The sequence below is a fragment of the Burkholderia sp. AU6039 genome (genome assembly GCF_002223365.1).
Taxonomy (GTDB): Bacteria; Pseudomonadota; Gammaproteobacteria; order Burkholderiales; family Burkholderiaceae; genus Burkholderia.
This window is the reverse complement of sequence record NZ_NKFK01000005.1, coordinates 1,716,593-1,831,670: the sequence shown is the minus strand read 5'-3', so window position 1 is coordinate 1,831,670 and position 115,078 is coordinate 1,716,593. Positions and strand designations below refer to the sequence as shown.

Here is a 115,078-nt window from a genome sequence, read left to right as displayed (position 1 = left end):
ATTTGCACTGCAGAGCCACCAGCGCACGGCCGACGCCCAGGCGGCCGGCCGCTTCGACGCGGAAATAGCACCGCTCGACGTGCGGCGCGCGCTGTTCGACAAGGAAGGCAACCCGGCCGGCTTCGAGGACGTAAACGCCGCGCGCGACGAAGGCGTGCGTGCCGACACGACGGCCGAGCGGCTCGCGGGGCTGAAGCCGTCATGGAGCGGCGGCAAGGTCGTCGAGCAGGGCGCGTTCGTGACGGCCGGCAATGCGTCGCAACTGTCGGATGGCGCGGCGGCCGTCGTCGTGATGTCGCGCAGCGAGGCGGTGCGCCGCGGGCTGACGCCGCTCGGTGCGTTCCGCGGCCTCGCGGTGGCCGGCTGCGAGCCCGACGAGATGGGCATCGGCCCGGTGTTCGCGATTCCGAAGCTGCTGGCGCGCTTCGGGATGACCGTCGGCGACATCGGGCTGTGGGAGCTGAACGAGGCATTCGCGTGCCAGGCGCTGTATTGCCGCGACACGCTCGGCATTCCCGACGACCGGCTGAACGTCGATGGCGGCGCGATCGCGCTCGGCCATCCGTTCGGGATGTCGGGTACGCGGATGACGATGCACGCGCTGCTCGAAGGCGCGCGGCGCGGCGTGCGGCACGCGGTCGTGACGATGTGCATCGGCGGCGGGATGGGCGCCGCCGCGCTGTTCGAAGTCGGCGCGTAGCGGCACGCGGACGGGCCGCGCCGCACGAGCGGCCCGCCATTCAGGACCATTCGAGGCCGCGGCAACGACCGACGGCCCGGAGACATGCAGGCGACGGCGGTGGGCGCGATGGCGCGAACCGTCGTCGAACGCAGACACAGGAGACAAGCGATGAAACGAACTTTGCCCGGACTCGCGATGTCGGCGCTGGTGCTCGGCGCCGCGCTGTTCGCGTTTTCGCCGCGCCCGCTGCCGGCGTTCCCGGTCACCGCGATCCACGCGGACCGGCTGCAGATCAACGGGCTTGCCCGGGCCGGCGCGCGCATCGTCGCGGTCGGCGAACGTGGCGTGATCCTGCTGAGCGACGACGCGGGCGCCCACTGGCGGCCGGCGTCGACCACACCCGACCACGCATCGACGCTCACGCAGGTGCGCTTCATCACGCCGACGCTCGGCATCGCGGTCGGCCACGACGGCCGGATCGTGCGCAGCGACGACGCCGGCCTGCACTGGCGCGACGTGCACATGGACCACGCGCATGCCGATCCGCTGCTGTCCGTGTGGGGCACGGCCGGCGGCCCGCTGTTCGCGGCCGGCAGCTTCGGCCAGCTGCTGCGCTCGGACGACGCGGGCCTCACCTGGCAGACCGTGAAAACCCCGGGCGGCGACCGTCACCTGAACGCGATCGTCGGCGACGGCCACGGCAACCTGCTGGTCGCGGGCGAGAGCGGCACGCTGCTGCGCTCGACCGACAACGGCGCGACGTGGGACAAGCTGCCGTCGCCGTACGCCGGTTCGCTGTTCGGCGCGCTGATGCTCGCGAACGGCGACTGGGTCGCGTACGGAATGCGCGGCAACGTGGTGCGCAGCACCGATCGCGGCGCGACCTGGACGCACGTCGACAGCCACGTGCCGGTGTCGTACTTCGGCGCGGCCCAGCTCGCCGACGGCGAACTCGTGCTGGTGGGCCAGGGCGGCGCGATCGTCGCGTCGCGCGACGGCGGGCTGACCTTCGACGTGCGCAAGCTCGGCGGCGTGCAGAGCCTCGCGGCCGTGCTCGACATGGGCCACGGCGCGCTGCTGCTCGGCGGCGAGGCCGGCGTCGCGCCGCTCGCCGGCGCGGCCGCGTCAACGCCGTCCTGACGCGCGGCCGTCCCGCTGCCTGCTCCCGTTCGTTTCGCATCGACAAGAGAATTCCATGAACGACCTGTCACGCCCCCCTGAAGCCGTTCCCGCGTCGCGCCTCGCCGCGTTCGTCGAGCGCTGCGCCGACACGATCATCCGCCGGCGCAAGCTGCTGATGCTGCTGTGCGTCGCGGTGACGCTCGCGCTCGGGCTGTCCGCGACGCGGCTGAAGCTCGATCCGGGCTTCAACAAGATGATCCCGATGCAGCACCCGTACATGCAGGTGTTCGAGCGCTATGCGGGCGCGTTTCCCGGCGCCAACACGATCCTCGTGAGCCTGCGCTGGAAGGGCGATGGCGACATCTACAACCAGACGTTCATGGACGCGCTGCGCCACGCGACCGACGACGTCTTCTTCATCCCGGGCGTGAACCGCTCGCGCGTGTTCTCGCTGTTCACGCCGAACGTCCACTACACCGAGGTGACCGAGGCCGGCTTTCGCGGCGACGTGGTCGTGCCGGGCCAGTTCTCGAGCGCGAACCCGGACGATCTCGCGAAGGTGCGCCGCAACGTCGCGCGTTCCGGGCAGATCGGCCGCCTCGTCGGCAACGACCTGAAGTCGGCGCTGATCCGCGCGGAGCTGCGCGAGACCGATCCGGCCACCGGCAAGCGGCTCGACTACAGCGCGGTCGCGCGCCAGCTGGAGGAGATCCGCGCGAAGTACGCGAAGCAGGGCATCGACGTGAACATCATCGGCTTCGCGAAGCTGGTGGGCGACGTCGAGAACGGCATCGCGGGCGTGATGGCGTTCTTCGCGCTCGCGTTCCTCGTGACGGCCGCGCTGCTGTTCGCCTATACGCGCTCATTGAAGACCACCGTGCTGGCGCTCGTCGTCGCGCTGCTGCCGGTCGTATGGCTGCTCGGCGCGTTGCCGCTGCTCGGCCTCGGCATCGACCCGATGTCGATCCTCGTGCCGTTCCTGATCTTCTCGATCGGCGTGTCGCACGCGGTGCAGATGACCAACGCGTGGAAGCAGGCGCTGGTGCGCGGCGCGTCGTCGGTCGATGCCGCGCGCGACGCGTTCCGCAAGCTGTTCGTGCCGGGCACCGTCGCGCTGCTGACCAACGCGCTCGGCTTCATGGTGATCATGCGGATCCGGATCGACATCGTGCGCGAACTCGGCATCACCGCATGCCTCGGCGTGCTGCTGATGATCGTGACGAACAAGGTGTTCCTGCCGATCCTGCTGTCGTACACGCGCCTCGAGCGCGGCACGCTGGCGCGTGCGCAGCGCACGGCGGCGGCCGGCGGCAGCCGGATGTGGTCGCGTTTCGCGGTGTTCGCACGGCCGGCGCCGGCGCTCGGCGTGTTCGCGGTGGCGCTCGCGCTGCTCGCCTACGGCACGCTCGAATCGCGCAAGCTGGAGATCGGCGACATCGGCACCGGCGCGCCGGAGCTGCGCGCGAACTCGCGCTACAACCTCGACAACGCGGCGATCACGCACCAGTACAACATCGGCGTGGACGTGCTGTCGGTGATCGTCGAGACGACCGGCTTCGACGACGCGTGCCTGCATTACCCGGTGATGAGCGCGATCGAGAGGTTCGAGATGAACATGCGCGGCGTGGCCGGCGTGCAGTCGGTGACGAGCGTGTCGTCGCAGGGCAAGGTGTTCATCGCCGCGTTCAACGAGGGCAATCCGCGCTGGGCCGCGCTGCCGCGTTCCAGCGACGGGCTCACGCAGGGTTCCAACGCGTTCGACCCCGACAACGGGATGAACACCGCGAACTGCAAGGCGATCCAGGTGCTGATCTACACGAAGAACCACGAAGGCACGACCATCGCGCACATCGTCGACGAGATCAAGCGCTTCGCGGCCGAGAACCCGACGCCGAACGTCGCGTTCCGGCTCGCGGGCGGCAACGTCGGCGTGATGGCCGCGACCAACGAGGCCGTCGGCGACGCGGAGATCGCGATGCTGCTGTCGATCTTCGGCGCGATCGCGCTGCTCTGCGCGGTCACGTTCCGCTCGTGGCGCGCGGTGCTGTGCATCATCGTGCCGCTCACGCTCGTGTCGATCCTGTGCAACGCCGTGATGGCGCGCCTCGGCATCGGGCTGAAGGTCGCGACGCTGCCGGTGATCACGCTCGGCGTGGGCGTGGGGGTCGACTACGGCATCTACCTGTACGAGCGCCTGCAGCACGACCTCCGCCACGGCGCGACGCTGCCGGACGCGTTCGCCGACGCGATGCGCCAGCGCGGCACCGCGGCGCTGTTCACGGCCGTCACGATGTTCATCGGCGTCGGCACGTGGGCGTTCTCCGCGCTGAAGTTCCAGGTCGACATGGGCGTGCTGCTCGCGTTCATGTTCCTCGTGAACCTGTTCGGCGCGGTGTTCCTGCTGCCCGCGCTCGCCGCCTGGCTCGGCGTCGAGCGGGCCGAGCGCCGCGTGGCGCACCGGCAGCAGCCGTCGCCGGCGGCCCCGGCGCCGTTGAAGCCGTCGCCCGCGCTCGAATCCGGCAACCCGATGCGCTGACCGGCGCCCCCCATTTCCCCCGCGCGCGGCGGGCCGCCGCGCGCTCTCCACAAGAGGAGTCAACCCACATGTCCGCACGCCCTTACAAGATCGAAGCCCAGCCGCTCGCACAGCGCTATGCGCGCGGCTGGCACTGCCTCGGGCTCGCCAGCGATTTCAAGAACGGCAAGCCGCACACGCTGAACGCGTTCGGCCGCAAGCTCGCCGCGTTCGCCGATTCGACCGGCAAGGTCAACGTCGTCGACGCCTACTGCCCGCACATGGGCGCCGACCTGAGCCTCGGCACGGTGCAGGGCGACCACCTCGTGTGCCCGTTCCACGGCTGGGCGTGGAGCGGCGAAGGGCAGTGCGCATCGATCCCGTACTGCAGGCGGATCCCGCCGAAGGCGCGCATCGGTGCCTGGCCGACCTGCGAGGAAAACAACCTGCTGTTCGTGTGGAACGACCCGGAAGGCAACGCGCCGCCGCCGGAAGTCGCGATTCCGCGGCTCGACGTGTGCTTCTCCGACGAATGGTCGGACTGGGTCGTCGACAAGATGGTGATCCAGGCCAACTGCCGCGAACTGGTCGACAACATCTCGGACGTCGCGCACTTCGCGACCGTGCATCGCGCGCCGATCGACTATTTCGCGAACCTGTTCGAGGATCACAAGGCGACGCAGCTGATGGTCGGCCGCAGCGAGAAGCTCGGCGGTGATGCGCTGACCGCGCTGTCGACGTATTTCGGGCCGGCCGTGCACATCACGCAGATGACGGGGCAGAGCGGCGGGCAGCCGATCCACTCGGTGCTGCTGAACTGCCACGTGCCGATCGACATGAACAGCTTCGAGCTGCGTTACGGCGTGATCGTGAAGAAGGTGGCCGGGCTGACCGACGCGCAGAACATGGAGATCGCGAACGCGTACGTGAAGGAAGCGCAGCGCGCGTTCTACGAGGACGTCGACATCTGGCACAGCAAGACGCGGATCGACAATCCGCTGCTGTGCGAAGGCGACGGGCCGCTGTACCAGATGCGCGACTGGTATTCGCAGTTCTACCTGGACGTGGCGGACGTGCGGCCGACGAGCGTCGCGCGTAAGGCATTCGAAATGCGGATTCGCGAAGGCGCCGCGCCGCCGGCGCTGCATCACGTGTTCGAGCCGCAGTAAAAACCGGCGGGCCGGCCGAAAAAGGGGGCGCATCGAAATACGTCCCGTCGGCCGGCAACCCCCGCTGCGTAAGGCGCACCCGGCGGGGGGCTTGTGCGCCGCATCAAAAACACTTGACGAAACGGCCACTCGCGCGTAGTGTCCATGACCGAAGTGTTCAAGAAGTTCGATTGCTCATCATTGGCCGCACTCCGTGCGGCGGTCGTTGGTCTCTCCCTCTTTTGATTCTTTATGTGCCCGTCGCGGGCGCATGTTCAATTATTCGTCATTTGTATTAAGGAAGTATTTGTGGATACCGGTACCGTCAAGTGGTTCAACGAAACCAAGGGCTTTGGTTTCATTTCCCCGGACAACGGCGGCGACGATCTGTTCGCCCATTTCTCGGAAATTCGCGGCACGGGTTTCAAGACCCTGGCCGAAGGCCAGAAGGTCAGCTTCGAAGTGAAGCGCGGCCCGAAGGGTCTGCAAGCGTCGAACATCACGCCGCAGTAAGTCGCATCGGCAACGGCCGCCACGCGGTGGCCGCTGCCGGATGGATTGGCGCGCAGGGCGCCGCTTTGGCGGCAGCCGGCGCGTTTCCGATGCGCACGACCGATGCATCGCGACATCCGCGATGCATCGGTCGTGACGCCTCCCTCATCGCATGCGCGACCCGCGTGCGACGCAACGCCTTCGTGAAGCGGCCGCCGCTTCGCGAGCGCATCACCGCTTCAACGCATCAACCCGAGCAGACCGACGCCATGCCGTTGCAGGCGCGGTCCCGACTTGCGCGGCGCTCCATGCGCCGCCGCCACCGACCGCCTGAACGCCGCAACGCGCCGGGCTCCGATCGCAAGACAGGCCCTGGGCCCGTCTGAACGAACCGATCCCCGGCAGCCTGCCGGCCGCCGTCCCGTTGTGGGGCACGGCGCCGGGCAGATCGCCGCGGCCGCGGTCAATTACCTTGTCTGGAGGAATTGGTTTGGCAAAAGAAGAACTGCTGGAACTGGACGGAATCGTCGACGAAGTGCTGCCGGACAGCAAATACCGTGTCACGCTGGAAAACGGCGTCGTGGTCGGCGCGTACGCGTCGGGCCGCATGCGCAAGAACCACATCCGCATTCTCGCGGGCGATCGCGTGACGCTGGAACTGTCGGTCTATGACCTCACCAAGGGCCGCATCAACTTCCGTCACAAGGACGCGAATTCGCCGCGTCCGCCGCGCACCGGCCAACCGCGCCGTTAAGCGGCAACGGTTGGCGCGGGCACGCAGCACCGCCTCGCCGATCGAATCCCGTCCGGCCGACGAGGCCGGACGAACCGGGTGGACGACACATCGCGTGCCGTCCGCCGGTCGCCGCCGGCATCGTCATGCCGCGGCGGCCAATACCGCCTTTACCGGCCGCCGCGCGTGCGCAACGCTCAGGCGGCCGCGTCCCGCAGGAAATCCTCGACGATCATCGCGACATACGGCGGACATGCCTGCATCGGGTAATGCCCGCAATTCGGTATCGTCACGAGCCGCGCGTTCGGATGCCACGCGAGAAAGGTCGCCTGCATCGCCGCGGCGTCGAGCCCCCGGATCCTTGTCGCCGACGATCACCAGGAAGCGCGTATCGAGCCCGCGGATGTCGTCGGCGAAATCCGTGCCGGTCAGCATGTCGAGATACGCGAGCCGGCAATCCGGCGCCACGCGCGCACGATTCTGCCGCAGCTTCACGTCGGCCCAGCGCGCCGACAATCCCCCCGTCACGAATCGCACGAGCCGGCGAAACGCGTCGTCATCGACGGTCGTCTCGGTGGTCGGCGCGTGATGCGACCTGCTCGTACGGTCGACGATGAAGTTGAAACGGTCGACGCCCAGTCTGGCAGGGCCTCGTGCAACGGGCCGGCAAGCGGCTGAATGCGCGCGCCGCCACACGGTTCGCGTGCGGCTTTACGCGCGGGCCGGGGCGGTCGTACACTCGTCGGCAATTCGCGGCCCGCACCGTGGCTTTCAATCCCTTCAGCAGCTTTCAGCGGGCCAACGACCGTGCCAGCAGGACTTTCGTCGCGCGACGCCAGGAGGCGCCATGAGTGCAGACGCAGCCCCCGCATCCCCATCGGTTCAGGACCGCATCCAGCACGTGTTCGTGCTGATGCTCGAGAACCGTTCCTTCGATCACCTGTTCGCGCTGTCGGGCTACCCCGATATCGTCGCCGCGTCGCCGGGTAACAGCAACGCGTACGGCGATGCGGTCTATCCGTTCGGCGGCGGCGCGCCCGACCGGATGCCGACCGATCCGTGCCACGAATTCACGGACGTGCTCGAGCAGCTGTGCGGCGCGGGCGTGCCGTTCGTGAAAGGGCAGCCGTATCCGCCGGTCGTCAACACCGGGTTCGTGTCGAACTACGCGACCTCGCATTCCGAAGGCACGCCGCCGCAGCCGGCTGATGCGGGCAAGATCATGCAGGGCGTCGATATCGCGACGCGGGCGCCGTCGCTGCACGCGCTCGCGAACGCGTTCGTGCTGTGCGACGCGTGGCATGCGTCGATGCCGGGGCCGACCTGGCCGAACCGCTTTTTCCTGCACGGTGCGTCGTCGGCCGGGCTCGACCATTCGCCGACCAAGGAAGAAATGGCCGGATGGGACGCGTTCGACGGCTTTCCGTATCCGAAGGGGTCGATCTTCGCCGCGCTCGGCGACGACAACTGGCGCATCTACCAGGACCAGACCGGCGACCCGCTCGGCCACGTGCCGCAGGTTGCGTCGCTGAAGGGCATCAGCTTCTTCGACATCGACGACCTCGCGCATTTCGAGGCCGATCTCGCGGCCGGCTATACGGCGCGCTATACGTTCATCGAGCCCGGTTACGGCGACATCGTGCACGGCACTTACCAGAACGGCAGCTCGCAACACCCGATGGACGGCTTCGCCGGTGGCGACCAGCTCGCCGCGCGCGTGTACAACGCGATCCGCCAATCGCCGGTATGGAACAGCAGCCTGCTCGTGATCTGCTACGACGAGCACGGCGGCTTCTACGATTCGGTCAGGCCGGGCGCCGCGCCGCCGCCGAACGATGGCGCGGCGGCGACGCTGAACGCGAGCGGCTTCGGGTTCGACGTGTATGGCGTGCGGGTGCCGGCGATCGTGATTTCGCCGTGGGTCGCGGCCGGGCAGGTCGATCACACGCCGTACGATCATGCGTCGGTTGCCGCGACGCTCGAGCGGCTGTTCGGCCTCGCGCCGCTGACGGATCGCGACCGCCTCGCGAACGACCTGCTGGCGCTCGTCTCCACGACGTGCCGCAGCGACTGCCCGCAAAGGATCGGATCATGAGTACGACACCGGCCTTCGACCCGCGCGATGCGCTGCCCGTGCGCGACGGTACGAGCCTGATCGCGTATCTGCACATCCTGAAGAAAGCGCATGCGGCGCTGGTCGGCCATGACAAGGCCCATCAGCGCTTCAGCGAGATCGTGACGCGCGGGCAGGCGCGGCAATACATCGAGGAACTGATGCCGTCGCTGTTGCAGGCGCGTGAAGCGCATCGGCGCAAGCGGCACGGGGGGAAGCATCGCTGAAGTCGGCGGGCGATGCATGATCGAGGTGACTCGATCCGCGCATCCGAAATGAAAACGGGGCTCGCGCCCCGTTTCCCGCCGTTTCCCGCCGCTTCCGGACGATTGCCGGCCGCGTTCGTTCAGGCCGCCACTGCCCGCGCCCGCACCATCGTCAGCGCCGCATCTTCGATCATGTCCTCCTGCCCGCCGACGAGCCGCTGCCGCCCCAGCTCGACGAGGATGTCGCGCGCGGGAATCCCGTACTTCGCTTCCGCGCGCTTCGCGAACAGCAGGAACGACGAGTAGACGCCTGCATAGCCGAGCGTCAGCGCATCGCGGTCGAGGCGGATCGGCGCGTCCATGATCGGCACGACGAGATCCTCGGCGACGTCCGAGATCGCGAACACGTCGACACCCGTCTCGATCCCCATCCGGTCGCACACCGCGACGAACACTTCCATCGGCGTGTTGCCCGCACCGGCGCCGAGGCCGGCCGCGGCCGCATCGATCCGGTTCGCGCCGGCGGCAACCGCCGCGACCGAGTTCGCGACGCCCATCGCGAGGTTGTGGTGGCCGTGGAAGCCGAGCTCCGTCTCCGGCTTCAGCGCGTCGCGCACCTGGCTGATCCGCGCGGTCACGTCATCCGGCAGCATGTGGCCGGCCGAATCGGTGATGTAGATGCAGTTCGCGCCATACGACTCCATCAGCTTCGCCTGCACGACGAGCTGCGCCGGCGACGACATGTGCGCCATCATCAAAAAGCCGACCGTATCGAGCCCGAGCGTGCGCGCGAGGCCGATGTGCTGCTCCGACACGTCCGCCTCGGTGCAGTGCGTCGCGACGCGGATCGTGCCGACGCCGAGTGCGTGCGCCATGCGCAGATGCTCGACGGTGCCGATACCCGGCAGCAGCAGCGCCGACACCTTCGCCTGCTTCAGCTCCGGAATCACGGCGCTGAGGTATGCCTCGTCGGTGTGCGCGGGGAACCCGTAGTTGACCGACGCGCCGCCGAGCCCGTCGCCGTGCGTGACCTCGATCAGCGGCACGCCGGCCGCGTCGAGCCCGCGCGCGATGTTGCGCATCTGGTCGAGCGTGATCTGGTGGCGCTTCGGGTGCATCCCGTCGCGCAGCGACATGTCGTGAACGGTGATCTTCTTGCCTGCAAGTGACATCGCGTGGCTCCTCAACTCAAGCGGTGGCGGCCGTCGCGGCCAGCATCTGTTCGGCGAAACGCTCGGCCGTGGCGGCCGCGGCGGCGGTCATGATGTCGAGGTTGCCCGCGTACTTCGGCAGGTAATCGCCGAGCCCTTCGACTTCCATGAAGACGGACACGCGATTGCCGTCGAACACGGGGCCGTTCTTCAGCGTATAGCCGGGCACGTAGCGCTGCACTTCCTTGACCATCGCATGCACGGACGCGGTGATCGCATCGACGTCGGGCGGGCCGTCGGTCAGGCAGTGGATCGTGTCGCGCATGATCAGCGGCGGCTCGGCCGGGTTGATCACGATGATCGCCTTGCCCTTGCGTGCGCCGCCGACCTGTTCGATCGCACCGGACGTCGTGCGCGTGAATTCGTCGATGTTCTTGCGCGTGCCGGGGCCGACCGAGCGCGACGACACGGTCGCGACGATCTCGCCGTACGCGACCGGCTGCACGCGCGATACCGCGTACACCATCGGGATCGTCGCCTGGCCGCCGCACGTGACCATGTTCACGTTCGCCTGTGCGCTGTCGAGATGCGCGTCGAGGTTCACCGGCGGCACGCAGTACGGCCCGATCGCGGCGGGTGTGAGGTCGATCATCTTCACGCCGAGCGCGGTGAGCTTGTCGGAGTTGTCGCGGTGCACGTACGCCGACGTCGCGTCGAACGCGATGCGGATGTCGTCGGCTGCCACGTGCGGCAGCAGCCCGTCGACGCCCTTGTCGGTGGTCTTCAGGCCGAACTCGCGCGCCCGCGCGAGGCCGTCGGACGCCGGATCGACGCCGACCATCCACACGGGTTCGAGCACCGGCGAGCGGCGCAGCTTGTAGAGCAGGTCGGTGCCGATGTTGCCGGGCCCGATCAGTGCGCATTTGATTTTCTTCATCAGGATTTTTCCTTTAGATAAAGCGGACGTCGCAGCTGCCGATGCCGGAGATGTGCATCGACAGCGCGTCGCCGGCCGTGACCGGAATCAGTTTCGCTAGCGAGCCCGACAGCACGATCTCGCCGGCGAGCAGCGGCACGTCGTACGCGGCGAGCGTGTTCGCGAGCCACGCGACCGCGTCGGCGGGGTGGCCGAGCGCCGCGTCGCCGCGGCCCTGCGCGACGGGCTCGCCGTTCTTGTCGATCGTCATCTCGCACGCGGCGAGATCGAGCGTGCGCGGATCGACGCGTGCATCGCCGAGGACGTACACGCCGCACGATGCGTTGTCGGCGACGGTGTCCTCGATGCGGATCGCCCAGTCGCGGATGCGCGAATCGACGATCTCGAAGCAGGGCGCGACGGCGGCCGTCGCGGCGATCACGTCGGTGCGGTCGATGCCGGGGCCGCGCAGGTCGCGCGCGAGGATGAACGCGATCTCGCCCTCGGCGCGCGGCGCGATCAGCGTATCGGCGGCGATCGCTTCGCCGGCCGCGTAGTGCATGCCCGACAGCAGGATGCCGAAATCGGGCTGGCGCACGTTCAGCATGTCCTGCACGGCCTGGCTCGTCACGCCGATCTTCTTGCCGACCACGGCCTCGCCGTGTTCGATGCGGCGTTCGATGAAGCGCTGCTGGATGCGGTACGCGTCGTCGAGCGACAGGCGGCGCGGGCGGCTCGACAGCGGCGCGACCGGCGCACGCGCGTGCCATGCGGCGTACAGCTCGTCGCCGAGCGTCGTATGCAGGCGGGAAGACATGAAAGGGCCCTCGAATCTCGAATGAATCGAATGGAACAGGCCGCCGTCGCGGGCGGCGCCGGGCGCCGGAGCGACGCTCCGGCGCGTGGGACGCGGGCATGCCGCGTCGGCGGGTTGCTTAGTTACCCGAACTGCGGATCGCGTCGGGCGAGAAGTACGCCTCGTTGAACTGCGGGCTGTTGTCGAGCTTCGGCATCGGCCCTTCGTTGGTCAGGCGGTCGGCCATGTACGCGCCGGAGATCAGGTCGTGAAAGAACACGACGCCTGGGTAGAACACCTTCGCGTCATACGCGTACAGCGTCGTCGCGACGTTGGTGCGCCACAGCTGGCCGCGCGCGTCGTAGTTGTCGGCGAGCAGCGTCATCCACGAATCCTCGTCGATGTACAGCACGCGCTTCGCGTACTGGTGGCGGTAGTTGCTCTTCAGCGTCGCCTGCAGCACCCACACGCGATGCAGCTCGTAGCGAATATACGACGGGTTCTCGTGGCCCTTGGTCAGCAGATCCGCGTACTTCACCGAGCTGTCCATCGCCTTGTAGTTGTCGTACGGCACGTAGATCTCGCGCTTGCCGACGATCTTCCAGTCGTAGCGGTCGCCGGGGCCGTTGTACAGGCGGTCGTCGTCGACGGTGCGGAAGCCGCCCGGGCCCTGCGGCTGGTCGTAGCCGTACTCGGGCGCCTGGCGCACGCGCCGCGTGCCGGGGTTGTACATCCACGTGCGCGACGAGTTGTCCGCGCCGGCCTTGTCCCAGTTCGTGAAGCCGACGATCAGCGAGCCGCGGTCGGACAGCGGCAGCTCCGTCGCGTTGCGGTAGTACGTGCGGTTGTTCAGGTCGCTCTTCACGTCGTACTTGCCCGAGTTGCGCGGCGAGTAGATGTCGTAGCGCACCTTGCCCCATGCGATGTTGCCGTCCGAGTACACGACCGCCTGGTCGTAGGTCGCCTGCTCGGCGCCGATCGCCGACGAGAAGCGCTGGTTCCACAGCAGCTCGGCGGCCGTTTTAGGGATCGGGTAGGGCACCGTCGGCGGCGCGTTCGTGAGGCCGTTCGCGTCGGATGTCATCGTCGAATCCGGTGCGTACGTGCGGATGTCCTTGTACACGGCATCCGCGTAGCGGAAGTCGCGATGGCTCGGATAGACGATGATCTTGAACGTGGCCGGGTAGCGCTTGAACATCGCCTTCTGGCCGTCGGTCAGGTGCTCGGCGTACTGCGCCATGTTCTCCGCGGTGATCGTCGCGACCGGCTTCTCGCTCGCGAACGGATCGGGGTAGCGGCTGCCGCGCTTGTACTGCACGTCCGGCGGCGTGCCGAGCCACTTGCCCGACCACTCGGGCACGCCGCTGTCCTTGCTCGCGGCGCGCACCGCGCCCATCGGCGTCAGCGGGCCGTCGAGCGCCTTCAGGTCGTCCGGCGTGACCTTCGGGTACGACGCCGTCGCGACGACCGCGCACGCGGCCATCACCGACGCGCGCAGGAGGGGGAGATGAAAGCGTTTCATATCGATCCTCATAGTGCTGAATGACGAGCGGCCGGGCCGCTCAGAAGTGGTAGGTCGCCGTGGCCAGCACGTAGTCGCGATCCGCGAGCGGGCGCGTGACCGGGTTCGGCGAGCCGAGGAACTTCGCGTAGACGAGCGACAGCTGCAGGTTGCTCAGGCGCGTGAAGGTCACGCCGGCCGTCACGCGGTGGTCGCCCTGGCCGGTCAGCGAGCCGAGCGCGCCGGCGAGCGGCGACGTGCCCGTCAGGTCGTGCGTGTAGGTCAGCGGCACGTCGAGATCCCAGCCGTTGAACACGTTCTTGTAGCTGAGCGTCCACGCGATCTCCATCGCGAGCGCATTGCGCGAATTCGCGAGCGTGGTCGAGCCGTCGAGCTCGGAGATGCTGCCGGCATGCACATACGTGAGTTCGCCGATCAGCGACTGCGAATTCGCGAGGAAGCTCGGCCCGATCGAGTAGATGCCGGACAGGTTCGTCTGCAGCACGTTCGCGCGGGTCGACTGCGGGCCGGTCGGCGTGTTGACGAGCACGGCCGCGCCCTGGCGGTACGACACTTCGCCCGCGACGTTCACCGGGCCGACCTGCGTCGAGAAGCTCGCGCCGGTCAGCTTGATGTTGCTGAAATACTTCTGCTGGTACTGGAGCGTCGGGAAGTAGGTCGTGACGACGCTCGGGTTCATGTCGTTGTAGTGCAGGTGGTACAGGCCGAGCTCGGTGTCACCGAGCACGCGGAAGCGCGCGCCGATCCCCCACTGGTTGCGCGCGCTCGGCTTGTCGTCGGGGCCGCGCGGAATGATCATCCCGCCCGGGCCGATGATGAACTGCGCGCCGGGGCCCGTGACGTCCGAATAGCTCCAGTACGTGCCGGGCGCGGTCAGCCGGTTCTGCTGGTACGAGAACTGGTAGTAGCCGAGCAGGCTGAAGTTCGGCGTGATCTGCCACTGCGTCGAGATCTGCGGCACCGGCAGCAGGATGTCCTTCACTTCGGCGCCGGCCATGTACGACTTGGTCGCGTCGGACGGCCCCTGTGCGCCGGCGATGTTCGGGAAGAACAGGCTTTCGCCCCATGCGACGACCTGGTCGCCGACCTTCACGTTCAGGCTCGTCGAGCCGATCTTGAACGTGTTGTACGCGTATGCGGCCAGCAGCGTCGTGTGGCCGCCCGACCAGTAGCGCGCGTCGCTCGTGAAGTTGTTGTACTGGCCCGACTGGTTCACGGTGCCCGGCGCGTCGTTGTAGTTCGGGCGGCGATACGCCTGGTCGTAGAACGTGTCGGCGCGCACGAACACGCCCCAGTCGTCGTGCTTCAGGTTCACTTCGCCGAGCAGGCTGACCTGGTTCTCGATCAGCTTGTTCTTCGCGAAGTTGCGGTCGCCGTCGTCGCCGTTGATGCTCGCCGGCGTGAGGAGATTGCCGCTCGGTGCGCGGGTGCGCATGCCGAGGCCGTAACTGAGCGTGAACGTGTAGTCCAGCGTCGTGTCGGCGCCCAGCTCGATCGTGCTGCCTGCATGTGCGCCGGGAGCGGCACACGCCAGCAGCGCGGCGGCCAGCGTCGACAGCGTGGCGGTTGCCCGCTTGTCGGTACGGCGCGAAATCCGTTGATGCATGGTGTCTCCTCTTGGGGTATCGACGACGGTCGACTGTGTGTGTTGTCGTGAGAGGCAGAGTAGGGAGATCGCGGTAGCAGGGAATCGTCAAAATGAACTAGATGACTTCCCTAGGACTGGCGAACAATTCGCACCGTGCGGTTGGCAATACGTGCATTAGCGCGCGGCGGCCTGCGCGGCCGACAGGAACGCGGGCCGCTCGCCGCCGCCGTCGAGCCGCAGGTTGGCGCCCGACGTGTACGACGCTTCGGGCGATGCAAGGAACAGGCACGCGGTGGCGACGTCGTCGGGTGTCGCGAGCCGGCCGGCGGGAATCGTCGCGCGGATCGCGTCGAGCGCATCGCCGTCGCCGTAGTGGCCTTCGGCGGCCGATTCGGTCTGCACGAGGCTCGGGCTGATCGCGCACACGCGCACGCGCGGCGCCCACTCGACCGCGAGCGACGTGACCGCGTTGACGAGGCCGGCTTTCGCGGCGCCATACGCGGCCGTGCCGGGCGATGGCCGCGACGCGCTGACGCTCGCGATGAACAGCATCACGCCGCCTTCGGGCTGCGGCTGCATGATCGCGTTCACGCGCTGCGCGAGCTGCAGCGGCGCGATCAGGTTCAGCCGCACGATCGATTCGGTGAAGCGCGGCGACGCATCGGCCGCGAGCGCGAACGGCGAGCCGCCCGCGTTGTTGACGAGCACGTCGAGTCGGCCGGCCGCGGCGCGAATCGTCGCGAGCATCGCGTCGACCTGTTCGATGTCGCGCAGGTCGGCCGCGACGAACGTTGCCGTGCGGCTGCCGTCCGCGGGCGGCGTGTCGGGCGCGCTGCGTCCGCACACGAACACGCGCGCGCCCGCCGCGAGAAACCGTTCGGCGATGCGCCGCCCGATGCCCTTGGTGCCGCCTGTCACGAGCACCGTCTTGCCGCTGTAGTCGAATCCGTTCATCGTTGCCTCCGTTTCGGTGGGCCGATGATAGGAAGAAGCGCGCGCGGCTTCGTAGTCTGAAAGGATGATGCCGGCCGGCGCCGGCGGCGCAATCATCGTGGCAGACAGCCATCGAACGACGAAGGAGACAACCCGCGATGACGATCCCCACGACGCCGCCGGCCGGCAGCTTCACCGACGTGCCGGGCGGCCTGCGCCTGCACCACTACGAGGCGGGCGAAGGCCGGCCCGTGGTGTTCATCCACGGCAGCGGCCCGGGCGCCAGCGGTTTCAGCAACTTCAAGCACAACGTGCCCGCGTTCGCGGCGGCCGGCCATCGCGCGATCGTCGTCGACCTGCCCGGTTACGGGCAGTCGTCGAAGCCGTCCGACGTCGCCTATACGCTCGATTTCTTCGTCGGCGCGCTGCATGCGCAGCTGACCGCGCTCGGCATCGGGCCGGCCGTGCTGCTCGGCAACTCGCTCGGCGGCGCGATCGCGCTGAAGTACGCGCTCGACCATCCGGACGACGTCGACGGGCTGATCATGATGGCGCCGGGCGGCGTCGAGGATCGCGACACCTATTTCCGGATGGAAGGCATCCAGCGGATGGTGAAGCTGTTCACCAACCGCCAGATGAATGACGACACGATGCGCGAGCTGCTGACGCTGCTCGTGCACGACCCGGCGATCGTCACCGACGCGCTCGTCGCCGAGCGGATGAAGGTGTGCGTCGAACAGCCGACCGAAGTGCTGTCGACGATGAGCGTGCCGAACCTGACCGATGCGCTCGGCGACCTGCGTACGCCGGTGCTCGGGTTCTGGGGCACGGACGACCGCTTCAATCCGGTGGGCGGCGCGCTGAAGTTCCTCGAACGCTGCCGCGATGCGCGCTTCGTGCTGATGAACCGGTGCGGCCACTGGGTGATGGTGGAACACGCCGACTATTTCAATCGGGAATGCCTCGATTTTCTTGCGACGCGGAATACGCGATAACGCCGGATGCACCTGACGGCCGGCCTCGATGCGGGCGGCCTGTCTGAACAAAACCCTGGAGACGACATGAAGCTCATCGAAGACCTGTTCGACCTGCGCGGCAAGGTGGCCGCGATCACCGGCGGCGCGCGCGGCATCGGCGCGGAGACCGCACGCACGCTGGCGGCCGCCGGCGCGAGCGTCGCGATTCTCGACGTGCTGTCGCAACCGGCGGAAGCGCTGGTCGAGGAAATCCGCGCACAGGGCGGCCAGGCCGCGTTCTGGTCGCTCGACGTCACGCACGAGGCCGATGTGGCACGCGTGTTCGGCGAGATCGTCGCGCGCTTCGGGCGCCTCGACGTGCTCGTGAACAACGCGGGCATCGAAGGCCACAACGTGCCGACGCACGAGCTCACGCTCGCGCAATGGCAGCGCGTGCAGGACGTGAACGTCAACGGCGTGTTCCTGTGCACGCGTGCGGCGATTCCGCATATCGACGCGGCCGGCGGCGGCTCGATCGTGAACCTGTCGTCGATGTACGGGATCGTCGGCGGGCCCGACGTGCCCGCGTATCACGCGTCGAAGGCGGCGGTGCGGATGATGGCGAAGGTCGATGCGATGCTGTACGCGGCGAAGAACATCCGTGCGAACTCGGTGCATCCCGGCTACATCCGCACGCCGATGCTCGAGGAAGCGTTCCGCCAGATGGGGCAGGACCCCGATCGCGCCTTCGAGTACATGCAGACCAACGTACCGATGGCGAAGATCGGCAGCCCGCGCGACATCGCGGCCGGCATCCTGTATCTCGTGTCGCCGGCGGGCCGTTACGTCACCGGCGCGGAGCTCGTGATCGACGGTGGCTTTACCGCGCGCTGACGCGGCGCGGCGCACGCAACGGAACAGGAGACAGGCAGTTGAAAGCGCTCGTGGCAGTGAAACGCGTGGTCGATGCAAACGTGAAAGTCGGCGTGAAATCCGACCGGACGGGCGTCGACATCGCGAACGTGAAGATGTCGATGAACCCGTTCGACGAGATCGCGGTGGAAGAGGCCGTGCGGTTGAAGGAGGCCGGCGTCGTGACGGAAGTGGTGGCCGTGTCGGTCGGCGTCGCGCAGGCGCAGGAAACGCTGCGCACGGCGCTCGCGATCGGCGCGGATCGCGCGATCCTCGTCGAATCGCATGAAGGCGTCGAGCCGCTCGGCGTCGCGAAGGTGTTGAAGGCGCTGGTCGACAAGGAGCAGCCGCAGCTGGTGATCCTCGGCAAGCAGGCGATCGACGACGATTCGAACCAGACCGGGCAGATGCTGGCTGCGCTGGCGGGTTTGCCGCAGGCGACGTTTGCCTCGAAGGTCGTGGTGGCCGATGGCCGTGTGACGGTTGCGCGTGAAGCGGACGGCGGTGCGGAAACGCTGTCGCTTCAACTGCCCGCCGTCGTCACCACGGATCTGCGCCTGAACGAGCCGCGCTACGTGACGCTGCCGAACATCATGAAGGCGAAGAAGAAGCCGCTCGAAACCGTGAAGCCCCACGACCTCGGCGTGGACGTGACGCCACGCCTGAAGGTGCTCGAGATGAACGAGCCGCCGAAGCGTGCAGCCGGCGTGAAGGTGCCGGACGTGCAGACGCTGGTCGCGAAGCTGAAGACCGAAGCCAAGGTGTTGTGACAGGGAGCGGAAAGAAATGACGATTCTGGTGATTGTGGAACACGACAACGCGTCGATCAAGGCCGCGACGCTGAATGCCGTCGCTGCCGCACAGGCGCTCAATGTGGTGGGCGGCGGCGACGTTCATGTGCTCGTTGCTGGACACGATGCGCAAGCGGCAGCGGACGCAGCAGCGAAGATCTCGGGGGTGTCGAAGGTGCTGCTGGCCGATGCGCCGCAGCTGGCCGACGGTCTGGCCGAGAACGTCGAAGCGACGGTGATGACCGTCGCGAACGGCTACTCGCACATCGTTGCGCCGGCAACGGCCTATGGCAAGAACATCGCGCCGCGCATTGCGGCGAAGCTGGATGTCGCACAGATCTCCGAGATCACGGCGGTGGTGTCGGCCGATACGTTCGAGCGCCCGATCTACGCAGGCAACGCGATCGCGACGGTGCAGTCGGGCGATCCGGTCAAGGTGATCACGGTGCGTGCGACCGCGTTTGATCCGGTGGCAGCGGAAGGCGGCAGCGCCACGGTCGAGAAGATCGAAGCGGCGGCCGATGCCGGCAAGTCGCGGTTCGTGAGCCGTGAAGTGACGAAGCTGGACCGTCCGGAACTGACGTCGGCGAGCATCATCGTGTCGGGTGGCCGCGGCCTGGGCAGCGGCGAGAACTACACGAAGGTGCTGGAGCCGCTGGCCGACAAGCTTCAAGCCGCACTGGGCGCCTCGCGCGCGGCCGTCGACGCGGGCTACGTGCCGAACGACTACCAGGTCGGCCAGACCGGCAAGATCGTCGCGCCGCAGCTGTACATCGCGGTCGGCATCTCGGGTGCGATTCAGCATCTGGCCGGCATGAAGGATTCGAAGGTGATCGTCGCGATCAACAAGGACCCGGAAGCGCCGATCTTCAGCGTGGCCGACTACGGTGTGGTCGGCGACCTGTTTACGCTCGTGCCGGAAGCGGCCGCGGCGCTCTGACCGATGCCGCTGTTCGAATTCAACGGGATGCGGCCGCGCATCGATCCGTCCGCGTATGTCGATCCGAGCGCGGTCGTGATCGGCGACGTGACGATCGGCGCGCGCTGCTACATCGGCCCGCATGCGAGCCTGCGCGGCGACTTCGGCGCGATCGTCGTCGAAGGCGGCAGCAACGTGCAGGACGGCTGCGTGTTGCACGTCGGGATTGGCGAGACGTGCCGGCTCGGCGTCAACAGCCACATCGGCCACGGCGCGATCGTGCATGGCGCGACGCTCGAACCCGACACGATGATCGGAATGAATGCGGTCGTGATGGACGGCGCGACGATCGGCGCGACGACGATCGTTGCCGCCTGCGCATTCGTGAAGGCCGGCTACGACGTGCCGCGCGGCGTGCTGCTCGCGGGCGTGCCGGGGCGCGTCGTGCGGCGGCTCAGCGACGCGGAGATCGACGCGAAGGCGAACGGTACGCGCATCTATCAGCAACTGGCGGCGGACTGCCTGAGGACGATCAGGCGGATCGACGGGTGAGCAGCGGGCATCCGGGCGGCCCAGGATGCGACGGATTGCCGGGCAGCTTGCCGTTGCCGTAAGATCGGCACAGGCTTTCCCACCGGCATCCGCGTCACATGAAAAAGCACGTCCGTTTGCGGCTCACAGTCATTGCGTCGGCATTTGCCGTCTACAGCGTTTATATGCACATCCAGCAGTTCATCAGTGGCTGCGTGTGGGTCAGGGGCCATCAGCGCTGCAGTTTCGAAAACAGCACGAACTTCGAAGGGTGGATGGATCTCGACCTGATGATCGCGTGCTGCTGGGTCGCCGCGGCGGTGGTGGGCTGGATTTCCGTCATGCAGGCCGCGAAGAAGCCGGGTTGAAGGCTGGCGTTTCTTTCACGCGAAACCGAGCGCTGTCAATCCGTGACAACGATCATCGATGCGGCATCGCCGCAATCGTCCGTGCCTCTTCCGCATCCCCGCGCCGCAGGCGCAACCGGCCACCGGGATCGGGCTCCGCTCGTTCGACGTGCTGGTCGGCTTCGACGTCGGGATGAGCGTTGCCATCCGTCGGCCGTCGTTGTGCTTTTTCCTGCCGTGCCCGGATAATGACCCGGCATCGCGCACGCCGCGCGAGGGGAGGCTCCCATGCAATTTCCGACGGGATCGGTGGTCGCGCTCAGTTCGGCCGCCGCGACGATGTTTTCGATGGGCATGCTGTTTCTCGGCTACTGGGGCTGGCACGAGCCGCTGCCGTGGCGGTTCGGCGACTACGTCGTGATCCTGCCGGCGCTGGCCGGGTTCGCGTGCCTCGTCAGCGTGCCGTTTCTCGCCACGTCACCGATGAAGACCCCCGACGACGAATCGCGGATGTTCGTCGCGCGGCGCGTGTTTCTGTGCGGCGCGAGTGCGTTGTGGTGTGCGATCGTCGCGTCGCTGGTCGTGTGAGATTCGTGCAGGATTCGCATGCGCCGAGGTCCGCCGGTGCGGTCTTGAACGGGCGCGTCGAAACGTCTTTCACGCGCGCTTGAACGGCGGTTTTCACGCGTCGATTCGGGCCGCCGCGACGGCTTTGATTTCCCCTGTGCCGTGCACTAGATTCGAAGCATTCCTGTGTAGCCGAGCGCGAGGTGGAGCCATGACGCCGTGGGAGATTCAGGGCACCGAATTGATGAATTGCAATTGCTCATACGGTTGCCCGTGCCAGTTCAACGCGCTGCCGACCCATGGCCATTGCGCGGCGATGGGGGCGATCGAGATCGACAGCGGCCACTACGGCGACGTGGTGCTCGACGGCGTCAGGATCGCGGTCGTGTTCGAGTGGCCGGGGGCCGTCCACGAGGGGCGGGGCCGGTGCCAGCCGATCGTCGACGAGCGCGCCAGCCCGGCCCAGCGCGAGGCGGTGCTGAAGATCATGACTGGTCAGGATACCGATCCGTTCGCGACGATGTTCTCCGTCTACGCTTCGACGCTCGAGCAGGCGTTCGATCCGATCTTCGCGAGGATCGATTTCGACGTCGATGTCGACGCGCGGCGTGGCCGGATTCACGTCGACGGCGTGTTCGACCTCGCGGGCGATCCCATCCTCAATCCGGTGTCGGGCGCCGAGCATCGCGCACGCATCGACCTGCCGCACGGCTTCGAATACGAGCTGGCCGAAATCGGCTCGGGCACGTCGCGCTCGCAAGGCCACATTCCGCTGACCCTCGACGGCAGCTATGCGCAGTTCGCGCGGCTGCACCTGAACAACCACGGGGTGGTCAGGCATCGCGTCGCGGCATGACTCCCGTCGACCACTGGCTCGGGCGCGAGCGCGTCATCACGCTGCTCGGCATCGCGGCGCTCGTCGGTCTGTGCTGGTTCTATCTTTTGACGGGCGCGGGAACCGGCATGTCGGCGCTGGACATGACCGCCGTTGCGCTCTTTCCGCATCGCCTGAAGGGCGCCATGGGCAGCATGGATCCGTCGCTGGCCACCGTGATCGTGATGTGGTGGGTGATGATGATCGCGATGATGACGCCCAGCGCGGCGCCGCTCGTGATGCTGTACCGGCGGGTGCTGCGACAGCGCGGCGTGGACGGGGCGGGTTCGGCGTTCACGTCGCTGTCGCTGCTGGCAGGCTACCTGGCCGCATGGCTCGCGTTCTCGATCGGCGCGGCGCTGCTTCAGGCGATGCTGCAGCCGGCCGGGCTGATCTCCGCGATGATGCTGTGGTCGAAGAGCGCCGTCCTTTCCGCGATCGTGCTGGCGCTCGCCGGGCTCTATCAATTCTCGTCGCTGAAACGCGCGTGCCTTCGGCAATGCCGGGCGCCGGCCGGGTTCCTGGTCGCGCACTGGCGTCCAGGCGTCACCGGCAGTTTCCTGCTTGGCGCGCGGCACGGCATGGTTTGCGTCGGCTGCTGCTGGTTGCTGATGGCGCTGCTGTTCGTCGGCGGCGTGATGAACGTCGTGTGGATCGCCGCGCTGTCGCTCTTCGTGTTCGCGGAGAAGATCCTGCCCGGCGGCGAACGTGTCGGGCGCGCGCTGGGCGTCGTGCTGATTGCGTGGGCCGGTGCGACGTTGATCGTGTGACGGGCCGTCATGGGCAAACCGGCGCGGACGTGCGGAATCGCCATGGACGGGTGACGGCCGGTCGCGGCCGGTCCTGCGTCGAGCGATGCCGGCACTTTCACTGCGGGATGCTACGTAACGCCGGGCCTGCGTTACGCACGCGTTACCCGGAACGCGAGGCTCGATCTCGCTGATGAAGGCGAGCCCGGATGCGATGCGTCGGGCCCCGGACGGCCGTTGGAACAGGGCAGTCCGGCGTGTGCGTGAAGTCGTCGTTGATGCCGATCGCAATGGCACGATAGGTGCTTGTCGGGATGATCGAGCTAAAAAGCGAACGGGGGCTTCCATGCAAAATCATTTCATCAAGGCGAACGTTGCGGTCGCCGCCATTGCGGCGGCTTGCGCGCTGGCGGCGTGTGGCGGCAACGATGTTACGGCGCCTAAGCCGGGTGGTAACACGATCGGAACGAGTACGAGCGGCACTGGCGGGACGAGTGGTACGAGTGGTACGAGCGGCACGAGTGGAACCAGCGGGACGAGTGGAACCAGTGGCACGAGTGGAACCAGCGGTACGAGTGGAGCCAGCGGTACGAGTGGAACCAGTGGCACGAGCGGAACCAGCGGGACGAGTGGAACCAGTGGCACGAGTGGAACCAGTGGTACGAGTGGAACCAGTGGTACGAGTGGAACCAGCGGCACGAGCGGAACCAGCGGGACGAGTGGAACCAGCGGGACGAGCGGAACTAGCGGGACGAGTGGAACCAGCGGCACGAGTGGAACCAGCGGCACGAGTGGAACCAGTGGCACGAGTGGAACCAGCGGAACTAGCGGGACGAGTGGAACCAGCGGTACGAGTGGAACCAATGGCACCGGCGGGACGAGCGGAACCAGCGGCACCCCCGGCACGAACGGCATCATCAGCTCCGTCGGTGTGGTCGTCATGGACGCCGGCGCCACGATTTCCGGCGAGAGCCCGCCGGGACCGACCAAGGGCGTGACCACCGGCCTCGGCAACACGGTCACGGGCGCGGGCACGATCATCCGCGACACGTCGAACGCCGTGAGCAACGGCATCGGCCAGACCGGCTTCACGGCGAACCCGGTCGGCACGACGGTCGCCGGGCTGGGCTCCATCGTCGGCTCGACCAGCAACCCGGTCACCGGCCTCAGCGACACGGTGAAGGCGCTCGGCACCGGCCCGCTGTCGCCGTTGGCGCCGCTCACGACGCCGGTCGGCGGCCTGCTCGACACCGTCGCCGGTGGCCTCAAGACGGGCGGCACGATGCTCGGCGCGGCCCTGTCGTCGGGCCCGGTCCAGCAGACGACGCAGGCGATCAGCACGGCGATCACGCCGCTCGTCACGACCGTCGGCCAGGTCACGCAGCAGGTCGGCACGGCGACCGGCCTCGGCCAGCCCGTCGCGGGCCTGCTCGGGCAGATCGGTGGCGCGATCACGTCGGCGGGATGGAAGGTGACGTCCACGTCGCCCCAGCCGCTGGTCAGCGGCGTCGGCGACCTCGTGCGCGCGGTCGGCAACACCGTGACCAACGCGGGCGGCCTCGTGAACCCGGGCGGTGCGAACGGCGCGGTGCCGGTCGCGGGCCTGGTGACGAGCGTGGTCGGCGGCATGCCGGCGATCGTCCACAACGGTTCCACGACCGGCACGACCGGCACGGGCGGCGGCTCACCGTTGGGTGGTCTCTCCAACCCGCTCGCGCCCGTTACGGGGCTGGTGGGCGGCCTGCTCGGCGGCTTGGGGGGCTTGGCCGGCAAGTAACCGATCGATTGAGATCGTCATGGCGGTAACCGGCCAACCGACAATCGGCCGCCGGTTACCGCCAACCAGAATGGCTTGATGATCCCCTGCGGGAAGCGGATCGGACGGGGCCTCTCGATGTGTCAATCGCGCACGACGTCGCGCTGCGACGGCGGTCGCGCCAGCCCGCGTGCGGGCAGCGGCGTCGACATCACGATCGACGTGCGCGTTTCGCCGTACAGGTTGATGCGTTCGATCAGTTGTTCGAGATGGGTCATGCTGATCGCGGCGAGCCGCATCATGTACGAGTCCGCGCCCGTCACGTGATGGCATTCGACGACTTCGGGAATGGTTTCCAGCAACCGGAGGAATTTTGCTTTTGCCGGTTGCGGCACCGTGATGCCGATCAGCGCGCTGACCGGATAGCCGGCCGCGGCAGGATTGATCCGGGCCGTATAGCCCTCGACGACGCCGGCCGCTTCAAGCCGCTTCACACGTTCCGTCACCGCCGGCACCGACAGGTGCACCTGGCGGGCCAGCTCCGTGTAGCTGATGCGGCCGTTGGCCTGCAACAGCGTCACTACCTTCCAGTCCAGATCGTCCATCGCGGCGGAAATTTTTAAGGCGGAGCGGCCATTTTTCCTTAAAAACCCCATTCAGCGATGACGGGACTTTCCCTACGATGCCTGTTCAACACGTTACATGTCGCAGGGAGCAGGCGATGCTGTTCATCAAGTCAGTCGTGATGGGGCTATCGATCGCGGTGCCGGTCGGGCCGATCGGCATGCTGTGCATCCAGCGCAGCCTGAGCCGCGGCTTCCAGGCGGGATTCGCGACGGGCGTCGGCGCCGCGTGCGCCGATGCGATCTACGGCCTGCTCGGCGCGCTCGGCATCGCCGGTATCGTCACGGCGTTCCCGATGCTGACCGTCGGCCTGAAAATCGGCGGCGGCGCGTTTCTCGTGTGGCTGGCGTGGACCATCGCGCGCCAGGCGCCGGCCGCGTCGACGGCGCAGCGCGACCTGCCGCGCACGACCGTCCTGCGCGATTTTGTGACGACGTTCGGCCTGACGCTGTCGAACCCGATGACGATCCTGTCGTTCGTCGGGATTTTCGCGGCGCTCGGCCCGCTGTCGGGCGCGCGGGAAGGGGCGGTGTGGCCGGCCGTGACGCTGATGGTCGCCGGTGTGTTCATCGGTTCCGCGACGTGGTGGCTATGCCTGAGCGGCACGACCGCCGCGCTGCGCACGAAGATGTCGTTCGCGTTCGTGCACGGGCTGTCGCGCGTGTCGGCCGCGGTGATCGCGGTATTCGGCATGATTCAGGTGGTCGCGGGCGTGCGCGGGGTCATCTAGGTCGGTGCGTCGCGCGGATCGCGTTGCGACCGGCCAAGAGCCGCCATTCATCCCCGGGCCGGATCGGTCATTTAGCGCCCTGACATCCAGGGCCGCATGCGGCCATCCCCGGACGGAGCGATTACGCGGCTGGCCGACGAAGCATTGCCAGCAATACGCCGAATCCGATCATTAGCGAACCACTGGCCCGGTTCAGCCACATAAAGCCCTTGGGGTTTGTCGCCAGCGAACGCAGCCGCGCGCCGATCACGGCGTAGGTCACGATGGCCACGAGTTCCAGCATCAGGAACGTCGCGCCGAGTGCGGTGAAGCTGATGGCGTAGTGCGTCGGGTCAACGAACTGGGGAAAGAACGCCGTAAAAATCAGAATGGCCTTCGGATTGCCGGCCGCCACGTAGAATTCCTGTTTGCAGTGTTTCACCAGCAAATCCGCCCGGTCCTTCCGGGCCGCCGCCGGCTCCGTCTCGACGACAGGCTGCTCGGTAGACTTCGAACGCAGCAACTTGATACCTAGCCAGACGAGATAGGCTGCGCCGCCGAACTTCAATACCAAGAACAAGGTTTCGGAAGCGATCAACAATGCGCCCAGGCCGAACCCGGTAATCGCGATCATGATGGCGAACGCCGCGAGACGCCCAAATGACGCGGTCACCGAATGCAGCACACCGTTGCGTGCCCCGTTGGACAGCGAGAGGACGTTGTTCGGTCCGAAGGCCATGTTGAGCGCAAAGCAGGCCGGCAGAAACAGCAGGTAGGTATGCAATGACATGTCGTGAATATTCGTGGTTGTTTGCCGCAGTTTACAACGGTGAAAACGTCCCGTGACCCCCATCGAAGCGCGTTCGGTCGCCATTGCGGCCACCGCCATGTCCGTGACGATCACCCCAGCTCGAACGACGTCACCCCGAACACGCGATCGATTGCCATCGCCGGCGCGTCTTTCGTGTACATCCGTGCGGTTTCGAACACGCTCGTCATGCCGTGCCGCTCGGCCAGCGCGACGGCCGCGGGGTTCGTTTCCGGCACGTCGAGCACGATGACCTCGCCGGGCATGCGCGCCGCCAGCGCGCGAAACAGCCCGGTGGCGACGCCCGCGTCGTCGGCGAAAAGCGGGCCGATCTTGCAGCCCGTCCTGCAACGGCGCACGACACCGTAGCCGGCGACACGGCCGGCGTCGATCGTCGCGAGCGCAACGGCATCCGGCTGCGCGATCCAGGTGGAGATGAAACGCTCGCGCGCCGACGGAAAGCACTGGCGATCGTAGGCAAGCAACTGCTCGAAGGGCACGTCGGCCGCTGCCACCACGTGCGCGCACCCGATGCCGTCCACGCGCCCCTCATAGCGGATGTTGCGGTACGCAAGCTCGAATCCGGATTTCCTGTAGTTCGCCTGCTGGGCCACGACACCATCGAGCCCGATGTTGCGGTCTCCGAGGTAACGCATGCCGTGCTGCCAGGTTCGGATGCCGAAGCCTTTGCCGCGGAACCCGGGTTTCACGATGTAGAGGCCGATGAAGCCGAAGCGTTCGTCATAGGCGACAGCAGAAATGCACGCGACCGGCTCGCCGCGCCATACGCCGACGAAGAACCCGGCGGGGTCCGCTGTGCTGAAACAGGCAGGATCGTGCAGGCCGGGGTTCCAGCCTTCTGCCGCCGCCCATTCGACCGCCATGGCGACCTCGTCGGCCGACATGGTGCGCACGATGAAGTCTCCGCCTTGGTTCATGGTTCACCCCAGTCGCTGCGCCTTCAGGATTGCGCGTCGCGTTACCGGCTGCCGAGCCGAAGCAGCCATGACGGGCGAGTTGCCCGGTTTGGCGCCGTTCCCGTCAGCGAAAAGTCTATGGATGGATGGTTTCGCCGCGATTCAGCATGTCGATGAATTCCCCGATTTTGCGCGCCCGCGTTTCCGGCTTCTTGGCATTCTGTATCCGATACAGGATGGCATATCGGTTACGGCTGTTCAGTGTCGCGAAAAACGTGCGGGCTTCCGGATTGGCGTCCAAAGCCGCCTGAAGGTCGTCCGGCACGGTCGAATTGCTTGCCGACGTATAGGCAGCCTGCCAGCGGCCGTCCTTTCTCGCTTTCTCGATTTCGCACAAGCCGGGCGGGCGCATTCTGCCTGCGGCGATCAGCGCTTCAGCCCTGTCCGTGTTGAGTTTGGACCAGATGCTTTTTGCGGAGCGCGGGGTGAAGCGTTGCAACCAGTATTGCTCGCTCTCGGCCCGCTTTTGACCATCGATCCAGCCATGGCAGAGGGCGCTTTCCAACGCCTGTTCGTAGGTGAGGGTTCGCTGCCCGGCGCCTTTTTTCGCCAGGCGCAGCCATATTCCCGCCGACGTGCTGCCGTTCTGCCCTAACCAGTTTTCCCATTCGACCTGACTGGTGAATGTTAGGGCGCATTCGGTCATGTCGCTATCCTGAATGGTGGAGTACATGGGCGGGGAAGGCGTCCGCAGTCTAACAGTGTTGATACGGACAGCAACGTGCGCAGTGCGACGAAAGACCGGTCGCTCGTCAGCCGTCCGTTGGTCGCCCGGTTTCGGGGCGGCATCACCCGTATCAGGCATCCGGTGGCGCAGGGATCGGATGCGCGATTTCAAATGGGAGGCTTCGCCAGCTATCCGGCCGAAGCCTCCCCATCCCGGTCAGAACGTGTAGCTGACCTTCCCGAACGCCGTCCGCCCGAGCGTGTTGTACCCATACGCGGTCATGTACTGCCGGTCGAACAGGTTCGACACCGTCGCCGACACCGTCAGATGCGAATTGATCCGGTACGAAGCACGCAGCCCCACCGTCAGATACGAAGGCAGATAGGTCGAATTGGCCGGATCGTCGAACGTCGTGCCGCCATAAAGCAGCGACGCCCCCGTGCTCAGCGCATGCAGGTGCAGTTCATCCCACGTGTGATCGATGTTGAGGCTGACCGTCTGGCGCGGCCGGCGGTTGAGCCACGAGTCGTTGGTTTCGTCCTGCGGATTCAGGATCCCGACCGCGACGCTCACCGGCGTCGAGCGGCCGATCGTCCCCTTGTACGACAGGTCGACGCCGCGAATATGCGCGCGGCCGATGTTGATCGGCGAGAACGTCGCCGGGTTGTACGCGATCAGGTTGCTGACGCGCGTATCGTAGATCGCGGCCGTGAACGTACCGTACGACGTGTTCGCATCGACCGCTGCCTCGACCGACGTGCTGCGTTCCGGGCTGAGGTTCGGATTGCCGTAGCCGGGGTAGTACAGGTCGTTGAACGACGGCAGCTTGAACGCATTGCCGTACGACACACGCGCCGTGTACACCGGCGTGATCGCCCACGACAGCGCCGCGTTACCCGTATTCACGGACTGCCCGGCGATGATTTCATGACGCCCCGCGAGGAACATCGTCACGCTGCCGAGCGTTGCCGACTGGTGCAGCGAGAACGCGGAATCGTTGCGCGTCGGCACGCCGTTCGGAATGTCGACCGGCAGGAATGCCTGCTCTCGGGTGAAGTCGTAGGCGAGCTTGGTTTCGCCCGACAGCGGCAGCCCGAACAGATGGAATCCGCGCGCCTGGTGCGTCAACGACGTCGACGTGCTGATGCGCTGCGAATTGATCTGGTCGGTCGGGATGGTCGGATCGCTCGCGTAGATGAACCCGCGATCGTTCGCATAACCGAACGACTGGTCGAACTGCGTGTCCGGCGTGATATCGAGGTGGAACGCGAGACCGGTCGTCAGCTGATGATCGAGCTGGCGGTTCGCATAGCCGCGGTTGTCGTAGGACAGATCGGACCGGTGATACAGCGCGAACGTCGAGATCGACCAGTTGTCGCGCGCGTAGCCGAGGCGCGCATCGAGATCCTGCGCGTGGTACGGATTGCGGCCCGCCTCGTGCCCGTACGCGAAGGGCCGCGTCGCGTCGATGCCGGCCGTGTTGTACGAATGCAGGCCGAGCGAGTAGGTGAGCCCGCCGAGCGCGGCGAGCGGCCCGGTCGACGGCACGGTGCCCGACGTGCGCAGTTGCGTGTCGAACGTCTTGTTCGACCCGCCGCCGAACGACACGGTGGTCTGGTTCGGCTGGTTGGCCGCGCGGCGCGTGAAGAGCTGCACGACGCCGCCCATCGCATTGGCGCCGAACGACGCGGCGGCCGGCCCCGAGATCACTTCGACGCGTTCGAACGATTCGGTCGGCAGGTCCGCCCACGGCGCGATGCCGGTGGTCGGCGAGCCGATCCGGATGCCGTCGATGAACACGGCGACCTGGCTGGCCGACGAGCCGCGGATGCTGACCGACGCGGACGAGCCCGGCCCGCCGTTCTGCGAGACGGTCACGCCGGGCAGCGTCGCGAGCGCCTGCGTGATGCTCGGGTCGCTCGGCGACAGCCGGTCGAGATCGGTACGCGTGAGCACCTGGGCCGTCGCATAGCGCTGGTCGAACGACTCGGGCAACCGGCGTGTGTCGGTCACGTTGATCGTCGGCAGGTTGGCGCCTTCGGCGGCCGGGGCCGGTTGTGCAACCGCGGGGTCGCCGGCTGCGTGGGCGAGCGGCGAGAGGAGCGCAGTCGCGGCGGACGTGGCAAGGAGGTGTCGAATCTTCATGAGGCTGTCGTTGTGGTCGGGCTGCGCATGCGTCGATCGGGGGAGCGCGGCGGGCAGCGCCGGTTTTGTTATCGGTAATCGGGCTATCGCGCGAGCGGGCCGAGCAGGCCGCAGTCGCGGGCGTCGGCGCGGCACATGCCGGCGGACGCGATCGATAGAGAACGGCGCGCGCGAGCAGGCGGGCCGTGCATGCCGGCGGTGTGCCGGCGCGACGCTTCCGGTGAGGAAGCGGATGCGGTAACAGTGGACATCGGGCGGATCCTGAGGTCGGGCCGTCCATGCAACGGGCACCGCCAAAGGCGGTGTTGGCGCATCGGGACACCCCGCCCGGTGCGGCTGCTTGGACCTCGGGTCGATGGCAGGTCTCCTGGCTCGCGGGTCCTGATTCGTGCCGGCCTTCCCGGTTTCCCAGTGGCATGCAGTGGCACGGATTCGCCGCTCACAGTTGCGGGGGCAGCCGCAGATTCGAGGCGCTGCCTCTCCTGCGTTCCCTTTTGATCCCATCCCTGGGAACCATCAGCGCGCAAGGGTAATGGCGTGTACTCCGACGCGTCAATTGTCGGGCAGCCCCCGGATGCGAAAAAACGTCATCGATGCGCAAAAACTTTCGAAATTCTTTCTTTCATGCGTCGATCGCGCGTTTCATGTCTGACGAAACGGCGCGGTTTGCTGCCATGCAATCGCGCCGGAACCGGCTCGGGGCGACACCCGTCCACCTGACGAACGCTCGGCGGAAGGCTTCCTCGCCGCCGAACCCGAGATGCGCGGCGATCCGTGCGACCGGCCAGTCCGACTCGCGCAGGCAGCGGCGCGCGGCCTCGGAGAGGCATTGCTCCCGCAGCACGTGATAGCCGCTGCCTTCGGCCACCAGCCGCCGCCGCAACGTCGCCTCGCTGACGCCCAGCCACACGGCCAGCTCGGCGAGTGCCGGCAACGCCTGCTCGTGCGCGAGCGCCGCGTCGAGAAAACCGCGCACCTGCTGCGCCCATGACACGACGGCCGGCGCCGCATCGATCAGGCGAAACGGAAAATCGACGAGAAACGCGTCGAGTTCGGCTGGCTGCCGCACCACACGGCATTCGAGCCGCGCCGGATCGAATGCGAAGCCGTAGCTCTTGCGGCCCACCTCGACCGGCGCATTGAACAACCCGAGCAACGGCATCGCGTCGTCGCGGCGCGGATGGCCGAGCCATACGTCGGTCGGCCGCAGCGGCTGCCCGATCAGCCAGCCGAACAGCTGCAGATAGCAGAACAACCCCGTCAGGTCGACGAGGCACGCGGCCGGGCTGCGTGTGCGGCGTAGCGAATCCATCCGGAACGTCGCGCGCCCGTCACGCACGGTGAGCGACAGCGCGCCGGCGCGCGGGGTCAGCATCTCGCCGAATTCGCGCGCGCAGCGGATCGCGTCGGCCAGCGTCGCGCAGCTCAGCAGGCAGCGGCACATCAGGTCGACTTCGCGCTTGCGCATCGGCGGGTGGCCGTCGCCGCGCGCGACCTGCGCCTCGAGGCGTTCGATCGCGTCGCGGTACAGCGCGATGAAATCGCCCGGCGTCGCTGCCGGTGGCGGCGGCTGCGCATCGCGGTCGGCCGGTGGCGCGCCGCTGCGCGTGAGTTCGCTCAGCAGGCGCGCGCCGAGGCCCGGCAGGACGCGGCCGAGGGCCGGGATGGCGCGCTGTTTCATGAGTTTCCCGATCTGATCGTTGCGACAGGGGGCGGTGAGCGGGCCGGTAGGGGTCTGTGAATCGTCACCACGCAAGAATGCTATCCACGCCGACCGCGTTCGGCCTCGCCGGAACGGCGTAGGCCGGCTGCGCATCCCTGTCACGAACGACCACGGACGACACGCGAATGATCCAGATCGTAGACGAAATCACGCTCGCGCCCGAGCGCATTCCCGACGTGCTTGCACTGCTGCGCGACCGTTACCTGCCGGGCCACGCGGCGCGTGGGCTGACCGCGACCGGCCGTTGGGTATCACCGCCCGTCGCGGTGCCGGGGCAGCCGAGCACGCTGTGGCTGACCTGGCACGTGGCCGACGCACCGGCCTATTACCGGATGCGTGCGTTGACGGATGCCGGCGTGGTCGGATTCTGGATGGCGGTCGATGCGCTGTGCGACCTGCGCCGCCGCCATGTGATGACGGACGCCGATGCGCCGCTGCCTGCGCTGACGGAGGTCGATCATGCGGCATGACACGGCACAGGTATTCGTGTCCACGGATTGCGATGCGGGCGCGATCGAGCATGCATTGCACGAAGCCGCGCACGCGCGGGCTGGCACGAAACGCGTGGCATTGGCACGCAATCTGGACGGCAGCTGGGGCGCGGGCGACTACACGCTCGACGTGTTGCGCGACGATTCGGCGGCCGACGGCACGGCGGATTTCGTGGTGCTGGCTCAATTGCCGGGTATCGAGCGCATCGATGGCGCTCAATGCCGCGCGATCGGCGGCGGCCTGCGCGAACCGGTGTTGCGCGACGGCGTCTGGCGCACGCTGATGCTGCGCGTGCGGCCGCAGGCCAGCACAGCGCGGATCGCCGCGCTCGAACGTGAACTGCTGCAGATGCCCGTGTTCATGCCCGGCATCCGCAACTGGCGGCTGAGCCGGATCGAAACGCCCGGTGGATGGACGCACGTGTGGCAGCAGGAATTCGCGCACGTCGGCGATCTGCTCGGCGAATACCTGATGCATCCGTATCACTGGGGCTGGGTCGACCGCCGGTTCGACGCCGAAAGCCCCGACTGGACGGTCGATGCGATCTCGCATGCGTTCTGTTCGCTCGCGTCGAGCCTGCTGGCGGATACGGCGGCGTGACGCGCAGCCCACATCGAGCTGACATCAAACCAACCCTGGAGACACGAAGATGCGAGCCCTGTTGATCGACCGCGTCGGTCATTCCGACACCTTGCGAATGGCCGACGTGCCGGCCCCGACGCCGGGCCCCGGCGACGTGCTGATCCGCGTGGCCTACGCGGGCGTCAATCCCGCCGACTGGAAATGCCGCGAAGGCTACCTCGGCGCCTTCATGCAATACACGTTTCCGTTCGTGATCGGCTTCGACGCGGCGGGCGTGGTCGAAGCGGTCGGCGACGGCGTCGACGGGTTCGAGCCCGGCATGCGCGTGTTCGCGCAGACCGACGTCGGCGCGGGGCGCTGGGGTGCGTATGCGGAATACGTCGCGGTGCGTCACGACTCGGTCGTGCGCGTGCCCGACGCGGTGAGCCTGGCGGAAGCCGCCACGGTGCCGACGCCCGCGCTCGCGGCATGGGCCGGCCTGTTCGACGACGGCGGGCTGAAGGCGGGCCAGACCGTGCTGGTGCACGGCGGCGCGGGCGCGGTCGGCACGTTCGCGATCCAGCTTGCCGTGCAGGCCGGCGCGCGCGTCGCGGCAACGTGTTCGGCGCGCAACCGCGAGACGGTCGAATCGCTGGGGGCGGCGGCGAGCATCGACTATCGCGCGCAGGACATCGCCGCGGCGCTGCACGCCTGGGCGCCCGGTGGTGTCGACCTCGTGCTCGACGCGGTCGGCGGCGACTCGTTGCCCGATGCGCTCGACCTGCTGGCGCCGGGCGGCACGCTGGTGAACATCATGACGCTCGCGGCCGGCGATGCGGAGCGGCTTGCCGCGACGGCCGCCGTTGCCGCACGACGCGGCCTGCGCACCGCGATGACCTACAGCCGGATGCCGAGCGGCGGCACGCTCGGCCGGATCGCCGCGCAACTGGAAAAGCGCGCGCTGCGCGTGCCGCGCTTCGACCGTTTCCCGCTCGAACAGGCGGCCCGCGCACTCGATCTCGTTCAAACGGGCGAGGCGAAAACGAAGCTGGTGCTTCATGTTGCGGATATCGCCCGCTGAGCGGCCCGCACGCCCCTTACAGGAGACAACGATGACCGATACCCGAACCGGCGTACTGGCCGGCAAGTGCGCGCTCGTGACGGGCGCCAGCCGCGGCATTGGCCGTGCGATCGCGCAGCGCCTCGCGTCCGAAGGCGCGACCGTCGTCGTGACGGCGCGCAGCCTCACGCAATCGGCGACGATCGCCGGCACGCTCGCCGAAACGGTTGCGCTGATCGAGCAGGCCGGCGGCCGCGCGATTGCGCTGGCGGCCGACCTGTCGAACGCGGCCGAGCGCGACGCGCTCGTCGGGCGCGCGGCGCAAGCCGCCGGCGGCCTCGACATCCTCGTCAACAACGCGGGCGTGGCCGACTACGCGTGCGTCGACGCGATGCCGATGACGATGTTCGACACGACGATCGAACACTATCTGCGGATTCCGTTCGCGCTGGCGCAGGCCGCGATCCCGCTGATGCGCGCCCGCGGCGCCGGCTGGATCGTCAACGTCGGCTCGGTGACGGCGCTGCCGCCGCTGCGGCCGTTCGACGATTTCTCGCGCGCGGGCGGCGCGACCGTCTATGCGGCGGTGAAGGCGGCGCTGTCGCGCTTCACGCAGGGGCTCGCGGCCGAACTCGAAGCCGACGGCATCGCGGTGAATCTGGTCGCGCCGAGCACGGCGATCCGCACGCCCGGTGCCGCGCGCTACATCCCCGAAGGCTATCCGACCGAGGACGTCGCGTATCTCGCCGAGACCGCGCTCGCGCTGTGCCGCCTGCCGGCGCGCGAACGCACGGGCCTCGTCACGCACAGCCTGCATTTCCCGCTCGCGCAGCAACTCGCGGTGCGCTCGCTCGACGGCCGCACGGTGCTGCCGCCGCCGGTGGTTCCCGCGTATGCGCATCCCCACATCGACCCGACAGGACTTTGATTGACATGACGAACTCGATTCGCTTCGACGGCGGCACCGCCGTGATCACCGGCGCGGCCAGCGGCATCGGCAGCGGGCTCGCACGCCACGCCGCCGGGCTCGGCATGCGCGTCGTGCTGGCCGATCTCGACCCGGCGAAGCTCGACGCCTTCGCCGCGACGCTCGACACCGACGTCCTGTGCGTGCCGACCGACGTCAGCCGGCCGGAAGCCGTCGACGCGCTGGCGGAAGCGGCGTGGCAGCGCTTCGGCGGCGTCGACCTGCTGTTCAACAACGCGGGCGTGATGGCGACCGGCTTTAGCTGGGAAATCACGCCGGAACGCTTCGAGCGCAGCTTCGCGATCAACGTGCACGGCGTGCTGAACGGCATCCGCAGCTTCGTGCCGCGGATGCTCGAGCGCAACGTGCCGGCGCGCGTCGTGAATACCGCGTCGGTCGGCGGGTTCCTGCCGAGCCCGCTGATGTCACCTTACTCGGCAACGAAATTCGCGGTGGTCGCGCTGACGGAATCGCTGTATGGAGAACTGAAGATGTTGGGCGCACCGGTCGGCGTGTCGTTGCTTGCGCCGGGCCCCGTGCAGTCGGGCATCTTCAACGACCCGTTCGGCGCGGTGCACGACCGGCCGGAGGTGCGTGGCTTCGTCGACACGATGCGCGCGATGCTGAACGCGCACGGTCTCACGCCCGACGCGTTCGCCGCGCGGGTGTTCGACGGCATCCGGGACGGGCGCTACTGGCTGATTCCGCAACCGGAGACGATCGACGGCGCGCTGCAGCGGCGCACCGACGACATCCTCGCGTCACGCGATCCGTCGCTGCCTGCGTTCTGACGGCCGGGCGCGGCACAGCGCCCGGCGCGTGCCGTCACATGCGCATGCCGGAGTGCGAACGGCCGCTCGGGTCGCCGCCGCGATCGGGCGGCGTATTGTTCTGATCGATCTTCGCGAGCACGAAGCCGGCGTGCGGCAACGCGCCGGGCGAGCGGTGCGTCGCTTGCGCGACGGCGTCGTGCGGCGACGCGGCGGGGAAACCGGATGACGTCACGCCCGGTTGAGCGAACGCCGAAAGGGAAGCAGCCGCCAGGGCGGCGGCGACGATCGCGTGCGATTTCATGGTGGCTCCTTCACGACTGACTGCGGGACAACATCATCAGTCTAGGGCGCGAAACTTAACGCGACGTGAAGGAATGATGCGGCGCGGATGACGGAATGTTCATGCGCGCCGCGACGTTCATGCCGGCGCCGACACCAGCGCGCAGAAGTTCTCGAGATCGACGTTGCCGCCGCTGATCACGATGCCCACGCGCTTGCCCTGCAGCGCGTCCTTCATCCGTCGCACCGCGGCGAACGACAGGCAGCCGGTCGGCTCGACCACCATCTTCATACGCGTGGCGAAGAAGCGCATGCAGTCGATCAGTTCCGCGTCCGTCGCGGTCAGGATGTCGTCGACGTCGCGCCGGATGATCGGGAACGTCAGGTTGCCGAGGTGCTGCGTCTGCGCCCCGTCGGCGATCGTGCGCGGCGTGTCGATATGCACGATCGCGCCGGACCGGAACGATTGCTGGCCGTCGTTGCCGGCTTCCGGCTCGACGCCGTACAGCGTCGCGTGCGGCGACAGCGCGCGCGTGGCGAGCGCGGTGCCCGACAGCAGGCCGCCGCCGCCGAGCGGCGTGAATACCGCATCGAGCGGGCCGACTTCGTCGAACAGTTCCTTGGCTGCCGTGCCCTGGCCGGCGATCACGTCCGGGTGGTCGTAGGGCGGGATCAGCGTGAGCCCATGCTGTGCCGCGAGATCGCGCCCGATCTGTTCGCGATCCTCGGTGTAGCGGTCGTAGGTCACGACCTTGCCGCCGTAGCCGCGCGTCGCGGCCATCTTCGCGGCCGGCGCATCCTGCGGCATCACGATCGTCGCGGGAATGCCGAGCATGCGCGCCGACAGCGCGATCGCCTGCGCGTGGTTGCCGGACGAGAACGCGACGACGCCGTTGCGACGCTGCTCCGCGTCGAAGCGCGACAGCGCGTTGAACGCGCCGCGGAACTTGAATGCGCCCATGCGCTGCAGGTTCTCGCACTTGAAGAACACTTGCGCGCCGAGCGCTTCGTCGATCGTCCGTGAGGTCATCACCGGTGTGCGGTGCGCATGGCCTTCGAGCCGGGCCGCGGCGGCGGCAACGTCGTCGTAGGTGGGGAGAGTCGGAGCGTTCATGGATTGCCAGGTGGTCGTTGAAATCGTTCAGCAGGAAAGCCGCGCGTGTCACGCGCTTGCGTCATTTCGCATCGTTGTAGACGGTCGCGCGCGAGACGCCGAGATGTTGCGAGACGATCTCCATCGCGCGGCGCACTTCGAGGAAACCGTCGGCCTTCAGCGTCTGCATCAGCTCGCGGCGCTGGTCGGTCTTCAGTTCGCGCGGCGTCGTCGCGAGGCGCATCGCGAATGCGTCGATGCGTTGGCGGATCGCATCCGCGCCGGCCGGATCGAGCGTTTCCGCGACGGCTTCGCCTTCCGTGCTGCAGAACTGGTTCAGCATGCCCTGGAAGCCGCGGAACAGCGTGACGTCGGCATTCAGGCACAGCGCGGCCACATAGCGGCCGCTCGAATCCTTGATGCCGATCGACGTGCTTTTCGCGGTGCGGCCGTCGGCGAAGCGGTTCGGGTAGTTCGCGAGCACGGGCGGGAAATCGTCGTCCGCGATGCGGGCGAGGCCGAGCTCGGTCGCGGGATCGCCGACTGCGCGCCCCGACAGGTTGTTGTGGATCGCGAGGATCGCGTGCTTCGGCGTGCGCAGGTCGTGAACCACGACCTCGGTGAACGGCGCGAACATCGCGCCGAGCCCTTCGGCAATGCGCTGCACCTGTTCGATCAGCGACGCCTGCTCGGACGGCACGGGTTTCCGGGTGGGGGTCATGATGGTTTCGCGGTCAGGTTTCGGATCGATGCGACGGCTGCGGGGGAAGGGGCGACCGGCGTGTTACTCGCCGTCCGCCGCTTCCGGCCGGGTGATGTCGGCGAGCAGCGGCTGCGCGATCCGCACGTAGTCGGCCGCGTCGAGCACGACGGAGCGGTCGAGGCGGCCCGCGTTGAAAGCGATCTCGGTGTTGCGTTCGACCAGGGCGGGATCGACGACGAGGGTCACACTGGCGTCGAACACGAACGGCGGCACGGCGCCCATCACGCAGCGCGTGACGGTGGCCGCGAGGTCGGGCGACGCGAGGGTGGCCTTGCGGCGGCCGACCGCATCGGCGACCTTGCGGAAATCGATCTTCAGGTGGCCGGGAATCACCGCGAGCGCGGTGGTGTCGCCGCCATCCTTGAACGTGCAGAGCATCGCCTTCGCGCCCTGTTCGGGGCGCGTGCCGCGCAGCGCGGCGATGGCGTCGGATTTTCCTTCGGCCGGATGCGCCAGCACACGGAACCGCGCGCCGGACGTGTTCAGCAGATCGCAAAGCGTGTCGAAAACGGGGTAGTCGCTCATGTCGCTCCGGGCAAATTGGGCCGGGGAATCGGGGGCGCGCTCGGGTTCGTATGCTTCGGCGTGCCGGTCGATGGATTGTCCAAGTATAGATGTTTTGTCATGGGGGTGGCAAAGGGACGGGAGCGCGGGGAGTCAAGGACGTGCAGGCGCATCGACGAGAATGTGTCGCTCGACCCATTTTGTGACGGGTATCGAACAAGTCATGTGTACGCTCGTCAAGCGACGTCGGTGCCTCTCCGCGGAGTTTCAATCCTGCGTAGAATGTCGCCGTCAGGTTCGGCCTTTCGGTCCCGGCAGTGGAACCGACACGACCCCGAGTCAGGCACCGATGTTTTGCAAAATCCGGTCGACCAACCTATATCACCACTCCCCGTGCATGGAGCGGATACGGTGCGTGTGGTCTGCGACCGGGCATCAGCGGCGCCGACGCGCCATCAGCACCATCGCCCCGAGCATGCGCTCACGGGGCAGCAGGAGGAATTCTTGAAGAGGGCGGCTCTCGATAACGGACGCGTCTTGACCGAACGCGGCAAGAACGCGGTGAACAAGATTATGGCCAGTGCGATCGAGATCTTCGTGGACGAAGGCTACGGCGGGCTGACCATGCGGAAGGTCGCGGCCAAGGCGGGATTGGCGCTGTCGAACCTGCAGCACTACTTTCCCACGCGCGAAGACATCTTCGAGGCGATCCTTGCCGTGACGAGGGAGGCATACGCCAATACATACGACGGCGTGCGCGCGGACACGTCGCTGACACCCGAGGGCCGTCTGGAGAAAGTGGTCCGGCTGTTGCTCGAAGACGGAAAGCAGCCCAAGACCCAAAGCCTGTTCGTGAACTTCTGGGCGCTGGCCCAAACGCAGGAGTTCGCGCGGAAGATGCTCGAGGAGGGGTATGAATTTCAACGCGGCGTGATCGCCGGCCTCATTGAAGCCGTGAACCCGGCGCTGCCGCAAGCGGTACGCATCCGGCGCGCGGCGCTCGTGACGGCGCAGATCGAGGGGCTTATCGTGTTGATACCGCAAAGGAATCGGTTCCCGTCGGATATCAAGGGAATCGAGGACGATGCGGTGACGGCCATTCTGGCTTTGGCCAAGGCGCCGTGAGCTGCACTGTTGGAGCGATTGTCGGTAGCTCATTGCCAGGGGGCTTTTAATCCATGCAGACGGAAATCGAAGCGCCGGGCCCTGCCGGTCCGTTGAAGGGCACGCTGTTGTCCCCGGACACCGGCGATATGCCGGTGGTGCTGATCGTGCCGGGCTCCGGCGCGACCGACAGAAATGGCAACGCGTCGAGCTGGCTTCAGGCGTCGACGTACCGGTTGCTCGCGGAAGGTTTGTGCGAAGAAGGTATCGCGTCGGTACGAATCGACAAGCGCGGCATGTACGGCAGCGCGTCGGCGATACCGGATGCCAATGATGTCGTGATCGACGACTACGCGGCGGACGTCCATTCGTGGGTAGCCGCCATCCGTGCGCGGGCAGGTGTTTCCAGCGTATGGGTGTTGGGGCACAGCGAGGGCGGCTTGGTGGCGTTGCTGGCGGCGCGGCAATCGGCCGACATTGCCGGCCTGATCTTGATTGCCGCGGCGGGGCGTCCGCTCGGGCCCGTATTGCGGCAGCAACTGCAATCGAACCCTGCAAATGCGCCGATCCTGGACAATGCAATGTCGATCCTCGATTCCCTGGAAGCGGGGGATCGGGTAGACGCAGCCAGCATCGATCCAGTACTCATGCCGTCGTTCAGGCCGCAAGTCCAGCGCTTCCTGATGAGCGAATTGACCATCGACCCGGCAGCACTGCTGGCCGATTACATGAAGCCCGTGCTGATCGTGCAAGGCGCGCGGGATATCCAGGTTGCCGTGCAGGACGCGGAACTGTTACAGCGAGCAAATCCGCAGGCCGAAATGGCACTGATCGCCGACGCCAATCACGTTCTCAAAACGGTCCGCACGGCGGATCTGCACGAAAACCTCGCTGCTTATTCGAACCCGGATCTGCCACTGGCGGACGGTGTCGTGGAGGCAGTATCGGCGTTCGTGCACAGATTTGCAGTGAGTCGGCGCTAATCTCGGTCGAATACGGTGCGATTGTCGGGGCAGCCTGTAGCGGGCTGGCAGCCGCCGGATGGCGGCGAGCGTCTGCTGTCGGGAAGCGAGCGTGACCGCATCGGCCCGTGCCGGTCACTCGCGTCAGATGCACAGATCGGTGACCATTCCTGCACCGACCGGCTCATGGGTTCGTTGATACGGCCAAGCTGTTAGAGTCGTCATTTCTTTTCGAAGGGTGCGGTGATGCGACAAGCGCTACTCGAGCTAATTCAACGGATGACAGATCGTCAGGACTTCGTTAGCTCGGACGATTCCATCTCTTGGCAGGCACATCGCGAAGCGGAACTGCTTGGCGACATGTCTCTGGTTGATGAACTCGATGTATTCCTCGGCCAGAAGCCCAAAAAGGAGCAGCGGTCTGCAGCGTACTTCATCATCGGCAAGATCGGAAAGAACTGTCTCAGCGGCGAGTGCGCGGTACGCCTGATCGAATACTCGTCCAGAGAGCCTGACAAGTATGCGCTGGCAAGTCTCCTTGATCGGCTTGCTGACATCCCGAAGCCGGGAGGCGTCGATGTCCGGCCCCTGTTTCCACTTCTCAAGGACAAGCGCTGGCTCGTGAGGCATTCCGCGATACGGTCACTCAATGGTTGCGCAAACCCCCAGGCTGAAGACGAGTTGCTGGAGATTCTCGCGACCACTTCAGATCCCTATGACGTCATCTACTGTCAATCCACGCTCAACCGGATTGGCACGTGCAAAGCGTTGCCTGCCATCACGCAGAATCTAAAGTCGCGCAAGCGCGATGTGAAGATTTCGGCTCAGGCGGCGATAGAAGCGATCCAGGCACGTGACGGCCAGCCTGTCGTGGACGCCGCCGATGGATCTGCTCCTCCTCGACGGTAACGACAGGCGATTCAATGAACGTTGCGAAACGATGTGGTCATCTATTGCGGCGGGCACCCGAATCCGTCCGCGTCCGGTAGTACTGCCAGCATTCAGGCTTTCGCCGCAGTGCCCCACGTTCAACTATCGATTGGAGCGAGCCGTTGTGTGTTGGCGACGCTCCTCCGGCTCAAAATGGAACACGGCAGTCAATCGGGAATAGGGCGACCGCACCGTGCGATTACTCCAGCTTACCCCCGCACCGCCTTCACCACATACTGACTCGTCGGCACCACGTCGATCTTGTCGAAATCGATGAAGCGCCCACAGCTGTCCATCATCTCCGCCACATTCCGCTGAAACTTCTCGTCATCGCCGACTGCATCGAAGAACGCATGCGGATCGGTCATCGCCGCAGCGGGGAAGCATTCCTCCACGATCGCGTCGTACCCCGGCGCCGCATGCGTGAGCGCCCGCACGACGACGTTCTGCACGTACAGGAAGTTATCCTGCGTATCGATCGCGACGCGCGTGTGATGCCCGTGCCACACATCGAGCCACGCTTCATGCGTCAGCCGCGGCGGACGCTTCAGAAACGCGAGCTGCGAAAAACCCGTCGTCCGCTCGCCCGGCCGCGCCGGATAGCGCGTATTTGGAATCGGCTGCGACTCGGTAACGAGATACGCCGCCATGTGCGGGACCACGGCGCGCACCGCGTCGTCGAACGGCTGACGGAACATCGCATTCGCGCTATCGACCCACACCGCGACGATCCCGTCGATGCCAGGATGCGTGTTGGTCTGCTTCAAGCCGGCGGCCGGCGCGACATCCGCATCGGCGACGTTCACCTGCACGCCGTGCGCCCCGAGCGACAGCAGCTTGTCGGCGAGCTGCGCGCGCACCGTGCGGCTCCACTGATCGGGCGCGGCCTGCGTATCGCGCCACAACACATAAATGATTTTCTCCATTGCTCCGGCTCCAGAGGGGAATGACAGGATCGGCGGCATTGCCGCCGGGATTCAGGAAGCGGTTTCAGGCGATCCGGCCGCCTGGTGCGCGCCCAGCGCGAACCGGTTCGCGGTCAGCGTGAACGACGGCGGAATCGGCGACGTAACGGTTTCGAACAGCCGCTCGTGACGCATCGCGTGAATGCGCCACACGCCATCGCGTTTCACGTACTGGTCGTCGTAGAACGCGGTGCCGTGCAGCAGGTAGTTATCCTCAAGATTGATCGCGTGATCCTCGAGAAACCACACGCCGCACGCGTGATCGGCCGAGACCAGCGTGAGCTCGGGGTGATGGCCGTGATGCATCGTCAGGAAGGTCGGCTTGCCGATCAGCGCGCGCAGGCTCGACACGAACGCGTCGCGGCCATCGTACGCATAGCGGCCGCCATACAGCCGCGCCTCGCAGTCGTCGGTCAGGCAGTCGGCAAGCAGCGCCCAGTCGTGCGTGTCGACCGCGCGGAAATACCGGTACTTCAACTGTCGGATCTGCTCGTACTCATGGAGCGTGCGGGTCGTGTCGTCCATCGCCGGGTCTCGTGGTGGTGTCGTTCGATGGTAGGAACGAAGCCGCCTGCATCACATCGTCTGTTCGGACGAATGCTGCGGACACGCGCAAACAGCGCTGTCGAAACGAATCGCGGATTTCATCCGAACGGGTGATGGCCGATGCATCGCGCGGCGGTAACGTGGCATCGACGCGGCCTTCGAACCGCGCCGGCACCGAACAAGGAGACAGGATGACCCTCATCGAATCGCTGGAAGCGCGCGTGCGCCGGCTCGAGGACGCCGACGCAATCCGCCGGCTGAAGGCGCGCTACTTCACCTGCTGCGACCGCAAGGATCCGGAAGGGATGCGCGACTGCTTCGCGCCCGGCCCCGTGCAGATCGACTACGGCCGGATCGGCACGTTCGATACACGCGACGCGCTCGTCGACGTCTTCGCGCAACTCGGCTGCCATCCGCACATCGTCGAGATGCACCACGGCGTGAATCCCGAGATCGATGTGCTCGATGCGACGCATGCACGCGGCACGTGGGGCCTGCACTACCAGATGATCGACACGAACGCGCGCACGCTCACGCAGCTCGGCGCGTACTACGACGACGAATACCGGAAGGTCGACGGCGAATGGAAGATCGCGGGCACGCGCTGCGTCGTCACGTCGACGCTGTCGGCCCGCTACGAAGGCGATGCGCCGGGCGTACTGTTCGCCGGCACGCAGCCGCCAGCCGCCTGACGCACGCGAACGCCATTTAAGTGGCGCCCAGCACATTCCACAGGAGACATCGAACATGACACAGAACCACGATGCGCCGGTCGCCGTCGTGACGGGCGCATCGCGCGGCGCGGGCAAGGGCATCGCGCGCGCGCTCGGCGCGGCCGGCATGACCGTTTATGTGACGGGCCGCTCGCAGAACGAAGGCGATGCGCCGCTGCCCGGCACGATCCACGAAACCGCGCGCGAGATCGATGCGCTCGGCGGCCGCGGAATCGCGGTGGCCTGCGACCACGCGGACGACGCCCAGGTGCAGGCGCTGTTCGAGCGTGTCGAACGCGAAAGCGGGCGGCTCGACATCCTCGTGAACAACGCGACCTACCTGCACGATCAGTTGATCCTGCCGGGCCCGTTCTGGGAGAAGTCGCTCGATCTCGTCAACATCCTCGATGTCGGGCTGCGCTCGGCCTATGTCGCGAGCTGGCACGCGGCGCGGCTGATGGCGCGCCGCCGCAGCGGGCTGATCGCGTTCACGTCGTCGTTCGGCGCGAGCTGCTACATGCACGGCGCGGCGTACGGCGCGCAGAAGTCCGGCGTCGACAAGTTCGCGAAGGACATGGCCGTCGACCTGAAGCCGTTCGACGTCGCGGCCGTGTCGATCTGGATGGGCCCGCTGCGCACCGAGCGCACGACGCGCGTGTGGGAAGAACACCCGGATCTGTACAAGGAATTCTCGCTCGTCGCGGAAAGCCCTGAATTCACGGGCCGCGTGATTCACGCGATCCACGGCGATCCGCAGCGCATGGCGCTGTCGGGGCAGGTGCTCGTCGGCGCGGAAGCCGCGCTGCGGTACGGCATCGCCGATCTCGACGGCAAGCAGCCGCCGTCGTACCGCGAACTGCTCGGCGGCCCCGTGCAGGCGCATCCGGCGATCGTCGCCTGAGGAGCACGCATGGGCATCCTGACAGGCAAGGTCGCGCTCGTGACGGGCGCGGGGCAGGGCGTCGGCCAGGGCGTCGCGCAGGCGCTCGCGGCGGAAGGGGCGCACGTCGCGGTGGTCGGCCGCACCCTCGACAAGCTGCTCGCGACCTGCGAGGCGATCCGTGCACGCGGCGGCGTGGCCGAGCCGTTCGTCTGCGACGTGATGGACGCGACGCAGATCGAGCAATGCGTCGACAACGTCGTCGCGCGGTTCGGTGGCGTGCAGATCCTGATCAACAACGCGCAGGTCGTGCCGCTCGGCCGCCTGCTCGACGTGACCGACGCGAGTTTCCTGGCGGGGCTCGAATCGGGGCCGATCGCGACGCTGCGCATGATGCGCGCGTGCCATCCGCATCTGAAGGGCGACGGCGTGATCGTCAATTTCGCGTCGTCGGCCGCGGTGCGCTGGGATGCGTCCGGCTACGGCGCGTATGCGGCGACCAAGGAGGCGATTCGTGCGCTGACGCGCGCGGCGGCCTGCGAATGGGGCGTGGACGGCATCCGTGTGAACGCGGTCGCGCCGCACGCGTTGTCGCCGGGCCTGAAAGGCTGGGTCGACGCGAATCCGCAGGAAGCCGCGGCGTTTTTCCGCACGATTCCGCTCGGCCGCGTCGGCGACTGCGAGCAGGACATCGGGCGCGCGATCGTGTTTCTGGCGAGCCGCGATGCCGCCTACCTGACGGGCGCGACGCTGCCGCTCGACGGCGGGCAGGCTTACTGGGGCTGACGGCGGGGGCCGACGGCGCGCGGTGCTTGCCGCGTGCCAATCATGAACCGGCGAGCACGCGCACGCCTGCGCGCGGCCACCGGCAAACCGGAATCGAAGCGAGGACGACATGGGTCGACTGGAAGGAAAGGTAGCGATCGTCACGGGCGGTGCGCGTGGCATGGGCGCGGCAACGTGCAGGCTGTTCGTCGCGGAGGGCGCGCGCGTCGTGATCGGCGACGTGCTCGAGGCGGAAGGCGAAGCGCTCGCGCGCGCGCTCGGCGACGCGGCGCGCTTCATGCGGCTCGACGTCGCCGACGAAGCGAGCTGGGTGCGCGTGACCGAAGCGACGATGGAGCAGTTCGGCCGGATCGACGTACTGGTCAACAATGCAGCGGTGCTGACGTTCGGCGGCATCACGGAGTTGTCTAAACGCGATTTCGAGCGCGCGGTGTCGATCAACCTCGTCGGGACGTTCGTCGGCATCCGGACCATCGCGCCGCGCATGATCGCGCAGAAAAGCGGGTCGATCGTCAACATCTCGTCGGTGGACGGGCTGCGCGGCGTGAACGCGCTGGCCGCGTACGTGTCGAGCAAGTGGGGCGTGCGCGGGCTGACGAAGGTCGCGGCGCTCGAACTCGGCCATCAGGGCGTGCGCGTGAATTCGATTCATCCGGGCGGCGTGAACACCGCGATGTCGAACCCGACCGGCGCGCCGCTCGAGGAAATCAACCAGCACTATGCGAACGTGCCGCTGCAACGCGTCGGTCTGCCCGACGAAATCGCGCGCGCGACGCTGTTCCTCGCAAGCGACGAAGCGTCGTACTGCAACGGCGCCGAACTGGCCGTCGACGGCGGGATGGCCGCAGGCGCGTATTACCCCGGATTGCCCGGCGCGCCGTTTTGAGCAGGGGCGCCTGCGGCACGCTCACGTCAGATGTTTGTGTACGCAACCTAATTCAGGGTTTGCCTGAGTAGCGAAAACGTGAATTCGTCCGACCCGCGCTCGCGTGGGCCTCACGCGGGCGCGGCGCGCCAAATTTGCCGCTTCCGCGAAACCCTTGCCGGACGGCCGTCCTGGCCGTTTCGTCCCCAAAGCGCGCGCCATGACGCTGTAAAAAGCACGCACATGCAACCGGCGTGCCGGCGCGCCGACATAGTTGTTTCTTGTTGCAACGCAACGTTTGCCGAATAACGACGATGGTATGCTGGCCGTCATGGAGTTGTACGGCAGGTTGCTTGTATGGCGAAACTCGCGTTCGCAATTACTAAAGAGACATCACCTTCTCTCGCACGCATCGCGGCATCGACGCGCGCTCCGCTCGCGCGTCCCGTCCTGCGCGCCGCCGCACCCTGCGCTCCAATCGCATCCCCCATCTCGCGGGCTCGCCCCGCAACCCCCATCCTCGCCCAATAATCTGGAGACATCCTCATGTCGCAAAACACTTTGGCCGAAGCAACACACGGCCCGCTGATCGCTCCGCCGGCTTTCGTCAAACATCGCAAGCTGATCGACTGGGTGTCGCGTATCGCGGCGCTGACGGAGCCCGAGCGCGTCGTGTGGTGTGACGGTTCGCAGGAAGAAAACGACGCGCTGTGCCAGGCGATGGTCAACCAGGGCACGCTCACGCGCCTGAACCCGGCGAAGCGCCCGAACTCGTATCTCGCGCAATCCGACCCGTCCGACGTCGCGCGCGTCGAGGATCGCACGTTCATCTGCGCGGCCTCGCGCGACGACGTCGGCCCGACCAACCACTGGATCGAACCCGCCGAAATGCGCGAGACGCTCAACGGCCTGTTCCGCGGCTCGATGCGCGGCCGCACGCTTTACGTCGTGCCGTTTTCGATGGGCCCGCTCGGCTCGCCGATCGCGCACGTCGGCGTCGAACTGTCCGACAGCCCGTATGTCGTCGTGAACATGCGGATCATGACGCGCATGGGTCGTGAGGTGTACGACGTGCTGGGCGAGGACGGCGAGTTCGTGCCGTGCGTGCACAGCGTCGGCCATCCGCTCGAAGCCGGCCAGCAGGATGTGCCGTGGCCGTGCAACCCGGTCAAGTACATCGTGCATTTCCCCGAAACGCGCGAGATCTGGAGCTTCGGTTCGGGCTACGGCGGCAACGCGCTGCTCGGCAAGAAGTGTTTCGCGCTGCGTATCGCGTCGACGATGGGCCGCGACCAGGGCTGGCTCGCCGAACACATGCTGATCCTCGGCGTGACGTCGCCGGCCGGCAAGAAGTATCACGTCGCGGCGGCGTTCCCGTCCGCGTGCGGCAAGACCAACTTCGCGATGCTGATTCCGCCGCAGGGCTTCAAAGGCTGGAAGGTCACGACGATCGGCGACGACATCGCGTGGCTGAAGCCCGGCCGCGATGGCCGGTTGTATGCGATCAACCCGGAAGCAGGCTTCTTCGGCGTCGCGCCGGGCACCGGCGTGAAGACCAACCCGAACGCGATCTCGACGCTCACCGAGAACGTGATCTTCACGAACGTCGCGCTGACGGAAGACGGTGACGTGTGGTGGGAAGGGCTGACCGACACCCCGCCCGCGAAGCTGACCGACTGGCAGGGCAACCCGTGGACGCCGGAGATCGGCAAGGAGACGGGCCGCAAGGCCGCGCATCCGAATTCGCGCTTCACGGCGCCGGCCGCGCAGTGTCCGTCGATCGACGGCGACTGGGAGAACCCGGCCGGCGTGCCGATCGATGCATTCATCTTCGGCGGTCGCCGTTCGACGACCGTGCCGCTGGTGACCGAGGCGCGCGACTGGGTCGAAGGCGTGTACATGGCCGCGACGATGGGCTCGGAAACTACCGCCGCGGCGGTCGGCCAGCAGGGCATCGTGCGTCGCGATCCGTTCGCGATGCTGCCGTTCTGCGGCTACAACGTCAGCGATTATTTCGCGCACTGGCTCAAGCTCGGCAAGCAGCTCGAAGGCGCGGGCGCGAAACTGCCGAAAATCTACTGCGTGAACTGGTTCCGCAAGGATGCGAACGGCAAGTTCGTGTGGCCGGGCTTCGGCGAGAACATGCGCGTGCTGAAGTGGATGCTGGATCGTCTCGAAGGCACCGGTGGCGGCGGCGAGCATGCGTTCGGCGTGTCACCCGCGTATGAGGACCTGCACTGGGACGGCCTCGATTTCACGCGCGATCAGTTCGATGCGGTGACGTCGATGAACGCCGATGAATGGCGCGAGGAGTTGAAGCTGCACGCGGCGCTGTTCGATATGCTGAAGCTGCGCCTGCCGGCCGAAATGACGGACACGATGAAGAAGATCGAGCAGCGCATCGGCGCCTGACGGTTCGCATTCGCATAGTCATCCTGACGTCCCGCCGCCGGCATGCATCGCCGGCGGCGGGACGTTTTTGCATCGGCCCCGCACACGCGCCGTTCGCTTACCGCGCGCGGCAATGCGCGACGACCTCGTCCACCGCGCGCTGCACGTCGCCGCGCCGGTAGCGCAGCAGCGCGCTGTCGGCCGGATCGGGCTCGTACGACACGACGTTGCCGCGCCCCGTGTAGATCGCCATGTCGGGCAGCAGCGGATGCTCCTGGTCGAGCGACGGCACGTCCTGCGGATTGCCGGCCGCGCGGAAGAAGGCCGCGAAGTAATCGGCGAAGCTGAGATTCTCGTCGCCGACGAGGTAGGCCTTGCCCGCTTCGCCGCGCTGCAACGCCCCCCAGATCGCTTCCGACAGCGATTGCGTCGAGATGAAGTTGCTGCCGCCGGCCGGCCCGAACACGGGCAGCCCCGCGAACTGGCCCTGCGCGTAGCCGGTGTACGCCGCGAACATCTCGTTGCGCAGCCCCGGCACCGACCCGACGACGAACGGCGCGTTGACACTGCACACGGCGAACGACGGCGTCGCGAGCGCACGCACGCGTTCGTCGGCGAGATGGCGCGAGCGTACGTACGGCACCGTGTCGACGAGTGCCGGCGCGACCTGCGGATAGAAGCTGCCGACCAGCACCGCACGCTTCACGCCTGCCTCGCGCGCCAGCGCGAAGAAGCGCGGCACCGCATCGACGTTCGCGCGTTCCCAGTGCGCGGCTTCGTCGGTGCCGGGCGGCAGGTGGCGGATGTCGTTGCCGGCCGCGAACACCACCGCGTCGAACGGTGCGAGGTCGTCGCGCGTGAAGTTGCCGGCCACGTAGTCGCGCAGCAGCACGTCGAACCGCGCGAGCGCGCTGCCGGGTGCGGGCGGCTTGCGCGCGGCGAGCGTGACGGGGTTGCCCTGCGCGTGCAGGTGCAGCGCGGCATGGCCGCCGATGAGGCCGGTGCCGCCGACGATCAGGATCTTCATGATGTCTCCGAAAGCGGTGCAATTGCGCCGCGTGAAATGAACAGGCGAGCGGTGCCGCTCAGAAATTGAAGCCGTTGCCCGTGACGACGGGCAGGTTGGTCCAGAAGCCGTTCGGGTCGCGATACCAGCCCGCCGCCGCGAGCGCGCCGCCGTCGACATGCAGCGTCGTGCCGGTGATCCAGGCAGCGAGCGGGCTCGCGAGGAACAGCGCGGCGCCCGCGATATCGCCGGCCGCGCCGAAGCGCCCGAGCGGGATCCAGCGCGGGATGTGCCCGTGATGCTCGGCCGCGACCATCGCGCTGACGGGCACCTGCGGCGTCTCGGTGGTTTCGGGGGCGATCTGGTTCACACGAATGCCGGCCGGCCCGAGTTCGAGAGCAAGGCTCTTCGTGAAGCCGGTCAGCGCGGCCTTGAACGACGCGTACAAGGTGCAGTTCGGAATCGCGCGAAAGCCTTCGATCGACGACACGCCGACGATGCTGCTGCCCGCGCCGCGCTTGCGCAGCAACGGCAGCATCGCGCGCGTGACGATGAAGACCTGGCGCAGGTTCACGTCGAACAGCCGTGCGATGTCGTCGTCGGTGCAGTCGTCGAACGGTTTCGCGATCTGCAGGAAATCGCCGACATTGTTGACGAGTACGTCGAGGCCGCCGAAGCGTGCGTCGACGGTGCGCGCGAATGCATCGACCTCGTCGCGACGCGTGACGTCCACGGTGCCGACGAGCGCATCGACGCCCGCCGCTTCGAGTGCCTGGCGCACGTCGTGCGCGCGGGCCGGGTCGATCTCGGCTACCGCGACGCGCGCGCCGGCCGCGCCGAACGCTTCCGCGCACGCACGGCCGATGCCCGCGCCGCCGCCGGTGACCAGCACGGTCTTGCCGGTGAATGAAATCATCGATGGACTCCTTTGAACGGGACAGCAGTGAGCCGCGTCACAGCGACGACACCAGTTGCGCGTTGTCGATCCGCAGCTCCGCACCGTTCACGAAACGCGATTCGTCGGACGCGAGGAACAGCACGAGATTCGCGACGTCCTGCGGGTCGCACATGCGCGCCATCGGATCGCTGCCGATGCCGAGCGCGGCCGGTTCGAGATCGGGCATCAGCGCCTGCGTCATCGGCGTCCAGATCCCGTCCGGATGGATCGAGTTGCAGCGGATCCGGTAGCCGCTGCGCTTGCAGTGCACGGCGACGCTGCGCGCGAGCGCCGTCACCGCGCCTTTCGACCCGGTGTACGCGCACATCATCGGCAGCCCGCCGAGCGCGGCGACCGACGACATCATCACGATCGAGCCCGGCGTGTCGTTGCCCTTCATCGCGCCGATCGCATATTGGCAGCCGAGGAAATACCCATCGGCGTTGGTACGCATCACGCGCCGCCACGTGTCGAGGCTCGTGTCCTCGATCGAACCGACCGGGCAGATCGCCGCGTTGTTGACGAGCACGTCGAGGCGGCCGAAGCGGTCGAGCGTCGATGCGATCGCGTGCTGCCAACCGGCTTCGTCGGCGATGTCGTGGCGGACGAACAGCGCCGCGTCGCCGATCTCGCGAGCGAGCGCACGGCCCGCGTCCTCGTCGATGTCGGTCAGCACGACACGCGCGCCTTCCGCGGCGAGCAGCAGCGCATCCGCGCGGCCGACGCCGCTTGCCGCGCCGGTGATCAGCGCGACCTTGTTTGCGACTCGATTCATGGTCGGTCGGATTCCTTTGACGTTGAAAGAAGGCGCGCGCTCATGCGGTGCCCGGCACGCGGCCGGCCTTGATCGCGTCGAGCGCGGCCGTGCCGTAGATCCGCGCGATCGTGTCGTCGACGCGCGGGTTGGTGCGCAGCTCATGGCCGCCGTCGACCGCGAAGCTCTGGCCGGTCACCCAGCCCGACTCGGGGCCGGCGAGATAGCGCACCGCATGCGCGATCGCTTCGGGTTCGCCGAGCGTGCCGAGCGGGATCTGTTCGAGAAAGCTGTCGACGAGCGCGCGGTTGTCGAACATCGGCGCGGTGGCTTCCGAGCGCGTGAGGCCCGGGCGCACCGCGTTCACGCGGATCCTCGCGCCGGCCAGCTCCTCGGCCGCGCCGCGCACGAGCGCTTCGAGCGCGGCTTTCGCGGTGCAGTACGCGGACAGCCAGCGGAAATTGATCTGCGCGGCCGTCGACGAAATGCAGACGATCGCGCCGCCGCCGCTGTCGGCGAGCCGCGGCGCGGCATGACGGATCGCGGCGAATGCGCTGTGCAGGTTCAGGTCGATTTCGGCGCGGAACGTGTCGGCGTCGTGCAGCAGCAGCGGCCGGAAGCCCGCCCCGCCGACCGTCGGCACGACGATGTCGAGGCGATGGTCGAGCGCCCACGCGCAGTCGAGCGCGGCCTGCAGGTCGCCTTCGTCACAGGCGTCGCCCGCATGGATCGCGACGCGGCTGCCGGGCACGGCGTCGGTCAGTTGCCGCTGCGTGCGTTCGAGCGCGTCGCGGCGGCGGCCCATCAGCACGACGGCCGCGCCGTCGACGACGAGCGCGTGCGCGCACGCCGCGCCGATGCCGCCGGCGCCGCCCGTCACGAGTGCAGTGCGGCCGTCGAGGGGAGCGGAGGTGCGCATCGTTCAGCCCTCCAGCGGCAGGTCTTGGGCCCAGTCGACGTGCAGCGTGCGCGCGGCGAAGCGCCACGTGCCGCCGTCGAACACGCAACGATCGCGATAGCGCAGCCCCCAGTCGAGCTTGCGCTTCACGCCGTCGCGCACGTAGACGTGGCAGGCGACGCCGTAGGTTTCGACGTCGGCCTCGCCGCCGTCGAGCGTGACGAGCTGGTTGTGCACGTGATGCTGGGTCGCTTCGTAGCGCTCGATCACGCGCATGCCCGTGACGATCGCGTCGCGGTCGTCGAAGCGGAAGCCGGGGCCGGCCAGGGTGGCATCGTGGGTGAAGAGTGCGGTGAGTCGTGGCCAGTCGCGCCGGTCGACGGCTTGCGCGTAGCGGCACGCCAGTTCGTACAGCGCGTGGCGGGGATTGGAATCGGTCATGCGTGGGCTCCCGTGGAAGAACGGAACGCGTCGGCCGCGCAAGGCAGGCCGACGCGGCGGCATTGCGACGTCGACGCGCAGGTTCGCATCGCGCAGGCCGGGATTCATCATCCATACGGAGCAGGGCGCGGGTCGGGGAAAACACCGGGGCAGGCCGCCGCGAGTCACGTGAGGGCGCAGGGATGGTGCGGTGCGGCGACCGGTGTGCGAGATGCGTCTGACGATTCGTGCGGCCGGCTGCGACAGGCGCGGGACGTGCCGCGTTTCCTCCGCGTGGGCGAAGCCGCGGCGCGCGATGTTGCGATGCGTCAGGCAGCGCATCGTCCGCTCAGCGTTTGCCCCTAGTCGAAATGGACGATGGCCGGCGGCCGGGCGCTGGCTACCGTGCAGTCATCCGGTGCCGCATGTGATGCACGCCGGACACGAACCGCACCAGCGGACAACCGGAGGGGACGACGATCATGAGACTGACGACTCGCAAGCTGTGCGTATTGGCGATAGGGACGTTCGCTGCCATGGCGATGGCGCGATACGGCGCCGATCAGGTCCCGTCGCCGCCGTATGCGGCCGGCATCCTGCAATGCCGTTCGGTCGACGCGAACGGCCTGCCGACCGGTTGCGTGCCGATCGATCCGTCGCACTTCGGTTTTGCCGCGATGCGCGGCATGTGATACCGGCGCGGCCGCGCGCCGCGCGGCGCGGAAGCGGTGGCGGCGCGATGGCGCATGGATGCGATTCGCTACGGCAACGGTGGAGTCGCCGCGCGCCGATCCCGCTTCACGCGATTCGACTTCAACCGGACGAGAGACGGACGTGAGCGTTGCACGCGCACCCGTCGTACGTCCGCCTCGGCAACGGGGCCCGCGGCAACGTCCGCGTCAGTCCCTTGCCACATCCATCGCTTTCCGCAGATTTCCCCAAACGCTGACCCATTCCTCATGTCATCCGACTATTCCCTGACTCACCCCCTGAACACCCGCGACGTGCATCGCTGGGACGCCGAACACGATGTCGTGATCGTCGGCTTCGGCGCGGCCGGCGCCTGCGCGGCGATCGAAGCCGCGAGCGCCGGCGCCGACACGCTGATCGTGGAGCGCGCGTCCAGCTACGGCGGCACGAGCGCGCTGTCGGGCGGCGAGATCTACCTCGGCGGCAGCGGCGGCACACCCGCGCAACGGCAGGCCGGCTTTACCGACGACACCGAGGATCTGTACCGCTACCTGATGCTGGCCGGCGGCCGCGACGCCGACGAGGCGAAAGTGCGCCTCTACGCGAACGACAGCCTGGCGCACCACGACTGGCTCGTCGCGCAGGGCCTCACGTACAAGAACACGTTCATCGCCGAGCGGATCGTCGAACCGGAAACCGACGATTGCCTGATCTGGTCGGGCAGCGAGGAAGCCTGGCCGTTCAGCGAGGCCGCGAAGCCGTGCCCGCGCGGGCACACGCCGCAATGGCCGGGCTGGGGCGGCGGACAGATGCTGATGCGCGTGCTGGCCGAACGCGTGGCGGCGCTTGGCGTCGCGACGCGCTACGACACGCGCGCGCTCGCATTGATCGTCGACGACGGCGGCGCGGTGTGCGGCGTCGTGCTGCGCGCCTACGGCGAGACGGCATTCGTACGGGCGCGTCGCGCGGTGATCCTGTGCGCGGGCGGCTTCGCGATGAACCGCGAGATGGTGCGCCGGCATGCGCCGCAGTTCCTGCGCTCGGACGAGCCGATCGGCAGCCCCGGCGATGACGGCTCGGGCATCCTGCTCGGCCAGAGCGCGGGCGGCGCGGCGATTCACATGGATCAAGGCTTCGTCAGCCTGCCGTTCTACGCGCCCGAATCGCTGATCAAGGGGATTTTCGTGAACGCGCGCGGCCAGCGTTTCATCAACGAGGACGGCTATCACGGCCGCACGGGCCATCACGCGTTCCATCAGGCCGACGACCGGATCTACCTGCTCGTCGACCAGGCCACCTACCAGGAGCCGCCCGCGATCGCGCGAATCGGCATCGCGGCGGCCGGCGAAACGTGGGGGGAAGTCGAACGCGACCTGCAGATGCCGGCCGGCACGCTGACGGCGACCGTCGACGTCTACAACCGCCATGCGGCCGACGGCACCGATCCGCTGTTCCACAAGGCGAGGAAGTGGCTGCAGCCGCTGATCGAGCCGCCGTTCGTCGCGCTCGATTGCCGGATCGACTATGCGTTCTACCCGCACTTCACGCTCGGCGGGCTCGATACGCTGCCGACCGGGCAGGTGGTCGATGCAACACGCATGCCGGTGCCGGGGCTCTATGCGGCGGGCCGCACGACCTGCGGGCTGCCGCGCTGGGGCGCCGGGTACAGCTCGGGGCTGTCGCTGGCTGATGCGACGTTCTTCGGCCGGCAGGCCGGGCGTCACGCCGCGCAAGCGGGGTGCGACGCAGTGCGCCGCGCCGCTTAGCGTTTTCAGGCGCGAAATGAACGACGCCCCGGGCAATCACATCGCCCGGGGCGTAGTCGTTTCAAGCAACCAGGCGGCCAACCAGTCAGGCCAGTCGGCGCTTAGCCCAGATCGAGCGCATTCGTCAGATCACCCGGCGGCGTCGCGCCGCGCGCGGCGAACGCCTTGTTGCGTGCAACCACGCCGTCGAGCGGCGCGAGCCCGTGCACGCGGCTGATGAAGCGCAGGATCGAGTTCGTGTCGTACAGCGTGTGATCGACGAAGCCCTTCTTCGCGAACGGCGAGATCACGAGCGCCGGAATCCGCGAACCCGGGCCCCAGCGGTCGCCTTCCGGCGGCGCGACGTGATCCCACCAGCCGCCGTTCTCGTCGTGCGTCATCACGATCACGGTGTGGTCCCATTGCGGCCCGCGCCGGATATGGTCGATCACGGTCGCGATGTGACGGTCGCCCGATTCGATGTCCGCGTAGCCCGCGTGCATGTTCAGGTTGCCCTGCGGCTTGTAGAACGTGACGGCCGGCAGGCGGCCCGCGTCGATGTCGGCGATGAAGTGGTTGGTCGACGGCTCGTCGCCGAGCCCCGCGTCGCGCAGGTGCTTGCGGCGCGCGTCGGTGCCCGGCGCGTAATTCACGAAATAGTTGAACGGCTGGTGGTGGTACTGGAAATCGGGCACGGTGCCCGTGTCGCGATGCTCGAGCGCGTACTGCCATGCGCCGCTGTACCACGCCCAGTCGATGTTCTTTTCCGACAGGCGATCGCCGATCGTCGCATAGCCCTGCGGCGGCATCACGCGATGGTCGGCCGGATCCGCATACGCGGCGTTGCCCGGATCGGGCGGCGGCACGTAGCTCGGCTGGTACGGCGGGGCCATCGTGTTCACGCCGTAGCCGTCCGGCGTCAGCGGGCCGTCGGCCACGAACTTCGGCGGGCCGTCGAGCGCGGACGCCGGCGAATTGTCGGCGAGCTTCAGGCGCGTACCGGTCGGATCGTCGCCTTCGACCTTCGACAGCAGTTTCGCCGCATGCGGATGCTTGTGCGCGTCCGGATACAGCGGCGGCTGCGCGGAGATCAGGAACATGTGGTTCATCCACGACCCGCCGAATGCCGCCATGAAGAAGTTGTCGCACAGCGTGTATTGGCGCGCGAGATTCCACAGCCGCAGCGTGTCGGCCGAATTGCGATAGTGGCCCATCACGAGGCCGCCCGAATCGGCCCATGCGGCGAACTGGTTGTTGCGGCCGGCCGCGATCTGCATCTGGTTCTGGTAGAAGCGGTGCCACAGGTCGCGCGTGATCACACCGTTCGGCAGCGCGTTGCCCTGTGCATCCTTGATCAGGAACGGCGCGTTCGGCAGCTTGTCGATGTCGCGCTCGGCGATCGCGTAGCGCTTGCCGTCCACTTCCTGCGCCTGCGGCACGAGCCCGCCCCAGATCTTCGGCAGCACGGGCAGCGGCGTCTTGCCGTCGCGATCGAGCTGCTGCGCGTGCTCGGGGCGCACCTCGCTCAGCGGATGGCGCACGCCGGGGAAATCGCCGTACAGGTTCGCGAAGCTGCGGTTTTCCGCATAGATCACGACGATGTGGCGCACGCGCTGGCGCAACGCTTCGTCGATGCGCAGGTCGGCGGCCGAACGCGGCGCGCTGCCCGCCGTGGTTTCACAGCCGCTGAGCGCGACACCCGCACCGAGCGCGGCGAGGCCGCCGAGCACGCGGCGGCGGTCGGGATCGGCGGGAAGGTCGTCGGGGCGATCGGGGGTGTCGTTCACGTCGTGGGTTCCTCGAATGGGCGGGTGGACGGGGGCGTGATGCGCGGCGGCATCGAACAGGCTGCCGCGCCGCGGGATGGAAAGCAACGGCCCCGGTTACGGATGGGCTGGCGCGATCCGCCTGTCACAAAAATGTCACGAACGCGACTATAACGCGGCAACGGGGGGGATGAAAGGTGTTTGTCGGACGATTCGACGCGCGTCCCGGGCCATGCGCGACGCCCGCGCGCGAACTAGACTGGATTCAGGGGCGGCGCGTCGCAAGCGTGCCGCCCGGGCGAGGATTGCGCGGCGGCGCCGGCCGATGGCGTCGCCGCGGAGCCATTGATGCGACGAACGAGGCGATGAAGCGAGGCGACGATGGCGCGCATGAATGCCGCTTCCGCATGGCCGCCGATGGCGCGCGCCGGTTGCGCGCGTGCCCGCACCCGTCCGCCGTGCCGCGCAACGCAAGCGTAGCGCGCACGTCCGGCCCGACGCCATGGACAGGAAATTCGACTACCCGGGATTGCTGATCGCGGCGGGCTTCTTCGTGCTATTCGCCGCGCAGTTGCTAATGCTGCGCCCGACGTCGGCGCCGATCGCGTACAGCGATTTCCATCAGCTCGTCGCCGCCCGGCTCGTCGACGATCTCGAAGTCGGCCCCGTATCGATCTCGGGCACGCTGAAGATGCCGCAGGCCGGCACGATGCTGCCGGCATCCGAAGCCGCGGCCGTGCGACAGGCCGGCGCGCCGTGGCGCTTCACGACCAACCGCGTGACCGACGAGCACCTGACCGACACGCTGACCGCCGCCGGCATCCGCTATCACGGTGCGCCCGACACGAGTTGGGTCGCATCGCTTGCGTCGTGGCTGCTGCCGCTCGTGCTGTTCGTGTTCATCTGGAACATGATGCTGCGCAGGCGCGGCGGGCTGCAGGATTTCACCGGGATGGGCAAGAGCCGGGCGCGGGTGTACGTGCAGCAGGAAACCGGCATCACGTTCGACGATATCGCGGGCATCGACGAAGCGAAGGCCGAGCTGCAGCAGCTCGTCGCATTCCTGCGTAACCCCGACCGCTACCAGCGGCTCGGCGGCAAGATCCCGAAGGGCGTGCTGGTGGTCGGCGCGCCGGGCACCGGCAAGACGCTGCTTGCGCGCGCGGTGGCCGGCGAGGCGGCCGTGCCGTTCTTCTCGATCAGCGGCTCGGCGTTCGTCGAGATGTTCGTCGGCGTGGGCGCGGCGCGCGTGCGCGACCTGTTCGAGCAGGCGCAACAGAAGGCGCCGTGCATCGTGTTCGTCGACGAGCTCGATGCGCTCGGCAAGGTGCGCGGCGTCGGCCCGATGTCGGGCAACGACGAACGCGAGCAGACGCTCAATCAGTTGCTCGTCGAGATGGACGGCTTCCAGGCCGGCTCCGGCGTGATCATCATGGCCGCGACGAACCGGCCCGAGATCCTCGATCCCGCGCTGCTGCGGCCGGGCCGCTTCGATCGTCACATCGCGATCGACCGGCCCGACGTGAATGGCCGAAGGCAGATCCTCGGCGTGCACGTGAAGCGCGTGAAGCTCGCGGCCGACGTCGATCTCGGCGAGCTAGCATCGCGCACGCCGGGCTTCGTCGGCGCGGATCTCGCGAACGTCGTCAACGAGGCCGCGCTGCATGCGGCCGAACTCGGCAAGCAGGCAATCGGCATGGCCGATTTCGACGAGGCGATCGACCGCGCGTTGACGGGCCTCGAGCGCAAGAGCCGCGTGATGAACGCGCAAGAGAAGCTGACTATCGCGTATCACGAGGCCGGACACGCGCTCGTCGCGGAAAGCCGCACGCATTGCGATCCGGTGAAGAAAGTGTCGATCATTCCGCGCGGTGTCGCGGCGCTCGGCTACACGCAGCAGGTACCGACCGAGGATCGCTACGTATTGCGCCGAAGCGAGCTGCTCGACCGGATCGATGCGCTGCTCGGCGGCCGCGCTGCCGAGGAACTCGTGTTCGGCGACGTGTCGACGGGCGCGCAGAACGATCTCGAGCGCGCGACCGCGATGGCGCGCCACATGGTCATGCAGTACGGGATGAGCGAGAAGATCGGGCTCGTGACTTTCGATGACGGCGACACACGTACCGGCATGCCGGGCGTATGGCATGCGGGCGACGGCCGCTGCAGCGAGCACACCGCGCGGATGATCGACGACGAGGTGCATACGCTGCTGACCGACGCGCATGCGCGCGTCGCGGCCACGCTCGGCGAACGTCGCGATGCGCTCGAACGCATCGCGCGCCGGCTGCTGCAATGCGAAGTGCTCGAACGTGATGCGCTGCAGGCGCTGATCGACGGGCGCGCCGAACCGCCGGCCGCCACGACGCCGGCGCCGGACGACGCAGCCGGCGCACGCGGCGGCGCGATCGAAACGGAGCACGCGTCCGCGGTCGAGCGCGATTTCGTCGCGTACGGGCCGCCACGCGAACCCGAGCGCTGAAGATGCCATGAACCGGCGAGCGGCGCGCGTCGAAGCGACTGCGTGCCGTCATTCCTTTCCCCGTTGATCTCCACGGAGTCGCCATGAGCGAGGCGCACGTATCGGTCGATGTCGCGCAGCAGGCGCGTTTCTGTTTCGAAGTGGTATTTGCCGGCACGACGCTGGCGCCGGTGCTCACCGACGAACCGCCGCCGCTCGGCGACGGGCGCGGGCCGAACCCGATCCGGCTATTGGCCGCGGCGGTCGCGACCTGTCTCGCGGCGAGCCTGCTGTTCGCGCTGGAAAAGCAGCATGTCGATCCGCAGCCGATTGCCGCGCACATCGACGTCGACATGGTGCAGAACGAAGCAGGCAGGGTGCGTGTGGGCGCGATGTCGGTACGGCTGTCGATCGGCAAGACGTGGGCCGATCTCGCAGCCGCGACGCGTGTGCTCGATCAGTTCGATGCGTATTGCGTACTGACGGAGAGCCTGCGTGAAGGCATTCCGGTGTCGGTCGACCTGTGCGACGTGAACGGCGCGGCGCTCGAACGCGCGACGACGGACGCGTGAGCGCGCGTCAGGTCGGTCAGGATTCGGTCGCGGCCGCGACTTCGGCGGCCTCGGCGAGCGCGTTGAGAAAGCGCGTGCGCCACCAGTGCACGTCGGTCTTGCGCACGATCGCCATCAGCGCCGCGTGGCGCTGGCGGCGTTCTTCGAGCGGCATCGTGAGCGCGCGCTGGATCGCCTGCGCGGTGCCTTGCGTGTCGTACGGATTGACGAGCAGTGCCGACTTCAACTGCTCGGCCGCGCCGGCGAAACGCGACAGCACGAGCACGCCCGGATCGGCGGCATCCTGCGCGGCGAGAAATTCCTTCGCGACGAGGTTCATCCCGTCGCGCAGCGGCGTGACGAGCGCGACGCGGCTCGCGCGGTAGAGGCCCGGCAAGCGCTTGCGCGCGACGGTGCGGTGAATGTAGCGCATCGGCATCCATTCGAGTTCGCCGTAGTCGCCGTTGATCGCGCCGCACAGGCTGTCCATCTCGCGCCGCAGGTCGTCGTACGCGCCGAGATCCTCGCGGCTCGGCGCCGCGATCTGGATCAGCGTCGCGCGGTTGCGGTTCTCCGGATATTGCTCGAGCAACTGGCGGAATGCATTCACGCGCTGCGGCAGCCCCTTCGTGTAGTCGAGGCGGTCGACGCCGACCAGCAACTGGCGGCGCGAGTATTCATCGCGCATCCGCTCGAACATGTCGAGGCCATCGCGATCGCGCGCGAGCGATTCAAACTCGTCGACGTTGATGCCGATCGGGAATGCGCCGGCCGACAGCGTGCGGCCGAACGCGCGCAGGCGGCCGTCGGGCAGCCGCGCGGCGCCGGCTTCCGCTTCGACGTAATGCTCGAAGTGAAGCAGATCCGACTCGGTCTGGAAGCCGACGAGATCGTAGGCGAACAGCGAACGCATCAGCCATTCGTGTTCCGGGATCGCGGCCATGATCGGCGGCGGCGGCATCGGAATGTGCAGGAAGAAGCCGATCGGGTTCGTGCAGCCCATCGCGCGCAACTCGGCGGCGAGCGGAATCAGCTGGTAGTCGTGGACCCAGATGGTGTCGTCGGGGCGCAGCAGCGTGCGCAGCTTGCGCGCGAACAGCTGGTTCACGCGCCGGTAGCCGTCGGCGAAGCGGCGGTCGAACTGCGCGAGGTCGAGCCGGTAGTGAAATACCGGCCACAGCACGTTGTTCGAATAACCGAGGTAGTACGCGTCGTAATCCTGCGGATCGAGATCGATCGTCGCGAGCTGGATGCCGCCGACGTTCTGGATCTGCACCTCGTCGCCGTGCGCGGGCTGGTCACCGTCGCCGCGTAGCCTCCCGCTCCAGCCGAACCATACGCCGCCGGATTCCTGCAGGCTGTCCTTCACGGCGACGGCGAGCCCGCCGGCCGCGGCTTTACGGGGATCTGCAATGCGATTGGATACGACGACGAGTCGGCTCACCAGCTCTCCTGACGATTGTTGAGGGAAAGGTTCGTGCGGCCGTGGCGCGAGAAGCAGACGCCGCCATCGACGCGCGGTGCGCGCAGGGCGATGGGGCCGCAATGCGATCGGACGGGAGTCAGGGCACGCGATTCGCCGTCCGAACGCGGAGTGCTTTTTTAAGCATACTCGTCATTCGGCTGTTTTAAAAGTCTGCATCGGCGAGCGACGCGCGGGCGAATGCAGCGTGATCTCCATGTCGCCGGTGTGGCAACGTGAGAGACATGGGCGGGATCAAAACTTGCGCAGTGCTGCCGATTCAGCGTGCGCCGCGTGATGCGCAAGCGCGCACGTCACGCGCGATCGAGCGTGACGATGTGCATTTCATGACGTGCGTACGCGGTCCGCGCCGGTCGGTGGAAGCAACCGGCGATGCCGCGGCTGCGACGTCGTGCGAGCGGCACCGAGCGACGCGTAGGCGTGCCGCGCACGCGCGACGCGAATCGGCGCAGCGCGACGTCGTGCAGGCGAACCGGCCGCGCCGGATGGCGACGATACGCAGCTGCACCGCGTGCCGCGTGCGGCCGCACATCGCGCGGTGCGCGCAAGCGTGACGCAGGCGGATCGGCGCAACAGCGGGCGCATCGTCGTCTCCTTGCGGTATCGGTTACGCGGTTGCGCGGTTCCGAGGTTACGCAGTGGCCGGTTGCCAGTGATGCACGGCGGGCGCTTGCGCGTACTCGCCCAGCGACGCCACGTGCGTACCGGACGGCATCCGGAACGCGGCAACCGTTTCGGACAGCTCGCGGCCTTGCGCCTCGAGCGACTTCGATGCGGCAGCGGCCTGCTCGACGAGCGCCGCGTTCTGCTGGGTCGTCTCGTCCATCTGCGTGATCGTCAGGTTCACCTGGTCGATGCCGCGGCTCTGCTCGGCCGACGCGGCCGCGATCTCGCCCATGATGTCCGTCACGCGCGCGACGGCCTGCGTGACGTCCGACATCGTCTTGCCGGCTTCGCCCGCGAGTTCGGAACCGTCGCGGATCGTCTGCACCGACGCTGAGATCAGTTCCTTGATCTCCTTCGCCGCCGTCGATGAACGTTGCGCGAGGCTGCGCACCTCGCTTGCGACCACCGCGAAGCCGCGCCCCTGTTCACCCGCACGCGCGGCTTCGACGGCCGCGTTCAGCGCAAGGATGTTGGTCTGGAACGCGATGCCTTCGATGATGCCCGTGATGTCCGCGATCTTCGACGAGCTTTGGCCGATCTCCGTCATCGTGTCGACCACGCGGCCGACCACCGCGCTGCCGCGTTGCGCGACGTCCGACGCGTTCGCGGCGAGCGAGCTGGCCTGTTGCGCGTTCTCCGCGTTCAGGCGCACCGTCGACGTGAATTCCTCCATCGTCGCGGCGGTTTCCTGCAGCGACGCGGCCTGTTCCTCGGTGCGCTGGCTCAGGTCGAGGTTGCCCGATGCGATCTCGCTGACCGCATGCGCGATGCTGTTCGACGAATCGCGCACGCGGCCGACGATGCCGATCAGCCGCTCGTTCATCGTTCGCAGCGCGTCGAGCAGATCGCGCGTCTCGTCGTTGCCGCTCACGTTGATGCGGCTGCCGAGATCGCCGTTCGCGACCGTGCGCGCGACGTCCACGGCCGAGCCGATCGGCACCGTGATCTTGCGCGTCAGCCACAGGCCGCCGCATGCCGCGACCGCGACGGCGATCAGGCAGATGCCGGCCAGCAGGTTGCGTTCCATCGCATAGCGATCCGCGAATTGCTGCGCGATCGCGAGCTCGCGTTCATGCGTATAGGTTGCGTATGCATCGGTTGCGCGCACCAGTTGCGCGAGCAGTGGCCGGCAGTTGCCGTCGATGTCGGCGGTCGCCTCGTCTTTCTTGCCGGCCTGCGCGAGCCCGACGATGCGCAGGGCGACGGGCCCGTAGCTGCCTTCGATGCGCACGATGTCGGCCACCAGTTCGCGCGCGCGATCGGAGGTGTCCGTCGCGTTCGCCATCAGGTCCTTGAGCTTCGCGAGGTGATCCTGCACGTCCTTGTGCGCCTGGTTCACCTCGGCCAGTTCGAGCTCGACGTCGGACGGTTTGGTCACGAGCACGAGGTTGCGCGCGGCGATCGCGCGCCGGTCGACCGCGGTGCGGATTTGCGCGGAAACGGTCGCCCGCGCATTGATGCCGTTCATGTAGCGGGAAAATTCGGCGTTCGTATCGGATAGCGCCTTGAGTGCCATGCCCGACACGATCACGACGACCGCGGCGAGCAGGCCGAAGCCGCCAAGGAGTTTTGTTTTGATGCTCATTCTGGCGATTTTCACAGTGTGCCTCTGTGCGTGTGGTTGACGAATTGAATTTATTGTTCGACCAGATACGGGCTCGTGCCGGCATTAACGGGTATCCGGGATGATTCTTTACCCTTCGAAAACCCTGATATTAGTTTTTTTAGCGCTGGAATCGTTGCCAGATGGGCGCTTCTGATTTTGATCAAAAATCGGCGGGGTGCCCGTAATTAAAAGGTTTATACGTGGAATTCGAAACCGGTTTTCATGGGTGAAACAAAAACTATGGTTTTGCTAATAATTGTCTGATGAATCCGTTTCGATTTATGGATGAATATCGGAATTGGGTTTCGACTTAATTGGGGAGGGAACTGGTGCGCGTCGCCGGCGAATGCCGCGCGATTGGCGGTCATGGCGAATCAACGGAAACTCGGGCGCAGGTGGGCGCCGGAGAGAGGAGGCCCGCGGCGGGCGCCGCGGACCATGAGAGGGTCAGAACGTGGTGCGCAACCCGGCCATCACGCTGCGGCCGCCTTGCGGCGCGAAGCCGCGCACGACCGAGGTCGAATAGCGGATTTCCTGGTTCGTCAGGTTGTCGCCGCGCAGGTACGCGAGCCAGTGCGTCGGGCCGACGCGGAACTTGTACGTCAGCATCACGCCGAGCGACGTGTAGCCGTCCGTCGAGAAATCGTTGTCGGGCACGCGATGCTGCGACCACGCGTGCGTGACTTGCGCACGCGCGCCGAACGGGCCGTAGCCGTAGTCGGCCGCGAGCGTCGCGCGCAGCGGCGCGATGCGCGGCAGCGGCTGGCCCGTGTCGACGTTGCGCGCATGCGTGTAGTCGGCGGTCAGCTCCAGGTCGACCGTATGGCCGCGCCGCGCGAACGCGCGCCACTTGCCGTCCAGCTCGATGCCGTAGAACTCGGCACGCACGCCGCGGTAGATCGCTTCGTTGAGCGCGCCGTCGGCGCCGGGCGCGATGGGCTCGTCGTCGCCGTTCACCACGCGGCCCGTGTTGTACTCGGTCAGGTAGTTCGAGAAGCGGTTGTAGAACACGCCGACGCTGCCACGGTTCGGCCCGCTCGCATAGCGCAGCGACAGGTCGGTCGACACGGCCTTTTCCTTCGACGCGTTCGGGTTGCCGATCAGGAACTGGCCGGTCGCATCGTGCGGGCCGTTCGAATACAGCTCGTAGAAGGTCGGCGCGCGTTCGGTGTACGCGACGTTGGCCGCCACCGACCACACGGGCGTCAGCGAGAACAGGGCGCCGGCCGACAGGCTGCCCGCGTTGAATTCGCGCGGCTGCGCCCCCGCGAATTTCTCGACGCCGGCCGGATCGGGATCGACCTTCACGTGTTCGAAGCGGCCGCCGAGGCTCAGCTTCAGCGCCGGGACGACCTGCCATTCCTCGAGGCCGAACAGCGCGACGCTGTTGGTGCGCGTGGACGGCACGAGCAATTCGTCGCCGAGCGCGGAGAACGTGTTCTGGCCGAACTGCACGCCGATCGCGCCTTCGAACGGGCCGATCTTGCGATGCGTTGCCTCGATGCGCGCCTCGTAGCCGCGATTGCGGAAGGTGGTCGCGGTTTCGCCGTTGTCGACTTCCTTGTGACGGTAGTCGGTGTACGCGAAGTCGAATTTCAGCTTCGTGAACGGCCCGCTCAGGTTGCGCACCTCGGACGCGAGCGCGAGGCGCTCCTGGCGCATCCGCAGCCGCACGTCGCTTTCCGCGACGGAGCCGTAGTTCGATTCGTAGCCGCTGTAGGACAGGCCCGCGAAGCCGTCCGCCCACGTGTACGACGCGCCCACCGCGCCGCCGTGCACGCGGCCGTCGCTGTTCGGTACGTTGCCGTACGGCTGCGGCGCGTCGGGGCCGTCGATCGCGCGTTGTGCGCTGCTGCGCGCGTAGCCGGGAATCCGCAGCTTGCTCGTCTCGCGGTCGAACGCATCGACGTGGAACGCGAAGCGGCCGTTGCCGCCTTCGACCTGCGCGGCGCCCGCGCGCACCGAGTTCGCGCCGCCGTAGCGCGCGTCGAGCGCGCCCGTCACGCCCTGGATCGCTTCGCGCGGAATCCGGTTGTCGATCGTGTTGACGACGCCGCCCACCGCATTGCCGCCGTACAGCAGCGCGGCCGGGCCGCGCACGATCTCGACGCGTTCGATCGACAGCGGGTCCTGCGGCACCGCGTGGTCGTACGACAGCGACGACGCGTCGTACGCCGCGACGCCGTTCTGCAGCAGCCGGATCCGGTCGCCATCCATCCCGCGGATGATCGGGCGGCCGACCATCGGCCCGTAGGTGGTGGTCGACACGCCGGGCAGCCCGTTCAGCGTTTCGCCGAGCGAATCGGCCTGGCGGCGCGTCAGCGCATCGCCGGAAAGCTGGGCGGTCGGCGCGATCAGTTCGTTGTCGCCGAGCGGGTTCGCGGTCACGAAGATCGGGGCGAGCGTGGTGGTCGGCGGCGTGCCGGACCCGGCGGGCGGCTCGGTCTGCGCGTGCGCGACGGCGGCGAACAGCATCAGCGAAAGGGACGAGAGCGGGCGAAGCGGTAGACGAGGGAGGTCGCGCATGGTCGGTGAATCGGTTGGAATCGGATCGGATAACGAGCGATGCAGGTCACGGATGGATACGATATATTGTTGCGTCAGCGACGCGCAGTGACCCGTTGGAACATGGCTCGGCGAGGCTCGGCCGCCCACAGTAGAACGGCGTCAGGCGAACGAGCACGCGAAATGATATGTTATATCATCTCAAAATCCAAGCCGGATGGCGGGATCCTGTCGGGTTTCTGTCGGACGGGGGAAATGGCGGCGGGAGCGGAAATCGTCTGCGCGGTGTTCGGAACGCTCGCCTGAACCGGACGATGCGATGCGCGCGCCGACGCGTTGCCGATACGCCGGCCAGGTGGGTGTTGCCCGCGTCGGTGTTCGTCGAAGCGGCCCGCCCGAAGCAGCCCTGCGCTGATCGATGCAGCGGGCGCGGACCTCCGCTCCTGAGTCGGGAGCCAGCGCGATTCCGCGTCGCGCGACGGTGCGACGCCTTGTAGCGGTGGCCATCGCCGTGCATTGCCCGCGTGTTGATGCGTATCAACGTCGTTCGATTCCGAAACCGGATACTGGATCGCTCATTGACCAGGCAGGAGCGACCCATGACCCAAACCATGAAAGCGGCCGTCGTGCACGCATTCGGCGAACCGCTGCGCATCGAGGAAGTGCCCGTGCCGACGCCGGGGCCCGGCCAGATCCTCGTCAACATCAAGGCGTCGGGCGTGTGCCATACCGACCTGCACGCAGCCGATGGCGACTGGCCGGTCAAGCCGACGTTGCCGTTCATTCCGGGGCATGAAGGCGTGGGCATCGTCGCGGCGGTCGGTGCGGGCGTCACGCACGTGCGCGAGGGGGATCGCGTGGGCGTGCCGTGGCTCTACACGGCCTGCGGCCATTGCGAGTACTGCCACACGGGCTGGGAAACGCTGTGCCACGGCCAGCAGAACACCGGCTATTCGGTGAACGGCAGCTACGCGGAATACGTGCTGGCCGATCCCGACTACGTCGGCCATTTGCCCGCGCAGGTTGCGTTCGACGAGATCGCGCCGATCCTGTGCGCGGGTGTCACCGTCTACAAGGGCATTCGCGTCACCGATACGCGCCCGGGCCAGTGGCTCGCGATCTCCGGCATCGGCGGCCTCGGGCACGTGGCCGTGCAGTATGCGCGTGCGATGGGCCTGCACGTCGCGGCCATCGACATTTCACCCGACAAGCTCGCGCTGGCGCGGCAACTCGGCGCGGAACTGACGATCGACGCGTCGATCGACGATCCGGCCAAGGTGATCCAGAAGGAGATCGGCGGTGCGCACGGCGTGCTCGTCACGGCCGTGTCGCGCAGTGCGTTCGCGCAGGCGCTCGGGATGGTGCGGCGCGGCGGCACGGTGGCGCTCAACGGCTTGCCGCCCGGCGATTTCCCGTTGCCGATCTTCTCGACCGTGCTGAACGGCATCACCGTGCGCGGGTCGATCGTCGGCACGCGGCGCGACCTGCAGGAATCGCTCGACTTCGCGGCCGATGGCCTGGTGCGCGCGCATATCCATCGCGACCGGCTCGGCAACATCAACGACGTGTTCGCGAAGCTGCGCGAAGGCAAGGTCGACGGGCGCATCGTGCTGACCGACATGCATTGATGCGGTGAACACGCCCACGCCGCCGCGCGACGCATCGCGTCGTGCGGCAGCGTGGCGGTCATGCCAGCGTCATGGTGCGAAGAACACGTCGGTGCGGTTCGTCAGGTTGCCCGCGTTGGTCTGGACGAAGAACGGATGGAACGACGACGACGGAAGCACGTCGAGCCCCTGGTAGTCGCCGATGAAGAACCCTTCGGCATTGGGTGCGAGCTTCATGTCGAACGGGCCGCCGACGCGCCGCTCGTCGGTGAACGTGGTGCCGCCGTCATGCGAGATCTTGCGCCAGAAGCCGGTCGGCAGCGTCGTGGTGTTGCCGGCCTGCAGGTCGCGGAAGTCGTAGTACGTGACCATCACGGCCCCCGTGTTGTCGACGCGCACCGACGGATTGAACGCGGGGCGCCCGGTCGGCGTGTTCAACTGTTGTGGCGCGCTCCAGGTCGCGCCGCCGTCCTTCGACGTCGATACCGCAATCTCGTCGTACGTGCCGCCGTTGAAGCGGCTGTCCTGCCACACGACGTACAGCTGCCCCGACGCGGGATCGATCGCGGGTTCCGGAATGATGTCGCCGGTGCGCACCGGTTCGCCGGTCACCGGATCCGTGACGCCGACCGTCTGCAGGCCGGCGATCACCTGCGGTTTCGTCCACGTTGCGCCGTCGTCGGTCGACTTGATGAACGCGACCTTGCCGGCCGCCTTGCTGAACGGTGGCTGGATCAGGTCGAAGAAATCGTAGAGCGTGCCGTTCCTCGGATCGACCACGATCTGGTTGCCGATCGTCTGCTGGCGTGAAGGCACGTTGACGATCACTTTCGGGGCGCTCCACGTCTTGCCGCCGTCGGTCGTCTTCGAGAACAGCGTCGGGCCGCGGAATGCCTTCGTGTGCAGGTTCGCGTACGGGTTGCCGTTCGGCAGCTCGAGGCGGTCCCATACCGCATACGCCGTGCCGGCCTTCACCGGGTTCGCGGTGACCGATTCCTTGTCGTTGAAGAACTGCGTCGTCGGCTCGTCGTTCGCGATCAGCACGGCCGGGCTGCTCCACGTCTGCCCGCCGTCGGACGAAACCGACGCGGCAACCGCATTGCTGTTGTTCGACTGGTTGAACGAAATCGACACCGAGTACGCGGTGCCGTCCGGCCCGAACGAGACCCACGGATCGGACGCGCGCTCGTACTTGAGCCCGCCCGGCGCGCATGCGCTGAACGGCTGCGGCGTGCGTGCCCAGGTCGCGCCGCCGTCGAACGTGTAGCCGGCGACGAGCCCGTGGGCGCCGCCGTTCGACCAGCGGTCCTGCTGCCACACGCCGATCATGTTCATCGGGTTGGCAGGGTTGACCGATAGCCACGGCTCGACTTCGGCGTTCACGTAGTTGGTGCCGGGGCCGCCGATGGTGCAGGCGGCGAACGGGCTCGGGCCGGACACGACGACGGGATCGGCGTGCGCCGCGGCAGCGGCGGCCATCGCCATCGCGGCGGACAGGCGGGTGACAAGCGAGTGGGACACGATCATGCGTCGCATGGACTGCTCCTCGTTGACGTGCGGGTGCGATGGTGCGGCACGACGCGGCAGCGCGATCCGGCGCGCGGCGTCGGATGCCGCGCATCAGGCCGATACGTGTCGTTCAGGATGCCGCTTCGGTCATCGCAATCCGCGTGCGCTGGATGCCGCCAGCACTTCGGTTAAGACTCCTTTTCATTTTCATTGATTGTCGGGCGTGTCTGCGATGTCGACCGGGCGGGAAGACTTGCCCGGGCAGGCGACGAATGTGTCGAGGTGGATTGCAATGTAGGCGATTCGATTGCCACCCGGCAGGCAGTTTTTTGTAACAGTGCGTAGCCGGAAAGCGTTGCCGGAAGAGGGCGGCGGGCGCGCAAAAAATGCCGTCGAGGCGGCATGAAAATCGAATCGAAAATGCGAATCGGAATCGCTTTCGACGGGGCCGGTGAGTGCCGGTGGCGATGCCGCAATGTGCCGCTCAGCGCTCCGCCGGAAACCGCTCCTGCAACGCATGCAGCCAGCGCGCGACGACATCGAGTTCGTCGTCGGAAAACCCGTCGCACAGCTTGCCGTTGAGTTCGCGCAGCAGCACGCGCGCATGCTTGAGCGCGGCGTGGCCTGCGTCGGTCAGGTACAGGCGCGTCGCGCGGCCGTCATCCGAATCGGCGTGACGCGTAATGAGGCCGGCTTTCGCCATCCGATCGGCGAGCCCCGTCATCGCGGACGGCGCGAGCTGCAGCGCGGCGCCGACTTCACCGATCAGCGCACCATCCTGTTTCGCGAGACAGAACAAGGCGCCGGCCTGCGCGGCGCTCGCGCGCGTCTCGGTCTCCGCCTTGCGGTCGATCCAGCGCTGCACGCGCCGCTGGCCGATGTTCAACATGAAAAACAGTCGTCGGTCTTCGCTCAAGCTGGGTTCCCGGCTGCAATGGAAAGGGAGGGGCGGCCCGCGGCGCGCGGCGTATCGAGCGCCTGTGCGAGCCAGTCGGCCACGTCGGGCCACAGCACGGTGCCGGGGCGGCTGCGGAAGAAGCCCATGTGCCCGACCGGGCCGCTGCCCGCCGCGTGCGGATCGATCTGGCGGCGTTCGACCGTCGCGCGGGTCAGATAGCTTACCAGCAGCCCGATCGCCGGCGGGTTCGCCCACGGGTCGTCGTCGAAGCCGAGCGCGAGGATCGGCAACTGCTGTTTCGCGTAACGCTCGGCCGCGCCGAGTGTCGGATCGTCGAAGAAATAGTGCGGCAGCGTGGTCCAGCGGCTCCATTCGCGGAACACGCCGGCCGGCATGTCCTCGCCGAGCCCGAGCCGCTTGCCGGGCACGTAGCCGAGCAGCGCCGACATCAGCGGGCCGAGCACGCGCAGGATCAGCCGCACCTTCAGGCGTTCGGCCGCCTGCGTGATCAGCCGCGTGCTGCCCGCATGTGAGGCGACCAGCACGGCCGCGCGCAGGTGCGGCGTCGCGGCGGACAGCCCGATCGCGTGCCCGCCGACGCTATGGCCGACCGCCAGCAGCGGCAACCCTTCATGCGCCTGCCGCGCCCACGCGGTCGCGGCGCCCACGTCGAGTTCCATCCAGTCGCGCATGCGGGCCTTCAACGCACCCAGGCGCGCGGGGCGAGACGCGCCGATGCCGCGATAGTTGTAGGTGAGCGCCGCGAAGCCGCGTTCGGTCAGGAAGCGCGCGAAGCCCGCATACAGCCGCTCCGGCACGGCCGTTGCCGGATGGATCAGCACCAGCGCGCGCGGCGGCGCGTCCGGCGACCACAGCGTGCCGTGCAGCGCGTAGCCGTCGGCGGCGGAAAATTCGATGGGCTCGGAGGTCATGGCTGTCCTCGTTACGGGTAGTTATTTCGTATGCGAAATATAGTCCGTGATTTATTTCGCGCACGAAATATCGGTCGAGGATTCATTCGAACCGGATTCCCTCGAGCGCGGCCGGCGGCATCCGGCGACGCCTGCCATGTCATAAAACATTTGCATCTTTGCATAGAAGAATATTGCGTTTGTTTCATGATGAAGATCGACGTATCTTCAGCGGTTCCATCCGTTCCGCCGACCACCGTGCACGGCGGACCACGGGCGCCGCCCGCGCGCGGCCGTCCGCCAACCCTCCGGGAGATCACGTTGTTGAGTCGAATCGTCACGGCACTCTTGCTGGCGCTTGCCGCGCAGCCGGGCATGGCCAAGGACACCGTCACGCTGCGCGTCGGTGAACAGAACTACTTCAACATCCAGGCGTCGATGGAGGCGTCCGGCGTGCTGAAGGACCTGCCTTACACGATCGAGTGGAAGCATTTCCAGGCCGCGGCGCCCGTCGCCGAATCGCTGAACGGCAATGCGATCGACGTCGGCTTTCTCGGCGATTCCGCGCTGCTCACGCTGGCCGCGCGCGGCGCGCCGGTGAAGGTCGTCGCCGTGTCGCGGCAGAGCCTCGACGGCGTCGCGATCCTCGTGCCGAAGAATTCGCCGGTGCGCACCGTGGCCGACCTGCAGGGCAAGACCATCGCCGTATGGCGCGGCGCGTGGAGCCAGCAGCTCGTGCTGCGCGCGCTCGAACACGCGGGCTTGCGCGCCGATTCGGTCAAGTACGCGTACCTGATGCCGATCGATGCGACCAACGCGCTCGCGAACGGCTCGGTCGACGCCGTGTCGCTGTGGGAGCCGTTCGTCAGCACGCTCGCGTTGCGGCAAGGTGCGCGACCGGTGACGACCGCGCAGGGGCTGATGCCGGCGCTGAGCTTCGTCGCCGCGAACGAGCAGGCCGCCTCCGGCAAGCGCGCCGAGCTCACCGATTTCCTGCGGCGCGTGGTTGCCGCGCGCCAGTGGGTCGACAGCCATCCGCGCGAGTACGCGGACTTGTGGGCGAAGCGCGCGAAGCTCGAACCCGATGTCGCGTACCGCTGGCTCAACAACGCGAAGCAGCGCGTCGGCCCGGTCGACGAGACGGCCGCGAAGGACGCGCAGAACACGGCCGACTTCCTGTACAAGGCCGGCGTGATTCCGGCCGCGTACGACACGTCGAAGCTGCTCGACCGCTCGTATGCGGGCGCGTTCGCGGCGCCGGCGCAGAAGACGGCCGCCGCGCAGTAAGCGGGCCATCCCGGCCACGATTTCCAATCGAGCACCCCAAGGACATCCCGACATGCCAGTCGACATCATCGGCATGATCACCGCGACACCCGGCGCGGAGGTCGACGTACCGGGCGGCGCGGCCGTCCAGCCCGACTACGTGCGCCGCTTCGCGCAGGCGCACGAGGCAGCCGGCTTCAACCAGATCCTGGTCGGCCATTTCAGCAACGCGGCGGACGGCTTCATCGTCGCGTCGTTCGCGGCTGCCGCGACCGAACGTATCCGCATCCTGCTCGCGCACCGGCCGGGCGTGATCGTGCCGTCGGCCGCCGCGCGGCAGATCGCGACGCTCGACGTGTTCAGCGGCGGCCGGCTGGCGCTGAACGTCGTGTCGGGCGGCGACGATGCCGACCTGCAGCGCGACGGCGATTTCGTGCCGCACGATGCGCGCTACCGACGCACCGGCGAATATCTCGACGTGCTGAAACGGATCTGGCAAGCCGACGCGCCGGTCGACCATGACGGTGCGTTCTATCGGCTGCGCGGTGCGTCGCCGCTCGTGAAGGGCGCGCAGCGGCCGCACGTGCCGATCTATTTCGGCGGTTCGTCGCCGGCTGCGCTGGCGGTCGCGGGCGAGCATGCCGATGTCTACATGACGTGGGGTGAGCCGCTCGCATCGGTACGCGAGCAAATCGCACGCGTGCGCGAAGCCGCCGCACCGTTCGGGCGTGCGCCGCGCATCAGCGTGTCGTTCCGGCCGATCGTGGCCGACACCGAGGCGGCCGCATGGGAGAAGGCCGAGGCGATCCGCGAACGCGTGCGCGCGGCACGGCTCGCGAACGGCCAGCCGATCGCCGGCCATGCGCCGCAGAATGCCGGTTCGCAACGGCTGATGGCGGCCGCCGCGCAGGGTGACGTGCTCGATGAGCGGCTGTGGATGGGTGTCGCGAACCTGACCGGCGCGCGCTGGAATTCGACCGCGCTGGTCGGCACGCCGGAACAGGTCGCGCGGGCGCTCGGCGCGTATTACCGGCTCGGCGTGTCGACGTTCCTGATTCGCGGGTTCGATCCGCTGGACGATGCGCTCGATTACGGGCGCGAGCTGATTCCGGCGATTCATGCACACGTCGCGGAACTCGACCGGTATCACGCGGCGGTGACCGCGTAGGCTCCTGCAGCCAACGATGTTGCTTCGACGCGCCCCGGCATTGCCATCGTGGCATGCCGGGGCGATGTCATGTCGGGCATCGCCCCGTCGACGCCGTCAAAACGACGGCAGCCCCGGCGGATTGGTCTCCGCACGCGCGATCGCTTCACTCTGCAAGCCCCAGCGCGCGAGCGCCTGCCCGTAGCGGCCGCTGCCGATCAGCGCGTTCGTCGCCAGCGTCAGCGCGGGCGCGAGCCCACTGCCGCGTCGCGTCGCGATCGCCACGTCGGCGTTGGCCGGCCAGCCCGCATTGACGACGCCGACGCGGCGGATCTTGCCGGTGCGTGCGGCCTCGTATGCGAGCGACGCATTCGGGTTCAGCTCCGCATCGGCGCGACCCGACAGCAGCGCGACGCGCGACGCCGCATCGTCGTCGAAATAGAGCAGCTCGGCCGGTTTCAGCCCCTGCGCCACGTTGCGCTTGTTCCACTCGAGCAGGATGCGCTCCTGGCTCGTCCCCGCGCCGGTGATGATGCGCAGGCCGGCGATGTCCTTCGGTTCGGCGAGCTTCGCGATCGGGCTGCCGGTGCGCACGTAGAAGCCGTGCAGCCCGAGCCGGTAGGTCGTGAAATCGTATTTCTCCTTGCGCTTCTCGGTCACGCCGACGTTCGAGATCACCGCGTCGTACTTGCCGGACGTCAGCCCGAGCGGCCAGTCGGCCCACGCGATCGGCAGCAGCACGAGCGTGCGGCCGAGCGCGTCGGCGACGAGCTGCGCATAGTCGGGATCGGCGCCGACCACGGTGCGCGCGTCGGTCGCGTAGGTCGACACGGGCGGCGCGTGCGGTGAAATCGCGACCGTGAACGCACCGTCGCGTACCCAGCGGTAGCCGGCTGCCGCACGGATCGCCGCGTCGTCGGGTTGCGCGCGCGGGCGGCCGGCCTGGCGCGGATCGAGATCCGCGGTCGCGGCGGCTGCCTGCACCGCGTGCCACGGAAGGCTGCCCGCTGCCGCGACCAGCGCGGCGGTCATGAACTGGCGTCGGTCGGTCATCGTGCGGCACCTCGCAGGTCGGGAGCGGCGCGCATCACAGCACCCGCGACAGGAACGCGCGCGTGCGCGGATGCGACGGCGCGTCGAGCACGACGGCCGGCGGCCCGGCTTCGACGATGCGCCCGCGCTCCATGAACAGCACGTTGTCCGCGACTTCGCGCGCGAAGCCGATCTCGTGCGTGACGATCACGAGCGTCGTGCCCGAACGCGCGAGTTCCTTGATCACGTCGAGCACCTCGTTGACGAGCTCGGGATCGAGCGCCGACGTCGGTTCGTCGAACAGCAGCACCTTCGGGCGCAGCGCGAGCGCCCGCGCGATCGCGACGCGCTGCTGCTGGCCGCCGGACAACTGGCGCGGGTACGCATCGGCCTTGTCCGCGAGGCCGACGCGCGCGAGCAGCGTGCGGGCGATGCGTTCGGCGGCGTCGCGCGTGATGCCGCCCACGACGACCGGCGCTTCGACCAGGTTCTCGAGCACGGTCAGGTGCGGGAACAGGTTGAAGTTCTGGAACACCATCCCGACGGCCGTGCGCCGCGTCAGCACGTCGCGCTCCTTCAGTTCATAGAGCACGTCGCCGTCGCGGCGATAGCCGATCAGTTCGCCGTCGATGTCGATGAAGCCGTCGTCGACGCGCTCGAGATGGTTGATCGTGCGCAGCAGCGTCGACTTGCCCGAGCCCGACGGCCCGACGATCGCGGTCACGCTGCCACGCGGCGCGACGAACGACACGTTGTCGAGCACGCGCTGCATGCCGAACTGCTTCGACACGCCATGCACGGCCACTTCGCCGCCGGCGCGCGGCGCGACGGCGGTCGCCGCGTCGCTATCGCCGTGCGCCTGCGCGACCGATGCCGCGTGACGGGACGTGACACGCCGCCACAGTGCGCCGAGGCGCGCGAGCGCGAACGTGATGACGGACGGCGGCGGGTTGCGCAGCGCCCCGCGCGCATAGTGCCGCTCGACCTGCACCTGGATGGCCGACAGCACGGTCAGGATGATCAGGTACCAGACGGTGGCGACCATCAGCAGCGGAATCACTTCGAGATTGCGGCGATAGATCACCTGCACCGTATAGAACAGCTCGGGCATCGCGAGCACGTAGACCATCGACGTGCCTTTCGCGAGCATGATCAGGTCGTTGAACGCGGTCGGCAGGATCGCGCGCATCGCCTGCGGCAGCACGATCCGCGTGGTCTGGCGGCCGCGCGGCAGCCCGAGCGCGGCGGCCGCCTCGAGCTGGCCCTGGTCGACCGCGAGAATGCCGCCGCGAATCACCTCCGCGGAAAACGCCGCGTGGTGCAGCGTGAGGCCGAGCACGGCCGCGAAGAACGGGCTGATCAGGTCGGTCGTCGGCGTGTCGAACCAGACGATGTCGGTGAACAGCACGCCGAGCCGCACATGCTCGTACAGGTAGCCGAGGTTGTTCAGGATCAGCAGCAGCACGATCAGCGGAATCGAGCGGAACAGCCACACGAAGGTCCACGCGCTCGCCGACAGCAGCCGCGAACGCGACAGCCGGGCCAGCGCGACGAACGCGCCGAGCACGAGGCCGAACACCGCGCCGAGCAGCGTCAGCACCAGCGTGCGCGCGAGCCCCGACAGCACCGGCGGCGACAGGAACCATTCGGCGAACACCGGCCAGCCCCATTGCGGGTTGCCGAGAATCGAATGCAGGACGATCGCGATCAGCGCGATGGCGAGCACGGTGCCGGCCGTGCGCGACCGGTGACGCGCGGGCACGATCCGGAAACGCGTGCCGGCGTCGCGCGCGCCGGGGGAAGAGAGCGGCGGCAGCGCGCCGCCGAGGTGGGTCGTGTCGCTCATGTCGGTGGAAATCCTCGAATCGGTCGGGCGGGCGCGCCGCGCACGGGCGGCGCGGCGGCGGGTGTCAGGCGTGCGCTTCGGCCGCCGTTTCGTGCGGCGCGCCGGGCGCCGCATGGCGGCTGGCCTTGCGCGGCAGCCCGAGGTGGTCGCGCAGCGTCGCACCGGGCAGGTCGCGGCTGTAGCGCCCGCGTGCCTCGAGCACCGGAATCACGAGTTCGACGAAATCCTCGACGCCCTGCGCCTGCACCGCGAAGCCGAGGATGAAACCGTCGCCGGCACCGGCGTCGTGCCAGCGGATCAACTCGTCGGCGACATGCTCGGCCGTGCCGATGAAGTTCGGGCGCGGCGTGGCGACCGCCAGCGCCGTCTCCCGCAGCGACAGGCCTTTCTGTTTCGCGTCGGCCTTGATCCGGTCGGTGGTCGAGCGGAAGCTGTTGCGGCCGAGCTCGCCGAGTTCCGGGAACGGCGCATCGAGCGCGTACTGCGTGAAATCGTGGTGATCGAAATAGCGGCCGAGATACGCGAGCGCCTCGTCGATCGTCAGCAGGTTGCGGATCGCCTGGTATTTGTCCTCGGCCTCGGCCGCGGTGCGGCCGACGATCGGCCCGATGCCGGGGAAGATCTTCACGTCGCTGCGTTGCCGGCCGTGGTCGATTGCGCTCTGCTTCACGCGCCGCGTGAACGCGGCCGTTTCGTCGAGCGACGGCGAATGCGTGAACACCGCATCCGCATACTTGCCCGCGAGGGCGATGCCGGTATCCGACGAGCCGGCCTGGAAGATCACCGGCTGCCCCTGCGGCGAGCGCTGGATGTTGAGCGGGCCCGCGACCTGGAAGAAGCGGCCGTGGTGGTCGAGCGTGTGGAGCTTGTCGCGGTCGAAGAAGCGGCCCGTCGCGCGGTCGCGCACGAAGGCGTCGTCGTCCCAGCTGTCCCACAGGCCCTGCACGACGTCGAGGTATTCGTCGGCGATCTCGTAGCGCAGTTCGTGATCGGGATGCGCCTTGCCGAAATTCTTCGCGGTGCCTTCGAGCGGCGTCGTCACGACGTTCCAGCCCGCGCGCCCGCCGCTGATCGCATCGAGCGACGCGAGCTGGCGCGCAACCGTGAACGGCTCGCTGTACGACGTCGAGATCGTGCCCGCGAGCCCGATCTTCTTCGTCGCGACCGCGAGCGCCGACAGCACGGTCAGCGGCTCGAAACGGTTCAGGAAGTGCGGGATCGACTTCTCGTTGATGTACAGGCCGTCCGCGACGAACGCGAACGCGATGCCGGCGGCTTCCGCCTTGCGCGCGATGCCGATCGCGAAATCGAGGTTGATGCTCGCGTCCGGCGGGTTGCTCGGGTGCCGCCATGCGTTCATGTGGCTGCCTGCGCCTTGCAGCATCAGGCCGAAGGGAATCGATCGTCGGGTCGTCATGGGAGCGTCACGCGTTCTGGTCAGGGGAAAGGGAGCGGTCGGCCGCGAGGGCCGCCTGCAGCGGCGTGGCCGACAGCGCGCCGCCGAGCCATTCGGCCGATGCGAGCCGCGCCGCGTAGTCGGTCACCGGCGAATCGATCACGAACGCATCGACGTCGAGCCGCCGGCTCAGTGCATCGAGCGCGCGGTGGACGCGCTCGGGCGTATCGGCCAGCACCGTCGGGCGCAACTCGTCGATCCGGTAGTCGGACGCGCCGCTCTGCCGCGCGAATTCGGCGGCCGCCTGCGCGCTGGCGAGATTGAAGCTCTGGCCGCCCGCGAACTGCAGCTTGAAGATCTTCAGCGGCCCGATCAGCTGCTCGGCCGCGTCGCGCGTCGGCGCGGCCACCGCGTACAGCGCAACCAGCGGCCGGGTGCCGCCCGCGCTGCGGTACGCGTCCAGCGAGCGTTCGAGGTTCGCGTCGTCGCCGTTGAAGTGCCCCGCATAGCAGAAGCGCCAGCCGTTGCGCGCGGCGAGCGCGCCGCTGTCCGGCGAGCCGCCGAGCAGGATGCGTTCGGGCGCCTGCGGCGGCACGGGCAGCGCGACGGCACCGGCGAGCGGGTGATCCTCGGCGACGCCCCAGCCGAGAAACGCGTCGAGCTCCGCGAGCTGGCCCGCGAAGTCCGGCTTGCGCGCCTTGTCGTGGAACCACTGCAGCGCGCGCGTGGTCAGCGGCAACCCGCCGGGCGCCTTGCCGATGCCGAGATCGACGCGGCCCGGCGCGAGCGCGGCCAGCACCTTGAAGGTCTCGGCGACCTTGAACGGGCTGTAGTGCTGCAGCATCACGCCGCCCGAGCCGACGCGAATGCGCGACGTGTGCGCGAGCAGGTGCGCGACGACGATCTCCGGCGCCGAGCTTGCAAAGGCCGGCGTGCCGTGATGTTCGGCGACCCAGAAGCGCTCGTAGCCGAGCTGTTCGGCGCGCCGCGCGAGCGTCGTGGTGAAGCGCAGCGCGTCGGCGGCGTTCGCGCCGTCGGCGATCGGACTCTTGTCCAGCAACGAAAGCGAATAAGACATGGTGGGCGGCGTTCCTGCGTGAGCGTGGCGTGAGCGTGAAGGGACGGTGAGCGTGCGCGGCGTTCAGCTCTTCGGCAGCCCCGGCGGATTCGTGCGCGACTGGTCGATCGCTTCCGATGCGAGGTTCCAGCGGTCGAGCACCTGCTGGTAGCGGCCATTCTTGATCAGCCCGTTCAGCGCGACGGTCAGCGGATCGGCGAGCCCGCTGCCGCGGCGCGTCGCGATCGCGATGTCGGCCGTGCGCGGCCAGCCGCCGCTGATCGCGCCGACGAGGCGCGTCTTGCCTTGCTGCGCGCTCTGGTACGCGAGCACCGAGTTCACGCTGAACACCGCATCGGCGCGGCCCGACTGCACGGCGACGATGCGCATCGCCTGGTCGTCGTAGTACTGGATCTGCACGGGTTTCAGCCCGTGCGCGACGTTCTCGCGATCCCACGCGAGCAGGATCTTTTCCTGGTTGGTGCCGGCGTCGGTCACGACGCGCAGCCCCGCGACGTCCTTCGGCTCGCGGATCGCCTGGATCTTGCTGTCGTTGCGCACGTAGAAGCCGACCTGGTCCTTGCGGTAGGTCGAGAAATCGAACTTCTGCTTGCGCTCCTCGGTGACGGTGACGTTCGAGATCACCGCGTCGACTTTCCCGGATTCGAGCGCGAGCGGCCAGTCGGCCCATGCGAGCGCGACGATCTTCAGCTTGCGGCCGAGGCTGTCGGACACGAGCTGGCCGACGTCGGCGTCGAAGCCGATCACCGTGCGCGCGTCGGTCGCATACGAGCTGATCGGCGGCAGGCTCGGCGCAACGCCGATCGTCAGCGTGCCGGGTTCGGCGAACTTGAACGACGCGGGCACCGCGCGCTCGACGGCCGCATCGGCCACGCCGCGCGGGCGGCCGCGCTGCTCGGGGCTCAGGTCGAACGTGGCGGCGGCCGCGGCTGCGGCGAACGCGGTCAGGCCGATCAGCGCGGCGGCCAGCGTGCGCACGGCACGGGAAGAAAGCGGTACGGCTCGTTGCATGAAAGCGTCCTGGGGTGGCAAGCGGAAATCGGAGGGAAGCGGGGGGCCGTCGCGGTCAGCGCGACAGCACCGGTTCGGGCACGGGCGCCCACAGGTCGGCCAGCGTCGACGTGCGCGACGGATCGGCGAGATCCTTGCCGAACCGCAGGTGGAAATACGCTTCGGGGTCGATCGACGAATCGAACAGCCGCGTATAGCCGGTGCGGTCGTACAGCGCCCATGCTTCGGGCTGGCGAAAACCGGTGGTCAGGTAGATGCGGCGATAGCCTTGCTGCGCGGCGCGCAGTTCGAGCGCCTCGACGATGACGCGGGCGAGGCCCTGGCGGCGCAGGTCCGAGCGGGTCCAGATGCGTTTGAGCTCGGCGGTCTGCGCGTCGTAGCGCTTGAACGCGCCGCCGCCGATCGTCTCGCCGTCGCGCAGCAGCAGCACGAACGCGCCTTCGGGCGGCGCGAACACTTCGGCCGGGTAGCGTGCGAGTTCTTCGCGGGCGGACGCGTGGCTGTCGGGCCGATAGGCGTGGTAACGGGTCGAATACTCGTCGATCAGCGCGTCGATCAGCGGTTGCGCGCGGACGTCGAGCGGCGTCGTGTCGATGATGCGGTCGGTCGTGGCCATGGGCATCGCGAAGGGCGCGCGATGCGGACGTTCCTGGCGGGGTGCGGGCACGCGGCCCGTCCGGTCTGTTCCGTTATCGCGACGCGGTTGTCGTGATGGCGGCGGCCGGTGCGTGTCCTGCTGCGATGCGGGTGGCGGGCCGCCGCCGTTTTGAACACGTTAGCGGCGCGGCCGGCAAAGGCGAACGAAGCAATTTCGATAAGGATTTCGCGGGAAGCGTCAGAAGGCTTGCAGCGGGAGTGGGGTGGGGTGACGGGGGATCGCGCATGCGTCGAGGCGTGTGCCGGACGCATGCGCGATCCTGAAGCGCAAGCGCCTAGGCCGCGCGAACTTCGGCGAGCAGATCGGGGTGACGATCCAGCAGCTTCAGCAATTTCACGAGGGCAAGCGGCGGATTCGTCTTGCCTGTTTCGTAACGGGAGAACGCGTTGACGCCGCCGCCGAAGAGCTCGGCCGCCTCGCGCTGGTCCAGCTTCAGCTTCTTGCGCACCTTCGCGATGTACTTCGGGTCGACGAGGGTGGCGTTCACCTGCTTGTTGAATTCGGTGATTGCTTCGCCGAGACGGGTCGCCTCGTCGAGATCCAGCACCGATTCCCCGCAGGCCGGGCAGAAATCGCCGGTGATATCGCGAACGACAGTCGACCGGCCCTTGTAGGTATAGGGGATGTCTCGCGTGTCGCGGACCAGCTTGGCGGCACCGCAGGCAGGGCACTTCATGTTCAACGCTCCTTGAAAGACACGATCAGCACATCGTCGATCACCGTCAGTTTCAGGTACACGTCGCCGCGCACCGTGAAAGGTCGGTAGACGTCCTGCCAGATCGTGTGGTCGGCGTACGTCGTCATGCTCTTGTGGAAGTCGAGATCGGTCAGCGACAGCACGACACCGAGCGCCTCCCGTTCCGTGAAACCCAATAGCCGGGCGCCGAGTACCGCGCTCGCCGTTAGCCGGACCTGGCCGGATTCGACGAGCGCTTTCACGCGCAGCAGCTTGCAATGAGGCGTTCTCTTTTCCATCTGCGATCATAACCAAGTAAGTTAATTTGTCAAGTTGGTTAATGACGAACGCATGCCGTCCGCCATGACTGGCAGACAGCAAGGAAAGGAGAGAGGTCCGGATTTAGGCCGTCTGGCCGATGCTCGGCGGCGCCGACAACTCCGCCAGCTGGAACAGGCAATCGCCGCGCTGCACCTGCGCGGGCACGCGCTTGCACACCACTTCGCCGTCACCCTTGAAGCGGTGCAGCACCGGCTCGCGCAGCGGCGTATCGGGGAAATGCACCCACGCGGCCGGCTGCCCGGCCTTCACCTGGTCGCCGAGTTCGACGAGCGGCTCGTACAGCCCGCGCTCGTACGCGTAGACGAAGTGGCGCTCGCCGTCGACGCGCATGAAGCGCGTGACGGTGGGTGGCGCATCGGGCACGAGCGCGCCGCGCAGCAGGCCGATATGGCCGAGGTAGTGCAGCAGCCCGTGGCGGCCCATCCGGATCAGCGACGGATCGGCCATGCCCGCGCCGCCGAGTTCGGTCACGATCGAGATCGCGCCCTGCCGGCGCGCGGCCGACGCCGAATGCACGGGATTCGGCGCATGCAGCAGCGCATTGTGCAGCCCGAACGCGACCAGCAGCCCGTTGAGCTTCGCCGCTTCGTCGGCGTCGAGCGGATCGATCGCGAGCATGTTGCCGCCCTGGTACAGCAGCGAGCTGCCGCCCGAGTGCAGGTCGACCAGATACTCCGCGCGCGACAGCAGCGCATGCTCGATGTAGTGGGCGATCATCTGCGTCGGCGTGCCGGTCGGATCACCGGGGAAACTGCGGTTCAGGTTGCCTTCGTCGAGCGGCGACACGCGCAGGCCGGCATCCGCCGCCGGGAAATTCGCCATCGGCAGCAGGATCAACTGCCCGCTGACCATCTCGGGCTCGATCTCGCGCATCAGTTGCGACACGATGATCTGGCCTTCGTACTCGTCGCCGTGATTGCCGGCCATCACGAGCGCGACCGGGCCGTCGCCGTTGCGGATCGACGCGATCGGGATCGGCAGCCAGCCGTACGCCGAGCGGTGGACGGAATGCGGCAGCCGCAGGTAGCCCGCGTGCTTGCCTTGTGCGTCGAGATCGATTTCGCAGTGGATGGGATTGCGGTGCGAGGAAGAGGCGGTCATGGCGGCATCGTTCGATGAACGGAATTCGCCATCTTATCGGGAAACGACCGCCGCGCGCCGGGCCCGACGCGCGCAACGCCGAATGCCATCAACCGGCACGCGCATGGATCATGGGCACGGCGCGTTGCACAGCCGATACGCGAGGCCCCGTGCGATGTTGCAGCGATGAACGCATGCCGGCAGGTCGGCCGGCTGCATTCGGGCGGGATGTTTCGCGCCGGCCCCTTGCCGCGACAGGGCCGGCGCGCGCAGCCGCGTTACCGGCCCGATGTTTCAGCTTCGAGACGTCCTTCTTCCCACAGCGCCCAGAAACGGCTGCCGGCGCGATACGGATTCCCGCGGCGTGCGCCGTGATCGGCGATGCCCTGGCGAAATGCGCCGTACAGCGTCAACGGCGGATTGTCGACGCATCGGGCCTCGCGGGCGGCCGGCATGCGGCTTTCGGACACGAGCCGGCGGATCAGCGATTCGCCGTCGATCACGTCCAGTGCGTCGATGGTTTCGCTGCGGCTGAGGACTTCGACGGTATTCATGTTGGGTCTCCCTGACAACCTGTTTCCCTGACAGGGAGCAATAAGAGTGCCAGGCTTGAAACGCCTTGCGCTGCGTCGATCGTGCCGGCTTCTGCAGCCAACGTGACGGGTGGCGGGCGGCGATGTTACGGAACACGTCACGTGACACGCGAACGCGCGACGACACGTGCGGCCACGCAAAGCGTTGCGGAATTGAATCGTCGGGAGGAGGCGGAGGCGGGGGAAAGCGGGTGGCGCAGCCGGGTCAGCTCGCGGTGACCGGCGTGACCCGGCTGCTGCCGCTCGAATAGAAACGATAGATGCCCTTGCCTGCGGACTTCGCGTCGTACAGCGCGCTGTCGGCCTGCCGGATCAGTTCGTCGGGGGAGCCGTGCCCGTCGTCGAGCGCGATGCCGATGCTGATCCCGAGGCTCACGGTCTCGCCGATCGACAGCGTGTACGGCGCCGAGATCTGCCGGATGATGCGCGCGGCGAGGAGCGAGCACGTGTGCATCGTCGTATCGTCGATCGCGACGACGAACTCGTCGCCGCCGATGCGAGCCGCCAGCTCGCCGGACGACAGCGTCTTGCCGAGCCGCACGGCGACCTGCGTGAGCACGTCGTCGCCGGCCTGGTGGCCGAACCGGTCGTTGATCGCCTTGAAGCCGTCGAGGTCGAGATACATGACGGCGAGCGCGGGGCCCGGCGCGCGCGGCCGGCGCGCGAGCATCCGCTTGAGCTCGGCATGCAGTTCATGACGGTTCGGCAAGCCCGTCAGCGCATCGTGCCGCGCGAGATGCCGGATGTGCTGCTCGGTCCGGCGCCGCGCGGTGACATCCTCGACGATGATCACCGCGTTGCCGTCGGGCACGCGGTGGCGCGTCAGTTCGAGCTGGCGGCCGTCGGCGAGCACGACGTCGAGCGGCGCGGGTTCGTCGCAGGCCAGCCAGAGTTCGCACTGCGCGGCGAGAATGGCGCCGCCGGGATCGGTCGCGTCGTTCGCGCCGAGCGCCGCGACGACGGCGGGCAACGGCGTATCGAGCATGATTTCGCGCGGCGAGCCGAACAGTTGCGCGGTGCGCCGGTTCGCGACGATCACGCGGCGCTCGCCGTCGATCATGCACAGGCCGTGCGGCATGTAAGTGAGCGCGGCGTCGAAGCGCGCGACGAGTTCGGCGTTGCGCTGGCGCGCGGCGATCAGCGCGACGAGCACGCGATAGTGACGCTGGACGACCGTGCGCATCGCGGCGAGATAAATCGCGAGCGGCGGCAGCAGCAGCCACGCGCCTGACCGTTGGGCCAGCAGCGCACCGACGCCGATCGGCAGCACGCCGAGCGCGACCTGCATCATCGCGAGCCGCGGCAGCGCCGAATTGCGCGACGCGATTCCGCCGAACACGCCGCCCGCGACCATCACCGACAGCGTGCCGAGCTCGACGTCGACGGCCTGCACGCAGCCCATCACGCCGAGGCCGAGCACGAAGCACGCGACGAGCGACACGGGCGCATAGCGCAACGCCCAGTATTCGGCACGGTCGTCGCCGGCGTTGCGCTGAACGGTGTACGCGCGCGCGATCGAGAGCCGCGTGATGAGGAGGCCGACGTCGGCGATCAGCCACGCGAGGCACCACAGCTGCTGCAGCCGGATCAGCGCGACGGCCGCGACGAAGCCGCTCGCGAGCCCGGAGAGCGCCATCGGTCGGACGTCTTCGAACAGCGTAACGAGCATCGACGGGCGCAGCGCGGCCGTCACACGGTGGTTGCCGGAGGGGGGAGTGGCGAGAACGGAGTGCAGGAGAGATGCCCTGACTGCCATGGTTTTTAACCTCGACACGATGTCGCGTGATGTCGCGATGGCTGGCGGCGCCCGCACGGCACATGGCGGGCGCCCGGCCAGGCCGGATGCGCACGACATTACCATGAAACACGGGCGGCGCGGATAGCCCGGGTGGATGCCCGGGGAGGCCCGCGGTACCGCTCGCCGCGCCGGCCACTCGTCGTCAACCACGCCCGCGAATGGCTTGCGCATTCGCCGGCGCCGGGGCAGCATCGTGGCGAACGGAATGCAGCGCGGCGACCCGCAGGAGACCGGTCACCGTGCACGGCGGGCCGCTGCAAACGGGCACGCGACGCGGTCGAATTGCTACCCGCGACCGGCTGCCGCAGCCCGGCTGAATACCGTTATAAGAAATTCAATAAGTATTTCATGCGAGAAATACTATAGGCGATATATCTAAAACAATGCCAGAATGCGCGCCGCTCCGAACGTCGCGACACCCGATCGCCGTCCGAGCCGCATCAGGAGGTTCCCCCCAATGAAAAACCACGGCCTGTCACGGCGGGGTTTTCTGAAAGCCAGCGTGCTGGCGGGTGTCGCGGTGTATGTCGCGCCCCTGGGCAGCCGCGCATTCGCGGCGCTCTTCGAAGAAAAACTCCTCACCCCCGTCAAATGGGATAGCGTCACCGGCATCCCCCAATTCCGCATCGACGGCATCGCGAAGGTCACCGGCTCGAAAGTGTTCGCCCGTGACGTGCGCGCCGCCGACATGCCGCACTGGCCGCAGCAGCAGTCGCATGCGCTGATCCTGCGCGTCACGCAGGCCGACCGCACCTACGAAGGCTTCGACCTGTCGCTGCTCGGCGACGACCTGAAGCCGGACCGCGTGGTCACGGCCGACGATCTCGCGCGCGACGGCGTCGCGTTCCCGGCGTTCTACGGCGACGACATGCTGCTGCCGGCCGGCAAGACGCCCGCGTATCTCGGTCATGCGGTCGCGATCCTCATCTATCACGACTTCGCGCGCTTCCGCTTCGCGAAGAACGCGCTCAAGTTCCGCGACGACGTGATCCGCTACGGCGCGGTCACCGGCCCGCTGGAGCGCGATCCGTGGGGCACCTTCCGCTATGTGCGCGTGGGCGGCAAGACGGCCTATGACGACGACGTCTATTCGAGCCTGAAGGACGCGCCGATCTTCCCGAGCATGATGCGCAAGCACCTGCCGGTGTGGCCGGACGGCAAGGAGCACGGCAAGCTCGACGAGCAGGGCATGTTCCTCGCCGGGCAGATCGCCAGCGAGCTCGACCATCCGTCGGCCGACTGGCTCGTGTTCGACCGCGAGTACAACACGCAGTCGGTCGACACGTCCGCGCTCGAACCGGACAACGCGAACTGCTGGTACGACACCGCGACGCAGTCGCTGCACCTCGTCGTGCCGACCCAGTCGCCGCTCGAAGTGGCGGAGAACGCGGCCGCGATGGTCGCGAAGTGCCGCTTCCCGGTGAAGAAGCTGTTCGTGCATCCGTGCTACACGGTCGGCTACGGCTCCAAGGATCACTTCAACGTGCCGTTCTACGGCCTCGTCTGCGCGCTGTACGCGGACGGCCGCCCGGTGCGTTTCGCGAACGACCGCTACGAGCAGTTCCAGACGTCGCTGAAGCGGCACGCGTTCAAGATGCACTACCGGATCGCGGTGGACCGCAACACGGGCCTGCTGCAGTCGTTCAAGGGCGACTTCGAGGCGAACGGCGGCGGGCGCTCGAACTTCTCGCCGTCGGTGGCGATGGTGGGGGCGACGGCCGCGCAATCGATCTATTACTTCCCGAAGAGCGACCTGGCCGCGGTCGCGATCGCGTCGCGCGCGATCGATGCCGGCTCGGCACGTGGCTACGGCACGCTGCAGAGCATGGCGGCGACCGAGATGGCGGTCGACGAGATCGCCGCGCAGCTGAACATCGACCCGATCGATTTCCGCCTGCGCAACGCGCTGCGCTCGGGGATGAAGAACACGCAGGGGGCGATTCCCGCCGGCGCGCTGCGCGTCGACGAGGTGCTCGAGCGCTCGAGGCAGCATCCGCTGTGGACGCGCCGCGCCGCGCGCAAGGCCGAATACGAGGCCGCGCATCCGGGCAAGCGCTACGGCGTCGGCTTCGCGTGCGTGCAGAAGGATTTCGGCACGGGCGCGGAAGCGTCGTTCGCGAAGGTCGAATTCGACGAGAACGGCAAGGTGTCGCTGCAGCACACGGCGGCCGAGATCGGCACCGGGATGTCGACGTCGCAGGCCGTCGCGGTCGCGAAATGGCTGGGCCGTCCGGCAACGGACGTGCGCGTGGCCGTGACCGAATGGCCGGACCTGCCGGTCGAGACCAGCGGCGATCCGTACCTCATGTCGCAGGCCGACCAGGATCGCCTGAGCGCGAACCCGCGCTGGTCGCCGAGCTATGCGTCGCCGTCGAGCGCGACGAACTCCGCGTACTACTTCACGCACAGCACGCGCGAAGCCGCGCGCGCGGTGTTCCGCTACGGCCTGTGGCCGGCGGCGATGTCGATCTGGACGCGCGGCCTCGGCGGCGGCCAGGCCGCGCCGTACACGATCCGCATCGAGGACGCGCGCTGGGTCGACGGCAAGCTGACCGCCGACGGCCTCGAGCCGCTGTCGTTCGAGCAACTCGCGAAGCAGGCCCATGCGCTCGGCCTGCCGACCGGCGCCGTCGTGCACGTGTTCAACCGCTGGCAGTGGACCGACGCCGAGTTCGAAGTGGGCGGCACGGTCGAGCGCCTGCCGATCGACGGGCTGTCGCTGCGTGTCGGCGCGCCGAAGACGGGCGACAACGGCCCGGTGCCCGGCACCGCCGCACCGGCCGGCGCGACCACGATGCGCGGCACGCTGGCGCCGACCGCGAACGGCTACCGCGTGCTGGACCGCAAGCGCGTGTTCATCCCGCCGACGAGCCGCAACAACGCGGCCGTCACGTACTACACGGCAGTCGGCACGCTGGTCGAGCTGGCCGTGCACGAAGCGACCGGCAAGGTCGAGCTGCTCACGCACCACTCGATCATGGAATGCGGCAACCAGATTTCGCCGCAGCTCGTGTCGGGCCAGTTGCAGGGCGGTCTCGCGATGGGGATCGGCCATGCGCTGCACGAATACCTGCCGCTCTATGAAGACGGCCCCGGCAACGGCACGTGGAACTTCAACCGTTACCAGCTGCCGCGCGCGTCCGATGTCGCCGTCTGGACGCAGACGGGCGACGTGCTGCCGCCGCTGTCCGAGACCGATCCGCCGAAGGGCGTCGCCGAAGTGGTGATGATTCCCGTCGTCGGCGCGATCGTGAACGGCATCGCGCACGCGATCGGCCATCGTTTCACCGACCTGCCGGTGACCCCGCAAAAGATTCAGGAGGTGCTCGCATGACGACCGCCCAAACCGCGGCTTCGGCCGCGAGCGCCAGCGCCGCTGCGACCGGCGCTTCCGCGCCGAGCGCGGCTTCGGCCGCACCGGCACCGGCATTGGCCCCGGCCGCGGCTGTGCCGGCTTCGGCACCGGCTGCCGTCGAGCGTCCGCTCGTCCGGTTCCAGTCGAAACCGCTGTCGATCAATATCAACGGCAAGTCCGTCGGCCCGATGCAGGTGCCGGAAGGGCTGATGATGATCGAGTTCCTGCACGAATACGCGGGCCTCACCGGTTCGCGGCTCGGCTGCGGGCAGGGCATCTGCCACGCGTGCGTCGTGATCGTCGACAAGCCGGACGGCACGAGCGAGGAAATGCGCACCTGCATCACCGGCGCGCACTTCTTCCACGGCCGCTCGATCCGCACGATCGAAGGCCACGCGAAGCGCAACGAAGCGGGCGAAGTGGTCGAGCTGTCGGCGATCCAGCAGAAGTTCCTCGAGCACTTCAGCTTCCAGTGCGGCTACTGCACGCCGGGCTTCGTCAACGCGGCGACCGTGCTGATCGAACGCCTGAAGCGCGAGCCGATCGCGAAGGCCGACGTCGAGCGCACGATCACCGAGGCGCTCGATGCGCACCTCTGCCGCTGCACGGGCTATGTCCGCTACTACGAAGCCGTCAAGGACGTGGTGCTGACGACGCCGGGACTCGTGAAGGACGCCGCATGAAACGCACATTCGCTCATCGTGTCGCGCGGGCTGCGGGCTTGCCCGCGCTCGCGGCCGCCTGCGCGCTGCTGCTCGCCGCCTGCGGCGGCCATGACGCACCGGCCTCGAACGCGGCTTCCGGCGCGCCGGGTGCCGACCCGATCGCGCGCGGCCGCTACCTCGTCAAGGCTGCCGACTGCGCGGCGTGCCACACCGCGAAGGACGGCGCACCGTTCGCCGGCGGCGCGCCCCTCGAATCGCCGTTCGGCACGTTCTACGGTTCGAACATCACGCCCGACAAGGATCACGGGATCGGCAGCTGGAGCGCGGACGATTTCTATGCCGCGCTGCACGACGGCAAGGCGCCGGGCAAGCGCCTGTATCCGTCGATGCCGTACACGTCGTACCGTCAGCTCACGCGCGCCGATTCCGACGCGATGTACGCGTACCTGAAGACCGTCAAGCCGGTCGCGCTGGAAAACCGCGAGCACGAGCTGAAGTTCCCGTACAACCTGCGTTTCGGGATGGTCTTCTGGGACATGGTGTTCCTGAAGGACAGCCTGCCCGATGCGTCGACCGGCCAGTCCGCCGACTGGCAGCGCGGCCGCTATCTGGCGGGTGCGCTCGGCCATTGCGCGGAATGCCATACGCCGCGCGCGTTCACGGGCCAGCTCGACAGCGCGAAGCCGTTCGCCGGCGCCGCGCTCGGCCGCGTGGCCGCGCCCGACATCACGCCGGCCGGCCTCGCCGCGCGCGGCTGGACGGGCGCCGACCTGCAGACGTTCTTCGGCGTCGGCATCGCGCCGCAAGGCTCGGCGTTCGGCGAGATGTACCCGGTCGTGCACCTGAGCACCCAGACCATGACGAAGGACGACCTGCGCGCGCTGTCCGTGTACCTGCTCGGCGATACGCCGCCCGCGCCGCAACCGGTGAAGCCGGTGTCGGCCGACGCCGCGCAGCTCGCGGCCGGCCGCTCGGTGTATCTCGCGGTCTGCGCGGGCTGTCACGGCTTCAACGGTGAAGGCAAGCCGCACGTGGCGGTGCCGATGAACGGCAATTCGACGGTGCGTCAGGGCGATCCGCGCAACCTGCTGGTCGCGATGCTCGACGGCATCGGCGAGCAGAAGTTTGCCGGGTTCGAGAACCTGCAGCCGATGCCCGGTTTCGCGCACACGCTGAGCGACGACGAACTCGCGCAGCTCGCGAACTACCTGCGTGCGACGTGGGGCGGCCAGCCCGCGAGCGTCACGCCGGCCGACGTGAAGGCCATGCGTTAAGTCGTGCCGCAGGGCGGGGCGTCGCGCGCGAGTCAGCCGGTTTCCGGCGCTCGCGCGCGACGCGTCGTCCGATTTTTTTTCGGCGGCGCTTCAGTAGCCGCTGCCGCCTCCGCCTCCGCTGCCTCCCGAGCCGCTACCGCCATACCGGCTCATGCCCGGTCCCTGCGCAGGGCCACTCCCCGACGACATGCATCCCGCCGACAGCACGAGCACCAGCGCGGCGATCAGCGCCGCGGTCCACCTTGCCGATTTCATGTCCGCCTCCTTGCCACGCGCGGGACGCTGGAAAGGCCGGTTCGCTTGAACCGCGCGTCTGCGTGCTGACGGAACATGAAACGTTTCGGGCGGGCGGTTTATTCCATGCATATTGCGTATCGTGGCCCGGGACGGGGGGCAGACCGGATGCATCTTGCCGTGCCTTGGTACACTCCGGCGGCCGCCATTCCGATTCCGACTACAAAAACATGAGTGCTACCGCAGAACGTCCGCCGTCGCGTCTGTCCAATCCTGTCGTGTTCGGCTGCATGTCGTTTGCCGTCGGCGGCCCGCTGGTCGCATCGCTCGCCTGGCCGGCCGTGATGCTGATCGCGTGGTCGTTGATCGACGGTCCGTCGTGGGAGGTACTGAAAGTCAGCGCCGGCATGGTGCCGCTGATCTTCTTCGCGTCGTTCCTGTTCGGCTATTTCGTGCCGGCGGCCGTGGCGGGCGGCATCATGGGCGCCATCGGCACGCGGATCCGGCGGCGCTGGTTCGTGCTGCTGGGGATGATCGTCGGGGCAGGCGCGATGATCGGCTTCGTCGAACTCGTGGCCTACCTGCTGAAATCCGACAAGGTCGGCGACATCAACGCGATCGCCACGCTCGATGCGATCGTGACGTCGGCCGTGCTGTCGCACTGGCTTCATCGGCGGCTCGCACGCCGGCGTTGAATGCGACGCAGTGCGTCATCGGGCGCTGTGTCGTTGCACGCGAGCATGCAGCGGACGGAACCGCGCGGCCGCTTTCGCGGCCAGCGGGCCGGGATGCTGCTCCTGAAGCCAATGCCGCCGTCGCGGTGCCCTGCGATCAACGATAGACGAGATCGGCGCGGCGATTCTGCGCCCATGCATCCTCGTCGTGGCCGAGCGCGACCGGCTTTTCCTTGCCGAGGCTCACCGCCTCGAGTTGCGTGGCCGGCACGCCGAGCGTCTCGAGCCCGCTCATCACGGCCTGCGAGCGGCGTTGGCCGAGCGCGAGGTTGTATTCGGACGTGCCGCGTTCGTCGGTGTTGCCCTGGATCAGCACGTGCCGCGCCGGATGGCTGCGCAGATAGTCGGCATGCGCCTGCAGCAGCGACTGGAATTCGGGCTTGACGGAGTACTGGTCGAAATCGAAGTAGATGCTGCGCTTCGCGAGCGGGCTGTTCGGATTATCGAGATCGTCGGCCGTCACCGTTGCGACGGCTTCGCTCGAGGGTGTCGGCGCCGTGCCGGCATTCTCGGGCGTCTTCGCCGCATGGTGGCAGCCGGCCAGCAGCACGAAGGTTGCCAGGACCGCAAATCGGTTCGTTTTGCTCATCGTTCGTCTCCAGCGGTTGACTGCGTTGAACGCGTGGGGCGTGCGTCCGGCACGCCCGTATCCGGCCGGCATGGCGCGAAAGGCCCGGCACGCACGATGTGAAGCATGTTCGTAAGCCGGTGGTGCGCCATATGAAAGAGTGTCGCGACCGGAACGCCAAATCTCGGCGTCGCTGCAAACAGAGTAGGAAAAATGTCACAGCGTGACCAGTTTCTCCGCATTTTTTTGCGCCGATGCGACAGTCCGGGCGGCATTTTTGCCGTTGCGCAGGGCGCTGTCACAGCGAAAAGACCGCGCACGGGCGCGGTCTTCCCGGTTCGGCACATGACGATCGGGCGGTGCTGGAACGCTTGCCTGATACGTCCGTCGGCGCAGCCGCGTTGCGTTGCGCCGCTCCGTCTTGCGTCGTCAGAACTTGTGCCGCAGCCCCAGGGCGACGACGACCTGGTTGCTGTTCGCCGACGGCGTCAGCGTCCAGACGGTCGCGTTGAATGCGGGATGGCCGTTGCCGCCGCTCACGCTCTGGTAGACGCCTTCGAGATACGCATCGGTGCGCTTCGACAGCGCATAGTCGGCCTGCGCCACGACCTGATTCCATTTCGGGCGCGTCTGGCCGGTGTGCGTGTCGAAGCGGCCCATCGTGTACGTGTAGGCGGCCGCGAGGCTCAACGCCCGCGTGACGGCGTAGCGCCCGTCGATCGAGAAGTTGTCGAACACCAGCGATTCACCCTTCAGCGGCGCGATGCCGCCGCCCTGGAGCACGCCCGTCACGCCGTCGGTGGTCGAGTGCGACCACGCGGCGCCGACCGAATGCGGCCCGAATGCATAGCGGCCGGCCGCGGCCCAGATCTGCTGGTTGCCGCCGGTGATCGTCGCCGAGCCGTCGACCGTGCTGAGCGCGCCGTTCGGGTTCGGCGCATTGCGGTCGCGGCTGATCTTCAGGTAGCCGGCGCCGAGCTTCAGCGGCCCGTTCGCGTACGACACGCCCGCGCTCCATGCCGCGTTGTTGGAGAACTGTCCGGCCGTGTTCGAGAACCCGAACATCGCGCCGAACGTCAGCCCGCGGTACGTCGGGCTCGTGTACTTCACCGCGTGGTTGATGCGGAGGTTGCGGTTCGAATCGTCGTTGTCGTACGGATGCACCGCGAGGTTGCCGCCCCAGCCGGGGCCGGACGCACCAAGCGGCGTCACGAAATCGAGGATCAGGTCGTACTGGCGGCCGAACGTGAGCGTGCCGGCCGTTTTCGAGCTCAGGCCGATCCATGCCTGGCGGCCGAACAGGTCGACGCCTTTCTGCGACAGTGCGCCGGTGGTGCCCGAGAAGCCGTTCTCGAGCGTGAAGACCGCAGCCGTCCCGCCGCCCAGATCCTCGCGGCCGCGCAGCCCCCAGCGCGACGCGTTCAGTGCGCCGCTCGTCATCGCGACGGCACCGCTGCCCGGCGAGCCGGCGCCGTGCGTGCGCTGGTTGGTCGCGTAGGTGATCGACGTGTCGATCAGGCCGTACAGCGTCACGCTGCTCTGTGCGTGTACTCCGCTCGATGCGAGAGCGGTCAGGCAGGTGGCAATGGCGGTCCCCGCGAGTCGAGTGCTGGCGTGCTGGTTCATCTTGTAGGAATGCATAGGAGTTTTTATCGTTTTTCCGGCCGAGTGGCCGGCGGATCGAGCGGCCATTATTGGAGATCGTATGGCGGTCGATTAAGGCGTTGCACAGGAAAGGTCCTCTGCAAAATCGCGTGGAATCGCGGCGAGGTGGGGGCGCAGAGAGGGTCAAGCGGCGGCCGCGTATTGACGCGACCGCAGTGTGGGGGGCGTGCGCGCGAGGGGCCGGCGCACGAAGCCCGGCCCCGCGCCCGTCAATGCGGCATCACGAGGCGCGGATCGATATACGCGTCGATGTCCTGCGACTGCTTGTACACGCCGTTGCGCACGTTGAACGCATTTGCGTTGCGCGTCGAGCCGTAGATCGAGTCGAGCCCGTCGCCCTTGCGGAACGCGCGCTTCGCGGCGGCTTCGTCGAGGAGGTGCGTCCCCTTCAGCAGCGGGAGGTATTGCTCCGGCGCAAGCCCGACGCGTGCGGACATGATCCGGACCGCGTCGGCCTGCGTCTTCGGATCGTTGATGTAGGCGACGCAGCGGTACCAGACCTTGATCACCTTGGCCCAGTCGGCGCGGCGCGCGGCGAGGCTGGCCGGCGCGACGGTAATGGCGTCGTAGATCAGCCCCGGCGCATCCGCCGACGTGAAGATCGCACGTGCGCCCGGCGCGCGCTTCAACGCCTCGCCTGCATTCGGCTGCCAGGCGGCCACCGCGGCGATGTCCGTCGACGAGCCGAGCACCTGCGGCAGTTCGTTGGTTTTCGCGTTCACGAGCGTCACGTCGCCGTCCTTCAGCCCGTGCTTTTGCAGCGCGGTTTCGAGCAGCAGGTGATCGACGAGGCCGAGTTCGACGCCGACCTTCTTGCCCTTCAGCGCCTCCACGCTGCGCAGCGGCGGCTTGGCGACGATCATGTCGTTGCCGGCGGAATAGTCGGTGAGCAGGATCATCACGTTCTTCGCGCCGGCCGAGCCCGTGACGAGCGCGTCGCCGTTCGTCGCCGCGACCGCGTCGAGCTTGCCTGCCGAAAACGCGTCGAGCGATGCCGAGTAATCGAACCATTCGAAATCGACGTCGACACCGGCTTCCTTGAACCACCCTTTGTCGAGTGCGACCTGGAACGCGACCCAGCCGGGCCAGTCGCTGTAGCCGATCTTGAGCGGCGCGGCCGCGTGCGCGGCGGGCGTCATGAGGAGCGTGGCGGCCGCGGCGGCGGCGCCCAATGCGTGACGGACGGAACGGCGGGACAGCAGGCGGCGGAGCACCAGGGCGGGGCGGGTCATCGTTTTCTCCAGGAGACCGGGATCGGGATCGTCGATACGGACCGTGCGCGTGCGCGGTCCGGCCGCGTGGCCGGTTCCTGCGGATGCGGAACGAATGAAGCGGCCACGGAGAGGCGCGACGGCCGTTGCCATCGCCAATCTCCCGGGCTTTTGTCCCGCCGTGTAGCGCGTGCGCGTCCGGTCTCGCGATCGGACGCACCCGCGCCGGGCTGCTCTCGGACCAGACGTTCGATGAACCGGAACCCTAGCACCCCTAAGATGCGACGCCGCCGCACCTCTCGGCGTCATGCCGAGCGAGAAGCGTGCCAACGGCACGCGGCGGGGCGGCTCAGCGGCGGCGCGACCTGCGCTGCAGTTCGATGAAGCGGGCGGAGAAGAGCGCGCTCAGCGCGCGCCGGAGCAGGTCGAGCTTGTTCATGAGGTGTCGCGTATCGAGTGAAGGTGCATGCACTCAGCAATGCCCATGCCATCGCCGGTCGTGTCGTGCAGGCCGGCGCGGCGCGCACTGCGCCGGTGCGGCCGCGCGTTCGCATGGTGCGCGGCACGCCCGCCGCGAGGGCGGCCATCCGCACCCGGTGCGGTGTCCGTCAGCGCGCGCACGCCGGAAAGCCGCGTGGCACGGCGATTCCTCGCACGCTGGCACGCAACTCGCTTAGTCGATGCCCGAGAGGTGCGAAGCAATTTGCATCATCTTCAGGATCGCTAGGGTTCCGGTCGTGCGGCGTTCGCGCCGCGCGATGGCTGGTCCGAGAGCAATCCGGTCTTGTCTTCTCCTCGCTTCGAGGAAACGGCGAGGCTCCACGGAGGGATAAAAGCCCGGGAGGTCGCGATGTCGTTCGGTCGCCCTCTCACGCCTTTTGTCCAACCGACCACGGAGCCGCCATGTCGCCGCGCCCCCAAGCCGTCCTTGCCCCGCCGCCACACGTCGTGTGGGAAACGCTCATTCCCGCCGGAACCCACTGGTCCGGCATCCTGCGCCGCGGTCTCGCGCTGCGTGTCGTCGATGTCGACGGCGGCGCGAATCTTTCCGCCGTGTTTCATCGCCAGGAAGACCCGCTCGAACGCTACAACATGGCCGACACGCTGAAGGCGCAGCACACCGCGCATCTCACGTGCGGCCATGCGCTGTACACCGACATGGGGCGCGTGATCGCGTCGATCACGGCCGATACGCTCGGCTGGCATGACCCGCTCGGCGGCGTCGGCGATGCGCGGCTGTTCGCGCACAAGTACGGCACGACGTCGTACCAGGCCGATCGCAACGCGATGATCCGCAATGGCCGGGACAGCCTCGTGCTGGAACTCGCGAAATACGGGCTGTCGGCGCGCGACCTCGTCGCGAACGTCAATTTCTTCAGCAAGCTCGACACGCGCGACGACGGCGCGCTCGATTTCGTCGCCGGACATTCGCCGGCCGGCAGCACCGTCGACCTGCGCTTCGAGATGAACACGCTGGCGGCGTTCTCGACCGCGCCGCATCCGCTCGACCCGCACCCGGACTACGCGCCGAAGGCCGTGAAGCTGATCGCGTACCGCGCGTATCCGGCGGACGGTGCCGCGCCGGAGGACGACCCGTGCCGCCGCGCGTGCGCCGAGAACGTGCGCGGCTTCGCCAACACCGATCGCCTGTTTGCGTAAGGAGCGCCGAGCCATGCCGATCATCGAAAGCCGTCTCGACCCACGCGATGCCATTCACGACACCACATTGAACGCGGGCGAACCGTGGCTGCACGACCTGAAGCGCGGGCAGGTCTTCCGCATCCTCGACCTCGAAGGCAACCAGGCCGTCGACACGCTGTTCTATCGATCCGACGACCCCGAGGAGCGCTACAGCGCGCAGGACACCATCCGCGCCCAGCGCAACCTGTACCTGAGCGCGGGCAGCGTGCTGCTGTCGAGCCGGGGCAACCCGATGGTGACGATCGTCGCCGATACCTGCGGCCGTCACGACACGCTCGGCGGCGCGTGCGCGGCCGAGAGCAACACCGTGCGCTATGCGCTCGACAAGCGGCACATGCACAACTGCCGCGACAGCTTCCTCAACGCGATCACGCACTGCACCTGCGGCGCGGGCGCGCGGCTCACCAAGCGCGACCTGGTCGGCAACGTCAACTTCTTCATGAACGTGCCCGTCACGCCGCTCGGCGGGCTGACCTTCGAGGACGGCATTTCCGCACCGGGCAAGTATGTGGAGATGCGCGCGGAGATGGACGTCACGGTGCTGATCTCGAACTGCCCGCAGCTCAACAATCCGTGCAACGGGTACAACCCGACGCCGGTGCGCCTCACGATCTGGGAGGCGGAATGAACGACCCCCACGCTCACTTGCTTTGCATGGGGCCGGCGTACGCGCTGAAGCGCTACTCCGGGCCGACACGTTCGCTGCCCCCCAAGGGGGCGGTTGCCTCCCTTGGGGCGGCCCGGCGGGAGGCAACATGAGATTCACGAAAGTTCTAGTCGCGAACCGCGGCGAAATCGCGTGCCGCGTGATCCGCACGCTGAAGCGGCTCGGAATCGCGTCGGTCGCGATCTACTCCGACGCCGACCGTGATGCGCGCCATGTGGCGCTCGCCGACGAAGCCGTGCGGGTCGGCCCCGCGCCGGCGGCGGACAGCTACCTGAACGTCGCGGCGATTCTCGCCGCCGCACGCGAGACGGGCGCGCAAGCCGTGCATCCCGGCTACGGCTTCCTGTCCGAGCACGCCGGTTTCGCCGACGCATGCGAAGCCGCGGGCCTGCGCTTCATCGGGCCGCGCGGCGACCAGATGCGCGCGTTCGGGCTCAAGCACACCGCGCGCGAACTCGCCGCCGCACAGGGCGTCGCGCTGCTGCCGGGCACGGGCCTGCTCGACGATGCACGGACGGCGCTCGCGCAAGCCGACGCGATCGGCTATCCGGTGATGCTGAAAAGCACCGCGGGCGGCGGCGGGATCGGCATGTCCCTGTGCCGCGATGCCGCGCAGCTCGAAGCGGCGTTCGATTCCGTCGTGCGGCTCGGCGCCGCGAACTTCGCGCATGCGGGCGTGTATCTCGAGAAATTCGTCGAGCACGCGCGGCACATCGAAGTGCAGATCTTCGGCGACGGCCACGGCGATGCGATCGCGCTCGGCGAACGCGATTGCTCGGTGCAGCGCCGCAACCAGAAAGTGATCGAGGAAACGCCTGCACCGGGCCTGACCGCTGAAGAGCGTGCCGCGTTGCACGCGAGCGCGGTGCGGCTGGCCCGCGCGGTCGGCTATGCGTCGGCCGGCACGGTCGAATTCGTGTTCGACGCGACGACGCGCCAGTTCTATTTCCTCGAGGTGAACACGCGGCTGCAGGTCGAGCATTGCGTGACCGAGGCAGTGACCGGCATCGATCTCGTGGAATGGATGATCCTGCAGGCGGAGGGCGACCTGCCGCCGCTCGACACGCTCGCCGTTGCACCGCGCGGCGCGAGCATCCAGGTGCGGCTCTATGCGGAGGATCCGCACAAGCAGTTCCTGCCGAGCGCCGGGCTGCTGACGCACGTCGCGTTTCCGGACGACGTGCGCGTTGACGGATGGATCGAGGCGGGCACCGAGATCAGCGCGTATTACGATCCGCTGCTCGCGAAGCTGATCGTGCATGGCGAGACGCGCCGCGACGCGCTGGCCGCGCTGCAGCGCGCACTGGCGCGCACGGAACTGTACGGCATCGAAACCAACCTCGACTATCTGCGCGCGATTGCCGGTTCGGATACGTTCGCGCGCGGCGCGTCGACGACCGCCTTCCTGTCGCGCTTCGCGTTCGCGCCGCACACGATCGACGTGCTCGACGGCGGCGTGCAGACCACCGTGCAGCAGGCGCCCGGGCGTGTCGGCTACTGGAACGTCGGCGTGCCGCCGTCCGGGCCGATGGACGATCGCGCGTTCGCGCTCGCGAACACGCTGCTCGGCAACGCGCGCGACGCGGCGGGGCTGGAATTCACGATGGTCGGCGCGATGCTGCGCTTCAACGCCGAGACGCTCTTCGTGCTCGGCGGCGCACCGCTCGCGGCATCGCTCGATGGCGCGCCTGCGCCGTTCTGGCGGGTGCTGCGCGCGCGGCCAGGCGCGGTGCTGAAGCTGGGCGGCGTGACGGGCGCCGGCGTGCGCGCGTGCCTGGCCGTGAAAGGCGGGCTGCAGGTGCCCGACTATCTCGGCAGCAAGGCGACTTTCACGCTCGGCCAGTTCGGTGGCCATGCGGGGCGGGCGCTGCGCAAGGGCGACGTGCTGCATCTGGACGAGGCAGCCGGGCGCGGCGACGCGGGCGCCACGCTGGCCGCGGCGGACATCCCCGCGCTGACGCACGCATGGACGCTCGGCGTGCTCGACGGCCCGCACGGTGCGCCGGATTTCTTCACGCCGGACGACATCGCGATGCTGTACGGCACGCAGTGGACGGTCCATTACAACTCGAGCCGCACCGGCATCCGGCTGATCGGCCCGAAGCCGCAGTGGGCGCGCGCGGACGGCGGCGAGGCCGGCCTGCATCCGTCGAACATCCACGACAACGCGTACGCGATCGGCGCGGTCGATTTCACCGGCGACATGCCGGTGATCCTGGGCCCGGACGGCCCGAGCCTCGGCGGCTTCGTGTGTCCGGTGACGGTCGTGCACGACGAATTGTGGAAGCTCGGGCAACTGCGGCCGGGTGATACGGTGCAGTTCGTGCGCGCCCGGGTGTCGACCAAGCTTTCCGCCGACACGGTGGTTGCGCGCCCGGCACCCACCGGCGTGCCGGACGACTGCGTGCTGCATCGCGACCCGTCGGCCGGCGGCGGCCTCGGCGTCGTCTACCGGCGCTCGGGCGACCGCAACGTGCTGGTGGAATACGGGCCGCTCGTGCTCGACCTGAACCTGCGTTTTCGCGTGCATGCACTGATGTGCTGGCTCGACGCGCACCGGATGCCCGGCATGCTCGACCTGACGCCGGGCATCCGTTCGCTGCAGGTGCAGTTCGACGCGCGGACCTTGCCGCTCGACACGCTGCTCGCGCATCTGCAGGCGGCCGAGCGCGAACTGCCGGAAGTCGCCGACATGCGCGTGCCGAACCGCATCGTGCATCTGCCGCTGTCGTGGGACGACCCGTCGACGCGGGTCGCGATCGAGCGCTACATGCAGTCGGTGCGGCCCGACGCGCCGTGGTGCCCGAGCAATATCGAGTTCATCAGGCGGATCAACGGCCTGGCCAGCATCGACGACGTGAAGCGCATCGTGTTCGACGCGCGTTATCTCGTGATGGGGCTCGGCGACGTGTACCTCGGTGCGCCGGTCGCGACGCCGCTCGATCCGCGTCACCGGCTCGTCACCACGAAATACAACCCCGCGCGCACCTGGACGCCGGAGAACGCGGTCGGCATCGGCGGCGCGTATCTGTGCGTGTACGGGATGGAGGGGCCGGGCGGGTACCAGTTTGTCGGCCGCACCGTCCAGATGTGGAACCGCCACCGCACCACGCGCGAGTTCGAAGCCGGCAAGCCGTGGCTGCTGCGCTTCTTCGACGAGATTCGCTTCTACGAAGTCAGCGAGGCGGAGCTGGCGGAACTGCGCGCGGATTTCGTCGCGGGCCGCGCCGGGCTGAAGATCGAGGAATCGGTGTTCGATCTCGGCGCATACAACCGTTTCCTGCGCGACGAGGCGGATTCGATCGCCGCGTTCAAGACGGCACAGCAAACGGCGTTCGAAGCGGAGCGTGATCGGTGGCGGGTGGCCGGCCATGCCGAATACGTCGGCGACGCGGCGCAGGGCGACGCGGATGCCGCGCGGGAGGCCGGCGCGCTCGCCGACACGCAGCGCGCGATTGCCGCGGACGTATCGGGCAGCGTGTGGAAGGTGCTGGTCGAAGCCGGTGAGCGCGTGACCGAAGGGCAGGTCGTCGCGATCGTCGAGTCGATGAAGATGGAGGTCGCGGTGACGGCGACGGAAGACGGCACGATCGAGACGATCGATTGCGCGCCGGGCGCGGCGGTGGTGGCCGGCCAGCGGCTGATGGTGATGAAGGCGGGCGCCGCCGAGGAGGTCGCATGAGCATGACGGAACGTTCGATCCTGCCGGGCGCCAACTCGATCGCCGCGCTGCGTGCGCGCTATGCGGCGGGCGACCTGACGCCGCACGCGCTCGTCGAAGCGATCGACGCGCATTTCGCCGCGGGCGATCCGCATCATGCGTGGATCCGGCCGCTGACGCATGGCGAGATGACGGCCTACGCCGACGCGCTGTCCGGGCGCGACCTCGCGTCATTGCCGCTGTACGGCGTGCCGTTCGCGATCAAGGACAACATCGACCTCGCCGGCATCCCGACGACGGCAGCCTGCCCGGCCTACGCGTACACGCCGGCGCGCAGCGCGCCCGTCGTCGAGCGGCTGATCGCGGCCGGCGCGATCCCGATCGGCAAGACCAACCTGGACCAGTTCGCGACCGGGTTGTCGGGCCAGCGCTCACCGTATGGCGCGTGCCGCAATGCGCTCGATCCGCGCTATGCATCGGGCGGGTCGAGCTCCGGGTCGGCGGTGGCCGTGGCGCTCGGCGTCGCGTCGTTCTCGCTGGGTACCGACACGGCCGGCTCCGGGCGCGTGCCGGCCGCGTTCCACGGGCTCGTCGGGCTCAAGCCGACCAAGGGCGTATTGAGCACGCTCGGCGTCGTGCCGGCCTGCCGGTCGCTCGATTGCGTGTCGGTGTTCGCGCAGTCGGCGGCCGACGCGCGCACGGTGTTCGCCGCCGCGCACGGCGTGACCGACGGCGATCCGTACGGACGCGCATGGCAGCCGCTGCTGGGCACGGACGGGCTACGCGCGCAACCGGCGCGACCGTTCGGGCAGTTGCGCTTCGGCACGCCGCGCGCCGATCAGCTGCAATTCTTCGGTGACGAGTCGTATGGCGCGGCGTGGCGTGCCGCGCTCGAACGCCTGCGCGCGACCGGGGCGACGATCGTCGAGATCGATTTCAGCGCGTTCCTGGCTGCCGCGCGGCTGCTTTACGAAGGCCCGTGGGTCGCCGAACGGCTCGCCGCGATCGGCGCCTTCGCCGCGCGGGAACCGGACGCGCTGCATCCGGTGATCCGCGCAATCGTCGGCGGCGCGGCGCGCTTCAGCGCGGCCGATGCGTTCGCCGCGTTCGACACGCTCGCGACGCTGCGCGTCGAGGCCGGCCGCGCCTGGGACGGACTGGACGCGATCGTCATGCCGACTTCGGCGACGACCGCGACCATCGACGCACTCGAAGCCGACCCGATCGGCGTCAATTCGCGTTTTGGTTATTACACGAACTTCGTCAACCTGCTCGACCTGTCGGCGATCGCGGTGCCCGCCGGTCGCTGCGAAACGGGGCGGCATGCCGGGCTGCCGTTCGGCATCACGTTCGTCGGGCGCGCGCACGACGACGCGCGGCTGCTCGATCTTGCGCAGGCGTGGGGTGACGCGGAGGAACGTGGCTGCAACGAGGGCGGCGGCCTGCGGACGGACGTCGCAGACGACGCGTTCGCGACGCCGGCACCGGTGCCCGGCGCGTCATCCGGCGTCGTGCGCGTGGCGGTCGTCGGCGCGCATCTGAGCGGTGAACCGTTGAACTGGCAGCTCACCCAGCGGGGCGGACGTTTCGTCACCGCGACGACGACAGCGCCCGCCTATCGTCTCTACGCGCTGTCCGCGGCGGCATCCGGCGGCGTCGCCAAGCCGGGCCTCGTGCGTGTGCCGGACGGCGGCGCGTTAATCGAGGTCGAGCTCTGGGAGATGCCGGTCGACGCTTACGGCAGCTTCGTCGCCGGCATTGCCGGCCCGCTCGGCATCGGCACGCTCACGCTCGCGGACGGCGCCCGGGTGCAGGGTTTCCTGTGCGAAAGCGCGGCGCTGGCCGGCGCGCAGGACATTACGCACTTCGGCGGCTGGCGTGCCTACCGCGCGAGCGCCGCGAACGGCGCAGGCGCATTGCAATGAACGTCCGGTCGCGCGGCGCCCCGGCATGCGCGCGACCGGCACCTGAAACGATACGGAGATTGACATGCCAATGACCCGCAACACGACCGGATGGCTTGCCGTGCGCCGCGAGCTCACGACCCGCGGAAAATGGACGCTCGGCGTGGCGTCCTTCCTGCTGCCGTTCGCCGTCTGGTGCCTGATCAGTTATGTGCCGTTCATCTGGCATCCGCAAATGCGCGTCACGAATCCGGGCAGCGTCGACTACTTCCAGACCGGCATGCAGATCGATCGCGACGTGTTCGACGACGAACTCGCCCATGCGCGAGCGACCCACGCGGCCGTGCCCGAAGGCGTGCGCGCGAACCCGGTGTACCTGCCCGCGCCGCACCAGGTGCTGCGCGCGTTCTACACGGCATTCACGACCCCGCCGGCATCCCGCGACGGCGTGTGGCTGCACGAGAGCCTGTGGCACAGCATCCGGATCATCTTCTGGGGCTTCGTGATCTCGTCCGCGATCGGCGTGCCGCTCGGCATCGTCTGCGGCACCTTCAGCGTGCTCGCGCGGCTGCAGGAACCGTTCCTGGAGTTCTTCCGCTACCTGCCCGCACCGGCGTTCGGCGCGCTGATGGTCGCGATCCTCGGCATCTACGATGCGCCGAAGGTCGCCATCATCGTGATCGGGACGCTGTTCCAGCAGGTGCTGATCATCGCGAACACGACGCGCAAGCTCGAATACGGGCTGTTCGAGGCCGCGATGACACTCGGCACGAAGAAGCTGAAGTTGCTCACGCACGTCGTGATTCCCGGCGTGCTGCCGGACCTGTATCGCGACCAGCGCATCCTGCTCGGCTGGGCGTGGACCTACCTGATCGTCGCCGAACTCGTCGGCACGAGCTCGGGCATCACCTGGTACATCAGCCAGCAGGCGCGCTACCAGCATTTCGACAACGTGTATGCGGCGATCCTGATGATCGGGATCATCGGCCTCGGCACCGACATCGTGCTCGGGCTGCTCGGCCGCCGGCTGTTTCCGTGGGATCGCACGCTGAACGCGTGACGCCCGTTGACGCCCACCCATCGACCGATTTCCGCGGAGACCATCATGCAGAACCCGCAAGCCGTTCCCGATTACCTGATGCAGTCCGACGCGGTGCGCGAGCGCTTCGCGCGCCTGAAAACCCGCGACGTGATACTCGACGTGCGTCATGTCGGCAAGCGTTTCGCGACACCGCAGGGCGAGTGCACCGCACTCGACGACATCAGTTTCCGTACCTACCGGCGCGAATTCGTATGCGTGATCGGCCCGTCGGGCTGCGGCAAGTCGACGCTGATCCGCATCCTGGCCGGACTCGACGCACAGACGAGCGGCGAGGTACTGCTCGACGGCAAGCCCGTGCAGGGGCCGGGCGCCGATCGCGGGATGGTGTTCCAGGGCTATACGCTGTTTCCGTGGCTCACCGTGAAGAAGAACGTGATGTTCGGACTCCGGATGAATGGCAGTAGCAGCGGCCAGGCCGAGCGCGAAGCGCTGCAGTGGCTCGATCTGGTCGGGCTGACGCGGTTCGCGGATGTCTATCCGCACCAGTTGTCGGGCGGGATGAAGCAGCGCGTGGCGATTGCCCGCGCGCTTGCGAACCGGCCGCGCATCCTGCTGATGGACGAGCCGTTCGGCGCGCTCGACGCGCAGACGCGGGCGAAGATGCAGACGCATCTGCTCGACATCTGGCGCAACATCGACGTGACGATCCTGTTCATCACGCACGATCTCGACGAGGCGATCTTCCTGGCGGACCGGATTCTCGTGCTGAAGGCGAACCCGGGGGCGGTGCAGGAACTGATCGAGGTGCCCGTGCCACGGCCGCGCGACTATGCGCAGGTCAATACGCCCGAGTTCATCGCGACGAAGGCGCGGCTCGAGGCGCTGATCCATCCGAAGGAGGCGGTGGCCATCGACGACGGCGTGAGGCCGCACATGATCCGCATGACGGATGTGTCGGACAACGTCGAGTAAGCCGTGATGAAAACGGGCGGACGGTCGCTACGTGTCTAGGCGCGGGCGATCGCCAGCGCCGTCGCGACATCGCCGCGGCGATATGCGGCCCGAATGGCCGGCGCGCGGTGCGCCATTCAGGTTTTCGGCTGGTCGCCCGACAGCAGCGCCGTATAACGCCGCTGCATTTCATCGGGTTCGACCGCTTCGATCGTATGCCCGATCAGCCAATCGTAGCCGAACGGGTCGCGAATCTTGCCCGAACGCTCGCCGTAGAACTGGTCCTGGATCGCGCGTGTCAGCTGCGCACCGGCCGCGAGCGCGGCGGCGATCGTCGCGTCGGCATCGTCGACATGCAGGTGAAGCGACATCGGCGCCTTGCCGTCCGGGTCGAGCGCGAAGATATCGTATTCGGGGAACTCGTCCGAGATCATCAGCGTGCATGGCCCGAGCTGCAATTCCGCGTGGCCGATGCGTCCCGACGGCTCGACGAGACGGAATTTCTCCTGCGCGCCGAACGCTTTCGCATAGAACGCGATGGCGTCGTCCGCATGCCTGGCGCGCAAATAGGGAAACACTTCGTGAATCGCCATGGTGCCCTCCGGTTTGGGGGTATGGGTGTCGCTCGATCCTGTCGGGCCTCGCGGGGCGGGTCTTGACTCCACCGGGGCGGCGGCCGAGGATTATTTCGTGTCGTGAACGGCTAACACGCTGATTCTACAGACGAAAATCGTGAGTGGGGCAAGGGCGGCGATGCGGCGGCGGACGTCTGCAGGCGGACGGTCCCCGCCCTCTACCGGTCGGTCGTCATCGCGATTCCGCGGCAGGCCGAAAGCGATCCCGATACGCCCCCGGGCTCAGTCCGACCTTCTCCTTGAACAGTCGGCAGAACGAGCTCGTATCGCTATACCCCACCTGGGCCGTGATCCGCTCGAGGCTGAGATCGCCGGCCTCCAGCAAAGCGCGCGCGGCTTCGATGCGCAGGCTCTGCAAATACCGCAATGGAGACTGATTCAGCGTGGCCTGGAAGCGGCGGATGATCGTGCGCTCGCTCACGCCGAGGTCCTGCGCCATCGCCGACATCTTCACGTCCTTCGTCATGTGCTTCTGCAGCCAATGCTGCGCGCGGTGAACCAGCGAATCGCCATGCGTCTTCTCCGTCAGCAACGGGAGATACGGCAATTGCTTCGTCTGGCTGACGTCGATCAGCATCGTCTTGGCGCACTGCGCGGCAATCACCGCCCCGGAGAAACGCTCGATGACATGGATGGTCTGCAGCAGGTAGGACGCTGACGCGCCCGCACAGATCAGCCGGTCCGCTTCGGTGACGACGGGTTCCAGTTGAAGGTCGACCCGGGGAAACCGGCTGCGAAACGCGTCTGCCAGCCACCACGTGGTCGTCGCGGGCCGTCCGTCGAGAAGGCCGGTGTTGGCCAGCACGAACGTGCCGGTGCAGTTTGCCGCCAGGTACGCGCCGGCGTGCCATTGCGAAACCAGCCAGTCGCATGCGGCGGACTGTCGTGACAGCAACTGGTCGAACGCCTTGCCGCTCGCATAGTGCGCACTGGGAATGAAGACCAGGTCGAATTGCTCGTGCGGCCGGATCGGCACCGTGTTCAGCTGCAGCCCGTTGCTTGCCATGACGGGCTCCCCGGTCGGAGAGACGAACCGCCATTCGAACTGCGCATTGCCATCGCCTCGCTGTCGCCGCACATGCGCGTTCGCAATCTGCAGGATGTCGGCGAACCCGCTCAGGCTGGAGGCATAGCAATCGTCATACGCAAGGATGGCGGCGCGGGGCATGATGTGTCGGATATCGCATGCAATGTGTCAGTTTAGCCAATGTACGGCAATTCGAACTGCGACGAAACTGTCGATGTCCACCTGGCGCCGGCGTCGGGCGGCGGCCCGATCGTCGACGCGGCCGGCCGTGCAGAAGGGGCGCTATCGCAGGCTGTGCGGGCCGCGCGAAGGCGAATCAGGCCGGCGCCGGGAAATCTCCGGCGCCTCCGATGCCTGGCCGCGTGGATTGCCGTCGGCTTCGCACCGGCGATTCGGCCGTGCGGTGACGCGCGTCGCGGTCGCCGCGCGTTCCCGGCACGCGAAGGCGCTTTCGTCTCAACCTGAACCGAAAACATCATGAAAACCAGGATCACCGAACTCTTCGGCATCGACTATCCGATCATCCAGGGCGGCATGCATCACGTCGGGTACGCGGAGCTGGCGGCGGCCGTCTCCAACGCCGGCGGCCTCGGCATCATTACCGGCCTGACCCAGCGGTCGCCGGCGGATCTGGCTGCGGAAATCCGGCGCTGCCGCGAGATGACCGACAAGCCGTTCGGCGTGAACCTCACCTTCCTGCCGACCGTCACGTCCCCCGACTATCCCGGCTATATCCGGGCGATCGTCGAAGGCGGCGTCAAGATCGTCGAAACGGCCGGCAACAACCCGCAGCCCTATCTGCCCGCGCTCAAGGACGCGCATGTCAAGGTGATCCACAAGTGCACGTCGGTTCGCCATGCGCTCAAGGCCGAGGCCATTGGCTGCGATGCGGTGAGCGTCGATGGATTCGAATGCGGTGGCCATCCGGGCGAGGACGACATTCCGAACTTCATCCTGCTGCCGCGCGCCGCCGACGAGCTCAGGATTCCGTTCGTGGCCTCCGGCGGCATGGCGGATGGGCGCTCGCTGGTGGCGGCACTTTCTCTGGGCGCGGACGGCATCAACATGGGGACGCGCTTCATCGCGACCCGCGAGGCGCCGGTGCACGAGAACGTGAAGCAGGCGCTGGTCGCGGCGACCGAACTGGACACGCGCCTGGTCATGCGTCCGTTGCGCAATACCGAACGCGTGCTGCGCAATGCCGCGGTCGATCGCATCCTCGAAAAGGAGCGCACGCTCGGCGCCGATCTCCGGTTCGACGATATCGTCGAAGAGGTCGCCGGCGTGTATCCGCGCATCATGAAGGAGGGCGCGCTCGACGCGGGCGCCTGGTCGTGCGGCCTGGTCGTCGGCTTGATCCGCGACATCCCGACCGTGAAGGAACTCGTCGATCGCATCGTGAGCGAGGCGACGGAGATCATCCGCGGTCGGCTGGCAGGTGTTTTGGTTTGAGCTGCAAGCTCAGCCGGCGTTTGCATGAATTTGCAGCCGTGGTCGACCTTCTACCCGGCGTTCTGCCTTGCTCCGATCATGAGCACTCGATCGCCACGGCGTTTGTCGACCGGCTGAGCCTGATCTCGCCGAGATAGGCGCTGTCGCCCAACTCGCACTCGCGCCAAGCGTTGCCGAGGGCATGTCGAATTTGGACTTTATAGGCGCCGCTGCCCTTGGTCAGGCCATCGAACCGGAAATCGCCGAAGCCGTCCGAGACCGTTTCGGCGACCTGCAGATGACCGACGTACAAGGTGACGACCGCATCCGTGACACACTCGACCACGCCTCCTGCCTCGACACTGACACTTCCGCCGACGAAGCAGGTTTCCCAGCGCTCGAGGCCGCTGTACCACACACGGGGTTTCGTGCCCAGGTTGGGTCGCAATACCTTGAGTCCCTCGCGTCGGGCCTTCTCGGCCATCGCCGTGTCATCGAGCTTGACCGTCTCGAAGACTTCGGTAGGGCACGACTGCTGACAACGCGGGCGGGACCAACCCTGGTCAAGCAAATGCGCATCGAAGATCCAGATCTGGGGCAGTTGCAGCGCGTCGTTCCAGACGATTGCCTTGTAAGGGCAGGCCTTGACGATGTCCTTGCGGCCTCGTGCCTTGTCCGGATCGATGATGACGATGCCGTCGGCACGCTTGCGTATGGCGCCGCCGCCGACACGCATGCATGGCGCGTCGTCACAGTGGTTGCACATGACCGGTAAATAAGTGGTCTCGACCATATGCGAGGCACCCTGCACGCGACGCAGGATGCGGATGGGGCTCTCGGCGTCGGCCGCTGCGGGTGCAGCGTAACCGGGGAAGTCATTGCCGACGTGCTCGTCGCGCGCGGCGATCACGCAGTTCTGGCAGTTCTCGCAACGGCCGACCTTGATAATCAGGTTCCACTTGCTCATTTGACATTCCTCACGCTGCGCGACCGAGCATGAACGCCTCGGCACCGCGCCATTTCTCGACCTGCACCAGGCAGGAATTCGGGCTCATGCTGCTGGTGCCGGCCGTCTGCGGCCGGTCTGGGGTGAGCATGTTCATGCAACCGCCGATCTCGACTTGCTCGCCGTCGATTTCGATCAGCTGAAATTCCGCACTCGCCTCGTAGGATTTCACGACGCCGGCGTGCACCAGCGGCGAGACATCGGCAGCACAGATCACGGCGCCGCGGTCGTTGTGCACCTTGACGAGATCGCGATGAGCGATGCGTCGCATGGCGGCGTCAGCCGGATTGAGCCTCAGCAGCCAGAACCGATGCCCTCCGATCAGCGCGCGATGATCGTCGACGCTGTTCACCGCGGAATTCTTGCCGTCACAATGGGTATGAAAGCTGTAGCGGCTGTGGGTGGCGATCAATTGCAGCGGATAGTGACGAGCCAGGTCCGAGCGCGGGCCCTCCCAGGAGGGGATATACCGGTTGAGCGCTGGCCGCTCGGGATTGTCCGCCGTGTGCCGCTTCAACAACTCGGGCACGAACTCCAGCTTGCCGCTCGGCGTCTGCAGGCCCTTGCCGAACGTTTCCGAGAACTGTGACGGCAGCGGGTGGGGTTCCGGCAGGTCTTTCCGCCTGCCTTCCGCATACCAGCGCATGTCCACGGGATGACGCAGCTCGGGCTTTTCGGGCGGCACGACGAAGTAGCCCTTGCGGCAGAAGTCGCGCCACGAGATGTGATCGGGCAGATCCGACGAGTCGAAGACGCGCTTGACCCAGTCGAGATCGCCACAGCCTTCGGTGAAAATGCCCCCCAGGCCCAGCCGGGTCAGGATGGCGGTGAAGATGTCGTAGTCGGAGCGGGATTCGCCCAAAGGCTCGATGCACTTGTGCTGCAGTGTCACCATGCGATGGTTGACCGTGCCATACCCTTGGTGGGCGTAGCCGCCCGAATTCGCCCATTCTCCAATGTCCCAACGCTCCAGCGACGTGCACGCGGGCAGGATGATGTCGGCGAACTGGGCTTCGCCTTCCATCCAGATCGACTGATTGACGACGAACTCGATGCTCGAGTGCTGGTAGGCGTCCGTCCACCGTCCGGAATTCGTCACGGTACTGAACGCGGATCCGCCATAGCGATAGATCATGTGGATCGGCGAATAGCCGGGCATCGGGTAGGTGAACGGCGCGAACTGGGCTTCCTGAGACATGCCGTCCCAGAGATAACCGGTGGCGTGGCCGTTGAGAATCGCATCGGGCATCTGCTGTCGCGGCACCATTTGCTTGACGGGATTCATGGTCAGGATGTGCGGCATGCGCTGGTAGTTGTCCACCGCATTGGCGGTCCACGCCAGGTCGCCCGAGATGCCGCCGTCCGCGTAGCCCGGAAAATAGAACTGGAGATCGTGCGGGACGCCGATTTCCAGGCAGCCGAAATTCACGCCCGGCTTGCCCCAGCCCTGCATGGACATCATCATGATCATGCAGCGCGCCCATTGCGCCCCGGTCGCGCCGCGGCCCGCGCCACCGAATCCCGCGCCGGTCATCCCGACGGCGAGATGAACCTTTTTGTTTCCCCACAGGCGCGCCAGCGCGCGGGCGTCCTTTGCCGGCACGCCGGTCTCGCGCTCCTGCCACTCGGGTGTCTTGGGCGTACCGTCGGTTTCGCCCAGGAGGTAGGCTTTCCAATCGTCGAAACCGGTCGTGCGCGTCGCCACATAGTCCTTGTCGTACAGGCCTTCCACGGTCCAGACATACATGATGGCCGTCGCCAGCGCGGCATCGGTCTGCGGCCGGATCGGGATCCAGCGGCCCCCCAGCAGCTGTGCGGTCGGATTGCAGTGCGGGTCGATGTGCACGAACTCGATGCCGAGCTCCTTGGCCCACAGACGGCGCGGCGTTCCCTCGAATCCTGCGTAGGCCCCGTTGGTACTTTCGGGGTCGCAGGACCAGAAGACGATCATTTCGGCTTCCTTGAGACCGTCCTCGAGGCCGCCATAGCCGGAGGGAACGCCGATGCGCATCGAGTTGCCGAAATGATGCATGGCGCCCCAGTACCAGCCTTCCCAACTATCCGGATTCGCGGCGACCCGGGTGAAGCCGATCAGGTTGGCGAAGCGCGTCAGCGCGCTGAGGTAGTAGCCCACGTTGCCCCACTGGTGGTGGGACGACATCGGGAACGTGATGGAACCGGGACCGTGAACGCGCTTCTGCCGGTTGATCTCCCTGGCGACGATGTCCAGGGCTTCGTCCCAGCTGATACGGACATAGCCGGACTTGCCCCGGTTCTGGGGATTGCGCTCGCCGTCGGGGTCGAAGTCGACGCGTTTCATCGGGTGAAGGATGCGCTTGTCGGAGTAGACCAGCGACTTGAGCGTCAACGCGTGGGGCGCGACCAGGCTGCGTCGTGGCGGGCTGAAGCGACGTCCGCGCGCCTCGATCACCCAGCTTGGCGCATCGGTATCGTCCAGCTCGATCGGGGTCACGCGGACGATGCGCCCATCCTTGACGTAAACGAACAGGGGCCCGCCATTGGTGCAGGTCGCGTAGCGTCGGGTGCCGTCGCGCATGGGCGTGCCCATCGGCAGGCCGACGGTGCGCATCATGCTCAGGGTCTGCATGAGCCAGACCAACAGTTCGTCCTCGCCCTCGGTGACCACCTTGAAGTTCTTGGCGGCGTGGATGATTTCGCCCTGGTCCGGGCTGGGGGAAAGGAACTTCAGCGCGGTGGCGACATCCTTGAAGGCCATGCGCACGTCGGGTCGCGGATGCTTGCCGGCGCGCGACCGAATGCGGCCATTCCTGAACTCGATGGCGCGACCGATGCTTTGATCCATGAGCCCGATCCATGCGACGAGATTGCGCTCCTTGAGGCGATCGCGATAGGCGGGGAAGCGGCGTGCCGTCAGGTCCAGAACCTTGGGCAAGGCAAAAAGAATGGTCTTGAGAGCCTGTCGTTTCATCGTTCGATCCAATGGGTTGTCTTGATGCGGGGCGCCGGCATTCGGACGTACCCGTCAGAACGTGTAGGCAACATTCAAGAAAACGCTAAGAGGATTGAGCCGGAGCGTCGATTTGGAAACGATCTGCGTCCCGGTCGCGGTCTGTCCGTATAACGTGAGGCGGGTCTTCACCGGCATGTAGTTGACGGAGGTGCCGACAGACCAGTGTTTTGAAATCGCGTAATTTGCCCCGAGCTCGAACACGGGGTTCCACGACGAGCTGAGCGTCGCGCGCGCCGAGCCGCCCGGCCCAAAGCTGTCGGAGACGAACTGGCTGTTGGTTGCCCGAACCTGGGTGAACCACGTATAGTTCGCGCCGATGCCCAGGTACGGCCGGAATTTCGACGTGGCAGAAAACAGGTGGTATCGAAGTTCGATGGCGGGCGGCATCGGCCTTGTCGTGCCGAGCGTGCCATACTTCTGCAACGTCCCGTCGCCAATCAGATTGACTTTCAGCGGCATGCCCAAAAGCATGGCGACACCCAGATTGTCAGTGACGTAATACTCGGTGGTAATGCCCAGCGTATCCGTCGAACTGGCATGTGCGCCGGTGCCGGCCAGTTGCCGATTCACCGTCACGCCGCCGACGCTTTGCACGATGAGGGGCGTGGCGTCGCCCTGCGGTGCGATGTGTAGCCATCCTACCGAGGTTGTAATGCTTCCTGCCGTCTGCGCATCGGCGTTGTCGGCAAGCGAAGCCGAGCAAATGCAAACCGCCACGCCTGCGAAACTCATCGGCCGCTTGAAATTCATCTCGTGTCTCCTCTGTCTCGATCCATTTCACGTACAAGAACTAATTTGGATACCTTATTGATAAAGGTGATCTGCTTTCGACGTTGATGCTTTCCTGGCTAGCCGCGCACTTCCATCACCGCAGATCTGGAGCTGTCTGTCAGGATGGCGATACTGGTTGCGCGGCGACCGAGATCGAGAACGCAAACGGAAAACGTCCCAGCACGAAGCGCGCCGCAGCTTCGAACCCGGGATCGCTCAGCTCGACCGAGACCGACATTCGGCCCGAATCGTCGGTCGTGACGTCGATTGATGCACCGGGGGCGCCGCCCTGGGTCAATGCCGTACGAAGCGCGTCACGCGTCTCGCGGCGCTTGAGTTCCGGTTTGAAGATCTTGCCGACGCCTGTGAGCGGGATGGCTTCCACGATTCGGACGTGCTTGGGCAGCGCGGCGCGTTCGGCGATCTCCTGTTGCATGAACGCCGTCAGATCGTGCTCGGTCGCGCTCATCCCCGGCTTGAGCTGAACATACGCGACCGGTAGCTCGCCGGCATGCGCATCCGGACGCCCGATTGCCGCGGCGATCTGGACCGCCGGATGGCGATGAAGGGGTTCCTCGATCGCCGCAGGGTCGATGTTGTGCCCGCCCCGAATGATCAATTCTTTCTTGCGACCGGTCAGCCAGAAGTAACCGTCGACGTCGCAGCGGCCGAGGTCGCCCGTGTTGAGCCAGGGCGTGCCGTCGCCGAGATCGAGCCAGAGCGACCTGTTTTGATCGTGGCGCAGGTAGCCGGCGAATACGTTCGGCCCGGAGATGACGAGCAGTCCATCCTCGCCAACCGCGCAGTCACGCAGATACCGCCCCGCGTCGTCCACGACGACGGCTTTCATCGCCTGGAAAGGGATGCGAAGCCCGATTGACCCCAGCCGGCGCTCGCCCACGGTCGGGTTGACGCTGCTCACGCAGGTTCCTTCGGTCAGTCCGTAACCCTCGAGAATCCGTACGCCCGTTTTTTCCTGGAAGGCCCTGAAGACGCCGACCGGCATCGGCGCGGCGCCGCACAGGCCGTATTCGAGCGAGTCGATAACATGATCGTCGAGCGGAACGTCGAGCAGCGACGCATACAGTGTCGGGACGGCGCTGAAGAAATTGACGTGATGATGTTCGACGATTTCCCAGAAGCGTTTGACGACGCCGTCGCCTCGGTAGCCCTGCGGCGTGCCGAGCACGACATGGGCGCCGCGCGAGAAAGGCAGGAGGCCGGTCACCATCGCGGCATTGACGTGAAAGAGCGGCAAGCCGCAAAACGTCGTTTTTCCGGGGCCGATACTGTCGCCGAAGAACCGCGCGGCGCTCCATGCATTCGCCACTTCGTTGCCGTGGCGACGCATCGCGATTTTCGGCAACCCGGTGGTGCCACCGGTACAGAAGTAAGAGGACATGTCGCCAGGTTGAATGCGGCGCGTATTCACGAGCGCCGTGCCGGATTCCCGTGCGATTGCCGTACCGAAGTCGTGGATCCGGATGTGCGCAGGCACAGCGCTGCGCAAACCGCCATCGCCGTACAGCTTCGCACACGCGTCATGATGGAGCGCCCGGGCCGCAGACTGCGCCGTGCCCCGCACGCGATCGGCCGGATTGACCAGCACGAGATGCCGAAGCGACTCGGCCTGGTGGAGGATATTCGCGACTTTTTGCCAGAGATCGGCCCCGGGAAAGGGGGCGAGCGTCACGAGCACGCTGGCGCCGGCCGCATCGAGCAATTTGCCTATCGCGTCGCTTTCGAGCAGCGGATTGATCGCGCATACGATACCCGCCGCCTGCCCACCCCATATCACGAAGTGCGCTTCGGGAAGATTGGGCAGCACATAAGCGATCACCGAATTCGAGCTCACACCGAGGCGCGTGAACAGGTTGGCCGTGCGCGTGATGTCGCGAACCAGCTCGCGATAGGTCCAGCGCTCGGCGTCGCGGTGCGCGTTGGCGGTCAAGAAGAAGGAGAGGGCGGGCGCGGACGGATCGATGGCCGCACCGGCGCAGATCATCTCGTACGTGCTGGCCGGAAGGTTCGGCGGGATGCCCTGCGCTTCAATCGCCAGCACGTCGTTCTGGGTCGCGATGCCGTTCATGCCGCCTCGTCCACGATCTCGTTACGTTGCACACCCAGATCGATCGTTCCATCACGGCTCGCGATCCGGGCTTCGACGATATCTCCGGCCTTCAGATACTGCGCGCGTCCTGCCTGCACCTTCATGAACATCTTCCACTTGAAGGATTCGGGAAAAAGCGCGACGGCTCGCTGCTTGAGCGGCGACGGGATGCTGAGTGCGCAGCCGGCCGGCGTACCGGTCGCGAGCAGGTCGCCGGCGCGAAGGTCGTGCACACCCGACAACTCGGTCAACGTTTCCGCCGGGCCATAGACGAGGTTCGATGTCGAGTCCTGCTGGCGCACCGCACCGTTGACGGTCAACGTCAGGTCGAGCGCATTCAGCTTCGGGAAGTCGCGCCGTTCGAGCAGGCACAGATACGGGCCGACCGGGCCGAACGTCCGGAAACTCTTGCCCTTGTAGAACTGCATCTGCGGGATCTGGACATCGCGCGCGGAATAGTCGTTGACGATCACGGTGCCGGCGACATAGTCGTGCAGGTTCGCGTCCGTGATCTGCTGGTGAGACGTGATGTCGC

Annotated in this window: 103 protein-coding genes and 3 riboswitches (2 of these 106 cut by a window edge); of the genes, 50 read left to right on the top strand and 53 right to left on the bottom strand. The window is 67.5% G+C overall.

The features are described 5' to 3' along the window. The 6 genes from CFB39_RS25925 to infA all read left to right on the top strand — a co-directional run. Positions 1–700, top strand: partial view of an acetyl-CoA C-acyltransferase gene (locus CFB39_RS25925; protein WP_089474977.1) — the 3' portion only. 506 nt of this gene lie to the left of the window's left edge; only the last 700 of its 1,206 coding nucleotides appear in the window; its start codon lies beyond the left edge, outside the window; the stop codon is at positions 698–700. A gap of 150 nt (positions 701–850) precedes the next feature. After that, positions 851–1,822 (top strand): YCF48-related protein, encoded by a 972-nt coding sequence (locus tag CFB39_RS25920; protein WP_089474976.1) that lies wholly within the window; start codon positions 851–853, stop codon positions 1,820–1,822. Between the two features lie 55 nt (positions 1,823–1,877). Beyond that, positions 1,878–4,340, top strand: coding sequence for an RND family transporter (locus CFB39_RS25915; protein ID WP_089474975.1), 2,463 nt, complete (start codon positions 1,878–1,880; stop codon positions 4,338–4,340). Positions 4,341–4,408: 68 nt separating this feature from the next. After that, positions 4,409–5,488: a Rieske 2Fe-2S domain-containing protein gene (locus tag CFB39_RS25910; protein ID WP_089474974.1), complete on the top strand. Its 1,080-nt coding sequence runs from the start codon at positions 4,409–4,411 to the stop codon at positions 5,486–5,488. 288 nt (positions 5,489–5,776) lie between these two features. Further along, the gene (locus tag CFB39_RS25905) at positions 5,777–5,980 is read left to right on the top strand and encodes a cold-shock protein (RefSeq protein WP_006483056.1); all 204 of its coding nucleotides are present in this window, start codon (positions 5,777–5,779) and stop codon (positions 5,978–5,980) included. A gap of 469 nt (positions 5,981–6,449) precedes the next feature. After that, positions 6,450–6,713: a translation initiation factor IF-1 gene (gene infA / locus CFB39_RS25895; protein WP_011355053.1), complete on the top strand. Its 264-nt coding sequence runs from the start codon at positions 6,450–6,452 to the stop codon at positions 6,711–6,713. 123 nt (positions 6,714–6,836) lie between these two features. Here the strand turns inward: infA and CFB39_RS40345 are convergent, their stop codons facing one another. Next, entirely contained in the window at positions 6,837–7,187 is a 351-nt protein-coding gene (locus CFB39_RS40345) for a hypothetical protein (protein WP_179257730.1), read from the bottom strand. A 352-nt stretch (positions 7,188–7,539) separates the two neighbouring features. On the opposite strand from CFB39_RS40345, the gene CFB39_RS25880 reads away from it, so the two are divergent. Continuing rightward, positions 7,540–8,787, top strand: a complete 1,248-nt coding sequence (locus tag CFB39_RS25880) for an alkaline phosphatase family protein (RefSeq protein WP_089474970.1) — start codon at positions 7,540–7,542, stop codon at positions 8,785–8,787. Next, positions 8,784–9,032, top strand: a complete 249-nt coding sequence (locus tag CFB39_RS25875; protein ID WP_089427378.1) for a hypothetical protein — start codon at positions 8,784–8,786, stop codon at positions 9,030–9,032. Before CFB39_RS25880 ends, CFB39_RS25875 begins: the two co-directional genes overlap by 4 nt. Before the next feature lie 119 nt (positions 9,033–9,151). Here the strand turns inward: CFB39_RS25875 and dmpG are convergent, their stop codons facing one another. The 6 genes from dmpG to CFB39_RS25845 all read right to left on the bottom strand — a co-directional run bounded on the left by dmpG (position 9,152) and on the right by CFB39_RS25845 (position 15,938). Continuing rightward, positions 9,152–10,183, bottom strand: a complete 1,032-nt coding sequence (gene dmpG / locus CFB39_RS25870; RefSeq protein WP_089432764.1) for a 4-hydroxy-2-oxovalerate aldolase — start codon at positions 10,181–10,183, stop codon at positions 9,152–9,154. Between the two features lie 16 nt (positions 10,184–10,199). Beyond that, positions 10,200–11,099 carry an acetaldehyde dehydrogenase (acetylating) gene (locus CFB39_RS25865; RefSeq protein ID WP_046547936.1) on the bottom strand — a complete coding sequence of 300 codons (900 nt, stop codon included), beginning with the start codon at positions 11,097–11,099 and terminating at the stop codon, positions 10,200–10,202. Between the two features lie 13 nt (positions 11,100–11,112). Then, entirely contained in the window at positions 11,113–11,895 is a 783-nt protein-coding gene (dmpE, locus tag CFB39_RS25860) for a 2-oxopent-4-enoate hydratase (protein WP_039350783.1), read from the bottom strand. Between the two features lie 118 nt (positions 11,896–12,013). Beyond that, a complete protein-coding gene (locus CFB39_RS25855; RefSeq protein WP_089474969.1) occupies positions 12,014–13,396 on the bottom strand; it encodes a DUF1329 domain-containing protein in 1,383 nt (460 codons plus the stop codon). Positions 13,397–13,436: 40 nt separating this feature from the next. Continuing rightward, entirely contained in the window at positions 13,437–15,002 is a 1,566-nt protein-coding gene (locus CFB39_RS25850; protein WP_089474968.1) for a DUF1302 domain-containing protein, read from the bottom strand. Positions 15,003–15,158: 156 nt separating this feature from the next. Further along, on the bottom strand, positions 15,159–15,938 hold the full coding sequence (locus tag CFB39_RS25845) for an SDR family oxidoreductase (RefSeq protein ID WP_089475671.1): 780 nt from the start codon (positions 15,936–15,938) through the stop codon (positions 15,159–15,161). 137 nt (positions 15,939–16,075) lie between these two features. On the opposite strand from CFB39_RS25845, the gene CFB39_RS25840 reads away from it, so the two are divergent. From CFB39_RS25840 to CFB39_RS25795, 10 genes are all read left to right on the top strand, one after another. Further along, on the top strand, positions 16,076–16,912 hold the full coding sequence (locus CFB39_RS25840) for an alpha/beta fold hydrolase (RefSeq protein WP_089474967.1): 837 nt from the start codon (positions 16,076–16,078) through the stop codon (positions 16,910–16,912). A 66-nt stretch (positions 16,913–16,978) separates the two neighbouring features. Continuing rightward, positions 16,979–17,767, top strand: coding sequence for an SDR family NAD(P)-dependent oxidoreductase (locus CFB39_RS25835; protein WP_039350771.1), 789 nt, complete (start codon positions 16,979–16,981; stop codon positions 17,765–17,767). A gap of 38 nt (positions 17,768–17,805) precedes the next feature. Next, entirely contained in the window at positions 17,806–18,555 is a 750-nt protein-coding gene (locus CFB39_RS25830) for an electron transfer flavoprotein subunit beta/FixA family protein (protein ID WP_089474966.1), read from the top strand. 16 nt (positions 18,556–18,571) lie between these two features. After that, positions 18,572–19,516: an electron transfer flavoprotein subunit alpha/FixB family protein gene (locus tag CFB39_RS25825; RefSeq protein ID WP_089474965.1), complete on the top strand. Its 945-nt coding sequence runs from the start codon at positions 18,572–18,574 to the stop codon at positions 19,514–19,516. Between the two features lie 3 nt (positions 19,517–19,519). Next, complete coding sequence (locus CFB39_RS25820; RefSeq protein ID WP_089474964.1) at positions 19,520–20,047, top strand: transferase hexapeptide repeat family protein; 528 nt, start codon at positions 19,520–19,522, stop codon at positions 20,045–20,047. Positions 20,048–20,145: 98 nt separating this feature from the next. Continuing rightward, positions 20,146–20,394 carry a hypothetical protein gene (locus CFB39_RS25815; protein WP_089432756.1) on the top strand — a complete coding sequence of 83 codons (249 nt, stop codon included), beginning with the start codon at positions 20,146–20,148 and terminating at the stop codon, positions 20,392–20,394. A gap of 267 nt (positions 20,395–20,661) precedes the next feature. Next, the gene (locus tag CFB39_RS25810; RefSeq protein WP_043186617.1) at positions 20,662–20,961 is read left to right on the top strand and encodes a hypothetical protein; all 300 of its coding nucleotides are present in this window, start codon (positions 20,662–20,664) and stop codon (positions 20,959–20,961) included. A gap of 190 nt (positions 20,962–21,151) precedes the next feature. Next, entirely contained in the window at positions 21,152–21,796 is a 645-nt protein-coding gene (locus CFB39_RS25805; RefSeq protein WP_089474963.1) for a DUF1326 domain-containing protein, read from the top strand. Further along, positions 21,793–22,584 (top strand): DUF2182 domain-containing protein, encoded by a 792-nt coding sequence (locus tag CFB39_RS25800; protein ID WP_089474962.1) that lies wholly within the window; start codon positions 21,793–21,795, stop codon positions 22,582–22,584. The genes CFB39_RS25805 and CFB39_RS25800 overlap by 4 nt, the downstream gene beginning before the upstream one ends. 325 nt (positions 22,585–22,909) lie before the next feature. Then, entirely contained in the window at positions 22,910–24,340 is a 1,431-nt protein-coding gene (locus tag CFB39_RS25795; RefSeq protein ID WP_089474961.1) for a collagen-like triple helix repeat-containing protein, read from the top strand. Positions 24,341–24,462: 122 nt separating this feature from the next. Here the strand turns inward: CFB39_RS25795 and CFB39_RS25790 are convergent, their stop codons facing one another. After that, a complete protein-coding gene (locus CFB39_RS25790) occupies positions 24,463–24,924 on the bottom strand; it encodes an Lrp/AsnC family transcriptional regulator (RefSeq protein WP_089442386.1) in 462 nt (153 codons plus the stop codon). Positions 24,925–25,040: 116 nt separating this feature from the next. Here CFB39_RS25790 and CFB39_RS25785 point away from each other — a divergent pair, with 116 nt between their 5' ends. After that, positions 25,041–25,673 (top strand): LysE family translocator, encoded by a 633-nt coding sequence (locus tag CFB39_RS25785; protein WP_089474960.1) that lies wholly within the window; start codon positions 25,041–25,043, stop codon positions 25,671–25,673. A gap of 121 nt (positions 25,674–25,794) precedes the next feature. Here the strand turns inward: CFB39_RS25785 and CFB39_RS25780 are convergent, their stop codons facing one another. The 5 genes from CFB39_RS25780 to CFB39_RS25760 form a co-directional block, all read right to left on the bottom strand. Beyond that, the gene (locus tag CFB39_RS25780) at positions 25,795–26,442 is read right to left on the bottom strand and encodes a LysE family translocator (RefSeq protein WP_089475670.1); all 648 of its coding nucleotides are present in this window, start codon (positions 26,440–26,442) and stop codon (positions 25,795–25,797) included. Positions 26,443–26,552: 110 nt separating this feature from the next. Further along, complete coding sequence (locus tag CFB39_RS25775; RefSeq protein ID WP_089474959.1) at positions 26,553–27,398, bottom strand: GNAT family N-acetyltransferase; 846 nt, start codon at positions 27,396–27,398, stop codon at positions 26,553–26,555. Positions 27,399–27,513: 115 nt separating this feature from the next. Beyond that, positions 27,514–28,083, bottom strand: a complete 570-nt coding sequence (locus tag CFB39_RS25770) for a YdeI family protein (protein ID WP_089474958.1) — start codon at positions 28,081–28,083, stop codon at positions 27,514–27,516. 237 nt (positions 28,084–28,320) lie between these two features. Then, positions 28,321–30,249 (bottom strand): TonB-dependent receptor domain-containing protein, encoded by a 1,929-nt coding sequence (locus CFB39_RS25765; RefSeq protein WP_089474957.1) that lies wholly within the window; start codon positions 30,247–30,249, stop codon positions 28,321–28,323. Positions 30,250–30,588: 339 nt separating this feature from the next. Continuing rightward, positions 30,589–30,782, bottom strand: a riboswitch (cobalamin riboswitch). Positions 30,783–30,871: 89 nt separating this feature from the next. After that, positions 30,872–31,930 carry an AraC family transcriptional regulator gene (locus CFB39_RS25760; protein WP_089474956.1) on the bottom strand — a complete coding sequence of 353 codons (1,059 nt, stop codon included), beginning with the start codon at positions 31,928–31,930 and terminating at the stop codon, positions 30,872–30,874. A 167-nt stretch (positions 31,931–32,097) separates the two neighbouring features. On the opposite strand from CFB39_RS25760, the gene CFB39_RS25755 reads away from it, so the two are divergent. The 5 genes from CFB39_RS25755 to CFB39_RS25735 are packed head-to-tail and all read left to right on the top strand — an operon-like array spanning position 32,098 to position 35,843. Next, entirely contained in the window at positions 32,098–32,442 is a 345-nt protein-coding gene (locus CFB39_RS25755) for a hypothetical protein (protein WP_089474955.1), read from the top strand. After that, positions 32,432–33,064 (top strand): Dabb family protein, encoded by a 633-nt coding sequence (locus tag CFB39_RS25750; RefSeq protein ID WP_089474954.1) that lies wholly within the window; start codon positions 32,432–32,434, stop codon positions 33,062–33,064. The genes CFB39_RS25755 and CFB39_RS25750 overlap by 11 nt, the downstream gene beginning before the upstream one ends. A 49-nt stretch (positions 33,065–33,113) precedes the next feature. Next, positions 33,114–34,106: an NADP-dependent oxidoreductase gene (locus CFB39_RS25745; protein ID WP_089474953.1), complete on the top strand. Its 993-nt coding sequence runs from the start codon at positions 33,114–33,116 to the stop codon at positions 34,104–34,106. A 31-nt stretch (positions 34,107–34,137) separates the two neighbouring features. Then, positions 34,138–35,013, top strand: coding sequence for an SDR family NAD(P)-dependent oxidoreductase (locus CFB39_RS25740; protein ID WP_089474952.1), 876 nt, complete (start codon positions 34,138–34,140; stop codon positions 35,011–35,013). Positions 35,014–35,018: 5 nt separating this feature from the next. Further along, entirely contained in the window at positions 35,019–35,843 is an 825-nt protein-coding gene (locus tag CFB39_RS25735; RefSeq protein ID WP_089474951.1) for an SDR family NAD(P)-dependent oxidoreductase, read from the top strand. A gap of 34 nt (positions 35,844–35,877) precedes the next feature. Here CFB39_RS25735 and CFB39_RS25730 read toward each other — a convergent pair whose 3' ends face one another. The 4 genes from CFB39_RS25730 to CFB39_RS25715 all read right to left on the bottom strand — a co-directional run bounded on the left by CFB39_RS25730 (position 35,878) and on the right by CFB39_RS25715 (position 38,485). After that, the gene (locus CFB39_RS25730; protein ID WP_089427404.1) at positions 35,878–36,126 is read right to left on the bottom strand and encodes a hypothetical protein; all 249 of its coding nucleotides are present in this window, start codon (positions 36,124–36,126) and stop codon (positions 35,878–35,880) included. A gap of 117 nt (positions 36,127–36,243) precedes the next feature. Beyond that, a complete protein-coding gene (locus CFB39_RS25725) occupies positions 36,244–37,218 on the bottom strand; it encodes a threo-3-hydroxy-L-aspartate ammonia-lyase (protein ID WP_089474950.1) in 975 nt (324 codons plus the stop codon). 61 nt (positions 37,219–37,279) lie between these two features. Further along, complete coding sequence (locus tag CFB39_RS25720) at positions 37,280–37,918, bottom strand: transcriptional regulator (RefSeq protein WP_089474949.1); 639 nt, start codon at positions 37,916–37,918, stop codon at positions 37,280–37,282. A 63-nt stretch (positions 37,919–37,981) separates the two neighbouring features. After that, positions 37,982–38,485 carry a YbaK/prolyl-tRNA synthetase associated domain-containing protein gene (locus CFB39_RS25715; RefSeq protein WP_089474948.1) on the bottom strand — a complete coding sequence of 168 codons (504 nt, stop codon included), beginning with the start codon at positions 38,483–38,485 and terminating at the stop codon, positions 37,982–37,984. Between the two features lie 390 nt (positions 38,486–38,875). On the opposite strand from CFB39_RS25715, the gene CFB39_RS40340 reads away from it, so the two are divergent. From CFB39_RS40340 to CFB39_RS25700, 3 genes are all read left to right on the top strand, one after another. Beyond that, the gene (locus CFB39_RS40340; protein ID WP_179257729.1) at positions 38,876–39,589 is read left to right on the top strand and encodes a TetR/AcrR family transcriptional regulator; all 714 of its coding nucleotides are present in this window, start codon (positions 38,876–38,878) and stop codon (positions 39,587–39,589) included. 53 nt (positions 39,590–39,642) lie between these two features. Next, positions 39,643–40,551 carry an alpha/beta hydrolase gene (locus CFB39_RS25705; protein ID WP_089474946.1) on the top strand — a complete coding sequence of 303 codons (909 nt, stop codon included), beginning with the start codon at positions 39,643–39,645 and terminating at the stop codon, positions 40,549–40,551. Positions 40,552–40,809: 258 nt separating this feature from the next. Then, the gene (locus CFB39_RS25700) at positions 40,810–41,439 is read left to right on the top strand and encodes a HEAT repeat domain-containing protein (protein WP_179257728.1); all 630 of its coding nucleotides are present in this window, start codon (positions 40,810–40,812) and stop codon (positions 41,437–41,439) included. 230 nt (positions 41,440–41,669) lie between these two features. On the opposite strand, the gene CFB39_RS25695 is transcribed toward CFB39_RS25700, so the two are convergent. Then, the gene (locus CFB39_RS25695; protein WP_089474944.1) at positions 41,670–42,386 is read right to left on the bottom strand and encodes an EthD domain-containing protein; all 717 of its coding nucleotides are present in this window, start codon (positions 42,384–42,386) and stop codon (positions 41,670–41,672) included. Positions 42,387–42,437: 51 nt separating this feature from the next. Continuing rightward, positions 42,438–42,950, bottom strand: coding sequence for a nuclear transport factor 2 family protein (locus CFB39_RS25690; RefSeq protein WP_089474943.1), 513 nt, complete (start codon positions 42,948–42,950; stop codon positions 42,438–42,440). 212 nt (positions 42,951–43,162) lie between these two features. On the opposite strand from CFB39_RS25690, the gene CFB39_RS25685 reads away from it, so the two are divergent. The 5 genes from CFB39_RS25685 (at position 43,163) to CFB39_RS25660 (ending at position 48,627) form a co-directional block, all read left to right on the top strand. Continuing rightward, positions 43,163–43,663 carry a nuclear transport factor 2 family protein gene (locus CFB39_RS25685; RefSeq protein ID WP_089475669.1) on the top strand — a complete coding sequence of 167 codons (501 nt, stop codon included), beginning with the start codon at positions 43,163–43,165 and terminating at the stop codon, positions 43,661–43,663. Between the two features lie 55 nt (positions 43,664–43,718). Continuing rightward, positions 43,719–44,585 carry an SDR family NAD(P)-dependent oxidoreductase gene (locus tag CFB39_RS25680; protein ID WP_089474942.1) on the top strand — a complete coding sequence of 289 codons (867 nt, stop codon included), beginning with the start codon at positions 43,719–43,721 and terminating at the stop codon, positions 44,583–44,585. Positions 44,586–44,594: 9 nt separating this feature from the next. Next, positions 44,595–45,350 carry an SDR family NAD(P)-dependent oxidoreductase gene (locus tag CFB39_RS25675; RefSeq protein ID WP_089427413.1) on the top strand — a complete coding sequence of 252 codons (756 nt, stop codon included), beginning with the start codon at positions 44,595–44,597 and terminating at the stop codon, positions 45,348–45,350. Between the two features lie 109 nt (positions 45,351–45,459). Continuing rightward, a complete protein-coding gene (locus CFB39_RS25670) occupies positions 45,460–46,236 on the top strand; it encodes a glucose 1-dehydrogenase (protein ID WP_089474941.1) in 777 nt (258 codons plus the stop codon). Between the two features lie 525 nt (positions 46,237–46,761). Continuing rightward, on the top strand, positions 46,762–48,627 hold the full coding sequence (locus CFB39_RS25660; RefSeq protein WP_089474940.1) for a phosphoenolpyruvate carboxykinase (GTP): 1,866 nt from the start codon (positions 46,762–46,764) through the stop codon (positions 48,625–48,627). 97 nt (positions 48,628–48,724) lie between these two features. Here the strand turns inward: CFB39_RS25660 and CFB39_RS25655 are convergent, their stop codons facing one another. Genes CFB39_RS25655 through CFB39_RS25635 form a run of 5 tightly spaced genes read right to left on the bottom strand, consistent with a single transcriptional unit; the run spans position 48,725 to position 52,642 of the window. After that, complete coding sequence (locus tag CFB39_RS25655) at positions 48,725–49,633, bottom strand: NAD(P)-dependent oxidoreductase (protein WP_089474939.1); 909 nt, start codon at positions 49,631–49,633, stop codon at positions 48,725–48,727. Positions 49,634–49,691: 58 nt separating this feature from the next. Continuing rightward, a complete protein-coding gene (locus CFB39_RS25650; RefSeq protein WP_089474938.1) occupies positions 49,692–50,528 on the bottom strand; it encodes an SDR family NAD(P)-dependent oxidoreductase in 837 nt (278 codons plus the stop codon). A 37-nt stretch (positions 50,529–50,565) separates the two neighbouring features. Next, positions 50,566–51,324, bottom strand: coding sequence for an SDR family oxidoreductase (locus CFB39_RS25645; protein WP_089474937.1), 759 nt, complete (start codon positions 51,322–51,324; stop codon positions 50,566–50,568). A gap of 40 nt (positions 51,325–51,364) precedes the next feature. Continuing rightward, positions 51,365–52,222: an SDR family NAD(P)-dependent oxidoreductase gene (locus tag CFB39_RS25640; protein ID WP_089474936.1), complete on the bottom strand. Its 858-nt coding sequence runs from the start codon at positions 52,220–52,222 to the stop codon at positions 51,365–51,367. A 3-nt stretch (positions 52,223–52,225) separates the two neighbouring features. After that, the gene (locus tag CFB39_RS25635) at positions 52,226–52,642 is read right to left on the bottom strand and encodes a nuclear transport factor 2 family protein (RefSeq protein WP_089475668.1); all 417 of its coding nucleotides are present in this window, start codon (positions 52,640–52,642) and stop codon (positions 52,226–52,228) included. A gap of 461 nt (positions 52,643–53,103) precedes the next feature. On the opposite strand from CFB39_RS25635, the gene CFB39_RS25630 reads away from it, so the two are divergent. Together CFB39_RS25630 and CFB39_RS25625 are read left to right on the top strand one after the other, a co-directional pair. Then, positions 53,104–53,313 carry a hypothetical protein gene (locus CFB39_RS25630; protein WP_089427420.1) on the top strand — a complete coding sequence of 70 codons (210 nt, stop codon included), beginning with the start codon at positions 53,104–53,106 and terminating at the stop codon, positions 53,311–53,313. Between the two features lie 267 nt (positions 53,314–53,580). Beyond that, positions 53,581–55,077 carry an FAD-dependent oxidoreductase gene (locus CFB39_RS25625; protein ID WP_089474935.1) on the top strand — a complete coding sequence of 499 codons (1,497 nt, stop codon included), beginning with the start codon at positions 53,581–53,583 and terminating at the stop codon, positions 55,075–55,077. A 101-nt stretch (positions 55,078–55,178) separates the two neighbouring features. Here CFB39_RS25625 and CFB39_RS25620 read toward each other — a convergent pair whose 3' ends face one another. Then, positions 55,179–56,843 (bottom strand): acid phosphatase, encoded by a 1,665-nt coding sequence (locus CFB39_RS25620; RefSeq protein ID WP_089427422.1) that lies wholly within the window; start codon positions 56,841–56,843, stop codon positions 55,179–55,181. Positions 56,844–57,324: 481 nt separating this feature from the next. Here CFB39_RS25620 and ftsH point away from each other — a divergent pair, with 481 nt between their 5' ends. After that, complete coding sequence (gene ftsH, locus CFB39_RS25610; RefSeq protein WP_089475667.1) at positions 57,325–59,301, top strand: ATP-dependent zinc metalloprotease FtsH; 1,977 nt, start codon at positions 57,325–57,327, stop codon at positions 59,299–59,301. Between the two features lie 83 nt (positions 59,302–59,384). After that, positions 59,385–59,852 carry an OsmC family protein gene (locus CFB39_RS25605; RefSeq protein ID WP_089474934.1) on the top strand — a complete coding sequence of 156 codons (468 nt, stop codon included), beginning with the start codon at positions 59,385–59,387 and terminating at the stop codon, positions 59,850–59,852. Positions 59,853–59,868: 16 nt separating this feature from the next. Here CFB39_RS25605 and otsA read toward each other — a convergent pair whose 3' ends face one another. The 3 genes from otsA to CFB39_RS25585 form a co-directional block, all read right to left on the bottom strand. Beyond that, on the bottom strand, positions 59,869–61,275 hold the full coding sequence (gene otsA, locus CFB39_RS25600) for an alpha,alpha-trehalose-phosphate synthase (UDP-forming) (RefSeq protein ID WP_089474933.1): 1,407 nt from the start codon (positions 61,273–61,275) through the stop codon (positions 59,869–59,871). Positions 61,276–61,945: 670 nt separating this feature from the next. Further along, positions 61,946–63,565, bottom strand: coding sequence for a methyl-accepting chemotaxis protein (locus CFB39_RS25590; RefSeq protein WP_089474931.1), 1,620 nt, complete (start codon positions 63,563–63,565; stop codon positions 61,946–61,948). 468 nt (positions 63,566–64,033) lie between these two features. Beyond that, a complete protein-coding gene (locus CFB39_RS25585; RefSeq protein WP_256991456.1) occupies positions 64,034–66,112 on the bottom strand; it encodes a TonB-dependent receptor in 2,079 nt (692 codons plus the stop codon). Between the two features lie 578 nt (positions 66,113–66,690). On the opposite strand from CFB39_RS25585, the gene adhP reads away from it, so the two are divergent. After that, positions 66,691–67,719: an alcohol dehydrogenase AdhP gene (adhP, locus tag CFB39_RS25580; protein WP_047849938.1), complete on the top strand. Its 1,029-nt coding sequence runs from the start codon at positions 66,691–66,693 to the stop codon at positions 67,717–67,719. 69 nt (positions 67,720–67,788) lie between these two features. Here the strand turns inward: adhP and CFB39_RS25575 are convergent, their stop codons facing one another. The 3 genes from CFB39_RS25575 to CFB39_RS25560 form a co-directional block, all read right to left on the bottom strand. Beyond that, positions 67,789–69,234: a sialidase family protein gene (locus tag CFB39_RS25575; RefSeq protein WP_089427431.1), complete on the bottom strand. Its 1,446-nt coding sequence runs from the start codon at positions 69,232–69,234 to the stop codon at positions 67,789–67,791. Positions 69,235–69,691: 457 nt separating this feature from the next. Next, a complete protein-coding gene (locus CFB39_RS25565) occupies positions 69,692–70,123 on the bottom strand; it encodes a MarR family winged helix-turn-helix transcriptional regulator (RefSeq protein WP_089474928.1) in 432 nt (143 codons plus the stop codon). Beyond that, a complete protein-coding gene (locus CFB39_RS25560; protein ID WP_089474927.1) occupies positions 70,120–71,037 on the bottom strand; it encodes a serine aminopeptidase domain-containing protein in 918 nt (305 codons plus the stop codon). The genes CFB39_RS25565 and CFB39_RS25560 overlap by 4 nt, the downstream gene beginning before the upstream one ends. Positions 71,038–71,337: 300 nt before the next feature. On the opposite strand from CFB39_RS25560, the gene CFB39_RS25555 reads away from it, so the two are divergent. Then, positions 71,338–72,303, top strand: a complete 966-nt coding sequence (locus CFB39_RS25555; RefSeq protein WP_175238474.1) for an ABC transporter substrate-binding protein — start codon at positions 71,338–71,340, stop codon at positions 72,301–72,303. A 52-nt stretch (positions 72,304–72,355) separates the two neighbouring features. Further along, entirely contained in the window at positions 72,356–73,450 is a 1,095-nt protein-coding gene (locus CFB39_RS25550) for an LLM class flavin-dependent oxidoreductase (RefSeq protein ID WP_089474925.1), read from the top strand. 96 nt (positions 73,451–73,546) lie between these two features. Here the strand turns inward: CFB39_RS25550 and CFB39_RS25545 are convergent, their stop codons facing one another. From CFB39_RS25545 to CFB39_RS25495, 11 genes are all read right to left on the bottom strand, one after another. After that, a complete protein-coding gene (locus CFB39_RS25545; RefSeq protein WP_089474924.1) occupies positions 73,547–74,482 on the bottom strand; it encodes an ABC transporter substrate-binding protein in 936 nt (311 codons plus the stop codon). A gap of 34 nt (positions 74,483–74,516) precedes the next feature. After that, positions 74,517–76,307: an amino acid ABC transporter permease/ATP-binding protein gene (locus CFB39_RS41185; protein WP_089475666.1), complete on the bottom strand. Its 1,791-nt coding sequence runs from the start codon at positions 76,305–76,307 to the stop codon at positions 74,517–74,519. Between the two features lie 64 nt (positions 76,308–76,371). Then, positions 76,372–77,724, bottom strand: a complete 1,353-nt coding sequence (locus CFB39_RS25535; protein ID WP_089474923.1) for an LLM class flavin-dependent oxidoreductase — start codon at positions 77,722–77,724, stop codon at positions 76,372–76,374. Positions 77,725–77,731: 7 nt separating this feature from the next. After that, entirely contained in the window at positions 77,732–78,781 is a 1,050-nt protein-coding gene (locus CFB39_RS25530) for an LLM class flavin-dependent oxidoreductase (RefSeq protein ID WP_089474922.1), read from the bottom strand. A 63-nt stretch (positions 78,782–78,844) separates the two neighbouring features. Continuing rightward, positions 78,845–79,792: an ABC transporter substrate-binding protein gene (locus CFB39_RS25525; protein WP_089427440.1), complete on the bottom strand. Its 948-nt coding sequence runs from the start codon at positions 79,790–79,792 to the stop codon at positions 78,845–78,847. A 55-nt stretch (positions 79,793–79,847) separates the two neighbouring features. After that, positions 79,848–80,408, bottom strand: coding sequence for a GNAT family N-acetyltransferase (locus tag CFB39_RS25520; protein WP_089474921.1), 561 nt, complete (start codon positions 80,406–80,408; stop codon positions 79,848–79,850). Positions 80,409–80,724: 316 nt separating this feature from the next. Continuing rightward, positions 80,725–81,126, bottom strand: coding sequence for a type II TA system antitoxin MqsA family protein (locus CFB39_RS25515; RefSeq protein WP_089442431.1), 402 nt, complete (start codon positions 81,124–81,126; stop codon positions 80,725–80,727). Positions 81,127–81,128: 2 nt separating this feature from the next. Continuing rightward, entirely contained in the window at positions 81,129–81,425 is a 297-nt protein-coding gene (locus tag CFB39_RS25510) for a type II toxin-antitoxin system MqsR family toxin (RefSeq protein WP_089427443.1), read from the bottom strand. A gap of 103 nt (positions 81,426–81,528) precedes the next feature. Next, entirely contained in the window at positions 81,529–82,569 is a 1,041-nt protein-coding gene (locus tag CFB39_RS25505) for a succinylglutamate desuccinylase/aspartoacylase family protein (protein ID WP_089474920.1), read from the bottom strand. A gap of 257 nt (positions 82,570–82,826) precedes the next feature. Next, positions 82,827–83,102 carry a hypothetical protein gene (locus CFB39_RS25500; RefSeq protein WP_089427445.1) on the bottom strand — a complete coding sequence of 92 codons (276 nt, stop codon included), beginning with the start codon at positions 83,100–83,102 and terminating at the stop codon, positions 82,827–82,829. Positions 83,103–83,346: 244 nt separating this feature from the next. Then, complete coding sequence (locus CFB39_RS25495) at positions 83,347–84,897, bottom strand: sensor domain-containing diguanylate cyclase (RefSeq protein ID WP_089474919.1); 1,551 nt, start codon at positions 84,895–84,897, stop codon at positions 83,347–83,349. 499 nt (positions 84,898–85,396) lie between these two features. On the opposite strand from CFB39_RS25495, the gene CFB39_RS25490 reads away from it, so the two are divergent. The 3 genes from CFB39_RS25490 to CFB39_RS25480 are packed head-to-tail and all read left to right on the top strand — an operon-like array spanning position 85,397 to position 90,233. Continuing rightward, a complete protein-coding gene (locus tag CFB39_RS25490; RefSeq protein WP_089474918.1) occupies positions 85,397–88,273 on the top strand; it encodes a xanthine dehydrogenase family protein molybdopterin-binding subunit in 2,877 nt (958 codons plus the stop codon). Next, on the top strand, positions 88,270–88,977 hold the full coding sequence (locus CFB39_RS25485; RefSeq protein ID WP_089474917.1) for a (2Fe-2S)-binding protein: 708 nt from the start codon (positions 88,270–88,272) through the stop codon (positions 88,975–88,977). Before CFB39_RS25490 ends, CFB39_RS25485 begins: the two co-directional genes overlap by 4 nt. Then, positions 88,974–90,233 (top strand): cytochrome c, encoded by a 1,260-nt coding sequence (locus CFB39_RS25480; protein WP_089427449.1) that lies wholly within the window; start codon positions 88,974–88,976, stop codon positions 90,231–90,233. Before CFB39_RS25485 ends, CFB39_RS25480 begins: the two co-directional genes overlap by 4 nt. Positions 90,234–90,323: 90 nt before the next feature. On the opposite strand, the gene CFB39_RS40335 is transcribed toward CFB39_RS25480, so the two are convergent. Further along, a complete protein-coding gene (locus tag CFB39_RS40335; RefSeq protein WP_179257727.1) occupies positions 90,324–90,488 on the bottom strand; it encodes a hypothetical protein in 165 nt (54 codons plus the stop codon). A 209-nt stretch (positions 90,489–90,697) separates the two neighbouring features. Between CFB39_RS40335 and CFB39_RS25475 the strand changes: the two genes are divergently transcribed. After that, the gene (locus CFB39_RS25475) at positions 90,698–91,162 is read left to right on the top strand and encodes a hypothetical protein (RefSeq protein WP_089475665.1); all 465 of its coding nucleotides are present in this window, start codon (positions 90,698–90,700) and stop codon (positions 91,160–91,162) included. A gap of 136 nt (positions 91,163–91,298) precedes the next feature. On the opposite strand, the gene pal is transcribed toward CFB39_RS25475, so the two are convergent. The 3 genes from pal to CFB39_RS25455 form a co-directional block, all read right to left on the bottom strand. Beyond that, complete coding sequence (gene pal, locus CFB39_RS25470; RefSeq protein WP_089427451.1) at positions 91,299–91,790, bottom strand: peptidoglycan-associated lipoprotein Pal; 492 nt, start codon at positions 91,788–91,790, stop codon at positions 91,299–91,301. Positions 91,791–92,198: 408 nt separating this feature from the next. Then, on the bottom strand, positions 92,199–93,410 hold the full coding sequence (locus tag CFB39_RS25460) for a porin (RefSeq protein ID WP_089474916.1): 1,212 nt from the start codon (positions 93,408–93,410) through the stop codon (positions 92,199–92,201). 233 nt (positions 93,411–93,643) lie between these two features. Further along, positions 93,644–94,666 (bottom strand): ABC transporter substrate-binding protein, encoded by a 1,023-nt coding sequence (locus tag CFB39_RS25455; protein ID WP_089427453.1) that lies wholly within the window; start codon positions 94,664–94,666, stop codon positions 93,644–93,646. A gap of 137 nt (positions 94,667–94,803) precedes the next feature. Next, a riboswitch (guanidine-I (ykkC/yxkD leader) is annotated at positions 94,804–94,925 on the bottom strand. 432 nt (positions 94,926–95,357) lie between these two features. Beyond that, positions 95,358–95,491: riboswitch (guanidine-I (ykkC/yxkD leader) on the top strand. 57 nt (positions 95,492–95,548) lie between these two features. On the opposite strand from CFB39_RS25455, the gene CFB39_RS25445 reads away from it, so the two are divergent. From CFB39_RS25445 to CFB39_RS25420, 6 genes are all read left to right on the top strand, one after another. Next, entirely contained in the window at positions 95,549–96,304 is a 756-nt protein-coding gene (locus CFB39_RS25445; RefSeq protein WP_089474914.1) for an urea amidolyase associated protein UAAP1, read from the top strand. A gap of 13 nt (positions 96,305–96,317) precedes the next feature. Beyond that, positions 96,318–96,974: an urea amidolyase associated protein UAAP2 gene (locus CFB39_RS25440; RefSeq protein WP_039357735.1), complete on the top strand. Its 657-nt coding sequence runs from the start codon at positions 96,318–96,320 to the stop codon at positions 96,972–96,974. A gap of 127 nt (positions 96,975–97,101) precedes the next feature. After that, the gene (uca, locus tag CFB39_RS25435; RefSeq protein WP_089474913.1) at positions 97,102–100,695 is read left to right on the top strand and encodes an urea carboxylase; all 3,594 of its coding nucleotides are present in this window, start codon (positions 97,102–97,104) and stop codon (positions 100,693–100,695) included. Further along, positions 100,692–102,599: an allophanate hydrolase gene (gene atzF / locus CFB39_RS25430; protein ID WP_089474912.1), complete on the top strand. Its 1,908-nt coding sequence runs from the start codon at positions 100,692–100,694 to the stop codon at positions 102,597–102,599. The genes uca and atzF overlap by 4 nt, the downstream gene beginning before the upstream one ends. A 64-nt stretch (positions 102,600–102,663) precedes the next feature. After that, positions 102,664–103,638, top strand: coding sequence for an ABC transporter permease (locus CFB39_RS25425; protein WP_089427458.1), 975 nt, complete (start codon positions 102,664–102,666; stop codon positions 103,636–103,638). A gap of 45 nt (positions 103,639–103,683) precedes the next feature. Further along, positions 103,684–104,592, top strand: coding sequence for an ABC transporter ATP-binding protein (locus tag CFB39_RS25420; RefSeq protein WP_089474911.1), 909 nt, complete (start codon positions 103,684–103,686; stop codon positions 104,590–104,592). Positions 104,593–104,708: 116 nt separating this feature from the next. On the opposite strand, the gene CFB39_RS25415 is transcribed toward CFB39_RS25420, so the two are convergent. Together CFB39_RS25415 and CFB39_RS25410 are read right to left on the bottom strand one after the other, a co-directional pair. Beyond that, positions 104,709–105,164 carry a VOC family protein gene (locus CFB39_RS25415; protein WP_089474910.1) on the bottom strand — a complete coding sequence of 152 codons (456 nt, stop codon included), beginning with the start codon at positions 105,162–105,164 and terminating at the stop codon, positions 104,709–104,711. A gap of 214 nt (positions 105,165–105,378) precedes the next feature. After that, a complete protein-coding gene (locus CFB39_RS25410; protein WP_089474909.1) occupies positions 105,379–106,374 on the bottom strand; it encodes a GlxA family transcriptional regulator in 996 nt (331 codons plus the stop codon). A gap of 336 nt (positions 106,375–106,710) precedes the next feature. Between CFB39_RS25410 and CFB39_RS25405 the strand changes: the two genes are divergently transcribed. Next, a complete protein-coding gene (locus tag CFB39_RS25405; protein WP_089474908.1) occupies positions 106,711–107,685 on the top strand; it encodes a nitronate monooxygenase family protein in 975 nt (324 codons plus the stop codon). 76 nt (positions 107,686–107,761) lie between these two features. On the opposite strand, the gene CFB39_RS25400 is transcribed toward CFB39_RS25405, so the two are convergent. The 5 genes from CFB39_RS25400 to CFB39_RS25380 form a co-directional block, all read right to left on the bottom strand. Further along, positions 107,762–108,631: a 4Fe-4S dicluster domain-containing protein gene (locus CFB39_RS25400; protein ID WP_089474907.1), complete on the bottom strand. Its 870-nt coding sequence runs from the start codon at positions 108,629–108,631 to the stop codon at positions 107,762–107,764. Between the two features lie 10 nt (positions 108,632–108,641). Then, on the bottom strand, positions 108,642–111,620 hold the full coding sequence (locus CFB39_RS25395) for a molybdopterin-dependent oxidoreductase (protein ID WP_089474906.1): 2,979 nt from the start codon (positions 111,618–111,620) through the stop codon (positions 108,642–108,644). A 54-nt stretch (positions 111,621–111,674) separates the two neighbouring features. Continuing rightward, on the bottom strand, positions 111,675–112,412 hold the full coding sequence (locus tag CFB39_RS25390) for an OmpW family protein (RefSeq protein WP_089474905.1): 738 nt from the start codon (positions 112,410–112,412) through the stop codon (positions 111,675–111,677). Positions 112,413–112,551: 139 nt separating this feature from the next. Then, on the bottom strand, positions 112,552–114,522 hold the full coding sequence (locus CFB39_RS25385; protein WP_089474904.1) for an acyl-CoA synthetase: 1,971 nt from the start codon (positions 114,520–114,522) through the stop codon (positions 112,552–112,554). Then, positions 114,519–115,078, bottom strand: the 3' portion of a protein-coding gene (locus CFB39_RS25380) for a fumarylacetoacetate hydrolase family protein (protein WP_089474903.1). It continues 397 nt past the right edge of the window; only the last 560 of its 957 coding nucleotides appear in the window; its start codon lies beyond the right edge, outside the window; the stop codon is at positions 114,519–114,521. The genes CFB39_RS25385 and CFB39_RS25380 overlap by 4 nt, the downstream gene beginning before the upstream one ends.

Coding starts and splice junctions, on each gene's coding strand:
- CFB39_RS25920 (WP_089474976.1), top strand. CDS start 851: ATGAAACGAACTTTGCCCGGACTCGCGATGTCGGCGCTGGTGCTCGGC.
- CFB39_RS25915 (WP_089474975.1), top strand. CDS start 1,878: ATGAACGACCTGTCACGCCCCCCTGAAGCCGTTCCCGCGTCGCGCCTC.
- CFB39_RS25910 (WP_089474974.1), top strand. CDS start 4,409: ATGTCCGCACGCCCTTACAAGATCGAAGCCCAGCCGCTCGCACAGCGC.
- CFB39_RS25880 (WP_089474970.1), top strand. CDS start 7,540: ATGAGTGCAGACGCAGCCCCCGCATCCCCATCGGTTCAGGACCGCATC.
- CFB39_RS25875 (WP_089427378.1), top strand. CDS start 8,784: ATGAGTACGACACCGGCCTTCGACCCGCGCGATGCGCTGCCCGTGCGC.
- dmpG (WP_089432764.1), bottom strand. CDS start 10,183: ATGTCACTTGCAGGCAAGAAGATCACCGTTCACGACATGTCGCTGCGC.
- CFB39_RS25865 (WP_046547936.1), bottom strand. CDS start 11,099: ATGAAGAAAATCAAATGCGCACTGATCGGGCCCGGCAACATCGGCACC.
- dmpE (WP_039350783.1), bottom strand. CDS start 11,895: ATGTCTTCCCGCCTGCATACGACGCTCGGCGACGAGCTGTACGCCGCA.
- CFB39_RS25855 (WP_089474969.1), bottom strand. CDS start 13,396: ATGAAACGCTTTCATCTCCCCCTCCTGCGCGCGTCGGTGATGGCCGCG.
- CFB39_RS25850 (WP_089474968.1), bottom strand. CDS start 15,002: ATGCATCAACGGATTTCGCGCCGTACCGACAAGCGGGCAACCGCCACG.
- CFB39_RS25845 (WP_089475671.1), bottom strand. CDS start 15,938: ATGAACGGATTCGACTACAGCGGCAAGACGGTGCTCGTGACAGGCGGC.
- CFB39_RS25840 (WP_089474967.1), top strand. CDS start 16,076: ATGACGATCCCCACGACGCCGCCGGCCGGCAGCTTCACCGACGTGCCG.
- CFB39_RS25835 (WP_039350771.1), top strand. CDS start 16,979: ATGAAGCTCATCGAAGACCTGTTCGACCTGCGCGGCAAGGTGGCCGCG.
- CFB39_RS25825 (WP_089474965.1), top strand. CDS start 18,572: ATGACGATTCTGGTGATTGTGGAACACGACAACGCGTCGATCAAGGCC.
- CFB39_RS25820 (WP_089474964.1), top strand. CDS start 19,520: ATGCCGCTGTTCGAATTCAACGGGATGCGGCCGCGCATCGATCCGTCC.
- CFB39_RS25815 (WP_089432756.1), top strand. CDS start 20,146: ATGAAAAAGCACGTCCGTTTGCGGCTCACAGTCATTGCGTCGGCATTT.
- CFB39_RS25810 (WP_043186617.1), top strand. CDS start 20,662: ATGCAATTTCCGACGGGATCGGTGGTCGCGCTCAGTTCGGCCGCCGCG.
- CFB39_RS25805 (WP_089474963.1), top strand. CDS start 21,152: ATGACGCCGTGGGAGATTCAGGGCACCGAATTGATGAATTGCAATTGC.
- CFB39_RS25800 (WP_089474962.1), top strand. CDS start 21,793: ATGACTCCCGTCGACCACTGGCTCGGGCGCGAGCGCGTCATCACGCTG.
- CFB39_RS25795 (WP_089474961.1), top strand. CDS start 22,910: ATGCAAAATCATTTCATCAAGGCGAACGTTGCGGTCGCCGCCATTGCG.
- CFB39_RS25790 (WP_089442386.1), bottom strand. CDS start 24,924: ATGGACGATCTGGACTGGAAGGTAGTGACGCTGTTGCAGGCCAACGGC.
- CFB39_RS25785 (WP_089474960.1), top strand. CDS start 25,041: ATGCTGTTCATCAAGTCAGTCGTGATGGGGCTATCGATCGCGGTGCCG.
- CFB39_RS25780 (WP_089475670.1), bottom strand. CDS start 26,442: ATGTCATTGCATACCTACCTGCTGTTTCTGCCGGCCTGCTTTGCGCTC.
- CFB39_RS25775 (WP_089474959.1), bottom strand. CDS start 27,398: ATGAACCAAGGCGGAGACTTCATCGTGCGCACCATGTCGGCCGACGAG.
- CFB39_RS25770 (WP_089474958.1), bottom strand. CDS start 28,083: ATGACCGAATGCGCCCTAACATTCACCAGTCAGGTCGAATGGGAAAAC.
- CFB39_RS25765 (WP_089474957.1), bottom strand. CDS start 30,249: ATGAAGATTCGACACCTCCTTGCCACGTCCGCCGCGACTGCGCTCCTC.
- CFB39_RS25760 (WP_089474956.1), bottom strand. CDS start 31,930: ATGAAACAGCGCGCCATCCCGGCCCTCGGCCGCGTCCTGCCGGGCCTC.
- CFB39_RS25755 (WP_089474955.1), top strand. CDS start 32,098: ATGATCCAGATCGTAGACGAAATCACGCTCGCGCCCGAGCGCATTCCC.
- CFB39_RS25750 (WP_089474954.1), top strand. CDS start 32,432: ATGCGGCATGACACGGCACAGGTATTCGTGTCCACGGATTGCGATGCG.
- CFB39_RS25745 (WP_089474953.1), top strand. CDS start 33,114: ATGCGAGCCCTGTTGATCGACCGCGTCGGTCATTCCGACACCTTGCGA.
- CFB39_RS25740 (WP_089474952.1), top strand. CDS start 34,138: ATGACCGATACCCGAACCGGCGTACTGGCCGGCAAGTGCGCGCTCGTG.
- CFB39_RS25735 (WP_089474951.1), top strand. CDS start 35,019: ATGACGAACTCGATTCGCTTCGACGGCGGCACCGCCGTGATCACCGGC.
- CFB39_RS25730 (WP_089427404.1), bottom strand. CDS start 36,126: ATGAAATCGCACGCGATCGTCGCCGCCGCCCTGGCGGCTGCTTCCCTT.
- CFB39_RS25725 (WP_089474950.1), bottom strand. CDS start 37,218: ATGAACGCTCCGACTCTCCCCACCTACGACGACGTTGCCGCCGCCGCG.
- CFB39_RS25720 (WP_089474949.1), bottom strand. CDS start 37,918: ATGACCCCCACCCGGAAACCCGTGCCGTCCGAGCAGGCGTCGCTGATC.
- CFB39_RS25715 (WP_089474948.1), bottom strand. CDS start 38,485: ATGAGCGACTACCCCGTTTTCGACACGCTTTGCGATCTGCTGAACACG.
- CFB39_RS25705 (WP_089474946.1), top strand. CDS start 39,643: ATGCAGACGGAAATCGAAGCGCCGGGCCCTGCCGGTCCGTTGAAGGGC.
- CFB39_RS25700 (WP_179257728.1), top strand. CDS start 40,810: ATGACAGATCGTCAGGACTTCGTTAGCTCGGACGATTCCATCTCTTGG.
- CFB39_RS25695 (WP_089474944.1), bottom strand. CDS start 42,386: ATGGAGAAAATCATTTATGTGTTGTGGCGCGATACGCAGGCCGCGCCC.
- CFB39_RS25690 (WP_089474943.1), bottom strand. CDS start 42,950: ATGGACGACACGACCCGCACGCTCCATGAGTACGAGCAGATCCGACAG.
- CFB39_RS25685 (WP_089475669.1), top strand. CDS start 43,163: ATGACCCTCATCGAATCGCTGGAAGCGCGCGTGCGCCGGCTCGAGGAC.
- CFB39_RS25680 (WP_089474942.1), top strand. CDS start 43,719: ATGACACAGAACCACGATGCGCCGGTCGCCGTCGTGACGGGCGCATCG.
- CFB39_RS25675 (WP_089427413.1), top strand. CDS start 44,595: ATGGGCATCCTGACAGGCAAGGTCGCGCTCGTGACGGGCGCGGGGCAG.
- CFB39_RS25670 (WP_089474941.1), top strand. CDS start 45,460: ATGGGTCGACTGGAAGGAAAGGTAGCGATCGTCACGGGCGGTGCGCGT.
- CFB39_RS25660 (WP_089474940.1), top strand. CDS start 46,762: ATGTCGCAAAACACTTTGGCCGAAGCAACACACGGCCCGCTGATCGCT.
- CFB39_RS25655 (WP_089474939.1), bottom strand. CDS start 49,633: ATGAAGATCCTGATCGTCGGCGGCACCGGCCTCATCGGCGGCCATGCC.
- CFB39_RS25650 (WP_089474938.1), bottom strand. CDS start 50,528: ATGATTTCATTCACCGGCAAGACCGTGCTGGTCACCGGCGGCGGCGCG.
- CFB39_RS25645 (WP_089474937.1), bottom strand. CDS start 51,324: ATGAATCGAGTCGCAAACAAGGTCGCGCTGATCACCGGCGCGGCAAGC.
- CFB39_RS25640 (WP_089474936.1), bottom strand. CDS start 52,222: ATGCGCACCTCCGCTCCCCTCGACGGCCGCACTGCACTCGTGACGGGC.
- CFB39_RS25635 (WP_089475668.1), bottom strand. CDS start 52,642: ATGACCGATTCCAATCCCCGCCACGCGCTGTACGAACTGGCGTGCCGC.
- CFB39_RS25630 (WP_089427420.1), top strand. CDS start 53,104: ATGAGACTGACGACTCGCAAGCTGTGCGTATTGGCGATAGGGACGTTC.
- CFB39_RS25625 (WP_089474935.1), top strand. CDS start 53,581: ATGTCATCCGACTATTCCCTGACTCACCCCCTGAACACCCGCGACGTG.
- ftsH (WP_089475667.1), top strand. CDS start 57,325: ATGGACAGGAAATTCGACTACCCGGGATTGCTGATCGCGGCGGGCTTC.
- CFB39_RS25605 (WP_089474934.1), top strand. CDS start 59,385: ATGAGCGAGGCGCACGTATCGGTCGATGTCGCGCAGCAGGCGCGTTTC.
- CFB39_RS25590 (WP_089474931.1), bottom strand. CDS start 63,565: ATGAGCATCAAAACAAAACTCCTTGGCGGCTTCGGCCTGCTCGCCGCG.
- CFB39_RS25585 (WP_256991456.1), bottom strand. CDS start 66,112: ATGCGCGACCTCCCTCGTCTACCGCTTCGCCCGCTCTCGTCCCTTTCG.
- adhP (WP_047849938.1), top strand. CDS start 66,691: ATGACCCAAACCATGAAAGCGGCCGTCGTGCACGCATTCGGCGAACCG.
- CFB39_RS25575 (WP_089427431.1), bottom strand. CDS start 69,234: ATGCGACGCATGATCGTGTCCCACTCGCTTGTCACCCGCCTGTCCGCC.
- CFB39_RS25560 (WP_089474927.1), bottom strand. CDS start 71,037: ATGACCTCCGAGCCCATCGAATTTTCCGCCGCCGACGGCTACGCGCTG.
- CFB39_RS25550 (WP_089474925.1), top strand. CDS start 72,356: ATGCCAGTCGACATCATCGGCATGATCACCGCGACACCCGGCGCGGAG.
- CFB39_RS25545 (WP_089474924.1), bottom strand. CDS start 74,482: ATGACCGACCGACGCCAGTTCATGACCGCCGCGCTGGTCGCGGCAGCG.
- CFB39_RS41185 (WP_089475666.1), bottom strand. CDS start 76,307: ATGAGCGACACGACCCACCTCGGCGGCGCGCTGCCGCCGCTCTCTTCC.
- CFB39_RS25535 (WP_089474923.1), bottom strand. CDS start 77,724: ATGACGACCCGACGATCGATTCCCTTCGGCCTGATGCTGCAAGGCGCA.
- CFB39_RS25530 (WP_089474922.1), bottom strand. CDS start 78,781: ATGTCTTATTCGCTTTCGTTGCTGGACAAGAGTCCGATCGCCGACGGC.
- CFB39_RS25525 (WP_089427440.1), bottom strand. CDS start 79,792: ATGCAACGAGCCGTACCGCTTTCTTCCCGTGCCGTGCGCACGCTGGCC.
- CFB39_RS25520 (WP_089474921.1), bottom strand. CDS start 80,408: ATGGCCACGACCGACCGCATCATCGACACGACGCCGCTCGACGTCCGC.
- CFB39_RS25515 (WP_089442431.1), bottom strand. CDS start 81,126: ATGAAGTGCCCTGCCTGCGGTGCCGCCAAGCTGGTCCGCGACACGCGA.
- CFB39_RS25510 (WP_089427443.1), bottom strand. CDS start 81,425: ATGGAAAAGAGAACGCCTCATTGCAAGCTGCTGCGCGTGAAAGCGCTC.
- CFB39_RS25505 (WP_089474920.1), bottom strand. CDS start 82,569: ATGACCGCCTCTTCCTCGCACCGCAATCCCATCCACTGCGAAATCGAT.
- CFB39_RS25500 (WP_089427445.1), bottom strand. CDS start 83,102: ATGAATACCGTCGAAGTCCTCAGCCGCAGCGAAACCATCGACGCACTG.
- CFB39_RS25495 (WP_089474919.1), bottom strand. CDS start 84,897: ATGGCAGTCAGGGCATCTCTCCTGCACTCCGTTCTCGCCACTCCCCCC.
- CFB39_RS25490 (WP_089474918.1), top strand. CDS start 85,397: ATGAAAAACCACGGCCTGTCACGGCGGGGTTTTCTGAAAGCCAGCGTG.
- CFB39_RS25485 (WP_089474917.1), top strand. CDS start 88,270: ATGACGACCGCCCAAACCGCGGCTTCGGCCGCGAGCGCCAGCGCCGCT.
- CFB39_RS25480 (WP_089427449.1), top strand. CDS start 88,974: ATGAAACGCACATTCGCTCATCGTGTCGCGCGGGCTGCGGGCTTGCCC.
- CFB39_RS40335 (WP_179257727.1), bottom strand. CDS start 90,488: ATGAAATCGGCAAGGTGGACCGCGGCGCTGATCGCCGCGCTGGTGCTC.
- CFB39_RS25475 (WP_089475665.1), top strand. CDS start 90,698: ATGAGTGCTACCGCAGAACGTCCGCCGTCGCGTCTGTCCAATCCTGTC.
- pal (WP_089427451.1), bottom strand. CDS start 91,790: ATGAGCAAAACGAACCGATTTGCGGTCCTGGCAACCTTCGTGCTGCTG.
- CFB39_RS25460 (WP_089474916.1), bottom strand. CDS start 93,410: ATGCATTCCTACAAGATGAACCAGCACGCCAGCACTCGACTCGCGGGG.
- CFB39_RS25455 (WP_089427453.1), bottom strand. CDS start 94,666: ATGACCCGCCCCGCCCTGGTGCTCCGCCGCCTGCTGTCCCGCCGTTCC.
- CFB39_RS25445 (WP_089474914.1), top strand. CDS start 95,549: ATGTCGCCGCGCCCCCAAGCCGTCCTTGCCCCGCCGCCACACGTCGTG.
- CFB39_RS25440 (WP_039357735.1), top strand. CDS start 96,318: ATGCCGATCATCGAAAGCCGTCTCGACCCACGCGATGCCATTCACGAC.
- uca (WP_089474913.1), top strand. CDS start 97,102: ATGAGATTCACGAAAGTTCTAGTCGCGAACCGCGGCGAAATCGCGTGC.
- atzF (WP_089474912.1), top strand. CDS start 100,692: ATGAGCATGACGGAACGTTCGATCCTGCCGGGCGCCAACTCGATCGCC.
- CFB39_RS25425 (WP_089427458.1), top strand. CDS start 102,664: ATGCCAATGACCCGCAACACGACCGGATGGCTTGCCGTGCGCCGCGAG.
- CFB39_RS25420 (WP_089474911.1), top strand. CDS start 103,684: ATGCAGAACCCGCAAGCCGTTCCCGATTACCTGATGCAGTCCGACGCG.
- CFB39_RS25415 (WP_089474910.1), bottom strand. CDS start 105,164: ATGGCGATTCACGAAGTGTTTCCCTATTTGCGCGCCAGGCATGCGGAC.
- CFB39_RS25410 (WP_089474909.1), bottom strand. CDS start 106,374: ATGCCCCGCGCCGCCATCCTTGCGTATGACGATTGCTATGCCTCCAGC.
- CFB39_RS25405 (WP_089474908.1), top strand. CDS start 106,711: ATGAAAACCAGGATCACCGAACTCTTCGGCATCGACTATCCGATCATC.
- CFB39_RS25400 (WP_089474907.1), bottom strand. CDS start 108,631: ATGAGCAAGTGGAACCTGATTATCAAGGTCGGCCGTTGCGAGAACTGC.
- CFB39_RS25395 (WP_089474906.1), bottom strand. CDS start 111,620: ATGAAACGACAGGCTCTCAAGACCATTCTTTTTGCCTTGCCCAAGGTT.
- CFB39_RS25390 (WP_089474905.1), bottom strand. CDS start 112,412: ATGAATTTCAAGCGGCCGATGAGTTTCGCAGGCGTGGCGGTTTGCATT.
- CFB39_RS25385 (WP_089474904.1), bottom strand. CDS start 114,522: ATGAACGGCATCGCGACCCAGAACGACGTGCTGGCGATTGAAGCGCAG.